Annotated in this window: 88 protein-coding genes, 1 tRNA gene, 2 pseudogenes and 1 CRISPR repeat array (1 of these 92 running past the window's edge); of the genes and pseudogenes, 42 read left to right on the forward strand and 49 right to left on the reverse strand. The window is 62.3% G+C overall.

Features of this window, described 5'->3' with window-relative positions:
* Window positions 1-37 precede the first annotated feature (37 nt).
* Window positions 38-1,005: direct repeats of the CRISPR family, unit length 36 nt; unit sequence CTTTCACATGCAGTGATGCCGAAAGGCGTTTGAAAC.
* Between the two features lie 147 nt (window positions 1,006-1,152).
* Window positions 1,153-2,298 carry a glycosyltransferase gene (locus H0921_RS18330; protein ID WP_194538055.1) on the reverse strand — a complete coding sequence of 382 codons (1,146 nt, stop codon included), beginning with the start codon at window positions 2,296-2,298 and terminating at the stop codon, window positions 1,153-1,155.
* Window positions 2,299-2,301: 3 nt separating this feature from the next.
* A complete protein-coding gene (locus H0921_RS10590; RefSeq protein ID WP_315851878.1) occupies window positions 2,302-3,039 on the reverse strand; it encodes an acyltransferase in 738 nt (245 codons plus the stop codon).
* 193 nt (window positions 3,040-3,232) lie between these two features.
* Here H0921_RS10590 and H0921_RS10595 point away from each other — a divergent pair, with 193 nt between their 5' ends.
* Window positions 3,233-4,831, forward strand: a complete 1,599-nt coding sequence (locus tag H0921_RS10595) for an FHA domain-containing protein (protein ID WP_194538057.1) — start codon at window positions 3,233-3,235, stop codon at window positions 4,829-4,831.
* A 145-nt stretch (window positions 4,832-4,976) separates the two neighbouring features.
* On the opposite strand, the gene H0921_RS10600 is transcribed toward H0921_RS10595, so the two are convergent.
* The 3 genes from H0921_RS10600 to H0921_RS10610 all read right to left on the reverse strand — a co-directional run bounded on the left by H0921_RS10600 (window position 4,977) and on the right by H0921_RS10610 (window position 9,324).
* Entirely contained in the window at window positions 4,977-5,885 is a 909-nt protein-coding gene (locus tag H0921_RS10600) for a phosphoribosylaminoimidazolesuccinocarboxamide synthase (protein WP_194538058.1), read from the reverse strand.
* 103 nt (window positions 5,886-5,988) lie between these two features.
* Window positions 5,989-7,542 carry a DUF11 domain-containing protein gene (locus H0921_RS10605; protein WP_194538059.1) on the reverse strand — a complete coding sequence of 518 codons (1,554 nt, stop codon included), beginning with the start codon at window positions 7,540-7,542 and terminating at the stop codon, window positions 5,989-5,991.
* Window positions 7,543-8,052: 510 nt separating this feature from the next.
* On the reverse strand, window positions 8,053-9,324 hold the full coding sequence (locus H0921_RS10610) for a hypothetical protein (RefSeq protein ID WP_194538060.1): 1,272 nt from the start codon (window positions 9,322-9,324) through the stop codon (window positions 8,053-8,055).
* Between the two features lie 380 nt (window positions 9,325-9,704).
* On the opposite strand from H0921_RS10610, the gene H0921_RS10615 reads away from it, so the two are divergent.
* Both H0921_RS10615 and H0921_RS10620 read left to right on the forward strand, forming a co-directional pair.
* Window positions 9,705-10,532 (forward strand): winged helix-turn-helix domain-containing protein, encoded by an 828-nt coding sequence (locus H0921_RS10615; protein WP_194538061.1) that lies wholly within the window; start codon window positions 9,705-9,707, stop codon window positions 10,530-10,532.
* 280 nt (window positions 10,533-10,812) lie between these two features.
* Window positions 10,813-13,170 carry a DUF2961 domain-containing protein gene (locus tag H0921_RS10620; RefSeq protein WP_194538062.1) on the forward strand — a complete coding sequence of 786 codons (2,358 nt, stop codon included), beginning with the start codon at window positions 10,813-10,815 and terminating at the stop codon, window positions 13,168-13,170.
* A gap of 215 nt (window positions 13,171-13,385) precedes the next feature.
* Here H0921_RS10620 and H0921_RS10625 read toward each other — a convergent pair whose 3' ends face one another.
* From H0921_RS10625 to dcd, 7 genes and pseudogenes are all read right to left on the reverse strand, one after another.
* Window positions 13,386-14,099, reverse strand: coding sequence for a response regulator (locus tag H0921_RS10625; protein ID WP_194538063.1), 714 nt, complete (start codon window positions 14,097-14,099; stop codon window positions 13,386-13,388).
* Window positions 14,100-14,104: 5 nt separating this feature from the next.
* Window positions 14,105-15,355, reverse strand: coding sequence for an ATP-binding protein (locus H0921_RS10630; protein WP_194538064.1), 1,251 nt, complete (start codon window positions 15,353-15,355; stop codon window positions 14,105-14,107).
* A 698-nt stretch (window positions 15,356-16,053) separates the two neighbouring features.
* Window positions 16,054-16,551, reverse strand: coding sequence for a type II toxin-antitoxin system VapC family toxin (locus H0921_RS17910; protein ID WP_228499413.1), 498 nt, complete (start codon window positions 16,549-16,551; stop codon window positions 16,054-16,056).
* The gene (locus H0921_RS10640; RefSeq protein WP_194538066.1) at window positions 16,494-17,438 is read right to left on the reverse strand and encodes a hypothetical protein; all 945 of its coding nucleotides are present in this window, start codon (window positions 17,436-17,438) and stop codon (window positions 16,494-16,496) included. The genes H0921_RS17910 and H0921_RS10640 overlap by 58 nt, the downstream gene beginning before the upstream one ends.
* 262 nt (window positions 17,439-17,700) lie before the next feature.
* Complete coding sequence (locus H0921_RS10645) at window positions 17,701-18,909, reverse strand: HEAT repeat domain-containing protein (RefSeq protein ID WP_194538067.1); 1,209 nt, start codon at window positions 18,907-18,909, stop codon at window positions 17,701-17,703.
* A 355-nt stretch (window positions 18,910-19,264) separates the two neighbouring features.
* Window positions 19,265-23,092 (reverse strand): vitamin B12-dependent ribonucleotide reductase, encoded by a 3,828-nt coding sequence (locus H0921_RS10650; RefSeq protein WP_194538068.1) that lies wholly within the window; start codon window positions 23,090-23,092, stop codon window positions 19,265-19,267.
* 365 nt (window positions 23,093-23,457) lie between these two features.
* A pseudogene (dcd, locus tag H0921_RS10655) lies at window positions 23,458-23,997 on the reverse strand (dCTP deaminase); the annotation flags it as partial.
* Between the two features lie 327 nt (window positions 23,998-24,324).
* Here dcd and H0921_RS10660 point away from each other — a divergent pair.
* The 7 genes from H0921_RS10660 (at window position 24,325) to H0921_RS10690 (ending at window position 30,385) form a co-directional block, all read left to right on the forward strand.
* Entirely contained in the window at window positions 24,325-25,191 is an 867-nt protein-coding gene (locus H0921_RS10660; protein ID WP_194538070.1) for an esterase/lipase family protein, read from the forward strand.
* Window positions 25,192-25,326: 135 nt separating this feature from the next.
* Window positions 25,327-25,758 (forward strand): EVE domain-containing protein, encoded by a 432-nt coding sequence (locus tag H0921_RS10665; RefSeq protein WP_194538071.1) that lies wholly within the window; start codon window positions 25,327-25,329, stop codon window positions 25,756-25,758.
* Window positions 25,759-25,923: 165 nt separating this feature from the next.
* A complete protein-coding gene (locus H0921_RS10670) occupies window positions 25,924-26,724 on the forward strand; it encodes a hypothetical protein (protein ID WP_194538072.1) in 801 nt (266 codons plus the stop codon).
* A 191-nt stretch (window positions 26,725-26,915) separates the two neighbouring features.
* On the forward strand, window positions 26,916-27,545 hold the full coding sequence (locus tag H0921_RS10675) for a Fe(2+)-trafficking protein (protein WP_194538073.1): 630 nt from the start codon (window positions 26,916-26,918) through the stop codon (window positions 27,543-27,545).
* A complete protein-coding gene (locus H0921_RS10680) occupies window positions 27,542-28,288 on the forward strand; it encodes a hypothetical protein (protein ID WP_194538074.1) in 747 nt (248 codons plus the stop codon). The genes H0921_RS10675 and H0921_RS10680 overlap by 4 nt, the downstream gene beginning before the upstream one ends.
* A 65-nt stretch (window positions 28,289-28,353) precedes the next feature.
* Window positions 28,354-29,544 (forward strand): alpha/beta hydrolase, encoded by a 1,191-nt coding sequence (locus tag H0921_RS10685; RefSeq protein WP_194538075.1) that lies wholly within the window; start codon window positions 28,354-28,356, stop codon window positions 29,542-29,544.
* A 319-nt stretch (window positions 29,545-29,863) separates the two neighbouring features.
* On the forward strand, window positions 29,864-30,385 hold the full coding sequence (locus H0921_RS10690) for a peptidylprolyl isomerase (protein WP_228499442.1): 522 nt from the start codon (window positions 29,864-29,866) through the stop codon (window positions 30,383-30,385).
* A gap of 224 nt (window positions 30,386-30,609) precedes the next feature.
* Here the strand turns inward: H0921_RS10690 and H0921_RS10695 are convergent, their stop codons facing one another.
* On the reverse strand, window positions 30,610-32,106 hold the full coding sequence (locus tag H0921_RS10695) for a hypothetical protein (RefSeq protein ID WP_194538076.1): 1,497 nt from the start codon (window positions 32,104-32,106) through the stop codon (window positions 30,610-30,612).
* A 266-nt stretch (window positions 32,107-32,372) separates the two neighbouring features.
* Between H0921_RS10695 and rsmH the strand changes: the two genes are divergently transcribed.
* Window positions 32,373-33,302, forward strand: coding sequence for a 16S rRNA (cytosine(1402)-N(4))-methyltransferase RsmH (gene rsmH, locus H0921_RS10700; protein ID WP_228499416.1), 930 nt, complete (start codon window positions 32,373-32,375; stop codon window positions 33,300-33,302).
* Here rsmH and H0921_RS10705 read toward each other — a convergent pair.
* Window positions 33,280-33,588, reverse strand: coding sequence for a hypothetical protein (locus H0921_RS10705; protein WP_194538077.1), 309 nt, complete (start codon window positions 33,586-33,588; stop codon window positions 33,280-33,282). The genes rsmH and H0921_RS10705 overlap by 23 nt on opposite strands.
* Between H0921_RS10705 and H0921_RS10710 the strand changes: the two genes are divergently transcribed.
* Together H0921_RS10710 and ruvA are read left to right on the forward strand one after the other, a co-directional pair.
* Window positions 33,587-35,128 (forward strand): LysM peptidoglycan-binding domain-containing protein, encoded by a 1,542-nt coding sequence (locus H0921_RS10710; RefSeq protein ID WP_194538078.1) that lies wholly within the window; start codon window positions 33,587-33,589, stop codon window positions 35,126-35,128. The two genes, H0921_RS10705 and H0921_RS10710, sit on opposite strands and share 2 nt — an antisense overlap.
* Window positions 35,129-35,349: 221 nt before the next feature.
* Complete coding sequence (ruvA, locus tag H0921_RS10715) at window positions 35,350-35,979, forward strand: Holliday junction branch migration protein RuvA (RefSeq protein WP_194538079.1); 630 nt, start codon at window positions 35,350-35,352, stop codon at window positions 35,977-35,979.
* 61 nt (window positions 35,980-36,040) lie between these two features.
* Here ruvA and H0921_RS10720 read toward each other — a convergent pair whose 3' ends face one another.
* The 4 genes from H0921_RS10720 to H0921_RS10730 form a co-directional block, all read right to left on the reverse strand.
* A complete protein-coding gene (locus H0921_RS10720; protein WP_194538080.1) occupies window positions 36,041-36,577 on the reverse strand; it encodes a hypothetical protein in 537 nt (178 codons plus the stop codon).
* Window positions 36,578-36,595: 18 nt separating this feature from the next.
* A complete protein-coding gene (locus H0921_RS18220; protein WP_261345471.1) occupies window positions 36,596-36,718 on the reverse strand; it encodes a hypothetical protein in 123 nt (40 codons plus the stop codon).
* A gap of 337 nt (window positions 36,719-37,055) precedes the next feature.
* Window positions 37,056-37,502 (reverse strand): nucleoside-diphosphate kinase, encoded by a 447-nt coding sequence (ndk, locus tag H0921_RS10725; RefSeq protein WP_194538081.1) that lies wholly within the window; start codon window positions 37,500-37,502, stop codon window positions 37,056-37,058.
* Window positions 37,503-37,891: 389 nt separating this feature from the next.
* Window positions 37,892-39,211, reverse strand: a complete 1,320-nt coding sequence (locus H0921_RS10730; protein WP_194538082.1) for a hypothetical protein — start codon at window positions 39,209-39,211, stop codon at window positions 37,892-37,894.
* Window positions 39,212-39,861: 650 nt separating this feature from the next.
* Here H0921_RS10730 and nadA point away from each other — a divergent pair.
* On the forward strand, window positions 39,862-40,833 hold the full coding sequence (gene nadA, locus H0921_RS10735; RefSeq protein ID WP_194538083.1) for a quinolinate synthase NadA: 972 nt from the start codon (window positions 39,862-39,864) through the stop codon (window positions 40,831-40,833).
* Between the two features lie 50 nt (window positions 40,834-40,883).
* Entirely contained in the window at window positions 40,884-41,552 is a 669-nt protein-coding gene (locus H0921_RS10740; protein WP_194538084.1) for a hypothetical protein, read from the forward strand.
* Between the two features lie 147 nt (window positions 41,553-41,699).
* On the opposite strand, the gene H0921_RS10745 is transcribed toward H0921_RS10740, so the two are convergent.
* The 6 genes from H0921_RS10745 to mobA form a co-directional block, all read right to left on the reverse strand.
* Entirely contained in the window at window positions 41,700-42,434 is a 735-nt protein-coding gene (locus tag H0921_RS10745) for a hypothetical protein (protein WP_194538085.1), read from the reverse strand.
* Window positions 42,435-43,131: 697 nt separating this feature from the next.
* Window positions 43,132-44,208, reverse strand: coding sequence for a S1 family peptidase (locus tag H0921_RS10750; protein ID WP_194538086.1), 1,077 nt, complete (start codon window positions 44,206-44,208; stop codon window positions 43,132-43,134).
* A 451-nt stretch (window positions 44,209-44,659) separates the two neighbouring features.
* The gene (locus tag H0921_RS10755) at window positions 44,660-45,817 is read right to left on the reverse strand and encodes a sialidase family protein (RefSeq protein ID WP_194538087.1); all 1,158 of its coding nucleotides are present in this window, start codon (window positions 45,815-45,817) and stop codon (window positions 44,660-44,662) included.
* A 70-nt stretch (window positions 45,818-45,887) separates the two neighbouring features.
* Complete coding sequence (locus tag H0921_RS10760) at window positions 45,888-47,021, reverse strand: S1 family peptidase (RefSeq protein ID WP_194538088.1); 1,134 nt, start codon at window positions 47,019-47,021, stop codon at window positions 45,888-45,890.
* Window positions 47,022-47,056: 35 nt separating this feature from the next.
* Complete coding sequence (locus tag H0921_RS10765) at window positions 47,057-48,211, reverse strand: homospermidine biosynthesis protein (protein WP_194538089.1); 1,155 nt, start codon at window positions 48,209-48,211, stop codon at window positions 47,057-47,059.
* 246 nt (window positions 48,212-48,457) lie between these two features.
* The gene (gene mobA, locus H0921_RS10770; RefSeq protein WP_194538090.1) at window positions 48,458-49,225 is read right to left on the reverse strand and encodes a molybdenum cofactor guanylyltransferase; all 768 of its coding nucleotides are present in this window, start codon (window positions 49,223-49,225) and stop codon (window positions 48,458-48,460) included.
* A gap of 444 nt (window positions 49,226-49,669) precedes the next feature.
* Between mobA and H0921_RS10775 the strand changes: the two genes are divergently transcribed.
* Window positions 49,670-50,230: a DJ-1/PfpI family protein gene (locus H0921_RS10775; protein WP_194538091.1), complete on the forward strand. Its 561-nt coding sequence runs from the start codon at window positions 49,670-49,672 to the stop codon at window positions 50,228-50,230.
* A gap of 206 nt (window positions 50,231-50,436) precedes the next feature.
* Here the strand turns inward: H0921_RS10775 and H0921_RS10780 are convergent, their stop codons facing one another.
* On the reverse strand, window positions 50,437-51,072 hold the full coding sequence (locus tag H0921_RS10780) for a SpoVG family protein (RefSeq protein WP_194538092.1): 636 nt from the start codon (window positions 51,070-51,072) through the stop codon (window positions 50,437-50,439).
* A complete protein-coding gene (gene ispE, locus H0921_RS10785) occupies window positions 51,038-52,030 on the reverse strand; it encodes a 4-(cytidine 5'-diphospho)-2-C-methyl-D-erythritol kinase (protein WP_194538093.1) in 993 nt (330 codons plus the stop codon). Before ispE ends, H0921_RS10780 begins: the two co-directional genes overlap by 35 nt.
* Before the next feature lie 506 nt (window positions 52,031-52,536).
* Here ispE and H0921_RS10790 point away from each other — a divergent pair.
* Window positions 52,537-53,472 (forward strand): DNA-methyltransferase, encoded by a 936-nt coding sequence (locus tag H0921_RS10790; RefSeq protein ID WP_194538203.1) that lies wholly within the window; start codon window positions 52,537-52,539, stop codon window positions 53,470-53,472.
* 83 nt (window positions 53,473-53,555) lie between these two features.
* Here the strand turns inward: H0921_RS10790 and H0921_RS10795 are convergent, their stop codons facing one another.
* Window positions 53,556-53,978 carry a cupin domain-containing protein gene (locus H0921_RS10795; RefSeq protein ID WP_194538094.1) on the reverse strand — a complete coding sequence of 141 codons (423 nt, stop codon included), beginning with the start codon at window positions 53,976-53,978 and terminating at the stop codon, window positions 53,556-53,558.
* Between H0921_RS10795 and H0921_RS10800 the strand changes: the two genes are divergently transcribed.
* Complete coding sequence (locus H0921_RS10800; protein WP_194538095.1) at window positions 53,977-55,083, forward strand: hypothetical protein; 1,107 nt, start codon at window positions 53,977-53,979, stop codon at window positions 55,081-55,083. The two genes, H0921_RS10795 and H0921_RS10800, sit on opposite strands and share 2 nt — an antisense overlap.
* A 135-nt stretch (window positions 55,084-55,218) precedes the next feature.
* Here H0921_RS10800 and H0921_RS10805 read toward each other — a convergent pair whose 3' ends face one another.
* From H0921_RS10805 to H0921_RS10825, 5 genes are all read right to left on the reverse strand, one after another.
* On the reverse strand, window positions 55,219-57,801 hold the full coding sequence (locus tag H0921_RS10805) for a DNA gyrase subunit B (protein WP_194538096.1): 2,583 nt from the start codon (window positions 57,799-57,801) through the stop codon (window positions 55,219-55,221).
* Window positions 57,802-57,995: 194 nt separating this feature from the next.
* On the reverse strand, window positions 57,996-58,367 hold the full coding sequence (locus H0921_RS10810; RefSeq protein WP_194538097.1) for a DUF721 domain-containing protein: 372 nt from the start codon (window positions 58,365-58,367) through the stop codon (window positions 57,996-57,998).
* 48 nt (window positions 58,368-58,415) lie between these two features.
* A complete protein-coding gene (gene dnaN / locus H0921_RS10815; RefSeq protein WP_194538098.1) occupies window positions 58,416-59,741 on the reverse strand; it encodes a DNA polymerase III subunit beta in 1,326 nt (441 codons plus the stop codon).
* A gap of 559 nt (window positions 59,742-60,300) precedes the next feature.
* Window positions 60,301-61,416 (reverse strand): DnaA/Hda family protein, encoded by a 1,116-nt coding sequence (locus H0921_RS10820; RefSeq protein ID WP_194538099.1) that lies wholly within the window; start codon window positions 61,414-61,416, stop codon window positions 60,301-60,303.
* A 173-nt stretch (window positions 61,417-61,589) separates the two neighbouring features.
* On the reverse strand, window positions 61,590-62,714 hold the full coding sequence (locus H0921_RS10825; RefSeq protein ID WP_194538100.1) for a cysteine desulfurase family protein: 1,125 nt from the start codon (window positions 62,712-62,714) through the stop codon (window positions 61,590-61,592).
* 376 nt (window positions 62,715-63,090) lie between these two features.
* On the opposite strand from H0921_RS10825, the gene H0921_RS10830 reads away from it, so the two are divergent.
* The 12 genes from H0921_RS10830 to H0921_RS18335 all read left to right on the forward strand — a co-directional run bounded on the left by H0921_RS10830 (window position 63,091) and on the right by H0921_RS18335 (window position 71,332).
* Window positions 63,091-63,504: a MotA/TolQ/ExbB proton channel family protein gene (locus H0921_RS10830; protein WP_194538101.1), complete on the forward strand. Its 414-nt coding sequence runs from the start codon at window positions 63,091-63,093 to the stop codon at window positions 63,502-63,504.
* A complete protein-coding gene (locus tag H0921_RS10835; RefSeq protein ID WP_194538102.1) occupies window positions 63,501-63,950 on the forward strand; it encodes a hypothetical protein in 450 nt (149 codons plus the stop codon). Before H0921_RS10830 ends, H0921_RS10835 begins: the two co-directional genes overlap by 4 nt.
* Before the next feature lie 9 nt (window positions 63,951-63,959).
* On the forward strand, window positions 63,960-64,655 hold the full coding sequence (locus tag H0921_RS10840) for a hypothetical protein (RefSeq protein WP_194538103.1): 696 nt from the start codon (window positions 63,960-63,962) through the stop codon (window positions 64,653-64,655).
* Between the two features lie 42 nt (window positions 64,656-64,697).
* Complete coding sequence (locus H0921_RS10845) at window positions 64,698-65,354, forward strand: hypothetical protein (protein WP_194538104.1); 657 nt, start codon at window positions 64,698-64,700, stop codon at window positions 65,352-65,354.
* Between the two features lie 14 nt (window positions 65,355-65,368).
* Window positions 65,369-67,279, forward strand: coding sequence for a TRAFAC clade GTPase domain-containing protein (locus H0921_RS10850; RefSeq protein ID WP_194538105.1), 1,911 nt, complete (start codon window positions 65,369-65,371; stop codon window positions 67,277-67,279).
* Entirely contained in the window at window positions 67,276-68,082 is an 807-nt protein-coding gene (locus tag H0921_RS10855) for a hypothetical protein (RefSeq protein ID WP_194538106.1), read from the forward strand. The genes H0921_RS10850 and H0921_RS10855 overlap by 4 nt, the downstream gene beginning before the upstream one ends.
* 36 nt (window positions 68,083-68,118) lie before the next feature.
* Window positions 68,119-68,262 (forward strand): hypothetical protein, encoded by a 144-nt coding sequence (locus H0921_RS10860; RefSeq protein ID WP_194538107.1) that lies wholly within the window; start codon window positions 68,119-68,121, stop codon window positions 68,260-68,262.
* A 420-nt stretch (window positions 68,263-68,682) separates the two neighbouring features.
* Entirely contained in the window at window positions 68,683-68,856 is a 174-nt protein-coding gene (locus tag H0921_RS10865; protein ID WP_194538108.1) for a hypothetical protein, read from the forward strand.
* A complete protein-coding gene (locus H0921_RS10870) occupies window positions 68,841-69,041 on the forward strand; it encodes a hypothetical protein (RefSeq protein ID WP_194538109.1) in 201 nt (66 codons plus the stop codon). Before H0921_RS10865 ends, H0921_RS10870 begins: the two co-directional genes overlap by 16 nt.
* On the forward strand, window positions 69,038-69,811 hold the full coding sequence (locus tag H0921_RS10875) for a TIGR04255 family protein (RefSeq protein ID WP_194538110.1): 774 nt from the start codon (window positions 69,038-69,040) through the stop codon (window positions 69,809-69,811). The genes H0921_RS10870 and H0921_RS10875 overlap by 4 nt, the downstream gene beginning before the upstream one ends.
* A 16-nt stretch (window positions 69,812-69,827) precedes the next feature.
* Window positions 69,828-70,043 (forward strand): hypothetical protein, encoded by a 216-nt coding sequence (locus H0921_RS10880; protein ID WP_194538111.1) that lies wholly within the window; start codon window positions 69,828-69,830, stop codon window positions 70,041-70,043.
* Entirely contained in the window at window positions 70,040-71,332 is a 1,293-nt protein-coding gene (locus tag H0921_RS18335) for a Zn-binding domain-containing protein (protein ID WP_194538112.1), read from the forward strand. The genes H0921_RS10880 and H0921_RS18335 overlap by 4 nt, the downstream gene beginning before the upstream one ends.
* A gap of 386 nt (window positions 71,333-71,718) precedes the next feature.
* Here the strand turns inward: H0921_RS18335 and H0921_RS10890 are convergent, their stop codons facing one another.
* The 9 genes and pseudogenes from H0921_RS10890 to H0921_RS10930 all read right to left on the reverse strand — a co-directional run bounded on the left by H0921_RS10890 (window position 71,719) and on the right by H0921_RS10930 (window position 83,402).
* Complete coding sequence (locus H0921_RS10890; protein ID WP_194538113.1) at window positions 71,719-72,783, reverse strand: putative CRISPR-associated protein; 1,065 nt, start codon at window positions 72,781-72,783, stop codon at window positions 71,719-71,721.
* 27 nt (window positions 72,784-72,810) lie between these two features.
* Entirely contained in the window at window positions 72,811-75,219 is a 2,409-nt protein-coding gene (gene cmr6, locus H0921_RS10895) for a type III-B CRISPR module RAMP protein Cmr6 (protein ID WP_194538114.1), read from the reverse strand.
* Entirely contained in the window at window positions 75,216-75,629 is a 414-nt protein-coding gene (cmr5, locus tag H0921_RS10900; RefSeq protein WP_194538115.1) for a type III-B CRISPR module-associated protein Cmr5, read from the reverse strand. Before cmr5 ends, cmr6 begins: the two co-directional genes overlap by 4 nt.
* 12 nt (window positions 75,630-75,641) lie before the next feature.
* Window positions 75,642-76,574, reverse strand: coding sequence for a type III-B CRISPR module RAMP protein Cmr4 (gene cmr4 / locus H0921_RS10905; protein WP_194538116.1), 933 nt, complete (start codon window positions 76,572-76,574; stop codon window positions 75,642-75,644).
* Entirely contained in the window at window positions 76,571-77,719 is a 1,149-nt protein-coding gene (cmr3, locus tag H0921_RS10910; protein WP_194538117.1) for a type III-B CRISPR module-associated protein Cmr3, read from the reverse strand. Before cmr3 ends, cmr4 begins: the two co-directional genes overlap by 4 nt.
* Window positions 77,716-80,301, reverse strand: a complete 2,586-nt coding sequence (gene cas10 / locus H0921_RS10915) for a type III-B CRISPR-associated protein Cas10/Cmr2 (protein ID WP_194538118.1) — start codon at window positions 80,299-80,301, stop codon at window positions 77,716-77,718. The genes cmr3 and cas10 overlap by 4 nt, the downstream gene beginning before the upstream one ends.
* 320 nt (window positions 80,302-80,621) lie before the next feature.
* Window positions 80,622-82,154, reverse strand: coding sequence for a hypothetical protein (locus H0921_RS10920; protein ID WP_194538119.1), 1,533 nt, complete (start codon window positions 82,152-82,154; stop codon window positions 80,622-80,624).
* Window positions 82,108-82,356: a hypothetical protein gene (locus tag H0921_RS10925; protein WP_194538120.1), complete on the reverse strand. Its 249-nt coding sequence runs from the start codon at window positions 82,354-82,356 to the stop codon at window positions 82,108-82,110. Before H0921_RS10925 ends, H0921_RS10920 begins: the two co-directional genes overlap by 47 nt.
* Before the next feature lie 276 nt (window positions 82,357-82,632).
* Window positions 82,633-83,402, reverse strand: a pseudogene (locus H0921_RS10930) (IS5 family transposase).
* Between the two features lie 295 nt (window positions 83,403-83,697).
* Here H0921_RS10930 and H0921_RS10935 point away from each other — a divergent pair.
* The 7 genes from H0921_RS10935 (at window position 83,698) to H0921_RS10965 (ending at window position 97,709) form a co-directional block, all read left to right on the forward strand.
* Window positions 83,698-85,056: a hypothetical protein gene (locus H0921_RS10935; protein ID WP_194538121.1), complete on the forward strand. Its 1,359-nt coding sequence runs from the start codon at window positions 83,698-83,700 to the stop codon at window positions 85,054-85,056.
* 198 nt (window positions 85,057-85,254) lie between these two features.
* The gene (locus tag H0921_RS10940; RefSeq protein WP_194538122.1) at window positions 85,255-86,346 is read left to right on the forward strand and encodes a P-loop NTPase family protein; all 1,092 of its coding nucleotides are present in this window, start codon (window positions 85,255-85,257) and stop codon (window positions 86,344-86,346) included.
* On the forward strand, window positions 86,339-87,793 hold the full coding sequence (locus H0921_RS10945; RefSeq protein WP_194538123.1) for a Gfo/Idh/MocA family oxidoreductase: 1,455 nt from the start codon (window positions 86,339-86,341) through the stop codon (window positions 87,791-87,793). Before H0921_RS10940 ends, H0921_RS10945 begins: the two co-directional genes overlap by 8 nt.
* Before the next feature lie 3 nt (window positions 87,794-87,796).
* Window positions 87,797-89,146, forward strand: a complete 1,350-nt coding sequence (locus H0921_RS10950; RefSeq protein ID WP_194538124.1) for a thiamine pyrophosphate-dependent enzyme — start codon at window positions 87,797-87,799, stop codon at window positions 89,144-89,146.
* A 12-nt stretch (window positions 89,147-89,158) separates the two neighbouring features.
* Window positions 89,159-89,755, forward strand: coding sequence for a hypothetical protein (locus H0921_RS10955; RefSeq protein WP_194538125.1), 597 nt, complete (start codon window positions 89,159-89,161; stop codon window positions 89,753-89,755).
* 754 nt (window positions 89,756-90,509) lie between these two features.
* Window positions 90,510-92,975, forward strand: a complete 2,466-nt coding sequence (rpsI, locus tag H0921_RS10960; protein WP_194538126.1) for an uS9 family ribosomal protein — start codon at window positions 90,510-90,512, stop codon at window positions 92,973-92,975.
* Window positions 92,976-92,978: 3 nt separating this feature from the next.
* Window positions 92,979-97,709 (forward strand): DEAD/DEAH box helicase, encoded by a 4,731-nt coding sequence (locus tag H0921_RS10965; RefSeq protein WP_194538127.1) that lies wholly within the window; start codon window positions 92,979-92,981, stop codon window positions 97,707-97,709.
* 839 nt (window positions 97,710-98,548) lie between these two features.
* Here the strand turns inward: H0921_RS10965 and H0921_RS10970 are convergent.
* Window positions 98,549-98,643: transfer RNA gene (locus H0921_RS10970), tRNA-Sec, on the reverse strand.
* 429 nt (window positions 98,644-99,072) lie between these two features.
* On the opposite strand from H0921_RS10970, the gene H0921_RS10975 reads away from it, so the two are divergent.
* Complete coding sequence (locus tag H0921_RS10975; RefSeq protein WP_194538128.1) at window positions 99,073-100,380, forward strand: hypothetical protein; 1,308 nt, start codon at window positions 99,073-99,075, stop codon at window positions 100,378-100,380.
* 576 nt (window positions 100,381-100,956) lie between these two features.
* The gene (locus H0921_RS10980; protein WP_194538129.1) at window positions 100,957-103,941 is read left to right on the forward strand and encodes a right-handed parallel beta-helix repeat-containing protein; all 2,985 of its coding nucleotides are present in this window, start codon (window positions 100,957-100,959) and stop codon (window positions 103,939-103,941) included.
* Window positions 103,942-104,081: 140 nt separating this feature from the next.
* On the opposite strand, the gene H0921_RS10985 is transcribed toward H0921_RS10980, so the two are convergent.
* Window positions 104,082-104,579, reverse strand: coding sequence for an acetolactate synthase (locus tag H0921_RS10985; RefSeq protein WP_194538130.1), 498 nt, complete (start codon window positions 104,577-104,579; stop codon window positions 104,082-104,084).
* A gap of 42 nt (window positions 104,580-104,621) precedes the next feature.
* Window positions 104,622-105,623: a Uma2 family endonuclease gene (locus H0921_RS10990; RefSeq protein WP_194538131.1), complete on the reverse strand. Its 1,002-nt coding sequence runs from the start codon at window positions 105,621-105,623 to the stop codon at window positions 104,622-104,624.
* Between the two features lie 259 nt (window positions 105,624-105,882).
* Between H0921_RS10990 and H0921_RS10995 the strand changes: the two genes are divergently transcribed.
* The 3 genes from H0921_RS10995 (at window position 105,883) to H0921_RS11005 (ending at window position 110,144) form a co-directional block, all read left to right on the forward strand.
* Entirely contained in the window at window positions 105,883-107,394 is a 1,512-nt protein-coding gene (locus tag H0921_RS10995; RefSeq protein ID WP_194538132.1) for a hypothetical protein, read from the forward strand.
* A 146-nt stretch (window positions 107,395-107,540) separates the two neighbouring features.
* On the forward strand, window positions 107,541-108,941 hold the full coding sequence (locus tag H0921_RS11000) for a GNAT family N-acetyltransferase (RefSeq protein ID WP_194538133.1): 1,401 nt from the start codon (window positions 107,541-107,543) through the stop codon (window positions 108,939-108,941).
* A gap of 183 nt (window positions 108,942-109,124) precedes the next feature.
* Complete coding sequence (locus H0921_RS11005; protein ID WP_194538134.1) at window positions 109,125-110,144, forward strand: EF-hand domain-containing protein; 1,020 nt, start codon at window positions 109,125-109,127, stop codon at window positions 110,142-110,144.
* 220 nt (window positions 110,145-110,364) lie between these two features.
* On the opposite strand, the gene H0921_RS11010 is transcribed toward H0921_RS11005, so the two are convergent.
* The 5 genes from H0921_RS11010 to polA form a co-directional block, all read right to left on the reverse strand.
* Window positions 110,365-110,940: a sigma-70 family RNA polymerase sigma factor gene (locus tag H0921_RS11010; RefSeq protein ID WP_194538135.1), complete on the reverse strand. Its 576-nt coding sequence runs from the start codon at window positions 110,938-110,940 to the stop codon at window positions 110,365-110,367.
* A gap of 236 nt (window positions 110,941-111,176) precedes the next feature.
* Window positions 111,177-111,722 carry a 6,7-dimethyl-8-ribityllumazine synthase gene (gene ribH, locus H0921_RS11015; protein ID WP_194538136.1) on the reverse strand — a complete coding sequence of 182 codons (546 nt, stop codon included), beginning with the start codon at window positions 111,720-111,722 and terminating at the stop codon, window positions 111,177-111,179.
* A 141-nt stretch (window positions 111,723-111,863) separates the two neighbouring features.
* Entirely contained in the window at window positions 111,864-113,324 is a 1,461-nt protein-coding gene (gene rho / locus H0921_RS11020) for a transcription termination factor Rho (RefSeq protein ID WP_194538204.1), read from the reverse strand.
* Window positions 113,325-113,890: 566 nt separating this feature from the next.
* Window positions 113,891-114,622: a dephospho-CoA kinase gene (gene coaE, locus H0921_RS11025; protein WP_194538137.1), complete on the reverse strand. Its 732-nt coding sequence runs from the start codon at window positions 114,620-114,622 to the stop codon at window positions 113,891-113,893.
* Window positions 114,609-115,343, reverse strand: the 3' portion of a protein-coding gene (gene polA, locus H0921_RS11030; protein WP_194538138.1) for a DNA polymerase I. Its footprint extends 2,265 nt past the window's final position; 735 of the gene's 3,000 nt are visible here — the last part of the coding sequence; its start codon lies beyond the right edge, outside the window; the stop codon is at window positions 114,609-114,611. Before polA ends, coaE begins: the two co-directional genes overlap by 14 nt.

The following is a 115,343-nucleotide window of genomic DNA, read 5'->3' on the forward strand; positions in this document are numbered from 1 at the left end:
CACTCAACACAACCCAGGAATTGAAGCGCGAAATTGTCTTTCACATGCAGTGATGCCGAAAGGCGTTTGAAACGGCGATGCGTGATGCGCCGCAGGCCGCCTTGGCCTTTCACATGCAGTGATGCCGAAAGGCGTTTGAAACTTTTGTCCGGGTGGGGCTCGAAGCGGACCCCCATGCTTTCACATGCAGTGATGCCGAAAGGCGTTTGAAACTCTTCCAGCCAGAGGAGGGCGGAGGCGATGGCATGTCCTTTCACATGCAGTGATGCCGAAAGGCGTTTGAAACGGCGTTGAAGTTCGGGCTGGTACCGCCCACCACAGCCCCTTTCACATGCAGTGATGCCGAAAGGCGTTTGAAACAGGTCAGAAGAGGTAAGTTGAAAGAGCCTAGTAGGACTTTCACATGCAGTGATGCCGAAAGGCGTTTGAAACTTGTGATTTTCATGTCAGTGACAAGGAGGTTATCAACTTTCACATGCAGTGATGCCGAAAGGCGTTTGAAACGCGACCTCAGCCGGCCTGGCTGGGGGAGTATCGGTCTTTCACATGCAGTGATGCCGAAAGGCGTTTGAAACATTCCAGGCCAAGCCAGGTCAATTATGTAGGTTTCTTTCACATGCAGTGATGCCGAAAGGCGTTTGAAACTCTTGCGGCTTACTAACAATTACCTTGCCGACAATTTTTCTTTCACATGCAGTGATGCCGAAAGGCGTTTGAAACGCGGGACCTGCGGGCCTGGGATAACCGCTCCAGGCTCCTTTCACATGCAGTGATGCCGAAAGGCGTTTGAAACACATCGTGGCGTCACCGTGCCGCGTGGACGGCCCCTTTCACATGCAGTGATGCCGAAAGGCGTTTGAAACTAACTCTCTCAATTCAACCCAGGCGGAATAATGACCTTTCACATGCAGTGATGCCGAAAGGCGTTTGAAACATCCACCCGTACAGCTCCATGAATTCCGGGTCTAACTTTCCCATGCAGTGATGCCGAAAGGCATGGGAAGTCATCCCCTCTCCCGAAGTTTCGGGAGAGGGGAAAAAGGGGTGAGGGCCAGCCCCTGATGCCGCAAAGGCGTTGGACATACGAATCCCAGAAATCGCTAACTGTCAGCAGTTCAAGCGAAGTGTGAAGTCGAACGGTCAACGGGGTGGTTAGTCGGCGAAGAGCCAGCGGGCGAGGAGTTCGGCTTTGGCCTCCCAGGTTTCGGCTGGAAGGCGGAGGCGGGCGGCCTGTTGCTGGGGCGGTAAACCGCTGCGGAGGCGCTCCAGGACCAGGCGGGCGAACTGTTGCGGGGTGTCGGCCAGATCGGCGGCGTCGGCCCAGGGTTGGAGTGCGGGCAGGCGGCGGGCGACTACGGGTTTCCCCGTGGCCAGGTATTCCAGGAACTTGAGCGGCTGCATGGCCTGGGTCAGGGGGTTGTCGCGATAAGGGGCGATGAGGACGGCGGCGGCGGCGCCGACGGCGGGCAGGTCTTCATAAGGCACTGCTGGCAACATGTACAAATTTGACAATTGTGTCAAATCGCGGGGCGGGGCGTCCTGTGGTCCGAGGAGCAGGAGGCTGCCGCCGGTGGGACAACGTTGGAGGGCGCGGCTGAGAGCGTGGAGGCAGGCGGGGTCGAGGCGCTGGTCGATCAGGCCCCAGTAGATGATCCAGGGCGGGGGAATGGCGAGAGGCGGCTGCCAGGCGGCGGGGGGATGCTGGAAGCGGCGGGCGTCCACGCCGTGGGTCAAAAGCAGAGTCGGCAGGCGGTGCGGGGGGAGGCGGTCGAGGAGGCGGGGATGGGTGATGATGAGGCGGTCGAGGCGGGGAAAGAGTTTTTCTTCACAGCGGCGCAGGGTGGGGCCATCCCAGCCGGGCCAGGCGGCGTAGTCATCGAGGCAGTAGTAGACCCAGCGGCGGGCGGGGACCCGGCCAGGCAAGTCGGCGACGAGGGGCAGCGTGGTCAGGACGACGGGAGGTTCGGGCCAAGCGGGCAGGGAGCGGAGGAACTGGCGGGTGTTGAACCGGCGTGCCCAGCAGGAGCGGAAGGCGGGCCAGAGGAGGGGCCGGAGAACCCGGGGAGCGGCGGCAGGGGAGCTGACAGGCGCTTGCCACCAGCGGCGGAGCTGTTCCCAGGCGCGGCGGAGGTTTTGGACATTCCATTGCCAGCGGCGCAGGCCGATGACTTCGACCCAGGTCACCGCGGTGCGGTCCAGCAGACGGCGGATGAGATGCTGGCAACTGGAGGGGTGGCGGCCCCAAGGATCGGAGAAGACGAGGAGCGGGGGAAGCGGTGCGGGCGAGGGGGCATTCACGGCTCACTCCTGGTCCGGCAGCGGAGCGGGGCAGGAGGGGGGGTCTGGCGGCGGGACGGCGGAAAGGGCGGGGTCTGCTGACTGATTGCTGTCAGCAGAGGGTGATGGGGCGGTGCGGAAGCGCAGGACGCGGGCGGGAACTCCGGCAGCCACGGCGAAGTCCGGCAGAGGACGGGTGACCACGGCCCCGGCGCCGACCACACATCCCCGGCCCACATCCGCCAGGACGATGGCTCCGGCGCCGATCCAAGAGCCAGCGCCCACGCGCACCAGCCGCCGCTCGCCCCCCTGCTCCCGGATGGGCCGGCTGGGATCCTCGAAGGCGTGGGTGTGTCCGCCGGAGGGGATCAGGACGTGCCCGGCCAGGAGGACATCCCGTTCCAGGTGGACCAGTCCCAGGAGGCAGCGCGGGCCGACGTAGACGTTCTCTTCCAGCACCGCGCCGCATTGGGAGAAGAGCGTGCCGAACTCCACAAGCACACTGGAGTGACAATGGGCCAGCACCTGCTGGAGGAAGGCGCGGCGGAGGTACTGGCCGGTGATGCCCGGCAGGAGGGACAGAAGCTGAGAGGCGGACTCCAGGGCGCGATCCGGCCCGAAGAGGCCGCTCTGGAGACGGTAGAGGAGGAGCAGAGGCAGCACCAGAATCAGAGCCAGGGCGCGGGCAGCGGCTTTGAGCCAGCGTTTGAGGGGGTTCCCGGCGCGCGGCGGTGTCCCATCCCTGTCACCCTTCCCGTGCACGGTTACGCTCCGAATGCAGAGTTGGCACTGGGGCGAAAGAAGGTTTTGCTCCACCCCCGAAAGCCCAGGGCGGCGGATGATTTTTTGGCTGCCAAGGATTCCGACATGAGGTATTATAGGAGCAATGCGTTGGTCAGGACCGGCCACGGTGGCGGTGTCGGCGCAGCAGCCAACGGATGGGAGGTCAACGCCCATGACCGACCCAATTCTCGAACGCTTCGCTCAGAGCTGCGGGATGCAGCAGGCGCTGGAGCTGCGCATTCATTTGCACGACGGAGACAAGCTGGCGGAAGGGGAGATCGAGTCGCCGTTCGTGCTGGTGGGGCGGGATGATGCCTGCGATGTAACACTGACGGACCCGGAGGTGGACCCGCGGCATTTGTGGCTGCAAGTGCTGGAGGGGCAGGTTTACGCGGTGGATTTGGGGAGCCGGGCGGGACTGCTTTGGTCCGATGGGCGGCGGGGGTCGGGCTGGCTGCGGCAGGATCGTTCCCTGAGTGTGGGTCCGTTCGTGCTGATGTTGCAAAGGCCGCCGGCGGAGTTGGCCGAGAGCGAGGCGTTCCCGGAGGAGTACCAGCCGCTGCAATCGGATGCGACCCTGGCCTGGCACTTCCCGACCGCGGTGCTGGAGTTCCGTAACGGCAAGCGGGCGCGGGACCGCTGGCAGGTGAACCGACGGCTGACGCTCATTGGCCGAGCGCCGGAGTGCAAGATCCGCCTGTCCGCCGAGGACATCAGCCGCTATCACTGCGGCCTGGTCTTCACGGCCAGCGGTTTGTGGATCGTGGACCTGTCCGGCCGGGGCGTGGTGGTGAACGGGGAGCGGATGCGGGTGTCGCCGCTGGCAGACGGGGCAGACTTGTGGGTGGGGCGCTTCCGCATCGGGGTGCAGGTGGGCGCCCCAGCAGCGGGGTCAAGGGGAAGCGAGAGGCCGCCAGGGGTGACATCCGCCGGGCCAGGCAGGCCGGCCTCTCCCGCTAGCCGATCGTCCGCTTCCGGACTGGAGGAACCGCAGCGGGGAACGCCGGCGGAACCGCCGCCGTCTCTGCACGACGAGGACGAAGTCCCCCTGGGCATTCTGCCTTCTTCCAGTTCAGCCTCCGCGGCGGGTCTGTCCAGTTCCCACATCATGGCGGAAGCGTTCACCCCCGGCACGAGCGGCGGCGAAGTTTCGCAATCGATTCTCATCGCGCAGTCTGGCAGTTTGACTCCCCCGCCCCAGCCGCGGCCCACCGAGGCCGGTTCCGTACTGGAGGAGCTGTCTGCCTCATTATCCCGTGCCGGGGCGGAAGAAGCGGGGAGCAGTGCGGTGGCACTGGCTGAAACCCGCGGAGCTGCCGCGGCGGAGACGCGCGAAGAGGGCCGCCTGGTCCTGCTCCTGCGGGAGATCGGGCAGTTGCACCAGCGGATGGCGGCGCTGCTCCAGCAGTCCTGCGCGCTGTTGGTGGAAGTGGGGATGCATTTGCCGCCGGGGCAGCAGGCAAAGCTGGAGGAAACGCTCCACAGCCTGCGACGGGTGAGCGAAAGCCTCCAAGGCGTGCACGCGGAGCTATCCCGTTGGGCCAGCGAGACACCGCGGGAAATCCGGCATCCACCGCCGCGAGTGCGCCCGCCGATTCCGCCGGCGCCGATTCCTTCCTCACCCCCCTTCCCTCCTTCGCCCCCCTCGTCGGGACCCTCCGGGGAAGCTGCCGATCCGCCCGCCGATCCCACCGATGCGTCCATGTTGAGCACGCTGCCGCACGCCCGCGTGGAACCGCGGAGCAAGTCCCGCCACAACAGCGCTGGGTGAATGGCCCGCCTTCCCCTCCGCCGGGGCGGAGCCGAGAGAGGCCGAGCGGCAGCCCAGCGCGGGCATAAGAGTGACAAAGTGTTATCACACCAACAGCAGAGGGCTGACTCCGGGCGCGAGGATGCGAGGCGTGTCTGCCGGGCCGTCAGGCGGGCAATCCCGGCCAGTCGATCCTGCCGGTGAGGCGGCGGAGGGCGTCCCGGTATTTGGCGGCGGTGCGGGCTGCCACCTCCGGGGGCAAGGGCGGCGGCGGACTCTGCTTGTCCCAGCCGCAGCTCTCCAGCCAATCGCGGACATACTGCTTGTCGAAGGAAGGCGGAGAAGAGCCGGGGGAATAGGACTCCTTCGGCCAGTAGCGGGAACTATCCGGTGTCAGCACTTCGTCAATGAGCAAGAGGGTGCCGCCGGGTGTCAAGCCGAACTCCAGCTTGGTGTCCGCCAGGATGAGGCCGCGTTCTTCGGCATAGGCGGCGGCGCGGCGGTAGATGTCCAGGGTGCGGCGGCGCAATTCTTCGGCCAATTCCCGGCCTAGCCGTTCCTGCATCTGGGCCAACGAGATGTTTTGGTCATGCCGCCCGCCTTCCTCCTTGGTGGCCGGGGTGAAGATCGGCTCTGGCAGGCGCTCGGCTTGACGCAAACCCGGTGGCAAAGGAATGTCACAGACCGTGCCGCGCTGGCGGTACTCGTTCCAACCGCTGCCGGCCAGATAGCCGCGGGCCACGCATTCGATCGGAATCACCGCCGTCTTGACGACCAGCATGACCCGTCCGGCTAGCTCCGGCTGCTGAAACGCCGCTGGCAAATCTTTCAGCTCCGTGCTCAGGAGATGGTGCGGCACCTGAAGCCACTGAAACCAGAAGTCACTCAGCGCGGTCAGGATGCGCCCCTTGTGAGGAATGCCCGTCGGCAGCACCCAGTCGAAGGCGCTCAAGCGATCCGTGGCCACGATGACCAGGCGGTCCCCCAGATCGTAAATATCCCGCACCTTGCCGCGGCGGCAGGGGTAGCCGGCAATGTCGGTCGTCAGAAGAGGGGCGTCAGACAGGTCGCTCATAGAGGCATCCTAGGAGGCAGCCCTGGCCCAGGAAACAGGCGAAGAAGGCAGCACGCCCGGGGGGACTCAAGCGGCAAGGCCCCTGGCGCCAGCAAGGCCAGACTTAGCGGACGCGGGCCTGGAAGCGGATGACACCGCCCTGTCCAGGCAGCAGGTCGCCGACCAGTTCCCAGCGGAGTTGCTGCGTACCACCTTCCTGTTCCTGGAGGAAGAAATTGGCAGCGCGGCTGCTCTGGGACGAACCGGGAACATACTCCAGGCGCGGGCTGAGATGGTCGGTGATGGCCAGTTGGCTCAAGGGTTGATCGCCGCTGTTGAAGAAGCGAATAGTGATGGTGACCACGTCGCCGGGCTGCTTGGGTCCCGGAGGGTCGATTTGCTTGCTGGCGGTGAGCGGGGCGAGGGTGGGGTACGCCGTCAATTGTTCCGGGGCGACGAGGACGGCGGCGACTTTCACGCCCTGGACTTGAGCAACAGCTTCCAGGCGCTGAGCAGCCGCAAAGAGGGACGTGCCCGTCTGGCTGAGATAGAGCGACGGCCTGAGCTGGCCGCTGAAGGCTTGCAGGCGCTGGTAGTGGAAGTCGGCGCGCGGCTGCTCCCGCTGCCGGACGGCCAGGGGGAAGCTCCGCTCCTCGGCCAGGGCAGCATGGTGGACGGCATAGACTCCCTGGGGCAGCCATTCGGCTCGGCGGAGGACGAAGCGCGGGGCGCAGAGGCGCACGGGGTTGGTCGTGGCCACGCGCCGCTGCTGGCGGAGGGTGTACTCCACGGCGACATCGCCCACATCCAGGCCGCCGAGCTGCTGCCGGGGATTGATTCCCAAAGGCCAGCCGCGATCCCCGCCGTTGAGGAAGCATTCTTCCTGGAGCGGTTTGGGACCGGCCAGCGGGTCGAAGGGAGGCACGTGCCAGACGGGAAACTGCGGGGGCCGCATCGGGGCGGGCAGACGGGCCATCTCCGGCAACAGGATGGTGTTGGCGATCGCCGCCTGGCGCAACTCCTCCGCGGTCGGCAGACGGTTCCCCAGCCGCAGCACCACGAACAACCGGCCCTGCTGCTCGGCGTGCTGGCGGGCCGTCGTTTCATTGGCATCGTTCAGTTCCAGAGGCGCATCCGGCGTGGTCGCCGCCGGGATCGCCCGCGCCGGGTCTTCCAGATAGACATACTTGACGACCACCCCTCCGCTCAGCGCCCGGCTCAGGTCCTCCCGGCTCAGGAGCAGAGGCACGGGAAAATCCTCGGCCCGGATTCCCCCGCGGGACAGCAGGCTGCCATACACCGTCACTTCGGGATACAGCGCCGTGGGCGCCTCCGGCGGTACGAACAGCTCCGGCGGTAAATTCGACAGCTCGAAGCGGTAGCTATAGCCGGGGCGCAAACCCAGGCGGACCGAACCAGGGTAAAGCCGTGCCGCCGACGTGCCGGGATAGACCGTCACGCGCACCCCCTCCGGCAGCAGGAAGCGCACGTAGGTCAGCGGCGCCAGGTCCGCAGCCGGAACCCCAGGGCGCGGCGCACTCGGCCCGCTCGGATGGCTCGGATCGCTCGCTGGAGCCGCCGGCACCACCCCGCCGCCGATCACCGCGGCTAGCAAAAGCGGCATCAGGCCGGCACCCACACCTGGCCCGACTCGCACCCTGCGCTGCATCCGTCCCATGCGCACTCCTGGGAGCATGCTCCATTCCCCCCACCACGAATCCCGGCAGCTTCCGCTCTTTCCCCCATGGCTGCCGATGCTTCCCGGCGGCTGCCGATGCTTCCCGGCGGCTGCCGATGCTTCCCGGCGGCTGCCGGTTGTCCCCCGGCTGTTTCTCACGTTGCCGGTCTGATCGGCCCATACCTGAGCGCGGGGAGAAACCCAGGGCACCTGCCTCTGGCCCGCTGGCTACACTTCCGCCCGTCCTGAGCTGGAGGAAAAAACCAGGGGCCGTAGGATTTTACCGCCCCGTTGGGGCTTCCGCGCCGTCGCCCGCGCTCCTCGCTTCCCCTCGTCGTTTCCCCTGGTCCTGGGCGTCAGATTCGGCGAAAAAACGGCCCGCGGGTGTTCCTTGGTCCCGCAGGCCGCCCTGAGCTTGTCTGCACAGTGTGACCATGACCCGCAGGCGGCTCTGGTCTGTCTGCGTCGTGTCACCATGACCCGCAAGCGGCCCTGGCTGTCCGTAGAGTGTCACTTCACGGGCGGTAGGACGGCCGGGAGCGAAGCTGGACCCTGGGCGGCACTCGGTGGTGCGGGCGGCACCGCGGGCAGCGGCGGCAGCGGAGCGGGGCCAGTGACACTCCGTTCCGGCGCGACCGATCCCGGCACAGGAGCTAGCGGCGGGGCCACGCTGGGCGAAGCCGGAGCACTGGGCGAAGCCGGAGCGCTGCTCACCGTTCCCTTTTTCGGCTCCGGCGGCGGGACCGGCATCGGCGGCGTCGGCGGCATCACCCGCGGCGGAGCGGCCGGCGGAGTCACCGCGGGCGGAGCATTCATCGCCGGAGAGTTTTTGTTCTCCAGATCGATGTTCCCCAGGCGGATGATGCACAGGATGCTGCCGCGGCTCTGGGCTTCCTGGATCGGGTCGGCTCCCGGCGGCAAGCGCGTCGAGACCAATTCCTCCGCCCCCGCCACCGCAAACTCCTGATTCTCCCGATCCGGCAGGTAGATCACCTTGACCACGAGATTGCCCGCCTTGGCCTGCTGGAAATCTTCGCTGGTGAAGCTGACGGGCACACTGGAATGCGCCAGGAAGGTCAGCGTCTTGGGATTACCCGGCGCCACTTCCAGGGTGGGGTAGAAGGTATCGCCGACGAAGTCCGGTCCGAGATTGCTCAGGCGCAGGCGGTAGATTTGGCCCTGGAGGAAGTTGTAGGCCGCCGGGGCTTTCAACCCTTGCTCGCTGAACTGTCCGTTGGCCAACTGCCAGGTGATGGTCATGCCGGCGGGGCCGGTGAACTTGATCGACGTGCGTCCCATCGCGGCGGGCGGCGCGCCCAGCGGTCCAGTCGGCATCATGCCCGGCACCAGGGCACCCACCGCGGCCACCGCACCCGGCGGACCCATCCCCGGCACCGGCAGAATCCCTTTGTGGGTTTCGCTCACGACCGGGGCCGAAGTGCCGCTGCTGACCTTGGCCCATTTGTCGAAGTGCGGCCCGAAGAGGGGGGCATGGGCACCAGGCACATGGGCGCAGGTGGTGCAGCCATCGTCCGCGGGACGGAGCCAACCGGCCGGCCGCACGGCACTCCCACCGCTACTGCCGCTGCTGGAACCCGAAGCGGGCATCACCCCCCGCGCCGCAATCACCGGCTCGCCGCTCGGACCAACCACTCCCGGCACCACCCGGCCGTAAGTGACCGTATTGTATCCCCCCGGACTCGCTGGCCGCGCGCCGTCAGTGCTCACGCAGCCGCCTCCGAAACCGGCCAGTAACACCAATGTCGTCGCCGTTCGTTTCATAGTCCCCCCCACATACCCCGTGCGGACTCCGCAACCCTAGGATTCCATTTCCTCGGAATCATCTTCGGCACCGCACCGGCCTGATCTTTGCTCAAACTCGTAAAGATTCCCCCAGGCTATTCGACAGATCGGTCAGGCGTCTTCGGCACCGGAGAAAAAATCCTCTCGCTCGGCGGCTTTCCGCCGTTGGTCCGGCGGGAGTGATTCGTCTCTTTGGGTGAAGAGGGGTAGAAGAGGCAGCGGCAGGGACCGGACCGGGCGCACGCCCAAGGCGGGTAAGCTGGGATAAGCTGGGAAAGGGCTGCTGGCCTCGGCGCTGGGCGGCAGCGGCGGCGGGAAAAACTCCGGAGGAGGCGGACCTTCAGGCGGGATGGCAACGTATGGGCAAGCTCCTCGTCATCGCCCCAGCGGGGAAAGAGCGGCAGCAACTGGTACGCTGGCTGGAGCACTTGGGCCATGCGGCGGTCCCGGCCACTCTGCGCGACCTGGAGCCGGAGTTGCTGCGCCGTGTGGATTTGGTCCTCGCCTCCACCCGTCTGCTGCTGAACACCGACTGGTCGCGTTGGCCCCGCGGAATCGCCTGCCCCCAGTTGTGGCTTCTCGATGCTCCCCTCCCGCCGCAGCAGCTCCGGGAGCTGCTCGCGCCGCTCCAGCCGGTCCGCTGGGGTTACCTGGCCACCCCTTTCACCCGTGCGGAATTGGCCGCCGCCCTCGCCGCCTTGCTACAGCCCGATTCCGCCGCGCCTCCCGCCGCCGCCTCCCCGGCCTCGGCCAGTGCCCCGCCGCCTTCCCCGACCCCCGCCGGTGCCCGCCCTGCTCCGCCGCTTCCGGGAGCTGCCGCTGCCCTTGCGCCTCCCGCCGCCGGCCCCCTACGCGTCCACGACTGCCTCGTCAACCTGGAGCAGCGCTGCATCCACCGCCCGGATGGCACCTGCATCCGCCTGTCCGAAATGGAGGCGGCCATCTTGCGTTACCTACTGACGCACCGCTCGCGGGTCATCAGCCGGGAGGAACTCTTGCGACAAGTCTGGGGCATTCCCGCCGAGGGCTTAACGACTCGAACCGTGGACATGCACATCGCCCGCCTGCGCGCCAAGCTCCGCCCCGCCGACTCCGACCCCGCCTCAGCCCCGGCCATCGTCACCATCCGCAAGCGCGGCTACCAGGTCGGCCCCGCCTGGTGCGAACCCCCCGCTCCGGCTCTGTAGGTCTTCCCTACGTCGGCAGGTGACAGGAGGACGACATCACAAATACCAGGAAGACAACACCACAAACGATCGGCTCGCACCTTTCCGGCAAGGCGATCTACCTTTCCGGCAAGGCGATCTCCAGGAGAACTCACTCCACCAGGGGATACCCCTGGAGAAATCGCCGCCCCAAGGATACTCCCCGGAGGAATTGTTCGCCCAAGGATACTCCTCAGAGAAATCACGCACCCACACGCTATTCCCCCAAGGCATCGAGGCATCACTCCCCGGAGGAATCGCCATGAGCCAATCCCTCTCCCCAGTCCCCGCTCCAGGGATCAATCGGTTGACGACGCGAGTGGCGGGCAGCGTGCTCAGTTTTCTGCTGGCAGTGACGGCGAGCATAGTCCTGGGGACGGAGCCGCCCCTTCCCAAGGCAGAACCGCCCCTTCCCAAGGCAGAACCGCCCCTTCCCAAGGCAGAACCGCCGGGGAAAAAGACGGAACCGCCCGTGATTCCCGTCGGTCTGGATGCTTACCGGCAATGGGATCGCTGGTACCTGCAACGGATTGGCGTGCGGGCTTACATGCGCAGCACCTATGACCGCACCGGCGGGAACAAGGGAGCGGACTCCAGCCACTTTCTCTATCAGACCGCCGACGACTTCAACGTCACCCTCGATGTGCTTGGACCAGGCGTGTTGTACTTTGCCCGGTACAATCACTGGCACGGCAGCCCGTGGCATTATGAGGTGGATGGCCGAGATTTCATCGTCCAGGAAACCGGCACCGCCGACCCGGTCCATGCCCGGAAGTTGACCCGCACCGTCTTCCTGCCCGAAAAGGCCTTCCCGCATCCTCTGACCTGGACCTGGCCGGTCACCCAAGGCGCCGACCTGATGTGGGTGCCCATTCCCTTTGAACGCTCCTTCCGCATGGCCTATGGGCGCACTCACTACGGCACCGGCTATTACATCTACCATCTTTTCGACCCCAGTGCCAAGCTCTCCCAACCGATCCGTTCCTGGACCAGCGACGATGCGCCGGCGTCCGACGTGCTGGAGTTGCTACGGCGGAGCGGCACCGATTTGATTCCCGAACCGGATTCCCCGGACGGGCAGAAGCTGGAGCTACGGGCCGCCACCGGCCAGGGCGATCTGCCGGCTGGCCAGACCCAAAAACTCGTGGAGTTGACCCAGGCCCCGTCGGTCCTTCGCGCATTGGAGTTTTTTGTGCCGCGTACCCAAGCCCGCGCCTTCGGCCGGGCCACGCTGCGGATCACCTGGGACAACCGCGCCCAGCCCTCGGTGGAAGCGCCCCTGGCCCTCTTCTTCGGCGCCGGCACCCTTTACAACCGCAACGCCGCCGAGTACCTGGTTCGGGGATTCCCCATGTTCATCCGCTTTGAGGCGGAGCAAGTGCGGCTGAGTTGTTTCTTCCCCATGCCGTTTTATAAGTCCGCCCGCATCGAACTAGTTGGCGCCCCCACCGAGGGGGTCTCGAACATCCGCTGGCGCGTCCGCTTCATGCCCCTGCGGGAACCGCCATCCCACGTCGGCTATTTCCATGCCACTTTCAGCGACCATCCGACGCCGGAATTGGGGCACGATCTGCTCCTGCTTGACACACGGGGGGCGGAAGGCGTGCCAGAGTGGTCGGGCAGCTTCGTCGGTATGTCCTGGATTTTCACGCATCGCGGCGAGCTGTCCACCCTGGAAGGGGACCCGCGCTTCTTTTTCGACGATAGCCAAACCCCGCAGGCCCAAGGCACCGGCACCGAGGAATGGGGCGGCGGCGGCGATTACTGGAAGGGTGGCCAAACCTCGACCCTTCCCCTGGCCGGCCACCCTTGCGGCGCTCCCCGCAATGAAAAACCCAAGTCCGACGACGATCTCATCCATTCCGCCTATCGCTTCCTGCTCGCCGACCTGTTCCCCTTTGGCCGAAGGGCGATCATCCGCTTGGAACACGGCGGGCAGAACGAAAGCACGGAACATTACCAGGCGGTCGTCTACTGGTACGGTGCCCCCGCCCCGGCCCTCATTCCCACCGACAGCTTGAAGATCGGCGATCCCCAAAGCGAGACCAGCCACCGCTACGTCTCCCCTCAGGCCTCCGCACCCTACACGATCACCTCCCGCTACGAGTGGGGGCCGGACGAAGTGAGAAAGGAACCCCGCAAGGTGCTCGTCGTCTATCCCGAACAAACCGACACGGCCCGCAAGACCCGCGGCACTTCCGAGTTTTCGATCCAACTTCGGCCCGACAACTGGGGCGTGCTCCTGCGGCGGAAACTGGACTACGCCTACCCCCATCAACGGGCCGACGTGTACGTGGCCGAGGAAAGCGACGGCCAAGTGGGCGAGTTCCAGAAGGCGGGGACGTGGTACCTGGCTGGCTCCAGCACCTGCGTCTATTCCCGTCCGCCGGAGGAACTGGGCCAGACGCAACACATCGTGGTCACGTCCAACCGCCGCTTCCGGGAGGACGAGTTCATCATTCCGGCGGCGCTCACACGGGGCCGATCCCGCCTGCGCGTCCGCCTCCAATTCGTCCCGGTGGAAAGGCCCCTCTTTCCCGGCTATCCCTTGACCGAGACCGCCTGGACGGAGATTGCCTACACCGCCTACTGCTGGGTGCTGCCGGAATGGAAACCTTGACAATTCAGGCGATTTAGTACATCTATACACCGGAAGCGTGAAACGGGGCGGGCCTCGCCTCCGGGTTCACCCACCGTCCTTGTCCCCCGTTCGCCCCGCTTCCCTGGCCATCGACCGGCCAGGCTAGCCACGGCTTTTTCCGCCGACTTGGGTCTCGACCCGCTCGTCTCAATTCCGCTGTCTTGGCGTGGACTTGGCGTCTGGATCGGCCTGTCTTAGCCCCGCTCGATCGACTGGAACAGCTCGCTCATTTTCATGCCCAGGGCCAGGCAGATGCGGTAGAGCGTCTCGATGGAGGCGGAGTTTTTCCCCAGTTCGATCTGGCTAAGGTAGCCGAGGGAGATGTTGGTGCGGTCGCTGACGTTGGCCAGGGTGAGGCCCAGGCTCTTGCGCCGCTCGCGGATGGCGTTGCCCAGGGATTCGCGCAGGGCCTCTTCGGTCATGCGCAAGAGGCCCTTGCTTTCCAGGCAGCGGAAGACGGTGTCGCGGAGCTGATCGACCTGGAACGGCTTGGTGATGTAGTCGTAGGTGCGGGCACGCAAGCAACTCAGGGCGCTATCCACCGAGGGGTAGCCGGTCACCACGATGATGTTGGCCTGGGGCTGATGGTCCCGCACCCAGGCGAAGACCTGCTCCGCTTCCAGACCGGGCAGCACATAGTCCAGGATGATGAGGTGGTACTGGGTGGGGGAGGCGAGCGTGGCTTCCACGAGGGCGGGATCGGAGACCGTATCGATGATGAAGTTACGGCTGGAGAGCGCCGCCTGGATCACCGAGCAGGTTCCGGGATCGTCATCGATGATGAGGATGCGGATATCGCCGGCGGATTGTAAATCGCGCATGGCAGGTTGGGGCCGGGTTCGTGTCCCCGGAGCTTTGAACACGGGTTTCGGAGTTTGCGTCAGGCGATCATCGATGTCAAACGGCATGGATGCTATCCTCCAACAACCTGGGTGGCCGGATTTTTACTGCTTGTGCTGGCCGGGGCGGGAGTCGTGGCAGCGGGGGTATTGGCCAGAGGCAAAGCGATGCGCACCTGCGTGCCACTGCCCGGAGGCGGCACCGGTTCCAAACTGATGCCTCCGTGATGGACCCAGAGAATGCGGTAAGCGATGGCCAATCCCAATCCGCGATGCCGGACTTTCGTGGTGAAAAACGGCTCGACGAAGAGGCGGCGGCGGACCTCCGGCTTCAAGCCCGTGCCGCTATCGACCACCTGGATCACCACATGCTCCCCCGGCTGGAGGCGGCCCAAAAACGTCCGCGCTTCCGCAGCCGAGAGAGTCTGCACCCGGGCGCTGATGCGCACGCTTCCCCCCTGGGGGCAGGCCTCTACCGCATTTTCCAGAATGTGCCCCACCACCACTTGCAGCGCCGGCGTGTCCAGGGCCACACTCGGCAGTTGCACCGGCAGCTCCTTCTCCACGCGCAGGTGGGGATGCATGTGCGGCTTGAGCCGGCCTTCTTCCCGCGCCACCGCCAGGGCCACCGAACCGGCCGTCGGCTTGTGCTGCCCGCTGCGGCTGAGCTGATGCAACTGCTGCGTGAACTGAATCCCGCGCTGCCCCACCTTGGCGATCTCGGCGATGTAGGAGGCGGCTTGGGAACCGCTCGGCAAAAGAGGCAGAGCCAAATCCGAGAAACCGATGATGCCGGTGAGGATGTTGTCAAAGTCGTGGGCCATGCGCCCGGCGATGACGGCAGCGTCCGAGAGCCGCTGGTGCAGCCGCTGCGGATCAATGATCGGACCGGCCAGCACTTGCAGCACCGGGGTCTGTTCCAGCACCCGGCCGGTCAGTACCAGATACGCCTGCTCAAACTCGCCCCAGGGCTGCTCGCGGGGCGCCTGGGCCCAGACCGCGCCGATTCCCCGCCCCGGCAGAGTGATCGCCGCAAAATACCGCCCGCTGCTCTCCGCCGCGCTGTAATGCACTCCGCTTTCCCCGCCGCGCAAACGCCGGAGGGCATCGGGGGCTTCCGGAGGCACTTCCCGGCTCGCCCCACCCCCCTGCACCGTCAACGCCGCGAGTTCCTCGCCGGTGGGCACCACCAGCCCGCAGCTCTGCCAGCCGCACACCGCCGCCCACCGCGCCAGCAGATGCTCCAGCACCGCCGGCTCCGTCCCCTCCGACCACCACTGCGGCACGAATTCCAGCCACGCTCCCATTTTGCTATTTCGTGCCATCCGCTTTGGCCTCCTCCGGCGCCTCCGCCTCTGCACCCATAGCGTGGTCTTCACTATCTTCAGTGAAACTTTCAACCTGTATCTAGAACGCCTTCAAGCGATGTCAAATCGTTTCACCTCACTTTTCCCGCGATGACACCCGCCGTATTCCTCAATCGCTTGCGGCACTAGCAGTTACGCAGCGGCCAGACTTGCCAGCTACTATTGTAGAGAAACCATTCTTCTTCAGGCCGGTTCTCATCCTTCCACTACAGCTCGGAGTCTGCGGGAACTTGTGTCGCCCCGTGCCAATGCTTTAGCCCCCCCTACTCTCGACCCGGCCACAAATTGCTTCCTCCGCGTACCAACAATTCTCACGGGGAGGAGAACAAGTTCGCGCCGTTTCGCTTGGGGCATGAACATAATTCGTTTTTCCCCTCAATTGCGGACAGAGTGAAACTGAGCCGCTCCAGACCGGCAGGAAACGAGGCAAGTCCGGACTTTTCAGGAATAAGTCAGGAACAAGTCAGGAACTCATGAAGGAACTCATGAAGGAACTCATCAGGAACAAGTCAGGGAAAGGAACAAGTCAAGGAGCTGGCCGCGCCTGCCGCCCGCGATCCTGGACTAGGGAAGCTGATGGGAGAAACAACTAGATTCGTCGAGGGACCAGCCAGTTCAAGCAGCAAAAATAGAGCTATTGATTGAGGCGTCAGCCGTTAGCTCTGCGTTTTGGGATCGATCCAAATCCGTCTCAAGTGAGTGGGGTCCAGGTGGTCAAAATCGCGGTCAGTCGTCAGAAGCGTGCAGCCGCTGGCCTTCGCCGTCGCTGCAATCCACACATCATTGTCTTCCATTCTGGTCCCCTGCCCCTCGCTGAAACATGCGATCTCTGCATAAGCCGAAAATATCGCCGGATCGTTGATGTCAATCCCGATCAACTGCTGGAGCAGCTCTCGCATCTTGGACAGTTTGTTATTGCCCCAACCCAGCAAGCGCGCCAACTTTTCCATCTCGCCCACCGTAACCACGGAAATCAGGCAGCGCGTGATAATAGAGCCCGCAGGTTGTATTGGGTCTGGATCCGCTGGCCCAAGGACTTGTTTCGAATCAAGTGCACCAAGATATTGGTGTCGAGCAAGTGATCGGTGGGCATGTTTTAGCTCAGGCGGCGGAGTGCTTCCTGGATTTGTTCGTCCGTTTCGTCTCCCGGCCATTTGCCAACGATGGCCGCGAGTTCCCCGCGAGCTGCTTGTCCCCCGATGATCCGCTTCGAGCAGCCTGGGGGCAGTGTTCCACGGGGGATTGTGGTGAAGAAGCGGTCCTGCTCCAACGCCGGCACGATCTCGTTGGCGTCGATGCGCAACAGTCGACCGGAAGGACGGAAGACTGCCGTGCCATAAACCGTGACGGGGCAACCGAGCAATCCCTGCAACTGCCGCACGTCACCTTGCACCAGCACTCCCGGGGCTTTCTCGCCGCTGTCCAATCGAATCTCAAACCCCTGGGTACTGGCCCGAAGCATGTCGAGCGTGCCGTAGAGCTTCAGGCGTCGCGGCAGAGGTGTTGTTCGATGTATGCTCTCCGCCGTGTGCAGCACCGTCCGATTCAGATGCGGAGTCATCCCATTTTTGTGCCGTTGACTCCCGACTTCGATGTCGCCAAAAATGCCACGCTGGAATAGGGACCGCAGCTTTAAAATGTGCTTCAACAGCCCCCGATCATATCGATCACTGTCGCGGCAGTCGGACGAAATGTCTGCCAGCACATCGCCCAACACCTCGAACCCTGTATCCACCGGTTCCGGCCTCGATGGCCAGAGTTCGGGCTGCTGATAAAGCTCCGGGGCGGCTTCCCCCAACCGTGGCGCTTCAAAGATCAGTTCGCTCGCGTCATCCCCCTCATGACCGATGAATCGAATGTCCGTTGCGGCCTTGAACCATCCAGGCTTTTTGCCCGGAAAACGGCTTTGTCGTCGGAAGGCCATGGAAACGGAGTCCGCGATCAACACCGGCAGCCACTGAATGACCATCCCCACTTGGGGCGGCAGGCGTTTGCCGTAATGGTGGTCGCTGGTCAGGATGATGCGTCGAGTCTCAGGCACGGCCCACCTCCTCCCGCTTTCCTGACCTGGAATGGAGATGTCTGTCTCTCAGATCACCCCCCTCTGCATAAGGGTAGCCTGTAGAGTCAGTTCAATCAATCCACTTGATCACGGCCATGAGATGGAAGGCCAAAACCGTTCACTGGATCGCGGCTGTTATCTGATGGGAGCGCAAAACTGTTCGCCCACCGTTTCACTGTTTAGCGTTCACCTTGGGCTTTCAGGAACTGCCGATAACGTCATTCATTTGAACTGGGGTCCCTCACTCCTTGTCCGCTTTGGGTTTCGGTTCGAGGCGTTTGAGGGCGGCGGCGGCGGCTTCCCGGACCTTGAGATGAGGATCGCTTAGACGCTGACGCAGGCTGCGGAGGGCCTCGGCGTGGTTCTGGAGGGCGGGTCCCAAGGCGCCAACTTCTTCGACCACGGCCAGGCGGACTTCGTACTCCGGGTCTTTGAGCAGGCTGAGCAGTTCCGACAGATGCTGGATCAGCTCCGGTCCGTGGAGCGCGGCGAAGGTATGGACGGCTTCCTGACGGACGCTTTTGAGAGGATCGGAGCGGGCCAGGCGCAGGACCTCTGCGGCGCTTCCTCTTGCAGCCGTTTTGAAGCTCCCTAGCACACGCAGGGTGCGCAGACGCAGTTCGCCGTCCTCCTGCTGGAGCAGTTGGTGGAGCGCCTGGAGCACGGCGGGGGTTTTCTCCTGGAGCAAGCCGAGGCTGATGACGATCTCCCAGCGCAGCTCGCGGTCTTTTTCCTGGGTGAGAAGAGCGGCGAGGGTGTCGGCGACGGCGGCGGCCCCAGCCGGTTCGATTCGGCCCAAGGCGCGCACGGCCGCTCGGCGGACTGCCGGGTCGCTATCGCGCAGCAGAGTGACCAAGTCGGCGGCGGCGGACTTGGCCTCCGGTCCCGCGACGGCCAGCGCCTCGGCGGCGGCGGCTCGGACGGCCGCTTGCGGATCGCGCAGGGCTTGCACCAAGCCGGGGACCGCGGGGCGGGCCAGCTCTTCATGCCGGGCCAGCAGCAGGGCCAGTTCCCGCCGCACGCGCGAATCTTTTTCCGCCTGCATGGCTTCGGCCAGCTCCTTGGCACAGGCGCGCAGGTCCCGTTCGGGCAAGCCGGCCAGCACCTGGGCGGCCGTCCCACGCACCGCGGCGGAGGTGTCCACCCGCACGGCGCGCAAAATCCCGGCCAGCGCCTCGGTGTAGCGATGCTCCTGCCAGAGCCGGCCCGCCGCTTCTGCTGCCAGCGCACGCTTGCGAACCGAGGCATCGTTGGCCAGCATGTCCAGCCACAGCGACGCTTTCTTGCCCTGATACTCCGGCTCCTGCGCCGCCAGCCGTGCGGTCAGCCGCCCCTCGCTTCCCAACCCCAGCACCAGGGGAAACAGCAGCAGCAGGGCGAATCCCCCGCGCCGGAGCACAACCGCCGCCCTTCCGCTTCCCCGCCACCCTCTGCATTTGGCATTGCTCATGAGGAATCCTCCCGGCTGGCAGAACGGCCTCGGCTCCCTTCCTCCCTCGTCCCGGCGGAGCCGCCCTAGCCCGCGACTGTCCGCGCGATCCGCCCCGCAGGAACGCAGCACCCGCCGCTATTGATTATGACGGTCCGCGTGCGGCGCACCAACCTTTTCCTTTGCCTCAGGAGCTGAAAAAAAGACGGCAGCAGGAACAACAGGGAGCGTCGTCCCCACCGCAGGCCGGGGAGTTCCCCCCCAGGAACAAAGAAGTGCACGCCCGGGATGAGGAAATCCCAGCAGGAAAAGGGAAGCGGGAAGGGGGCGGCTCAACTGCACCGCGTCGCTTTCGGAAAAAGGAAAAAGGGGCGGCTCAACTGCATCCCGTGGTTTCGCCGCAGGTGTCACAGCGGAGGCAGGCGCCGCTACGCACGAGGGTCAATTGGCCGCATTTGGGGCAGGGGTCGCCTTCGTAGCCTTTCTGACGAGCGAGGCGGATGCGTTCGGCCAAGGCCTGAGCGGTAGGACTGCTCCCAGCCGCCGGGCCGCTTCCCGCAGTCGGGCTGCTCCCCGCGGCAGAGTGGGCGGTAGTGGCATTGCGAACCGGGACGCTTGGGACGGCGGCGCTGGTGCTTCCGGCTGGAGCGGTTCCGCGCCCCCGCAACGGATGCAAATGGACCGAGCGCGGATGAGACACTCCTGCCGCCAGGCCGCTGGCTCCTGCACTGCCTCCTGCCGCACCGCCGGCCAGACCTCCGGGCACTTCCACCGTCCGCTCCGCCACGACTTCTTCCTCGTCGAAGTCTGGATCATCCTGTGGATCGTGCTGGGCATCCCCGCGTAAATCTTCCGGCATGACATGGGCCAGATCGTACCGCCCCAGATAGGTGATGGCCAGCTCCCGGAAGATGTAGTCGATGATCGAGGTGGTCATCTTGATGTGGGGATTGCCCTGGACCACGCCGTTCGGCTCGAAGCGGGTGAAAAGGAAGGCATCGACGAACTCTTCGAGCGGCACGCCGTGCTGCAAGCCCAGGGAGACGGCGATAGCGAAGCAGTTGGTCATGCTGCGGAAGGCGGCCCCTTCCTTGTGCATGTCGATGAAGATTTCGCCGAGGGTGCCATCTTCGTACTCGCCGGTGCGGAGGTAGATTTTGTGGTTGCCGATGCGGGCTTTTTGGGTGTAGCCAGCGCGGCGATCGGGCAGTCGGCGGCGGCGGGCAATGTAGCGGTGGACGATCTTCTCCGTGATCCGTTCGGCGGCCTGGACCGCGGTGCGCGGCGGTTCAGCGGCGGTTCCCACGCTGGAGGCCGTCTCCCGCCGGGCTTCGCTGCGGGAACTATTGCTGTCCGATTTGGCATTGGTCCCCGCCTCGGCCACCACGCTGGCCAGCAGCTTCGCTTCCGGGGAATCCGTCGTGCTGAGCGGCTGGCTGAGCTTGGAACCGTCCCGATAGAGCGCATTGGCCTTCGTCCCCAACTGCCAGGAGAGCCAGTAGGCCTTCTTCACGTCGTCGATCGTCGCTTCGTGCGGCATGTTGATCGTCTTGCTGATCGCCCCGCTGATGAACGGCTGGGCCGCCGCCATCATGCGAATGTGTGCCTCCCAGCTCAGGAAGCGCTGCCCCTTCTCCCCGCACTTGTTGGCGCAGTCGAAGACGGGATAGTGCTCTTCCTTGAGATGGGGTGCGCCTTCGATGGTCATGGTGCCGCACACATACGCCTCCGCCGCCTCGATCTGCTCCGGGGTGAAGCCCAGCCAGGCGAGCAGGTCGAAATCGCTTTGCCGCAGCTTCTCCTCCGGCACGCGCAGCACGGTGCGCAGGAACTCCTCCCCGATCGTCCAGCGGTTGAACACGTAGCGGAGTTTGAAGGCTGTGGGCAACTGCTCCTCGATCCGTTGCAGGATTTCGTCCGTGAATCCCTTGGCTTTGAGCGTGCCGGGATTGATGTGGGGGCAGCCTTCGAGCGTCCCCGCCCCGCGGACGTAGCGGACGATGTCCTCAATCTGCCACGGAGCATAACCCAGGCGGCGCAGCGCCGGCGGCACGGACTGATTGATGATCTTGAAGTAGCCGCCCCCCGCCAGCTTCTTGAACTTCACCAGGGCGAAGTCCGGCTCGATGCCGGTCGTGTCGCAATCCATGACCAGGCCGATGGTGCCCGTGGGGGCGAGCACCGTGACCTGGGCATTGCGGAAGCCGTGGCGTTGGCCCAGTTCGAGCATGCGATCCGCCTCGGCTCGCGCCGCCGCCAGCAACTCCGGCGGGCAATCCCTCTCCTGCAAGCCCTGTGGCAGGATCGTCAAGCCCTCGTACTCCTGCGGCGGAGCATTCCAGGCCGCCCGCCGATGATTGCGGATGACGCGCAGCATCGCCTCCCGATTGGCCGCATAGCGGGGGAACGGCCCCAACTCCGCCGCCATTTCCGCGCTGGTGCTGTAGGCCACGCAGTGCAGGATCGCCGTCAGAGCAGCACAGACCGCCCGGCCCCGCGGCGAATCATACGGAATCCCCTGCACCATCAACAACGCTCCCAAATTGGCATAACCCAATCCCAATGTGCGATAGTCATATGATCTGCGGGCGATCTCCGCACTGGGAAATTGGGCCATATACACACTGATTTCCAGCACAATCGTCCAGAGGCGAATCGCATGGCGATAAGCCTCCAGATCATAGTGGCCAGTTTCAAGATTGTAAAAGCGTAACAGATTGAGTGAAGCGAGATTACAGGCCGTGTCATCGAGGAACATGTATTCACTACAGGGATTGCTCGCGCGGATGCGGCCATCGACCGGGCAGGTGTGCCATTCGTTGATCGTGGTGTCGAATTGCACCCCCGGATCGGCGCAGCTCCAGGCGGCATAGGCGATCTGGTCCCACAGGTCGCGGGCGCGGAGGGTGCGGCAGGGGCGCGGCGGGCGGCCTTCCGCCTTGGCCCGCTCCAGCTCCGTGCGCCAATACAAAGGCCACGGGCCGTCGGCCTCCACCGCCTCCATAAACTCATTCGGAATCCGCACGGAATTGTTGCTGTTCTGACCACTGACGGTGTAATAAGCCTTAGAGTTCCAGTCCGTATTGTATTCCTCGACTTCGATATGCTGGATTCCTTGACGCCCCAATTGGAGAACGCGGGCTATGTAATTGTCAGGAATCCATACAGATCGCGCCTCCAGGATCGCCTGGCGTAAAGCCGAGTTCCGGCGTGGATCGAACCGTTCTTCTTCTGTACCGGCATATTGATGAATCGCCTGGAGAATCGCATTGAGATGTTTATTCATGAGGCGGGAACCGACGACCAGGTCCGCCACCTTCTGCTCCTCGATGACCTTCCACTGGATGAACTCTTCGATATCGGGATGGTCGAGGTCGAGGATGACCATTTTGGCAGCGCGGCGTGTGGTTCCCCCGCTTTTGATCGAGCCGGCGGCGCGGTCGCCGATTTTCAGGAAGCTCATCAGGCCGCTGGACTTGCCCCCGCCGGACAGCGGCTCCCCTTCCGCCCGCAGGGTGCTGAAATTGGTCCCGGTGCCGCTGCCGTACTTAAAGATGCGGGCCTCACGCACCCACAAATCCATAATGCCGCCTTCATTAACCAGATCATCCTGAATACTTTGAATGAAGCAGGCATGTGGAGCCGGTCTTTCATAAGCACTTGTGGAATCTTTGATCTCACCGGTTTGCGGATCGACATATTTGTGCCCCTGGGGCGGGCCGGAAATGCCATAAGCCCAGTGCAATCCTGTATTGAACCATTGCGGGGAATTGGGTGCCGCCATTTGCATGGCCAGCATGTAGACCAGTTCATCATAGAAGGCGCGGGCGTCGGCCTCGCTGGAGAAGTAGCCGCCCTTCCAGCCCCAGTAGGTCCAGCAGCCAGCGAGGCGGTGGAAGACCTGCCGGGCGTCGGTCTCCGTCCCCAAAGGCGTGTCGGAACTGGCTCGCTCGCTCCGCCAGAGCCACTCCGGCACTCCTTCCTCCGGCACCCGTCGCGTCTGCGCCGGCACACCGGCCCGCCGGAAATACTTCTGCGCCAAAATGTCTGTCGCCACTTGCGACCAGTGCTCCGGCACCACCACGTTCTTCATCTCAAAGACGACAGACCCATCGGGATTGCGAATCACCGATGATCGTGAGACAAAGGGAATGCCTGTATATGGGTCTTGTCCTTCACGAGTGAAATAACGCGGAATTTTCATTGCTTCACTCCCAGATATTGCTAGCAATCATTGCAAATTCGTGAACCTAGTCACTATCTCATACAGCTATCGTCTCATGTCTTGTACATTCCAGACATTAAATCCTGCATAGAGCACATTTGACGGCTGCGGCACCTGGACCCCAAATCACTCGAAGAGGTAGAAGGCGGATCCGGTTTGGTTTGTCCTCTCAGGGGATGGCGCGGCGATTCGCAGCGGTCCCCCCAAATATCCTATGATATACTAATTATCCGTCTATGTAACTGTTCAGTGGGTTATGCCACTGTTCCGGGGTTGGCGAGCCGGTGGGAGGAGGGGCCGTCCTCGGCCGCTTTGGGCGTTTCCGCTTCGCCGTTGCTTCCCGGCACCCGCGGTAAGGTCAATCCCGCCTGGTCTTGATATTTGCCTTTCTTATCCGCGTAGGATACATGGCAGACAGCTTCGGCTTTTAAGAAGATGATTTGTGCAATTCCTTCCCCCGCATAGATGCGGGCTGGCAGCGGCGTGGTGTTGCTGATTTCCACGGTGACCTTGCCGCGCCATTCGGGTTCCAGCGGGGTGACATTGACGATGATGCCGCAACGGGCATAGGTGGACTTGCCCACGCAGATGCACAAGACATCCCGCGGAACTTCAATATATTCGACAGTTTCCGCTAGTGCGAAACTATTCGGAGGAATCAATACGGAATCCGCTTCAATATCCACAAAGGATTTGGGATCGAAATGTTTGGGATCCACCACGCTACACCAGGCGTTGGTGAAGACCTTGAAGCGGCGGCCAATGCGAACATCGTAGCCGTAACTCGTCACCCCATAGGAGATGACACCGGGGCGGTGTCGGCCCTCGGCGAACGGCTCGATTTTGATATCCCGCTGGATCATCCAATCGGGTAGAACGCCCATGGCTGGCCCTCCGGGGGAGCGACTCTATCCCGCTGTCCGAAGCGGGATCCTGCTCCCAGTTCCTGATCGCAGGAGCGATGACGGCATCCAAGCTCGGCATGTTAGCATAGCCGCGCCGGGCCGGGCCTTCGCTAGGAGGGAAGCTGAATTGGCCCGCGCTTTGGTGCGCTGAGGATTGCGCGTGTCGCAAGGGCCGCACAGACTGCTCTTCCACTTTAGCCGTCACAATTCGGATAATAGATACGATCGCTTTATGAGCTTCCGGCGGAAGATTCGGGCCGGAAAACGAAACCCGCGGTAGCCAGGGAACTTTCAGGAGCAGGGACGATGGCCACAGGGTTGCTGACGATCACGGCGTTGCTGTTCGGTTTGGGGGCGGATGTGCCAGTGGAGCTGTGGCAGGTGGCCCCGGACATGAAGGGGAAGTCGGCGCGCGAGGAGCTGCGCAAGACGAAGGAGCGGGCGGTGGTGCTGATTCCGGGGTTGAAGCTGCATCCGGTGCGTCCGGCGCTGGCAGCCTGTCCGGAGATGCACAAGTGGCAGCAGCCGCGGGGAGAGCTGGTCCGTGCCCTGGCGGAGGATTTCGACGTGTTCGCCCTGGGTTATGCTCAGACGGCGCCGGTGGATGTGGTGGCGCGGGCGCCGGCGCTGCGGGCGGCGGTGGAGCTTCTGGAGAAGGCGGACTATCGGGAGATCGTGTTGATCGGCCATTCCGCCGGCGGAGTGCTGGCGCGCCTGTTTGTGGCGACGTATCCGCAGACGCGGGTGAGCAAGGTGATCACCACGGCGTCGCCTCATGCCGGTGCTCTGCTGGCCCGCTTGCCTTTCGGCTATCCGAAGATTCAGGCGCCGTTTGTGCAATCGCTCACCCCGGAAGCGCGGCGTGCTTTGGCCCAGCCGGTCGATGCGGACCCGAACAAGCCGATGGAGATGGTCTGCGTCGTGGCGCGCCTGCCCAAGCTTCTGAGCGACGGCCTGGTGGATGTGGACAGCCAGTGGCCGGCGGAGTGCCGCGCTGCCGGGGTGCCGGCTGTGGTCGTGGAAATCAATCACTTCGAGGTGCTGATGCATCCGGCGAGCGTTCAGGTGGTGGCCCGCTTGGCCCGCGAAAAACTCCGCCGCTGGACTCCGGAGGAAGTGGACCAGGCGGTCCGGCTGCTCCTCCTCAAACCGGGCAGACATCGCCGACCGTGAGGACCGATCGCTGAGCTTGAGACACGGCGGCTGAGGGGGGAACCGTTCGGCGGAACGGCTTCACCCGTGAGATGTCCTGCCTCCCTGCGACGCCTTGCTAGGAGAATCGTGGGCCAAAGTTCAGGAGAACCGGCAATGGGGCTGTGGCTTTTCAAGTCGGAACCTTCGGAGTACAGTTACGCGGATTTGGAACGGGACGGGGAGACGGAGTGGGACGGCGTGACGAACCCGCTGGCGCTGCGGTATTTGTCCCAGGTACGGCGGGGGGACCAGATTTATCTGTATCACACGGGGCGGGAGAAGGCGGTGGTGGGGATTCTGGAAGCGGTGGCGGATGCGCAGGGGGATCCGGGGGCCGCTGCGGGCCGACGGTGGATGGTGCGGGTGCGTCCGCTGCGCCGCCTGGAGCAGCCGGTACCGCTGAGCCGGATCAAGGCGGACCCGGCCTGCGCGGCGTGGGAACTGGTGCGCCTGGGACGGCTGTCCGTCATGCCGGTGCCGCCGCCGATCTGGGAGAAGATCGCCCGCTGGGCCAGCTCGCCGTCTGCGGAGAAGGGCCGCGGCTGATTTTCCCGCCCTCCTGCCAGCGCGGAGTATTTCGCCCGCCGGAGTGGTCAGGGAAGGCGGCGGTAGCAACAATAAAGAAAAAGAAGAAGAGAAGCTGGCCGTCGAGGAGCGGTTCCTCCTGTCCAGAGGGTGTCCCCAGGCGATCCCAGGCTAGTAGGTGACGTCATGCTGACAGCAATAGTAGCAGCGGCCCTGAGTTTGGCCCCAGCTCAGGGGGGCGAATTGAAGCTCAGCAATGTACGTTTCACGGTAGGGGAGATGGGCCCGCCGCGCCCGGAGGCCCGCTTCCTGCCGGGAGACATCGTGTACATTGGCTACGACATCGTGGGCTTGATGATCGACACGGACGGCACCGCCCGCTACCGCATGGCCATGGAGATCAGCGACGCGGCGGGCAAGGTGTACTTCAAGGAGAACCCGCGGGACCTGACCGATTTCGTGCCGCTGCGGGGGCAGGTGATACCAGCCCGGGCCTTCGTCACCGTTGGATTGGACCAACCGCCGGGGCAGTATCAGTGCAAGGTCACCGTGACGGACACGACGACGAAAGCTACGGCGAGCTTCACGGCCCGCTTCGAAGTGCTCAAGCCGGCCTTCGGCATCGTGGCGCTCCATCCGACGTTCGACCCGCAGCGGCAGATTCCGGCGCCGACCCAGGCCTTCGTCGGCCAGACGCTCTTCATCAACTTCTCGGTCGTCGGCTTTGAACGAGACGGCAAAACCCGCCAGCCGAACACCCTCAACGAATACCAGGTGTTCGACGAGAAAGGGCAGCCCTTGCTGGCCAAGGCCATCAGCCAGGTGGTGGATCGCGGCCTGGACCCCAGCGTGCCAATCTACACCTTGCAGTTTCCTTTGTTTTTGAATCGGCCCGGACGCTTCAGCGCGCGCATCACCGTCACGGATAAACTCAGCGGCAAAAGCGCCCGTGTCGAACTGCCGGTGACAGTGCTTCCTGCTCCGTGAGGCACCGGGGGGAAGGAGACAATCGCCGCACGCCGTCGCCCCGTGGAAGCGCTCGCGGAACCCCGAATCCACAAACCACGGAAGTGCCAAACCACCGAAACGCGGAACCCCGAATCCACAAACCACGGAACTTGCCGAACCGAATGGCGACGCGCCCATCGTCCTGAAAACTTCGAGGAAGGTACCAAGCCATGACTCCTGCGGAACGTGCCGAACAGATCGCTCGCTTTCGGGCCATGGCGGAGGGGGACCCCGATGACGACCTGGCCCACTTCCGCCTCGGCCAAATTTTGATGGAAGACGGGCAATATGCCGAAGCGGCCCGCGCTTTCGAGCGGGTGTTGCAGATCAATCCCCATTTTTCGCGGGTGTATCAGCATCTGGGGGAATGTCTGGTGCAGCAGGGGCAGAAGGAGCAGGCGGTCGAGGTGTTGCAGCGCGGCTGGCAGGTGGCGCAGGAGCGCGGGGACCGCGTACCCAAGGAGGCGATCGAGAAGCTGCTCGTGCAACTGGGGGCGGCCATCCCGCAAGCGAGCCAGGCGGCGGAGGAGGTCGGCGGCCCAGGGGGCTTTCGCTGCCAGCGGCCCGGCTGCATGGAAGGGAAACGGGCACGCCCGCTACCGGCCCCACCTTTTCCCGATGAACTGGGTCAACGCATCGCCCGCGACATCTGCGCTGCCTGCTGGAACCTCTGGCACCGCGACCTGAGCATCAAAGTCATCAACGAGCTGCGCCTGGACCTCAGCTCCGAGTTCGGCCAGGCGGAGTATGATAAATACATGCGGGACTTCTTCGGCTTCGAGCAGGAATCCCCAGCGTGACGGCTCCCCACCCATCCCTGGTGCGTTACAGCAAACTCGGCTGGCTCGGCAGCTTCCCAGCCCCGGAAGCCTACCCGCGGGGCGCAACGGTCCTCCTGCGCACTCCCCGCGGCCTGGAACTGGGAGAAATCCTCGTGCCGGCGCTGGCCACGGGGACCGTCCCTTCTGCCCCGCCGCGCACTGCCCCGCCGTTGGGCGGCTCGATTCTGCGCCGGGCCACGCCGGAGGACCTGCACGCCGCCCAGGAGGCGGATCAGACCGTCCAGCGTCTGCTGCCCCTCTTCGAGGCCGACGCGCCCCCCTGGCTGATCGTCGATGCGGAAGCGACCCTGGACCACTGCTGCATCCTCCACACGCTGCCTGCCCCGGCGCAAGTCGAGCGCGATCCCGCCGCCTGGACAGCCGCCTGGCAAGAACAGACCGGCTGGCGCTTCGAGGTGCTGGACCTGGCCCGCTTTTCTCCCCCGCTGGCTCCCTCGCGCACCGCGGCGCGCCGTCCGGCTCCGGTTTCCACTCCTTCCACCTCCGGTTGTTCCTCCGGCGGTTGCTCCAACGGTGGCTCCAACGGTTGCTCCAACGGTTGCTCCAACGGTGGCGGTTGTTCCAACGGTTGCTCCAACGGTGGCGGTTGTTCCAACGGTTCCTGCGGACGGGGAACCCTCTCCACCGAGGAGCTGTACGCCTACTTCGCCCTGCTGCGGGAACACTACCCGGAGCACCTCAGCCGTTATTCCTTGCTGTGAACTCGATGGTCCGACAGCGCAAACGATCATGAGCTAACACCCACAGTCCGACAGCGAAACCGATCATGAGCCGACAGCGACGGTGGCTCGCCGTGCTGCTACTCGCGCTAGCGCTGCCAGTGCTAGCGGCGGATGGGAACGACGTTTTTGACCCGCTGGCGTGGCTGAGGGCGCGGAAGCTCGGCAAGCTGACGACTGTGACGCCGCAAAGCGGCAAGCCCCTCCGGCGTCTGGCGGCCACCACGCTGGAAGAGTGGCACAAGGAGCGCGCGCTGTATCAGCAGGCATTCCGGGAACTGATCGGCCCCTGGCCATCGGAGCGGCCGCCGCTGCAAGCCCGTGTGCTGGAGCGGAAGGAGTTCGCCCAGTTCATCCGTTACAAGGTGGGGTTCCGCTCGCTGCCCTCGGAGGCCGAGTACGCCTCGGAGATTCGCGCCTGGCTGTTCGTGCCCACGGTTCCGAAACCGCCCCGCCCGGCGATTGTTGTGTTGCACCAGACGGTCCCGCAGGGAAAGGACGAACCCGCCGGAGTGCGAGCGACTTTACCGTGGCTGGCCCACGCCCTCTACTACGCACAGCGCGGCTACGTCACCCTCGCTCCCGACGCCATCGGCTATGGGGAGCGCACCGCCGGCGGCACCGCACGGACCGGCTTTGAACTGGCCGATGCTGCCCCGATCCTCGACCGCCACCCCCCTATGACCTTGCTGGGACTGATGCTCTACGATGTGACGCGATGCGTGGATTACCTGGAAACCCGGCCAGAGGTGGACCGCGACCGCATCGGCGTGCTGGGCCACTCCCAGGGCGGCCTCTTGGTGAACTGCGTGCTGGGGCTGGAACCGCGGTTCCGAGTGGGCATCGCCTCGTGCGGCTACGGGCTATTCCGCACAGACCAGCTCTTCCCGCAGCGCTGGGCCGGCAAAAACTCGGCCTACCTTCCGCGATTGGCCCTCTACGCCGGCCAAGCCGACGAGCTGCCGCTGGACTTCCTCCACATCCTGGCCTTGGCGGCTCCGCGACCCCACCTCATCCAAACGTGCTTGGGCGACACCATCTGGACCCCGCCGGCCGTCGCCGAGAACGCCTTCGTGATGAAGGAATTGAAACGCGTGCGCTCCTTCTACGGTCAGGAGGCGGAAGCCCACCTCGTTAGCATCGAACCGGGCGGCGGCGATCGACACAAAAACCACGGCTGGTACCCGGAAACCCAAAAGGCGGCGGACGCTTTGCTGGATAAAGTCCTCCAACCCTGACACTTAGCGGACACCGGCGAATGCCGCTTCCCCATTCCCTCGCAGGAAAAGGTCCTCCAACCCTGACGCGAGACGAACTCCCGGCGGATGCTGCTTCCCCTGCCCGCTCCGAGCTGTCGCTGGCGGAATGGGCGGACTCCCCTTCCCCTCTTCCTTCCTAGCCATCGCTCGTGGCCACTCGTGCTCCTAGAATGCCTTTCTCCGGGCCGCAAGGCGGTGCGGCGGTGCGGCGCCGGCCCGGAGGACGCCTTCGCAGGAGGTTCCAAACATGTTGTCGGCCAAAATCCTGATCCTGACGTTTGCTGTGTTGGGCATGGTCATGGTGCAAACGAGCCGGGCGGCCAACCCCATCGTCGTCATGGAGACGAACATGGGGACAATCACCATCGAACTGTACGAAGACAAAGCCCCGATCACCGTCAAAAACTTTTTGCAGTACGTGGATGACAAGCATTACGACGGCACGATTTTCCACCGGGTCATCGACGGGTTCATGATTCAAGGGGGCGGCTACGAACCAGGGATGAAGGAGCGCAAGACACGCCCGCCGATCAAAAACGAGTCCGCCAATGGCTTGTCCAATCTGCGGGGCACCATCGCCATGGCGCGCACGCCGGACCCGGATAGCGCCACCGCCCAGTTCTTCATCAACGTCAAGGACAACACCTTCCTGGATCGGGCCAATGCACGGGACAAAGTCGGCTACTGCGTCTTCGGGCGGGTGATCGAGGGGATGGATGTTGTGGACAAGATTAAGGCGGTCAAGACGACCCGCCGCGGAATGCACGACGATGTGCCGGAAAAGGACGTGATCATCCTCTCCGTGCGGCGGAAGCAGTAAGGACCGCAGCGGGCCAATCTCCGTCGCTTCCGGGAAAAGTCGAGGCGGCCAAGCGGCGGGGGGAACAGGGCATCGCTCCGGTCAGCCGCGTCGTGGTTCAGTCCGGCCACAGCTCGGCTTGGGCATCGCTCCGGTCAGGATGGGAGACGGGAAGCGGGGCAGGCCGTCTCTGCTGGCTGCTTTCCCCGCGTGTGGTGCTCAGCGTATCCGGCCCCGCGGCGGCGTCATTTCGGGCGCATGGGGGCCTCGGCGGGCAGGGGCGGCTGCCGCCGGCGTTCTGGGTTCCAGAGGCGGAAGCCCAGGAGCACGCCTTCGGGCAGTCCCGCGGTTTTGTAAGCCCCCTGGAGGGGCGGCACCCCCTCCTGTTGCTGCGCACCGGAGTGGATCGCGATCCCGTCCGCTGTCCGGGTCAGGCGAAGGGGTTGGCCGGTGAAGGGATCGAGGGGAACCTGCGGCAGGAATTCGGGGGTCAGGTCGCTGAGGCGGTCGGGCCAGCGCTGGTGTTTGAGCCGATAGCGTTCGCAGGCGAGGCCGACCTGGGCGCAGCGGATCAGGGTCAGGGTGTGCAGTTGGGCGGTGGCAAGGCGGCGGCTGGCGGTGTAGCGGAGGAAGTAGCCTGACAGCGGAGCGGCGGAGGCTTGGGGGTCTGCCTGGAGGGATTCCTCAAAGGCGCGCGCGGCGGCGAGTCGTTCCTCCACCGGGCGGTGCACCACCTCTTCGAGCCAGCGGGTCATGGCCCGCAGATAGTAGGCGTGTTCCCGCGGCAGGCGGTACCAGGCACTGGCGCGCAGCCACTGGTAGGCGTACCAGTCGCCGTGGGGGATGTCGTGGCCGAGAATGTCCTGGATGGAGACCTGGCCCCGCTCCAGGGCCACGAAGAGGAGGTGGTGGCTTGCCCGCTCGCTGCGCCAGCCCAGGTCCGACTTCAGGGCGTCGTGCACGTCTTCGAGCCAGCGCTGGACCTGCTCAAGCTGTTCCGGGGCGCTGTCCTGAGCCAGCCAGTGCTCCAGCTTCTCGACGCCGAGCCGGTAGCCGCCCCAGGCAATCAAGCTCGTGATGAGGAACGGCGTGTCCCCGATAACGCGGGAAATCTGGAACATGGCCTGGATGTTGCCAGCGGCGCGGCGGAAGTCCCCTTCCTCCAGAGCCAGCAAGGTGTCGAATCCGAGGAGTTCCCGCACGCCGCCCCAGTAGTGCGCGAACTCCAGGCGGGTCGCCAAGGGGTTGGTTTCCAGGGTGATGTTCACCGAGCCGCGGGGATAATTTTTGAGAGAACGGACAATGGGGATTGCTTCGGGATATTTCTGGAGGTCGCTACGCACGACTTGAACGGCAGAAGGAATCCAACGATGATTGGGCGGCACGCTGGAAAAATACTCTCGCCAGTCCGGGTGATGGCTATCCCAGGTCTGCGGCGGCTTGCCGAAGGGGTAAACTTGCTGGCCGATCCGCTGAACCAATTCCATCACATTCTGCTCCGGCGGTACCGAGGGGCGGCCCGCTTGCAAGCTCTCCCAGCTCCACGCGGGGTCCTTCTGCTCCAGCTCCGCCAGCACGGTCTGGAGTTCTCGCTGCCCCTGGTAGCGCAGCACCAGTCCGACGATGCCCCAGGCCAGCAGCGGCAGCCCGACGAAGATGAGCAGCCCCAGCAGGAGGAAACGCACCCAGCGGATCACGGCGCGCCGGACGGACGCCTTCGGACGCGGAGAGGATGCCGTCATGATCGGATTCTCCTTCCTTCAGTCAGATCAGAGACGTGAGGCGCGATCGGGTACAAGCCGAAGAACGCCGCGGATTCCCGACTGCTCCCGTCAAACGCTGGCCATTATAACCGGTTCCCCCCAGCCGGGCCAGAACAAATCCGGGGGCGTGCGGGGGCGCTTCAGCAGGAGGGTCCTCAGTCTGGGATCAGGGGTCGCCATCCGGGGACGGGGAGGTGAAGTAAGGGGCATGCGGGGCGGAATCTCCGCAGAAGGAGGAGGGCAAAATGGCGTTGACGGAGGGGAAGGGTGAGTTTATGGGTTCGGAGCGTCCGGTGCGGCATGTGCCGGTGCTGGCGGAGGAAGTGCGGGCCTGGCTGGCGCCGGCGGCGGGTCAAGTGTGGGTCGATGCGACGGTGGGCGGCGGCGGCCATGCGCGGCTTTTGGCCGAAGCCGTCGGTCCGCAAGGACACCTCATCGCGGTGGATCAGGACCCGGCGATGCTAGCGATCGCCCGCGCACGCCTGGCCGGTCTCCCCGTGACTTTCCTCCACGCCCGCTTCGATCGCCTGCCGCAACTCCTCGCCGAACTGGGCCTGGAGCGGGTGGACGGCTTGCTGGCGGACCTGGGGTTCGCCAGCGACCAGGTGGAGGACCCGCAGCGCGGCCTGAGCTTCCGCCAGCACGGCCCTCTGGACATGCGCCTGGACCCGACCGCTGATTTGACAGCCGAGGAAATTGTGAACAGTTGGTCAGAACAGGAACTGGCTCGACTTCTGTGGGAATACGGCGAGGAGCGGTACAGCCGGCGGATCGCCCGGCGGATTGTAGAGCAGCGGCAACGGCAGCCCTTGCGTACAACGACGGAGCTGGCCGAGCTGGTGCGCCGCTGCGTGCCCCGGTCGGGAGGGATCGATCCGGCCACGCGGACCTTCCAGGCCCTGCGCATCGCGGTCAACGACGAGCTAGCGGTTCTGGAGCGCCTCTTAGCTGCCCTGCCTGACCTGATCCGTCCCGGCGGCCGCGTGGGCATCATCAGCTTCCATTCGCTGGAAGACCGGCGTGTCAAGCAGGCGTTTCGCCAGGCGGAAGTGTGGGACGTCCTCACCCGCAAGCCGATCATGCCTACGGACGAGGAAATTCGGACCAATCCCCGTGCGCGGAGTGCTCGCTTGCGGGCCGCCCAGCGCCGCACTAGCTCCCCGGCTCCGCCGTAAGGGCCGCCCCCCGCCCGACACCCGGACCCGCAGGAAGCAGGCACCCAACCCCAGCAAGGAGGCATCGCATGGTCACTCCCTCGAACCCGGCCCCCAGCAGTCCCACCAGCAGCAGTAGCACGCGTGCTGGCAGTTTTTCCTGGAAGCGGCTCTGGCGCCGGCGCCCGACGAGTTCCGCCAGCTCAAGCGGTTCCGCCGCAGGAAAGGCCGCCGCAGGACGCAGTCTCTCACGCTGGACGATCGGCAGCGTGGCGGTCGTCAGCTTGCTGGCAGGCTTTACGGCCATGTACCTGTTCTATCCTCCCTCTTCCGTCCCGCCGGAGGACAGCTCTCGGAGCGAAGCGCCGCCTGCCGAGACCCAACCCGGCAGCGGGGGGAAAGCGGTGGCGCAATCTTCGTTCGGCCTTCCTGCATCCGGCAGCTCTCCGCGAGCTGAGACGAGCGCCCCGTCAGCACCAGGCCTGCTGCCGGCGCCGAGCGGGCCGTTGGCCGCTGCGCCTTCGGGAACAGCCGCCCCCCCGCCGGGAGGAGTAGCGCCGCCGCCGATGGACAACGCCTTGCCACCGCTGCCGCCGGTGGAGGCCGGGGCGGGGCTGCCGCCACCAGCGCTGCCTGTGCCGCCGGTGATTCCCGCCGGGGGTGTTCCGCCTGGAGCCGGGAGGAGTGCGCCGCCTTCCAGCGATCCGCCGCCTTCCAGCGGTACGCCTCCGCCGCCGATTCCGTTGCCGCCGGTGTCGCCGGGGGGGAGTCCCGCGGTGCCTCCGCCGAGTGGGGATGTGCCCGCAGTCGCTCCGCCGGCGCTGACTCCGCCACCTCCGGCTTCGCTCAGTCCGGCGCCGCCTTCCAGCACGCCGCCGTCGTCTGCTTCTTCTGCCGGGCCAGTTTCCACGGGATCAGCAGGAAGCGCTTCCGCGCCGCCTGGGCCGCCGTCGGTGGCACCGCCTGCCCCAAGCGAAAATACTCAGCCGCCCTCCCCGGCTCCGCCCGCAGGAGGGGAAAATCCCTCGGCCCTGCCAGTGCCTCCCGCTGCCAGTGTGCTGCCACCGCCTCCTGCGAATGCCGGTCCGGCCAGTCCGCCGCCCGCCCCTCCGCTTGTGCCTTCTGGAGGAAACGCCGGCTCGACTCCCGCAGCCGCCGGGGGAAACGATCGCGGCGCCCGCTTGACTTTACCCCAATCCGCCGAGGCCTCCCGCAATAGCTCACGCCCGCTGGAGCAGCCGACCGCTGGGATGCCTTCGCTTCCGACCGCCGCTTCTTCTTCTCCAGGGCGCACGGAAAACCCACCCGCCGTAGCGGAGCGGCCGCCCACGACGTCCTACGATGTGGACATTTACGAACCGCGGCCTGGGGACACGTGGGAGTCGATCAGCCGGGAGTTCTACCAGGATGGGCGGTATGCGGCAGCGCTGCGGGCATACAACCGGAACAAGCCGCTTCACGGCAGCGGGGCCATCGACATCCCGCCGCTTCACATCCTGCGCCGCCTGGGAGGCGATGCCACCCGTATGTCACCAGCTTCCTTTGGTCCGGGGGGCAACTCCTCTCCCGCGGGGTTGCAGCCGGCGGGGCGAGCGGTGCCGACGGACCCGTGGAACGCCGCCGCGCCAACCTATCACTCCGGCCCCGCAAGTGCCGCACCAGGAGGGTTCAAAATCTATCGGGTCCCCACCGACGGCCTCAGCCTGCCGACCATCGCCCGGCAACTGTTGGGCAACGAGCGGCGCTGGGTGGAAATCTACGACCTCAATCCAGAAGTGAACGCTTCGCGCGTGCCGGCGGGTACGGAACTGCGGCTGCCAGCGGATGCCCGCCTTCCGGGAAACTGAAAGGGTGCACCGTGGGTGTCCGCGCCTCTGTCCGGTTCTACCCGCTACTGGGTTCGGTTTCCCTCGGTCCTGCGCCTTTCTAAAACAAATCCGATCCACCACCCGATCCAGGGGAAAGTTCTGCAAGCCGAACGGCTGGCTCCTGCCGGGCTTTCCCTGGAACCGGGACAGTCCGTGGCCTTACCGACCGCGGCGTTCCGTGGCGTTACCCTGGTGTCCCCATGATCACTCGGATGACCGGCGTGCTCAACCGCGTGCTGGACGAGGAAGTTCGCCTGCAAGTCGGACCGCTCGAGTATCAGATTCTGGTACCCGAAACGGTACGGCGGCAGTTGCAGAACCGCCTCGGTCAGGAAGTCACCCTGCACACGCTGGAATATCTCGAAGGGGTCGGCAGCGGCAACCGCTTCATCCCCCGCCTGGTCGGCTTCCACACCGAGGCCGAGTTGGAATTGTTCGAGTTGTTCTGCACCGTGGAAAAGATCGGGATCAAAAAAGCCCTCAAGGCGATGGCCCGACCCAGCCACGAAATCGCCGACGCCATCAGCCGCCAGGATGTGTCTTGGCTGAGCACCTTGCCCGGCGTCGGAGCAGCCACTGCCGAGCAGATCGTGGCAACCCTCAAGCGCAAAGTCACCCGGCTAGCCTTTACCCGCGACACTGCCGCCGCTACCGGCGACTCCGCTTCGCGCGTTGACAGTCAGATGATCGACGATGTGTATCAGGCCCTTCTCGCACTCGGGCATAGTCCCCTCGAAGCCCGCCAGCGCCTGGACATCCTGCTCGCCAGCGGTAAATCCTTCCGCTCCGTCGAAGAGGCCCTCACCTTCATCTACAGCAGCAGCTCCTAGGATCAATGAAGAAAGCAGCCGCTGCCCTCCAGATCGTCCGGTCCAGAAGCGACCAGCGCCGTTAGGGCCGGGGAACGGCCAGGCGGATGCCGAAATGCTCCGGCGGAGGCAAAGGCGGCAACACGAGCGAGGAAGACATCCCGGCTCCCGCCGATTCCACCCCAGCCGAGCCAGAGGCCGCCGAGCCAAGGAAGGACGGCGCTTCCCCTGCCAGGCGGATGCCGAAATGCTCCGGCGGAGGCAAAGGCGGCAGCACCATCTCAGCCGCTGGCAGCGAAGCAGGAGAGCGCGGCGTTTTTCCGAGCGGCGGTGACACCGCGGCGGCAGTCGGCGGGCGGGAACCGTTTCCTCCCGAAGCCGTTCCGGCAACACCGGCCGGCGGCCGGCTTCCTCCCGAAGGCGGCAGCCCGGCAAGTCCCGGCGAACGAGGGCTACCCCCTGCCCCCGGATGGATTAGCCCCGGCGGCATCCCCGCAGGCAGGCCAGAATTCGCTGGCAACGGAGCCAGCACCGCTGGAGGCATCCCGGACCAACCCGGACCCGCTCCGAGCAGCCCCCCGTTACTCCCCGGCATCCACCCCGGCAGACCACCGGGCACCGGGCAGCCCGCCGGCGTTCACCCCGCCCCCGATCGACCCGGTGTAAGGGCGAACCACAGCACCATCCCGCCGACCAGACCAGCCACGGGGAAAATCCCCCACCACCGCCGACCGCCTATCCTCGCTCTGCCTTGAGGCATCCTTGCCTCCTTTCTCTGAAATGCGACTCTGTGGCCCAACGTTCCTTTCGGAAACGGATGGAGTTGTCCAGCCTGTATCACGTCGTTGCCGCAACCGCTGCCTCTCCAACAGCCGCCCCACCTTTACCACACCCCTCCCCTGCCACGAAAGGCCAATTCATTCCGACTCACAGGGCAACTGGCACAGGACCGCCACGGAGCTATAATCCGGGAACACCGGAACCATGAAGCCCTACGGCGGTGCGACGAGAAGATCAGGTCGATGAGCACTCAGGTCGATGAGGAGTTAGGAAGAAAAAAGGTCATAACGAATTCGAGCCTACACTGGCTCGAGGAATCAGCCGATCCAGGCGGCGTCGCTGGAGGTGTAGTGCACCAACTCTTCCGGGTGGAACCAGAGGGCGATTTCTGCTTCCGCATTTTCGGGGCTGTCGCTGCCGTGGATGAGGTTGTTCTGGACGCTCAGGCCGAAGTCTCCGCGGATGGTTCCGGGGGCGGAGCGGGCGCCGTCGGTCAGGCCCATGAGCAAGCGGGCGACGCTCACCGCTTCCCGCCCTTCCCAGACCATCGCCACGGTCGGGCCGCTAGTCAGAAACGCTAGCAGGCTTTCGTAGAACGGCTTGCCGCGATGGACGGCGTAGTGCCGCTCCGCCAGTTCTCGGCTCGCCTGCACCATTTTCAAAGCGACCAGGCGCAGGCCTTTGCGCTCGAAGCGGCCAATGATTTCCCCGACTAAGCGGCGTTGGACGGCATCCGGCTTGAGCAGAACGAGCGTCTTTTGCATGGGCAGTTCATCCTCCAGTCGCGTGCAGGTTCTTCCCCGGCGCTGAGAGCTTTTTGGGAAGCGGCGTCTCGCCCGCGCTCCTTCCCCCCTGTTGGTATGATCTTATGGTCTATTTATTCCGCTGCCCTGTCTGGGATTGAGGCTTCCGGTTTCCCTGGGCGTTCTCCCTGGCGATGAATCCGGCTTTCCTCCACACTGAGTCCGGCTAGCCTCGCTGATCTTCCCGGCGGGATTGGAGATAGGCACCGAGTGGCCCAACGGCCACATGAAAAAGCAGACAGCAGGTGAGGAATGCCAAAAAAACGAAGCGCCGACTTGGGGAGGTCGGACGCTTCGCGGGGGGGTGGATTGGGAGCAAGCCTGTCAGCCGCTCTCCCGGAGGGGGGGTATCACTTGGAGCACCCAGCGGCGGCACCCGCGACGACCGGAGCGTGGCAGCAGTCGTCTTTGGCCTTGCGGCAGAGGTTCAGGCCATCGAAGAGGCGGCGGCGCGGAGCGGCGCAGGGATCGCAGGGTTGCGGCGGGCAGGGGGCAGCTTGAGCCGGAGCCGGTTCGCAGGCCGGCGGGCACGGTTCCGCACAGCGCTTCTTGGCCAGCAAAGCCCGCAGGCGATCGAGCAGTCCGGGCCGGTCGCAGGGCTGGGCGCAGGGGGCGCTGGGGGGACACGGAGCGGCCTGGGCTTGGGCCGGAGCCGGCACCTTCACTTCCTTCTCCACCACCTTCGGCACCAGCTTGCAGACTTTGACCTTCTGCTCAACCGGCACGCAGACGGTCACGCACCGCTTGGCTTCATACGGCACGCACTTTTTCACATGTACCACGCAGGTCACTTGCTCGCACACCGGCACGCACTTGACCTTGGTCACCGGGCAGGCCACCTGCTTGCGCACGCACTCGTAGGTGCAGATCGTCTTGGTCACGGGCCGGCACTCGTAAGCGCAGACAGTCTTGGTCACCGGCACGCACTCGTAGGTGCAGATCGTCTTGGTCACCGGCACGCACTCGGCGATCTTCTTGCAGACGGTGACCGGCTCGCAGATCGTCTCCTTGTGCTTTTCCGTCTTGCAGATGGTCACGGTGCGCGGGCAGGGTTCATAGCACGGATCGCAGATTTTCCGCAGCCGGTCGGCCAGAGTGGGGCCTAGCTCCACTGTCACGGGAACCGAGACCTTGTGAGTCACCGTCTTGGGGCGCATCTCCGTCACCAGGACGCGCTTGTACTGGACCTCATTGACGGTGACTTGCTTCTGGACCGGGCGGCGCTCCATGACGGTGATCTGCTTTTGGACCGGCACACGCTCCATGACCGTCACCTGCTTTTGCACCGGCACACGCTCGACGACAGTGCGCATCTCGGTGACCGTCTCCGTCACTCGCTGGTAGCGGACCACTTGCCGCGTGACGGTTTCCGGCACGTACTCGAGGCGGTAGGCCGTGTAGGTTTCCTCCCGCTGCTGCGGCTGCATGACGGTGACCGTTTCCTCGACCCAGGTCGGGACCAGTTCGGTGACCTGGATTTTCTGGGTGATCCAGCCGCTGCCAGCCTGACCGCTGTTGCCAGATGGCTGGGCAGGCGCAGCGGGCTGTTGGGCGGCTACCGGCGCGCTGGACAAGCCGTCGGCAAACGCTTCCGCATCTCCGAACGCCAGCGACGCCAAACCGGCACACACGCCTCCCATCAGCCACTTCTTGAACCATCGTCCTTTCATTGGTTTTGACCCCCCTTGAGTTCCGGGTTGCCTCACTCGGGTCACAGCCGCAGCGGCCTTCCTCACGCCGCTCTCCCACGACTGTGCCTTCCCTGAGTGCTCTCACTTATATGAACGCGCCACCGCCTCCAGGGAAATCCCGCCGCCCATTTCCGCCACAATTTGCCCTCGATTTCCGAACGAATCTAACTGGGAAACCTAAAACGCCGCCTCTAGGATTCACACCTGTTTCAACTTCCAGAACAAGCGGTAACGAGGATAGCGGCCTCCTCGTCGTGTTTGTAAAAATTGCAAGCCGATTTTCCTCAAGTCTCGCCTGTCTTCTGCCCCCCCCCTCGGCCAGGCGTTGACCCGGACTTTCCCCCAGCAGTTCCCGTCCTGTCCTGGAGCTGCCCGGATCATCGCCGGGATTCCCACGCATGAGGACCAACCTTTTGCGGAAGGCTTGCAACCCAAGGCGCAGAACCCGGTGCAGGCCAAGGCCAGAATCCGCTGGCGGCAGGAGGGTTGCGAGAAGACGGAATGCGTAAGATGATAGAAAGGCACCCGCGGAACCGAAGGCGGAGGGAGGCGAAGGGGTCATCCGGTGCAGGGGCGCTGCGGGAGAGGCCGACCGGCTCGCCGCCGCCCGAACCGAGGAGGAGCGAACCATGCCCGCGGTACTGGACGATGTGACGGCGGAGATTCTGGCACTCAAAAAGGAACGCGAGGCGATCATCCTGGCCCACTATTACCAGCAAGGGGAGATTCAGGAGCTGGCGGATGTGACGGGGGATAGTCTCAAGCTGGCACGGGCCGCCGCCGCGGTGCGCAACCCCGTGATCGTCTTCTGCGGCGTAGTGTTCATGGCCGAGACGGCCAAGATGCTCAACCCGGACAAGCGGGTGCTGGTGCCGGACTTGCAGGCCGGTTGCAGTCTGGTGGATTCCTGCCCGGCGGACAAACTGCAGCGCTATCAGGAGATGCTCCGGGCCAACGGGCGGCGCTTCCAGACGGTTTGCTACATCAACAGCTCGGCGGCGGTCAAAGCGCTTTCGGACTGGGTAGTGACCAGCGGCAATGCCGTGGAGGTCGTGCGCGACCGGGTGCCTGCGGATTACGAAATCCTCTTTGTCCCGGACCGGCATTTGGGGGCGTATTTGCAAGAGGTGACTGGCCGGTCGATGATCCTCTGGGACGGTGCCTGCGTGGTCCATGAGGTCTTCAGTCTCACGGACCTTTTGGAGATGCAGCGGCGCTACCCGCAAGCGAAGACCATCGCCCATCCGGAATGCCCGAAGAACATCCTGGAGCATGCGGACTTTGTCGGCGGCACGGAGGCGATGCGGCAGTTCGTCGCCCGCCAGGCGCAGCCCACCACCTTCCTGGTGGCCACCGAGGCGAACATGATCTGGGAGTTGCAGCGGCATTATCCGCAGCACACCTATCTGCCGGTGCCGGGGATCAGTTGCGCCTGCAATCGCTGCCCCCACATGGCCCGCAACACGCTAGAGAAAGTCCGGGACTGCCTGCGGAACCTCGCCCCGGAGATTCTCTGGCAACCGGAGTTCGACCGCGCGCGCGAGGTCCTGACGCGCAGCCTGCTTCAGCCGCCTGCGCCCAATCCCCCCGCCGGAGATTGACATTTCCCCCACCCAGGACGTGCCGGCCGGACTCACGCCAGGAGTGCACCATGCTGCCTTCCCCCCGTCTGATGCTCCGCCTATCCCACCCCTGCCCTTACGTCGCGGATATGCCTCGTGGGCTGGACGACCCCACCGCCGAGCTACTGGAGCTGCCCGCTAGCGGCATCGTGCAGGCCCACGCCGCCCTGGAAGAGAAGCGCCCCTATGCCGAACTCCGCCTGGGATGGAACGAAAAAGGGCTGGGCGTACAACTGACCGTCACTGGCAAGCGGCAGGGGTTGCAAGGGGACCAGGAACGTCCCGGTTCCTGCGACGGCCTGCATCTGTGGCTAGCCACCCGGCCTGTCGGCTCCAGCCGCCGCGCCACCCGCTACTGCCACCACCTGATCCTTTTGGCCACCGGCTGCGGACCGCAACGGGACCAACCCGGCCTCACCGCCCAACGCATCCCCCGCGCCCTTCAGGACGCCCCCCTGCCCCGCACCGAACTCGGCCTCATCCGCCGCTACTCCCTCCCCACCGGCCACGACTACCGCCTCCAGGCCTTCCTCCCCGCACCCGCCCTGCCCGGCTACGACCCGGAGGAATCCCCCCACCTCGGCTTCTTCTTCCTCGTCCGCGATCACGAACTCGGCGACCAGTTCCTGGCCCTCGACTGGAATTTCCCCGTCGGCGAAGACCCCGCCCTCTGGGACCAGCTCCACCTCATCCGCTGACAACCGGTGAGCACCCCCCTGCCCCGCCCGGCACCTTCCCCAAACGCCGAAGCCACGACCCGCCAACGGCAGGCCGTGGCCCCGTGTGTGCGACTCTTCCTACTTGCCAGGCTGGTGGTTCTGCCTCGCAGCTCGGCTGTCGCGTGCTCAATCCTGGGCCTGGCGCTGGGCACGCCACTGCCGCCACCCCAACGCCCCCAGCATCAGCCCGAACACCACGAGCGTCGCCGGTGCGGGGATGGGATCACCGGTGCCACCACCACCGCCGTTGCCACCACCACCGCCACCACCGCCACCACCACCGCCACCACCGCCACCACCGCCACCACCACCGCCACCACTCTGAGGCATGTAGAGGCTCATGTGGCTCAAGTTGGGTTGATTGCCACTCCCCACGGACTGCAATCCCGCCGTCGTGAAGAGAAACCCTAGGACATTGCTGAAAGAGTTGTCAAAGTAATAAGCGGCGTAACTGTCGCCCCCTTTGACAGCAATCACAAACGGCCCGTTGATCGGATTATCCAGCAGGATCTGCCCCGATGTGGCCGAGGGGTTGGAGGTAAACGGCCCGTTGTTCGTGTCATCGGAAGAGCCGATCAACGTCCAGGTGGTAAGTCCTGTATTGAACAAGTTCTGGTTATTCAACCGGTCGAGCAAATCCGTGGGTTTGTCGTTGCCGGAGAAGGGTCCTGCCGCGGCGGTGGCGTTAGTGAAAACGGGTGTTAGCGGCGGTGGTGGCAGCGGTGGTGGCGGCGGTGGTGGGATGGTAATCGCTTGGACATCGCTAGTCATCGGTCCCGCTTGCACTGAGGCAGTTTGGGACAACGTCAGGGCAGTCGCAAGGCTTGCCAACAGCACAAAGCGGCGAACGTGGGCGAACATGGTACTTCCTCCCCAAGGTGCGCGGTCAAGGTGGAACGTCTGAGTGGGGAGCCGCGACTCTCCCCGACGTAACGTCCGGACTGAAAAATAAGCTGTTGAACCAAGATACGTTTGAATTTTTTGCTAGGCAATAAATTGCTCAGCAGAAAACTCAATCGTTTGATTCGACTACATCTATGGTATTGCGTCCCTAAAGGACTACAAATCGAATTGCAGAAAAAAATCCATTTTTTTACGTACATTTTTGCTGACAGAGGAATATCATTGGTGATTCATTTCTGAATGCAAAAAATTCATCGGATAGCAAATCGACACGGTGTCTGCACGCTTGACAATTCGACCCGTGAGGGGAAGTGGTGGGCGGTTGGCATCGTCCTGGGCATCCTGTCAGTCTCCCGACATCGCTCCCGGCACTGGCAAAGGGGCAAGCTCAAGCAAGCCAAGCGGTGAGGAGAAGGAAGGGAAATGGACTCAAGCGGAGCGGTCGGGAGCGTCGTTTGACCCACAGCAATCCGGCGTTCTAGAGCGGGATGGCAGCCGCGGCCAATGGCGGCTCCAATCAGAAACCCCTGCCAGGCGAGGCGCTCAGCCACCCGCAGGGGTTGCAGCGACAGATAGGGGGAGATGGAGAGCAAGGCTGGCGTAACAGACGGGGGAATACGCTGGGGACGCCCGAGGCGGGGCCGACCGGCGGGTGTCACTTGCGGAGCAGGTCGATCTTCATCTCCTCCTTGTCCACCGCGAAGATGTACTCCATCGCGTCCAGATCGCGGGAGGGATTGACGCCACGGCCCAACTGGCGGGTGTAATAAGCGAGCTTGTAACTCTTCTCCTGATACCCTTCCTCGAAGGAGGCGTCGAATTTGATATAGGGGATTTGGTCGAAGGGTCCCTTGAGCCAGTGGACGGTGTAGGTGTGCGGCTTGATGGCGTGGTTTTCCCATTCGCCATTTTCTCCCCAGCGGACCTGGTAGTGGAGGGTGAAGCGGGTGGGGTTTTCCACGCTGAAGACGCGATGGAGGACGATGGAATCGAGGAGGTCGCGGATTTCCGCGAAGTGGATCGCTCCGGTGAGGATGCCGCCGGGTCCGCCGTTGAAGGAGGCAATGCCGACGACCTCGCCGTCATCGTTGAGAACAGGCCCGCCGCTGTTGCCGTTGAAGGCCGCACAGCAGCAGAGAATCACCTTGCTGTTGCGCACCGCGATGTTGGGGATGCGGTTGCGGGCGTCGATCTGCCCCACTGCCGGCTGAGTGCCCGCGGCCCAGCGCCACAGGGGGCGTTCCGCCGGATTGCCGAGAATGTGGAGCGTATCCTGCGCTTTGGGATCGAAGCGGGCTAGCGGCAGCTCCTTGGCCGAGTCGGGAATCTGGTCGAGCTGGAGGATGGCCAGGTCCTTGTCCTTATCCTGGGCGACGATGCGTGCTCTGGAGAAGAAGCGGTTTTTGATCAGGCGCGGAGCATTATCGAAATAATACTTTCTCTCGGAGATGACCTCGCCGAAGAGGCCGCGGACGGGGAAGAGGACCAGGATTTTGTCCTTTTCCTTTTCCTGGGTGACGTGGTAGTTGGTGACGACAAGTTTGCGGCGGCGATCGATGAGGAAGCCGCTCCCCTGGCTGACTTCATCCCGGAACAGTCCTTCGCGGAGGACCGTTTCGACGTAGACGACGCCGTCGATGCAGCGGTCGTACACCTGGAGGGCTTGCGGTTGGGCCAGGCCCAAGCTGGCGGCGACACCGAGGACCAAAGCGACAGAGAGCAGGCGGTACATGGGCGAACCTCCCGGATTCAGGGTCCTGCCATCCCTGGCGCGTCTGCCGCTCGTGGGAGCGATCCTCGAAGGGGTCAGGCTCCGGGGGAAGAATCACCTCCCGCGGGCGGACCATCCTTGGGAGCCGACATACAAATCCAAGCTCGTCTATCCACGATATTCGTGAGCCGGATCATTTCCTTGAGATTTTTTCCATGTTTTCCCGAAAAGAAAGAGGGTTGAAAAGGTAAGTTGTTCCCAAAGCTGGACAGTTTCGGAAGAAAGCTATCCGCGTCCGGGTGCAGGGCAGGGGGTGGCTAGGGATGCCCGGCAGCAGCCAGCGAGGCCGGAACCGAGCGCCCCATGCCGGAATCAAATGCTCCGCCCTGGTGATGGGGAATGCTCCGCCCTGGTGATGGGGAAGTTTGGCGTTTTCCAGCAGGAACGGGAGGCAGGGGAAGGGCGGGGAGGCTCAGGGCTGGGTGAGCCAGCGGCGGGAGAAGCGGGCGAAGGTGAGGGTTTGGTAGGGGTGTTGGGTGCCGGCTTCGTAGAGGCAGGCGCAGGTGCCATCGGGGAGGACGGCCAGGCAGGAGTAGGCGGCGGGTCCCTCGTGGAGGAGGCGGGCGTGGGGCCAGGTCTTGCCGCCGTCGGGACTGAGCCGGACGGTCAAGCGCTGGCGGCGCGTGCTTGCGGGATTGGAGAAGAGGAGTTCATCGCCGCGCTCCGAGAGGCGGATGAGGCTGGCCTGGCAGACGGGATCGACCAGGGCGGGGTCCTCGACGGGTTCGGAGAAGGTTTTTCCCCCGTCGCGGCTGCGGGCAATCAGGCGGCGGAAGTGCTGCGGGCGGTAGGTGCGGATGTTGAGCAGGATGGTGCCATCGCTCAGTTCGACAGCCTGGCATTCGTTGCAATCGGGTCCGGTGCTGCCGCCGAGGTGCCAGGTTTTGCCGCCGTCGTCGCTGTAGATGACGTGGGAGCGGCGGGTCTTGCCGCCATCGGCTTTGTGATCGCAGGGGATGAGGAGTCGGCCGCTGCGCAGTTGGATGCCGACCCCGGGTCCGGTGGCGTACCAGCTCCACTCCGGCTTTTTGACCGCCGCCGTGATCTCCCGCGGCGGACTCCAGGTGCGTCCGTCATCACGGCTGGAGGTGATCCAGACGGTGCGGCTGCCGCGGCTTTTGCCGCTGACGATGGCGGCTTCTGTGTCGCTGCCGAGGTTGTGGGTCATGAGCAGCCAGATGGTGCCGCTCTGGCGCTCGACGACGGGGCAGGGGTTGCCGCAGGTGTTGGCCCCCTCGTCCCAGAGGACCTGGAGGGGTCCCCAGGTTTTGCCGCCGTCGGTGCTGCGTTTGTACACCAGGTCGATGTCGCCGCTATCGCCGCTGCCCTTTTTCCGGCCTTCGCAGAAGGCCAAGAGCGTACCCTGCGGGGTGACCAAGAGCGAGGGGATGCGGAAGGTGTGGTAGCCCTCCTGACCGGCGGCGAAGAGGACGGTCTTCTGGGGTTCGTCCGCAGCGGGGGGCGGAGCCGGGGAGGGGGTCGGGGGCTGAGCTGTCCCTGACGTGGGGAAGTCCAGGGACAAAGCCACCAGCAGAACCAGGGGCAGAAGCAGGCGCAGGCGGGACCGCATGGCAGGTGTCCTCCAGCGTTTTCGGCGAGGGTTGAGTGCAGAGGAAAGTTTCCTCCGGATGGCCGGCCCGTCAAGGTTCGGTGCAGAGGCGGGCGATGTGGGGAGCGGGGACGGCCATTTTCAGGATCATTTGGACGGCGGGGGGCTGCGGGGGTCCAGCCGGTGGCATGGGTTTGTCATCGTCTGAGTGTCGGCCCAGGGATTTGTTAGACGGGAGACGGAAGGCGCGCGGGACGGAGAAGGGGGTGGGGGGAAGGGCGGGGAAGCGGCGAACGGAGGGGTGGGGGTGCCGGGCGCTTCCGCCCTGGTCTTCCAGGGTCAGCGTCAGGGCGGCCATGCCGACCACCGCGCCGCGGGCATCGAGCACTGGACTGCCACTGGAGCCGCCGGCAAACTCAGCGGTTACCCCCATCCAGGATTCCTGCTGTCCGTCGTCGTTGCGCTGGGTGCTGTAACGGGTCACGCTGCCGGTGGTAAAAACGTAGAAATTGTCCCCCGGATGTCCCAGGACGGCGACCCAACTGCCGACGGGGGCGTAGTCCCGGCTCAGGGGTAGGGGGGTCAGATCGCGGGCGGCGATGCGGACAATGGCGACATCCGCTGCTTTGTCCGCTGCAAGGATTTCCTTCACGGGATAAACCCGGCCCTGATAATCGGCGGCGGCGAACACTTCCCCCTCTTGTAGCTCGCTGAAGACGTGCCAGTTGGTGACCACAATGCCATCCGCGGCGGCGACCCAAGCTGTGGCATACATCCCTTCCACCCACGTACCGTCTTCGTCCGGGTAAACGCTTCCCAGGAGCAGGACGGCGGGCAAAGCCCGGCGGTACACCTCGTGCGGGCTGAGCTGTTCGGCGGCGGGCGGCGCCAGCTTGCAGGCGGCCTTGCCACCCCGCTGCCACTGCTGCCGCAACTTCTCCGTCGGCAGGCACTCCCCTTTCTCCGCTAGCTCCGTCAGGCGTGCGATGAACTGCTGGTAGAAGCGTTCATCATCGACGAACCAGGGTTCCGGGCGCGTCGGCGGGGCAGGGGCGGGTCGGCGAGCATCGGCACGATCCGCCGCGGTACGGGCCGGAGGAGCAGCCGAGGCGGAAGGCAGCTCCGGGGGCGCGGCGGGGGCCGGTTGCGGCGCGGGAGCAGGGCAGGGCCAGGTCAAAGCAACGGCACTGGCTGCCAGGACCAAGAGGGAAAGCCAGCGTGTCATAGAAATACCCTTCCAAGCCCAGGGCAGGCGGGGAATCATTCCCCCCGTTGGGCGCGGACGGCAGCGTACTCTTTCTCCAGGCGGGCCGTCAACTCCGGCAGGCGATCGATCAAGCGCTTGAGGGGCCGGCGGGGATGGCGGGCCAGGGCGTAGGCCGTCAGCAAGGGCAGGGCGATGGTGCTGTCTACATAACAGGTCACGGAATCGGGCAGCTTGTCCGGATCGACTTTGCCCCAGGTCATCGCTTCGCTGGGGGTGGCACCTGACAGGCCGCCGGTATCCGGCCGGGCATCGGTGAATTGCAGGAAGTAATCATGGCCCGCCTCGGTCAAGCCGAGAACCTCCTGAATCTGCGGCTCGGTTTGCAGCATGAAGTTTTTGGGGCTGCCCCCGCCGAGGATCAGCACGGAACTGGTCCGCCCGGAGGACTTGGCCTCCCAGACGATGGCCGCCGTCTGATTGACATCCCGCAGCGGATCGAGGCGTAACTGGGAACCTTCGAGCTGCAAGGCGGCCAGGTTCATCCCGATGGAACTATCCCCGGGGGAACTGGTGAAGACCGGCACGCCGCAACGGTAACAGGCCGCCAGGAGGTTCTTGCCGCCGCGGCCCGTCTGCTGTTCCCGCTCGTGGAGATACTTGCCGACCAGATGGTGGAACTCCGCCGTGCTGAAGGTGCGCTGGAAGGCCGGTCCCCGGCACAACGTCCGGAAGAAGGCATCGGTGCCCAGGAGATTCTCGTAGTCGAAGACGATGTCGTAAATCCGGATCAGTTGATGCTCCCGCAACTCATAATCCGGCAGGTGGGGGCCGGCCTGGTGCAACTCCATCCCCAGGGCATAGTGGGTATCGTGGTAAAGATTGGCCCCGGTGGAGACGATCCAATCCACGAAGCCCGCTTCGACCAGGGGCACCAGGCAGGAGATGCCCAAGCCGGCGGGAGTCAGAGCACCGGAGAGGGCCAGGCCGACTGTTCCCTCCTCCGCCAGCATCTTGCGGACGAAAAGCTGGCACCCCTCGCGCAGCCGACCGGCGTTGTACGAGAGGAAGGCGGCATCAATCAGCTCCGCCGTGCTCATCTCCGGCGTCACCGGGGGCGGATCAATCCGCTGGCGGCTGATCCGTTGCAAATACTCCCGGCTGCTGGCATTGCCGGGGCGGCGCTCATAATGCGGCTTGTGGGGATGCATGGTCCGTCCTCATGACTCCCGCCGGACTTCTTTGCCTCCGCGGGCCAAAACCCAACCTTTGATCCGCGGTCCGGCAACAGCAATAGGAACAGCAATAATGGCCGTCACGGCACTTCTGGAACAGTAGTTATGGAACAGTATAGGCCGAGGGCAGGGGGAAGCAGTGACATCGGGCCGGGGAGAGGGCCGAACAAGGGCGGGCCAATTCGGACAAGTCCACCCGTCCGGCCAGGAGCGAAAGGTCTTTCAAACTTCCGTGGGCTGGGCGGCACCGACGAGGGTCTCCGTGGGCTGGGCGGCACCGACGAGGGTCTCCGTGGGCTGAGCGGTAGCGGAGGGGGCCTCCGTGCGCTGGGCGGTAGCGGAGGGGTTCCAGGCGGCAAGGGCGGCGGCATAATCCGCGGGCGTGTTGAGGTTGGCCAAGCAGCGGTCGCTGGGGTCGAGAGCGCGGAGCTGGTCCAGGGAGACGGGGCGCACTTTCAGGGCGGCGGGCAGGTCTTGCAAGCGGCGGCTCCCCCCTTCCACCAGGGCGTGCAGCACTGGCAGGCAACGGCGGCGATAGGCGGCCAGCAGCGGCTGCCAGCGCTCCCCCAGATAGGGAACGACGGCCTCCACCGCCGGCTCGTCCTCCAGCCACCGGAGCAACTGCCGCAAGAGCACCGGCGGGACGCCCGGCATGTCCACCGCCAGAACCAGGGCCGCGTCCACCGTCGGCGGCAAAGCGCGCCAGCCGGTCAGCAAGCCCACCAGCGGCCCCGGATACGGCTGCGGATCGCGGACCAGGCGGACGCTCTGCCCAACCTCCGGCGGCAGTGGTGGCAGGGATTGCTCCGGAGCGGCCACCACTACCACCTCCCGGACCACCTCGCGCAGGGATCGGAGCATGTGTACCAGCAGCGGCACGCCGCCGAAGTCCAGCCATTCCTTCGGCTGCCCCATCCGCCGGGACCGCCCGCCGCACAACAGGATGCCCGCCGCGCCTTCCACCTGCTCCTCCTGCACGCCCGCTGCCATCGCCGCCTGGCTTCGCCTCGTTCCTCAATAGGGCGCCGGTGGGAGGCGGGAACCGTTCGGCCTCGCTCGCCATCAGCCCAGGAGAACCGGCTGTTTTCCCCGCCCTCGCGTTCTTCCCCAGCTCTTTCCCGCTTTTCCCCCCGTTCCCCCAGAGACGTTTCAGCAAGGGGACGCCAGAGACGTTTTAGCGAAGGGACGCTATGATGTCGGGGATGTCGGGGATGTCGGGGAACCGGGAAGCCGGCAAGACCGCGAGATCACCGGGAAGATTCCGAGGACCAGGCCCCAGGCACAGGAAAGACTCCGAGGACCAGCCCCAGCCACTGGGAAGACTCCGAGAACTAGCCCCAGAACACGGGGAGAACCTGGGCCTTTCCAGTCCAGGCCGGCTCGCCTTCTGAGGACTCCCGGAACGACCGAAGCGCAGGTGGAGAAAGGAACGGTATGGCGCGGATCATGCTTGCGATCGGGGATGCCGCCGAGGTGCTGGACACCTTCTATCCGCTCTTTCGGCTGCAAGAGGAAGGGTACGAGGTGGTGGTGGCGGGACCGCAGCGGCGGCGGTATCATCTGGTGCTGCACGAGCGGCCGGAGGGGTGGGACATCACGCAGGAGCGCCCCGGTTACACGCTGGAGGCGGGGGCGTGCTTTGCGGAGCTGCGGGTGGAGGACCTGGCCGGTGCGGTGTTGACCGGCGGGCGGGCACCGGAATACCTGCGCTATGACGCTGACCTGATCCGCCTGGTCCGCGGCCTGTACGCCCTGGGCAAGCCGCTGGCCGCCGTCTGTCACGGCATCGAAATCCTCGCCGCAGCGGACATCATCCGGGGGCGGGAAGTCACTACGGTGCCCAAGTGCCGCTACGATTGCGAGTTTTCCGGCGGCATCTACGTGGACCAACCGGTGGTGATCAGCGGTCCGATCGTCACGGCGCGGACCTGGCATGACAACGCCGCCTGGATGCGGGCTTATGTCCAAATGCTGCGGCTGGCTTTAGGCCGCTGAGAGAACGCCGCGGGACAACGGCGGGAAAGGCTTGCAGGAAGCGCCGGCGCACCGCCGTCCTCTCCACGAAGTCAGGCCGCCGAACACCCTTCGCCAGGTGATCACGCTGGCCCAGCCAAGCCCCCATCCCGGCCATCTCGGAAGCAGCAGGCCGGTCCTACCCAGGCCGTCTCAAACCTGGGCTGTCCAGCGAGAGTTAGAGGAAGTCAAGTGCCGCAGGTGTTCCCCCGCGTTGCGCTGGGAGTGAGGGAGGAAGCCGAGTTGCGGCTGGGGGCGTTCTCTTCATCACAGGGAGCGGAGGGCCGAGCGGGGGGAGAAGACGGCGTGAAGTGCGTCCCCTTGACCGGCGAATGGGCCGGATGAGGTTGAACCGAGCGGGCCACTTCCGCGGCTACGCTGGTGTAGGTGACCGGCGTGTCTTCGTAGTCGTAATCATCCAGGTCGTAGGTGCAGACGTAGCCGGGCTGCTGCGCCTTTTCCTTTTCCTCGTAGTAAGCCTTGATGATGGCGTTATGGATTTGCTCGCGGGCGGCGGCGTGGATGGGGTGGGCAATGTCGGCATGGAGTCGGACCCGCCCGTCGCCGAGGCGGACCGCCCGATTCTCGTCGAGCCGAGTGCCGCAGTTGTTGCAATAGCGGGCGCGGAGATGGTTCTTGCCGCCGCATTTGGGACAGCGGTCGGCCAGCTTGCGGCTGGGCATGGCCACAAATAGCCCCTTGGCGCCTTCGATGATCTTCAAATCCCGCACAACGAAGGCGTTGTCGAAGGTGACGGAACAGAAGGCGAGGAGGCGCTCGCTATTCTCCTCACACAGCTTGATGCGCACTTCCGTGATGACCACCGCTTTTCTCCTTGCAAGTCCGATCGGGAGCTAGACTCTGGACCACCACAACACGGGATCGCGGTTCATCCGCCGGCTGCTGGCGGAGGAACTTCTCAGCCACATGGACCGCTTCGGAGCGGGAGCGGCACAGGGCGAACAAGGCCGACCCGCTGCCGGAAAGGCAGGCGCCGAAGGGGGCCGCCTGAGCCAAGCGGCGGTGCAGCCGACCCAGCAGCGGTTCCAGCTCCAAGGCCGGTTCCTGCAACCGGTTGAACAGGCACTCCCCCAGAGCGGAAACCTCTCCGCGGCGCAGGGCCTCCCGCACGCCGGACCCATCCCGTGGCACCGCCGGCAGCTTCACAGCCGCATAAACACGGCTCGTCGCCAATCCCACCGGCGGGCAGACGACCACGAAATGGAGCGGGCATGCCATCCTTTCCTCCGCCACCACTTCTCCCCGTCCAGTGCACCACCCCACCGGAGCCGCCAGGAAGAAGGGGACGTCTGAACCGACGGCTGCCCCCATAGCAAGCAGTTCTTCGTTTGTCAGCGCCAATTTCCACAACCGCTGCAAGCCCACGAGCGCCGCCGCCGCATCCGAGGAACCGCCGCCCAATCCCGCCTGGCTCGGCACCCGCTTGCTCAAGCGCATCCGCCACCCCGCCGCTTTCCGCCCCGCCCGGTCCGCTAAAAGCTCCGCCGCCCGCCACACCAGATTTTCCGGACCGCAGGGCACCGACCCCGCCGGCTCGCATTCCAGATACCGCTCGCCCTCCGCCCCCAGGCTGATCTCCAGGGTATCGCACCAGTCAATCGCCACCATGAGCGTGGCCAGCTCGTGGTAACCATCGCGGCGGCGCCCCAAAACTTCCAGAAACAGGTTCAACTTGGCCGGTGCGGCGAGTGCGACCGCCGTGGAAGATGTGGAAACAAAGAGCGGCGCAGGCCGCTGCTCTGCGGGCCGGAGTGCCACCATAGGTGAATGCTTCAGAACGGCTCGCCAACGGGAAGGGAGCACGCCCATCCTAGGGGCGAGTACCTGGCCACGGCGCGGATCCCTAACATCGCAGCGGTCCACCCGCCGCTGTTGGCCCTTCCTGCCGCGCTCCTCGTGGCCCCCCAGGTCGCCACCAAATCAAATCCCTAGCCCTGACCTAGACCCCATCCCTGAAACGCGGGCGGCACCCTTCATCACTCGACTGCAATTACTAAACGAAAATTTCAACCACGTCAAGAGCAAATCCCCCCTATTCTCAGCAATTTTTTAGCTTCCCCGACCCTGGACCTTTCGCCTTTTCCACCTCCACTGCCAAGACTTCTTGACCACTCACGCAGCACTAACGTAGGAGGAAAGGACAATAGGATGAAATGAAGAGAGGAAGAACACAACCTGGTTCCACCCCGCTATTCCCACCGCTTCCGAGGGAAGGCGGGGATGAGAGCCGCTGAGCCAAGCGGAGAGTCCCGCCCGTGTCACAATCGGTGTCATCATCCGCGAGCTGCCGCTTCCCCCTTCCCGCCGAGGTCGTAGGCCAGATTTACCTGGCCGACAACCTGGCCGTCCTCCGGGAACTGCCCGACGCCTCCATCGACCTGATCTACATCGATCCCCCCTTCAACACGGGCAAAGTCCAGCAGCGGACGCAGCTCCGCACGGTCCGTTCGGAGGAGGGGGACCGCGTAGGGTTCCAGGGCCGACGCTACCAGAGCATTGTCATTGGGAGCCGCCGCTTCCAGGACACGTTCGACGACTACCTGGCCTTCCTGGAGCCGCGCTTGATCGAAGCCCACCGCCTCCTGGCACCTCACGGCAGTCTTTACTTCCATGGGGACTACCGCGAGGTCCATTACTGCAAGGTGCTTTTGGATGCCATCTTCGGGCGAGACTGCTTCCTCAACGAGATCATTTGGGCCTATGACTATGGCGGACGGCCCAAAGACCGCTGGCCGGCCAAACACGACAACATTCTGCTCTACGTCAAAAACCCCTCGCAGCATGTGTTCAACGTCGAGGAGATCGAGCGGATTCCCTACATGGCCCCGGAGTTGGTCGGACCGGACAAGGCGGCGCGCGGCAAATTGCCCACCGACACCTGGTGGCACACCATCGTCCCAACCACCAGCAAGGAAAAGACCGGCTATCCGACCCAGAAACCGCTGGGCATCCTACGGCGCATCGTCCAGGCTTCCTCGCGTCCCGGCGCGCTGGTCCTCGACTTCTTCGCCGGCAGCGGCACCACAGGGAGGGCTGCCCTGGAGTTGGGCCGCCGCTTCCTCCTCATCGACAACAATCCCGAAGCCCTGGAAGTCATGGCTCGGCGCTTCGACGGCATCCGCGGCATCGAATGGATCGGCTTCGACCCTTCTCCCTTCCAGAAACGGCAGCAAGCCCCAAAGCCGAAAACCCTCCGCAAGTGAGCGGCAAGACCGGGAAAAATCCCTGGGATAACAGAAGAATCCTAGGGTGCCCAGGACCAGGAGCTACCTAATATCCGCAGAAATCAAGGAGCCGAAGAAACGGAAGAAGGGGCGGAGGAGGAGCAGGCGGCGGAGGAGGGGTGCTCGTCGAGGAGCCATTCGTCGGCGGGATCGAAAGCAGGCAAGGCGAAGACGATGGTGCGCAGGCCGGCCTCGCTGAGGACGCGATGGCGAACGCCCGGCGGAATCCAGACGGTGCTGCCCGGTTCTACCGGGTACCAGGTGCCGTCGAGTTCAATCTTGCCCGTTCCTTCGAGAATGTAGTACACCTCGGTGGTGCGCTGGTGGTAGTGGAGGAGCGCCTCGCGGATGGTGGTGACGTGGAGGGAGCAGGGGGCGCCATCAGCGGCGGTCAGGATACGCGTGCTGACACCGCAGGGGCAGGGCACTTGAGGAGCTTCTCGCTCGTGCCGAATGAGGAAACGTCCAGGGGCAGGAGGCGTCATGGCGATGACCTTCAGCGCAAGGAGGTTCAGGCCTCGAAGGGGAGGACCGCGTTCCGCGGCGGGACCGCTCCTAGCGGCAGGTCTGGCGGCCCTGGTGCTGGGAATCAGCGGCTGCGCGGGAGGGTCCGATTCGCCGGTGCCGGCAGGGCCGAGCGAGAGTGAGCGCGTCTCTGCCGGGCCAAGCCGCCGGGAAGCGCCGGGCGATACCGCAGGTCCGCCGGGCCAAGCCGCTTGGGTTTCCCTCCAGGGTCAGGTGGTCTGGTCCGGCCCGATGCCCGCCATAGCCGATTGTATGGCCATCCGCACGACGGGGGCAGGGGGAGTGGCACTCCAGGCGGTGCCGCATCCGAACCGCTTGCAGCGGGAGCCGGTCCACGGGGGCGTGGCGGAGGCCTTCGTCTGGCTGGAGCCGTTATCTCCGCGGCGGGACGGGGAAACCACACCAGCGGCTAGCCGCCAGGAGGAAGGAGCAGCCCCTGAGCCGGGCGCGGCAGCACACTGGCCGCCGCTGCACGTGCGTTTGCACAATCAGGCCCTCTTCATTGAGCAAGGGAAGCGGTCCGGGAGACTGGGCATCGCCGCTGCGGGAGCGGAGATCACGATCACGGGGGAAGGGGAGGGCTTTTACGCCTTGGCGGGCCGTGGAGCGGCCTTCTTCCGCTGGGCGGTACCGGCGGGATGCTCCCCTCTGGTGCGCCGCCTGCCGCCGTTGCGCCGGGAAGTTGGCCCCAGCCGGGCCGTAGACGACGCCGTCCCGGCCGATTCCCCCGCCTCGCCCTGGCCGATCATCGAGCTATTTGACGATGCCCGCCGTTACTGGACACGTGCTTACATTCTGGTGTGCGATCATCCCTACGCCGCCGTCACGGACGCCCAAGGCCGCTTCCAGTGGCCGGCGGTGCCCGCGGGAGAGTGGGAACTGATCGTCTGGCATCCCAGTTGGACCGTGCGCCGCCAGGAACGCGATCCGGAAAGCACGCTGGTGGTCCGCCAGTTTTTCACCGCTCCCCACGTCCGCCGCCGAACGCTGAAGCTCTCCCCCATCCCCGCTGCTGCTCCGCCAGTTCCCCTTGTCATCGAGCTGTCCGCCCCGGCGAGCCGCTAATGGCCGGCGGGGGGACGCCCTTCGTCCGCCAGGTCCTCCCATCCCGCCCAAGTCCGACACCTGGCCGCGGCAAGGGATCACAAAGGAGGGCCGAGGAGAAGGCAAGGCGGTCCCCGAACGGCTCAGGCGCCCGGCTCAGGCGCCGTAGTCGATCTCCTCAAAGTTGTGGATGGCGCGTTTCATGATGAACTGCTTGCGCCCTTCGACTTCTTCCCCCATGAGCATACGGAAGAGTTCCTCGGCCCGCTGAGCATCGGAGAGGGTGACGCGCATGAGGGAGCGGTGTTTGGGGTCCAGGGTGGTAGCCCAGAGTTCCTCCGGGTTCATTTCGCCGAGTCCTTTGAAGCGAGTGATGGAGATACCGGCTTCGCCGAGGCGGCGGATTTCGGCAGGCAGGGCGAGCAGGTCCGGCAGAGGAATCTGCTGGGCTTCCCGGATCAAGGTGAAGCGGATGGGGGGTTCGCGCCCGGCGATGCGGGGCAGGGGGAGCAGATCGGCAGGGAGGAAGCCGGCGTCGAGAAGTTTGGCCAAGGCGCGGTTGAGGGCGCGCAACTCGTGCCATTCTTCGAGGGCGTAGTGATCCGCAGCCAGGGGCGGGGGAGAAGAGCCGTCGGCAGGCGAGGCCGCTCCCAGCGGAGGAACCGTTTCCGAGAGGGTCAATTCCTTGCCCAGGGCCTGGGCCTGAGCGCTGCGGAAAGCTTGCAACTCCTGCTGCGTGGCGAACCAGTAGTCCTGACCGGCAAAGCGGACGTGATAGACGGGTACTTCCAGGATGGTTTTGCCGTCGCGTTCGGTGGTTCTGGCCCGGCGCAGGACGCTTTCGAGGGTTTGGCCGCGGCGTTCGAGTTGGCCGACGACGGTCTCAATGTCGGCGAGGATAGGCAAGAGCGGGGCCAGCTCTTCGCTGGAGAGTTCGCGGGGGGGTTGATCGGGCCGAGTGAGGCGCAAGCGGGTGCCGCGCAGGCCGCGCTCGGTCAGCTCCCGGAGCATTTCCTCGCGGGTGGCCACGAAGCGCACCTCCTTTTTCTGGGTCACCTTGTAAAGCGGAGGGCGGGCCACATAGACGTATCCTTCTTCGATCAGTTTGCGCATCTGGCGGAAGAAAAAGGTGAGCAGCAGGGTGCGGATGTGCTGCCCATCCACGTCGGCATCCGTGAGGATGATGATTTTGCCGTAGCGGACTTTGCTGATGTCCTCGACGTTGTCGATGTCGATGCCGATGGCAGCGATGAGGGCGGCGATCTCGTTGTTTTTCAGGAGTTTGTCCAGGCGGGCCTTTTCGACGTTGAGCACTTTGCCGCGCAGGGGAAGGACGGCCTGGAAGTAGCGGTCGCGTCCGCTTTCCGCGCTGCCGCCGGCAGAGTCGCCTTCCACGAGGAACAGTTCGCTCTGGTCGCGCTGGCGGGTGGTGCAGTCCATGAGTTTGCCGGGCAGTCCGCCGCCGCCGAGGATTTTCTTGCGATCGATGAGGGCGTCGCGGGCCTTCTTGGCCGCGATGCGCAGCTCAGCCGCCAGGGCCACCCGCTTGCAAATCCGTGCCGCCTCCTTGGGATTCTTCTCCAAATAGTCGGTCAGGAAGTCATAGACGGCGCTGGCGACGATCCCTTCCACCTCCGGATTGTTCAGCTTGATCTTGGTCTGGGACTCGAAGACAGGATCGGGATGGCTGAGGCTGACGACGGCGGTCAGGCCGGCCCGGAAGTCTTCGCCGCGCAGCTCCAGATCGGGCTTGAAGTGTCCTTCCTTTTTGCCGTAGGTGCTGATGGCACGGGTCAGGCCAGCGCGGAAGCCAGACAGGTGGGTGCCGCCGCCGGGATTGAAGGCGTTGTTGGTATAGCAGCGGACGCGTTCCTCATCGGCATGGGTGTATTGCAAGGCGACTTCCACGATGATGGGCAAGGTGCGCCCGGCGGCATCGGGGAGGGTATAATCCACCTGGCGGCGGAGATAGATGGGGGGATGCTCGACCGTCTCGCCCTGGTTGAGCCAGGCGACAAACTCGGCGATCCCGCCCTCGAAATAGAAGGTGTCGCTGCGGCCGTCGCGCTCATCGAGCAGGGCGATGGTCAAACCCCGGCAGAGATAAGCGATCTCGCGGAAGCGGTCGGCGAGGGTGTCGTAATCGAGGGTGAGGTCGCCGAAGATTTCGGGATCGGGTTTGAAGGTGATGGTGGTGCCGGTCTGGCCGGGGGGAGCGGGACCGAGGTCCTGCAATTCGCTGGTGGCATAGCCGCGCTCGAATTCCATTTTGTACACCCGGCCTTCGCGGCGGACCTCCGCCTCGCACCATTCGGAGAGGGCGTTCATGGCCTTGGCCCCCATGCCGTGCAAGCCGACGGAGACACGGTAGGCCTCGTTGTCAAACTTGCCGCTGGTGCCGGCGATGGTCAGGGCCTCTTCCAGCGCCGACTTGCCCGTCTCCGGGCGGATGCCCACCGGGATGCCGCGGCCATCGTCGATGACGGACACCGCGCCGTCCTTGTGCAGAATGACCCGAATATGCTTGCAATACCCGGCCATCCATTCATCGACCGAGTTGTAGACGATCTCGTAAACGAGATGGTGCAGCCCGGCCGACTGCGTGTTGCCGATGTACATACCGGGGTTCTGCCGGATGTGGGCGGCATCCTTGAGCGTCTTGAGATGCTCTTCAGTGTATTCGCCGTTGGAACGGGTCGCCGAGGTCGAAGCTGCGATCGGGGTTTCGTCCTGTTTCATGAAGCTCCTCTTAACTCCGGGTTCCTATGAGTCCTCGCTTTCGGTTCACCAACTTCGGGTCTATCAGGGTTTCGCCGCCCGCCGGCTTGAGCCGCTGTTCACGGCCTCCGCTCTGGGCCATTCACCGCTTGCTGGTCCAGGCCGTTGCCCATCCCCGGCGTGTCGGGGGCCAGCAGCAGAGCCGCGGGGAAAGCTCACCAAGCCCCGGCGCGGAAGCGGATGTCCGCGATAGTCGTGCCGGGCAGGGCCTGGCGGAGGGCCGCCAACAGCCGGCGTTTGTGGAACTGGTTGAGTTCCTGCATCAGAGGAGCGGCGTTGACCTCCACCTCCAGCACTCCGCGGCGCAAGCTGGCCACACGCGTGTGCTGCCGCAGGGACCGCGGCACGACTGCCTCCAGAGCGGCTTCCCAGGCTGCCTCTAGCCGCAAGCGTTCGCTCTTGCGCCCCCAGCCCCGGCTGACGAACAAGCGGGAGAGGATGTCCGCGAGCGGTTCCGGCCCACGCTCCCGCCGCCCCCCGTCCGAACCGGAGGCTGGCTCGCGCCGCTGGAAGGAATCGTTTGCCATCCCCACTGGCCCTCCTCACGCGGAAGGAAGTTTCTCGGCCCTGCCCCCTCATCGGCGGTTCTCCACGGACATCGGCATCACCAGGTAAACCCACTTGGAAACACCGCCACCGCTGGGAGCGGTCCCATCGCTGGAAGCGGTCCCACCGCTAGGAGCGGTCCCACCGCTCACGTTGAAGCGAAACAGAGCGGGCTTGTCCGCGGCGATCAGTTCCAGCGTCAGCGGGGAACTCGGGGAGGCGTCCGCCGCTGGACGCGAACCTTCCGCCTTTGGCTCGGCTACTTCGTTGCGGGCGATGTTCAAGTACTCGACGAGGAAGTCCGGGTCGAAGGCGACGTGGATGGCGGGTCCAGCGAAGTCCGGCAGGGCCAGCTCCACATGGCCGCTGCCAGTGGCCGGTCCGCGACCTTCCAGAATCGCCACGCCGGGCCGGAAGGAAATGTCCACCCGCCGGCTTTCCTCGTCGGTCATGACGCGGATCTGCCGCACCGCCGCCAGGAACTCCTCCAGTGGCAGGGGAATCTTGATCTTGGCTGCCTTTTCCGTCTTCTCCAGGATGTCACGGTAGGGGGGGAAGCGGCCTTGCACCAGTGTCGTGTAAATGGTAGCCCGCTCGGTGAGGAAGCGGACGTCGTTGGTTCCCAAATAGGCCCGCACCACCTCGCCGTCGTGGGTCAGGACGCGTTCCAGCAAGGTCATCGCGCGCGCCGGGACCAGCGGATGCAATTGCACGCCGGACGGGGAAGCCTGGACTGTGACAGCCGACTCGCAGAGGGCCAGGCGCTTGCCATCCGTACCGACCAGCCTCAAGGCCAAAGAGGCGGAGGGTCCGCTTCCCGCAGCCCCCCCTCCTGTGTCCCAGAGCAGACCCTTGAAGGCATAGCGATCAGTGACATCCTTTTTGGGGATGGCAAAGAGGGTGCGGCGAATCATTTCACGGAATTGTCCGGCTAGGCCCTCGATAACGATTTCCTTGGGGTCGGTCCCTTCGGGCAATTCGGGGAACTCCTCGACCGGGCGCTGGGGCAACTCGAACTTGGCTGTGCTGCCGCAGCGCAAGGTGGCAGTTGCTCCGTCCGGTCCGTCGGAAGACGTTAGGGGCGCTTCGAGTTCGACGCCTTCCGCTCGGCTTTCCCGCAGAATCTGGGTCAACTGGGCAGCGGGCAGGAGGGTACTGCCGGGGCGGACAACCTCGACCCCGCGCAACTCCTGGCGGATACCTAATTCCATATCGAAGGCCGTCAGGGTTAGGCTGTCCTCCCGCGCATCCAGGCGGAAGCAGGCGAGTACTTCCCGAACGGCCCGGTTGGGCAGGGCTGCTCCCGCCGACTGGCAGGCTTCCAACAACGCTTCCCGATTCACACGCAGTTTCATGGCTTCTCCTTGCTCTCATCCTGGAGCTGGCCGCTGGGAGAGCGGCCGGTATCTGGGGTCGTCGATTTCCAGCCGTTCCGTTAGTCTCTTCAACCCATTTTTCGGCTCGCCGTCGGAGCGGTATCCGCTTCCCTCTTCTGTTTGGAAGTCTATCCAGGCAGTGACAGAAGTAATATCCGGCCTGGGCCTGTCGCGCAGGGGTGGAGGAACTGGCGCAAGTGTTTGGGCGAACGAGGTTTGTGGTTCTGTCGGGGGTTGTGGAAAAGTTGGCGCGCCGGCGGCGCGCTTTGGCCGCGCCGTGAGCACAACCCGCGGGGGGAAGGCTGTCCTGCCGATAGGAGGGAGCGGAGCGCGCCTGAAAGTTTCCGCCGCGCTCCAAGCGCGCGCCAGCTTTTCCACAGGGTTAGTCACACGTCCTCCTCTCCCCGCGGCGATGGGGAAACCCCCAGGAGCGGGCGTCATGAGATCGGAATGGGGTCATCCGGGCACATCTCCTAGCGTATCCGGGGCGGGCGGGACCGGCGGAGTCGAAGCGGGGATGCCGCAGCCGGTGCGAGTCTCAGCGCAATCCGGCTTGCACCTGGCGTAAGGCCGCGAGTAGGGACGCATCGGTGTTCAGGCGTTGCTCCACCTTTCGGCAAGCGTGCAGGACGGTCGCATGATCCCGGCGGAAGGCCTGGGCCAAGCGCGGCAGCGACCAGCCCGCCTGGCGCAGCAGGTACATCGCCAGTTGGCGGGGGAGCAGGATCCGGCTCAAACGGCTGCTACTGAGCAGTTCCTGCTGGCTGACCCCAAAGACGGCGCTCACCTGCCGCAGCACTTGCTCCCACAGCGAAGGGCGGGCGGATTGTGCCTCCTGGTTCAGCTCCGCGATCAGAGCTGTCAGCTCGGCCGGGGAAAGGGGTCCAGCGCGAGGGGACCGCTCCTGGTGGCTTAGGTGCTGGCGCAAGCGCTGGAGCTTTCCCACCGCCGAGCGCAGGCCGTCCGCCTCGTCCGCCAATTGCCGCACTTGGGACTCCGTCAGGGGAAGTTGCCAGCGCTGGGCCAAGGCTGCGATGATTTGCCGCCGGCTGTCCGGGCCGGCCGGCCAAAGGGGCACCACCAGGCCTGCGCTCAAGCGAGAAGTCAGCCGCCGGGGTAGATGGCGCAGGTCCGCCACCGTTCGCCCGCTGGTCAGGATTACCCCTTGGCCGCAGGCCCGCCGCTGATCCAGCACCTGGCAGAGCGCCTCGGCATCCCGCCGCGCCAAATGTTGCAAGTCTTCCACAATCAGAAGTCCGGCGCCGACTTCGGCCAGCAATTCCCCGCATTCCGCCGCGGACAGACACCAGGCCGGTTCCTCCGTCCGCTGGCTCCACCAGGCCACCGCACCTTGCATCAACTGGCTTTTGCCGCTGCCCGGCGGGCCATAGATGACCACCGGATAATTCACGGCCCGGCCCTGAGCCAACCGGCGTAAAACGCCCAGCACCGCCTGCACCGCCGCCCGGTTCTCTGCGATCCGGATCACACCCGGCAGCGCGGACCGGCCCCCTTCTCCCGCTTCCCGCCGGCGCGCTGCCGCGGCGGAGGGTGGCCTCATGAGATGGGGCAGGGCTGCCCCTGCGGGGGCCGCTTGGCTCTCCAGGGCCGGCGGGGATATGCCTTCGGCCGCTCGGTCCTCGCTCTTTGCCATAAACCCATCCGCCCTCCGGACCGCGGCGCGACTAACTGCTGACCATTCTAGAAAATCGGCCTTCTTTCGTAAAGAGCTATAAAAATGATACAAGTGTTTGAAAAATAGGGACTTGTGTCGACAGAATCCCTGCCACTCGGACCGCCTCGATTCCAGGGGTGTTTCCAATCTCATCAGGACTTGGTTCGCAGACGGCGGACTGTGGCGATGATCCGCTCGGCGGCGGCGTCGATCTGCTCCAGCGTGTGCAGGGGACTGAAGCTGAAGCGGACGGCGGAGCGGAGACGTTCCGGCCCGACCTGCATTGCTTCGAGCGTGGGACTGGGAAGCAGCGATCCGCTGGAACAGGCGGCTCCGGTGGAGCAGTGGACACCGGCCAGGTCCAGGGCCATAACCAGCAGGTCGCCCCGGCAACCGGGAAAGGAGACGTTGAGGGTATTGGGCACGGCACTTTCGTCGGCGATGGGGGGGCCGTTGAGGAATACGGGGGCGGCTGCCTGGAGGCGATGCCAGAGGTGCTCCCGGAGGCGGCATAGATGCTGGTGGTGCGCCTGCTGGCGCTGGCACATCCACTCCAGGGCAGCGGTCATGGCGGCGATAAGCGGCGCCGGTTCCGTACCCGCCCGTCGGCCCTGCTGCTGGGGGCCGCCCCGCAGCAAGGGAGGAAGCGAGCAATCCCGCCGCACCAGGAGCAGGCCCACACCCATCGGCCCGCCGAACTTGTGCCCCGAAGCCGACAGCGTCGCTACCCTCAGGCGGTGGAAGTGGACCGGTATCTTGCCCACCGCTTGCGCCGCATCGCAGTGCAAGTGCACCTCCGGCGGCAAGGCGGCGGCCAGTTCGGCCACCGGCTGCACCGCGCCCGTCTCATGATTGGCCAGCATCAGGCAGGCCAGGCGGACGCCCGGCGGCACCGGCTCCAGCCGCACCACGCCCCGCTCATCCACCGGCCACCAATGGACCGGCGCGCCTCGCCGCTCCCAAACCCGCACCGGCTCCACCACGCACGGATGCTCCAAAGGGGATAGGATGATCCCCGCTCCCTTTCCCGCCGCCTCCAGCGCTGCGTGGATCGCCCAGTTGTTCGCCTCCGTCGCCCCGCTGGTGAAAAACACCTCCTCCGGCGAGGCCCCCAACAAAGCCGCACACCGTTCCCGTGCCGCCTCCACCGCCTGGCGCGCCGCCCGCCCGCGGCCATGCACCGACGACGCATTCCCCCCCGGTGCCGAGCGCAGTGCCTCCCACGCTACCGGCAGCATTCCCAACGTCGCATTCGCATCCAGATCAATCTCCATCATCGCGCACCACCCGCCGGCCCCCGTCATCTATCCATCCCATTCTAGACCCGCCCTCCTCCCCCGCCTCGGTGCCACACATCATCTCACTGTCATCAGAACGATTCTCTTAATGTAATATAAGGTAGTATTAGTAAAGGAAATCATGAATAAATGATCCACAACATGATGCCAGGATAATATCTGTAAGCATTGTGACTGAGAAGTCATCATCAACCTCGATGCTTGACGGTGTAACAGGGTGGTGATACTATTGGGGTGGGCGGACGTCAGGTTCCAGCCGCGGATGGTGTAAAAATTCCGAGGGGGCTGCTGGCGGTTCTTGGAGCGGCTTGTTCCGGCGCAGTCCGGCGGCGCGCACCAGCAATGAGGCTCAGGCATGTGGGAAGCCTACTGGCAAACGGTACAGACAAGTCAATTGGACTGGGTCATCCTGGCAGTTGGAGCCGTGCTGGTCCTGCTTCATCTCTGGGGGCTGCTCGGCTACTGGCATGGTAAGTGGGTGCTGTTCGTGCAGGACCTGGATCGTTACCGCACAGGGCTGTTGTTGCTGACCGAGCTATTGCCGGTATTGGGGCTGCTCGGCACGGTCATCAGCCTGATGTACACCTTCAAAACCTTCCAGGTGGGAACTGCTGGCGAAACGCTCGACTTGGGACAGATGATCCAAACGTTTGCCCCGGCGATGAGCACGACGATTTCCGGCTTGATCATGGTCGTTATCAATCTGCTTCTCAACGCCGTGCTGTGGTTTTTCTGCCCTGCGGTTGAGGCCAGGCGAGGTTCTTCATGAAGGTCACGAGTGTTATCGCCCGCTTTATCTCGCTGGTGGATGTCGTTCTCATCCTTCTGGGAGTGTTGTTGCTGGTGCTCCTGCACGCTCAGGTGCGCACTCAGGTTCAGCGGCCCCAAGAGGACAAGCGGGACGAAATCCAGAAAGTCGCAGGTCTCGACTTCCTCTACTTCTACGTCGGCTGGAAAGGGCCGGAAAAAGACCGATGCTATTTCCTCGATACCAATCTTAAACTCGGCCGGGAAGTGCGCACCGAGACCGCCGATGACCTCCAAATGATCCTCAAGACACGCCATCCCCAAGGGGAGCGAACCAACCCCGTCGTCCTGCTCCTCTTTAGTGAGGAGGGTTGGTACTCCACCTGGGATAGCAAACGCATTGCCGCCCTGGAGCAGACCTGGAAGATCAAAGTCGTGCCGGTTTACAACGTCCGGTTCCCTCACTAGGAGTAGGCCATGAAAAGCTACCTGCTACTCGCCGCCACGGGCTTGCTGTGGGCCTCTTTCTGGGATAGCCTGCCTTCCTTCGACTGGGATGTCGCCTGGAAGGTGGCAGCGATCACCGCCGGCGTCGCCGCCGTTGCTATTGTCGCTGCCATTGCCTTGCCGTTTGTCGCCATTCAGGCCGGGGCTACGGTCCTGGGTACCGCCGTGGCTGTCGCAGGGATTTCCTTGCTTATCGGCACGGGTGCCGGAATCGCCGCGGGGTTGTACTGGGGAGCCGATGAGGAGGCGAAGTGGAGGAAAGTCATCGAAGAGATCAAAGCCATCTCCAATCAACTGGACATCTACTTTGAGCCAGCAGCGAGCAACTCCCAGCAAGCGGCGGAATTTCGCTGCACTCTCGTGATCTACGAAGAGACCGATTTGAAGGCCCAGAAGCCGGTTTGCACGGAACGGCAAGTCAAGATCGAGGCTGCCGATAGCGAGGAGTTCTACCGCCTCATCGATCAGCAATTGAGAGCCTGGCTGCACAAACCGGTGCTGGCGGACCAGGACAACAAATCGCGCCGGGTGAAAATCTACATGCGCCCCTATCCGGGGGAAGGAGTCTATGAGCGCCTCCGGCAGCTTGTGGACAACAACGGCATTCGCAACTGCGTTGTGGAACGAAGCGAGCAGAGCTGGACATCTGCTAGGCCGACCAACTGATAACCGCCATCTTGTCCCCGCTCCGACCGGGACGCCGCACCCATGATGGCCATTTGGCAAGAGATTGTCAACTTCTGGAACTGGCTGACGAGTCCGTCGGTCATTCCCTGGGTGGGGATGGCTGCGGCGGTACTGGCTGCTCTGAGCGTGGACCCCAAGGGGTGGCTGAAGGCGCCGGGGCAAGGCTTGCGGCGGGCCGGGCAGGTGGCCCTCCTATGGCTGGTCCTCGTGTGGCTCTTCCCATGGACTTCCTGCTCTAAGACCAATGGTACGGGCGGTAGTTCTGGCTCAGGGGATGGGGGAGAGCTGCCCCCACCCACGCCACCTCAACCAGATGGTCGTACCCCCACGGATTTGCTCCAGACGCTGGAACAGGCGGACCTGGTGATTCGGTTCGTTCCGCTGCCCAATGATCCAGCCACTGCCCAGGAGTTCGCCTGCGACCTGCATTACAAGGATGAAGCGAAAGGCTCCCAGGCGATCTCAATTCGCGCCACGAAGATGCAGGATTTCGACAGGCAGCTCGAACAACACCTCCGCAAAGTGCCCCTCCCCCGCAAGACTCCCAAAGTCGTGGTCTTCCAATCTCCTTCTCCAGGGGAAAACGTACTGCGGCGTATCCGGGAGAAGATCACGGCCAGCCTGCCCAATCCCACCGTGGAGGAGTCCCAACCTCCCGAAGCCGACGCGAAGAAATGACGGAGAGATGACACATGAAACCGATGCACGCGCTTAACCTCGGCGTCTATGGCTGTATCCGAGCCGGTAAGACGCTCTTCCTCTACCAGCTCCTCCGCTATTGGCAGCAGAAGCAACAGGTGATTCAGCTTTCGGACAAAGGCGTGAAATTCCTGGAGACCGTCCAAAGCGAAATCGAAAGATACAAAGGCTCGCTGCCCACGATGAGCAACTGGGGCGAAATCCCGGTGCAGGTCCGCCGAGGGGACAGCCAGCCGGACTGGGACCTGACCTTCCGCGATCTCACCGGCGAATGGCTCGAAAAGGGCGTGGATAAACTCGACTCCGCAGACCGTGATAACCTGATCCAGGAGCAGGTCCGCCAATGTGACGCCTTCCTCTTCTTCTTCAATCCGGTCCATCCCGAATACCAAAAAGACCTCGATGAGTATTACCAACGGGAGTTCCAGCGGGCGGAAAAGTTCCTCGAATACGTCCTGAAGGAACGCCAGAACCAGCATCTGCCCACCGTCTTCGTGCTGACCTGCAAGGACCAGTGGGAAGATCGCTCCGACATCCGCGTGAAACTCCAGAATTGGATCGAGCGGGTGCACCGCAAGCTCCAGGAGCTGTACGACCATTATTTGCGCGGCCACTATCCGCAAGAGTTTGTCGAGCAGCAAGGTGTTTTCCTGGAAGTGTGTTCCACGGGCCGCAGTCCCCAAGATAACCAGCAACTGGAGAAGGTGGTCGATCGCCTGGCGGATCTGGTGCACCGCTCCCGCCGCCAGCGGCAGCAAATCCGCCGCCGGGGTCTGCGTGCTCTGCTGCTGAGCGTTGCGGTTCTCGCGGGCCTGGGGGGCTTAGGCTGGTGGTTGGTCAACAGGGAGCCACCCACCCCGCCGTCTCTCCCGACGCCTCCCATCGAGGTACGCCTCCGCGAGCTGGAAGAGCTGCTGAAGACTCATCCGACGGCAGCGCGTCTCCCCTCCGTCAAGGAGGCCGAGGAGATCAACAAGCATCTCGCCTGGCTGGTCCCGGAGCTGGATCCCAACGCCAGCGGCGCGGCGGATGTGGCCGAATCGACCCGCCAACACATGCGTGAACTTTTGGAGCGCACCAGCCAGCTTATCCTGGAGAAAACCCGCAAGGCGGACCCCACCCCGGAGGCGCTCGCGGTCCTGGCGGCCTACCTCAAGAAGCTGCCGGATGCCAGCGACATCTCCCCTCCGTTGGCTCAAGCCCAGCAGCGCTACTGGGAGTTGCAGCGCACCGCCTGCCTCCAGCAGCTCGCTGAGATCATCCGCCGACGCCAGGAGGTCGCCTCGCCACCCCTCGATACCTTTGTGGAACTCGCCAACAAACTGCGGGAGATGGAACAGCAGGTTCGGCAAGATGAGGTCTTCCTCCCCCAAGCGCGCCGCAACCTGCGGGAACAGCTCCAGACCGCTGCCACCTTCTGCGAAGACCGCCTCAAGCAGAAGGGCTACACCGTACACTTCCGCGTGACCTCGGCCCACTGTGTCCTGAAAGAGGAAGAGGAAGTGACCTGGAGAGGCCTAAACTTTGCATCCCCCGGATATCCTTTCATACCACCCCCTTACGGCCTCGTGCCCAAAGCCGAAGGTCCCGGCAAAATCCCGTGCGCCACCATCCAGCCCTCCTATCCCCTCCGCATCGGCTTAGGCACACCGGTCGAGTGTGCTCTGTACATCTGGGAGGCCTCCGAGCAACAGTGGCGAATGTGGCACAAGTTCAACTTGACTACCGAGCCAGGTCCTTATGCTCCTTTAGGCATGCCTCTGCATCCCGCGGATGGGGAGAAACGAGAAATCTCCCTCCGCTACGAGAACCATGAAGTGAACCTGGAGTTCTTCAACTTCCAGCCGATTCCCGCTTTGCTTCGTGAAGCTGTGGCGCTGGCCAGGAAGGAGAAGAAGTCATGACCACTCCGGCTACTTCTGGTTCCCTCACACCCCAGAACTCCCAGAGCGACATCCAGCCGGAATATACCTTTGAGATCGAACGGCGGCCCGGCCAGGGTTACACGGTGACCGCTTCACATGGGACGCGAGCGGACCAATGGAAAGAAACCGCCCTGAAACTGCTCGACGATATTGGCCAGCCGGACCCCAAGGAACCGCAGCGGCACCGCTGCGTCCCGCATGCGGGATACTGTGTGCATGTTTCCGTCCAGCTTCAACCGGATGGGACCGCCCAGATTCGGCAGGAGTGGTTCCGGAGGATTCCCTCGGCTGCGTACTCCGGCTCCTGGCGTAGGGCCGCCAAGGCTCTCCTCCTCTGCTTCCTCCTCGGCGTCGGGGCGGGAGCCTTGGCCGGGTATTCCCTGGGCAAGCAGTCGCCTCCCCCATCGACAACGGCTCAGCAACAAGAGAAAAAAGGAGAGCAACCGCCGCCTTCCCCGCCCCGAGACGAAACTCTGAAGACACTCCGCGACAGCTTGGTCCGTAACCAGGAAATGCTGCAAGCCCTGAAACAGTTCCTGGCCCAGGAAGGACTGGCTGCCCCCAAGGAGGGCGTCAGCGAGAGGAAGCGCTCCATCCAGGTGTTGGTGGACCTGGACCCCCCCCGGCCCCCCGGCATCCGAGAATCCCTCCTCCTCGATAACCAGCAAGTCCGCCAGTTGCTCGATTTGCTCCAGGACTTGCTCGATGCACCCCAAAAGTTAGAAAAACTCAATAATCCAGGGAACACCAAGCCTCAGAGTTCGGGTTCTGAGAAGTGGTGAATGGGTTGTTCTGGTCCTTGCTCAAGGAGTTTTCCAATGTCCAAACTGCGAGGTCTTGTGCTGCTACTGGCTCTGTGTTGGCCCCTCGGCACTCTCGGCTGCGGCAGCGGGGCTGATACGAAATCGACCAAGACGCCCGAGCCGACGAAAACAACGCCGCCCATTCCGCCGGGGAAATAAAAACAAAGGGTTGGCCAAGTCCGGGGCAGGCGTTTTTCCCCATCGGGAAGCGGGGCCTGCGCGGCGCGCGGGTCACCCCCCTGGCTCCGCCTTGCTCGTGCCGTTTCGCCTTCCCCGCTCCGTCGTTCTCTCCCCTTTTCCCTCCGTCGTTTTGGCTCCCCTAGCAAAGCCTGGCGGGATTGTCGCATCTGCGCGGCGCCACCTCCGCCGTCCCGCCGTCATTTTGGCCAGGTTCTCTTCGTCCGTTGCACTGTGTGAAGTATTCTCCCCATGAGCCGTTGTCCGAGCTAGTAACCCTGGGGGCAGCCGTGACCGGGGCGGAGGCGATCGGCTAGGCCGGGGGGTGATCGTTGCGAAACTCCGCGGATACGCCGGCGGCCAGATTTGTGTCGATGTCTGTCGATTTCCGAGGGCAGAGTTATGACTCCGGGTTCGATTGTGCGATTCCGCAACCGGGATTGGGTTCTCGTGCCGAGCGATGTGGGGGAACCGTTGCTGTGGCTCCGTCCCTTAGCAGGCACGACGGAGGACATCGTGGCCGTGGATCGGCGGCTCTGCGACCTGCTGGGATGCACCATGTGGAGGAGGATCTGAAGGACATCCACCGTCCGCAGGGAGAGATCGTCGATCCGCTCGACCCGGAGGGCTACGCCCGACGCGCGGCGGCCAGCGCCTTCCCCGGTGAGACCTTCCGTGTGCTCAAGGAGAAAGAACTGCGGCAATTCGGCGCATACCGAACTCGCCGCCTGGTGCTCGAGGCGTGGAACAGGTTAAAATGACAGGCATGGCCGAGATTCCCTCCCTGCCGCCGATTCCCAGGCGCCTGCGCCGCGAACCTCTCATCGAGGCCATCTGGCAGGCGGTTTTCGAGAAGCTCCCGGTTCCGGGGGACTTTCTCGCCGGGATTCTCTACGCCGAGCTGTGCCAGGGCCGCCAGGATTGGCAGTCCCAGCGTTTGCCCACCGCCGACATTCCCGCCGCCGTGGCCGAGCAGAATCCCCACCTGCGCTATGCGGCGAAGTATCGGATCGAGGTCCCCGGCGAGCCGGTCTTGTATCAAGTGGGCGACCGGATCGTGTCGGTGCACTGTCTGCGTCCCTATATAGGGTGGTCCGCCTTTCGGGAGAAAATTGGGAGAGTGCAGGAGGCGTTGGCCAAAACCGGCTCGATTCCCGGCCCCGCGCGGCATATCCTGCGCTACCCGGATTTCGTGCCGCTGAAGGAGATGCCGGACCTGAGCGGCTTACAGGTGCAGCTGGCGATTGGCCAGCAGGTGATTCGGGGTGAGCCTCTGGAGTTACGGGTGGAGCTGGCCTACCAGGGTCATGTGCACACGCTGCGGGTGGTGACGCAGGCGCGGGTCCGCCTGGGGGAGGGAACGGACAAGCAGGAAGGCACAGTGGTGGACCTGGAGACGCGGGCGGATTGCTCGCAGGACTGGTCACGGATTGCCGAGCAGTTGGACGGGATGCACCAGGCGTCCAAAGCGTTGTTTTTCCAGCAGCTTTTCCAGCCCGAAATGATCGCCCGCTGGGAGCCGGAGTATTGAGGGAGGGTAAGTCAACATGCGAGCCGTCATCGAGGTCGAGTCCCACTTGTGTCATCACGCTGAGGCCGTGAACGTGGAGGCCACGGAGGAGCCGAGGGCGACCCCACCTCGTCAGGTGCCGCAATCTGTTCTCTGGCAATGGAGCGGGCGCAAGCTGCGACCTCTTCAGCCCGTGGCGAAAACGATCGGTGAGAAAACCGTCAGCGAGATGATTATTGAGGACCGGCGGTGATTGTCTATTTTGATGCCAGCGCCCTGGTCAAGCGTTACGTCGAAGAGGAAGGCTCCGCCTTGGTGCGGGATTTGTTGACTTCGGAACCCATAGCAGCCACGTCAGTCATTTCCCTTTTGGAACTGCCGAACGTCCGTCTGCGCCGCCGGGAGCGGATTACCTGCAACGAGGAAGAACGCCTCCGCGAAGGGTACGAACTCCAGGTGACCTATCGCTTCGCACCGCCCGAATCCGGCCAGCGCCTGAGGGAAGCCGACGTGGTCGCCGGTGGTCAGCCCCTGCTGCGGTTGCTCTACGCTCCCGCCGCCACCATCGCTTACATCAACCACGGCTGGAAATACGAGTGCCGGCCCCAGGGATTCCTCATCGATCTGGATTCAGGAGAACTCTTGACAGACAGCGCAGTGGAAACCCCCCGGCCTGCCTCGGCCTCAGAAGCCACGCCTCCGGAATCGCTGCGGCTGTGGGTCTGGGAAACTCAGGATTTGCTCCTCGTGCGGTTCCTCAACCCAGAACTCCGCGAGAATGACGTGGTGCAGACCAGTCTCCAGTACGCCCTCCAGCGGGGGATCGAGCAGACCTTTCAACTGGAGGAAAGGGAGCTTGGCGTGGCACGCTTGGGGGAAGGCCCGTGGAAGTCTCTGCTGTTTTACGAAGCCGCCGAAGGAAGCTTAGGAGTTCTGCGGCGCCTCATGGACGAACCATCTGCCCTGTCCGAGGTCGCCCAGTCGGCCCTGGCCATCTGCCACTACAACCCCGACGGCACCGAGCAAGCCCGCGCCTGCCAACAGGCCTGCTACGAATGCCTGCTGAGCTACACGAACCAGTTGGAAGCGAACCTCCTGAACCGCCAAGCAATCCGCGACTTGCTCCAGCAACTCACCGCCTGCCAGGTGCAGCCGCGCCTCAGTTCTCACCGCTCCGAGGAACGCCGCAGTTACGAGGAGCACCTGGCCTACCTCCGCGCCCGGACCCAGTCCGCCTTGGAACGGAATTTCCTGGAATTCCTGGAGCAGCACGGGTATCGGCTCCCCGCTGACGCCCAGAAGTCCCTCGCGGAACCTCGCTGCATCGCCGATTTCTTCTACCAGCCTAACGTGCTCGTCTTTTGCGACGGCCCGCCTCACGACACCTCCCACCAGCGCCGCATCGACGAGCAGCAACGCCGCGAACTGGTCGCCTGCGGCTATCGGGTGGTGGTCATCCGCTGGGACCAGGATTTCCACCAGCAAGTCCGCGCCTATCCGGAGATTTTCGGCCTGAGCCGCACGGCTCGCCCTGGAAGCTGAGAGCCGCTCGAAGTCCCTGGACTTCTGCCTCATTCCGAAAGCGGTGGAGGCCAACCCGGCCACCCCCTCTCCCACCGATTCCGCCCGGCATTCCATCCCGAAGAACCGAATCGGAAAGAAAACCCTCGCTGCGCCCCCTCTGGGAAAGGCAGCAAGTCAGGTCCTCTTGAGCGGCGTCCTCCTGACCGGCGTCCTCCAGAGAGGAACCAGGTGCTGGAGCGCGACGGGAGGCCATCGGCCTCTCAGCTTCAGGGCCGCAGGACAACCTGAGGGATGGGACGTGGGACATTCACAGGCACGAGCGAGAGCTAACGGTGCCAATGAGGAGGCTCAGTCGCGTCATCCGATGGCGTTCTTGCGGCCCCGTCGGAAGCAGAGGAGGTCTGTTAACGTAAGCGGTTGCGAATATAGTCAGCAACCAATTCGGTCTGTGCTTCACCTTGGGCCGTTGTAAAGACTACGAGCGGCAGAACGTTGTCGCCGGATTCGTAGCGAACGGCGATCTTCCCTTCCGCGGCGCTCAACACCCGGACGCGCGGGCCGCTGAGCGCGGCGGTATCATAAACGATCCGTTTCACGCAATCGATGGCCGCAAGCCGATCCACGAACTTGTCCCAGCCGTGCGGCCGACGGTGCCCGAGGCTGGAAAGACCAACCTTCTCTTCCGGTGACAAATTGGCGGCCGGCGGCCAAACGGCCCGCGGTTCCAGGGCAAGTTCCTCTCGGGCCACCTGGAAGAGAAGATTTCCCGCCGCACTCAGGTAGGTGTGACCGTCGGGATCGTCTTCCACTAGGGGACGCAATTCAGGCCGACTCCTTAACCAGCTTTCTACTTCTGTGCTGGCCCGTGGCTCCTGCTCGATCCAGTCGAAGAAGTCCCGGTGCTGCAGAACAAAGCGGGCATCCCAAGCCAAGGGGAGGCGGGGCAGGCGGATAACCTCGCGGAACTGCTCGTGGATGTAGCAGACCTCGACCTTGAGCAAGGCGCCGAGCAGGTTGAGAAAGGCGATCTCGGCCTTGAAACCGCCAGTAGCACAGAGAACAGGTTCCAGCAATTGGTCGCGTGCTCGCCGAATTGCGGCGATGGTTTCATCCACGAGGCTGCGCAGACCCCGTTGGGCGAAGCTTCCTTGGTGGTAGTGGAGCGCGTTGAGTTTGCGCTCTTCAGCTTCGCGGCAACGTCCAGCGCGCAGATAGGCCAGAAGTCGCTGCGAGCAGAATTGACCTTCTGGGGTGTCAGAATGGAGTAGGCACACGCGGTCGTCGGTGGTCAGGCCGACGGCGCGGAGCGTGTTGGTTTCGGCGCTGGCCGTAACGGGGTCAGCCGTGGTCAGCCAGGCATCGACTACTGCTGGCTCCGGCAGAGGTTTCGTGCGTTGCCAAGGAGCCCAGGGACGGTCAGGGTTGGTCAGCAGCGAGGTGCCGACAGTGCAGATCAACAAGCGGGCCATAGTTAACCCTCCTCCCTATTAACCCTCCTACCTATCACGCGGTCGCCATCCTCCGGGACCGCCTTTGGGTTTGCCTTGCGATTTCTGCGCACGCTGCTCGTCGGCAGCGGTCGGCCAGCGAAAGGCGATTTCCCGCTCATTCGCCGACTGCACGATCAACGGTACGATATCGCCAGCCTTCTTGTCAGCAGGCACTTCCCCGGAATTGACAATCGGACCGGAGATATTGCTCGTCACATGACGGGCCTTCCAGCCGCCTTTCTTGGTTTTCTCCTCGAGCAAAACGGCTTCCACCCGCTCTCCCGGCTTAGGCAAAGCCGGTCCTGTGAAATGAGAAGGTGCCCGTTGAGATGGAGAGGCCGTTCCTTGACCAGGAGGAGCCGAAGGAGGTGATAAGTCGGCTCGTCTTTGCAAATCGCTGCCGAAGTCACGGAGGAATTCTTCCAGGAACGTCCGGCTGGTGTTGAGGTCGGGCAGGTGCGCTGCCGGGAAGGCAACCACGCGGACCACCCAGCCGCTGTCACGGCGTTCGATGTGGATGTGGACGGGCGAGGCATGGCGGCCTCCCATGGGACCGTGTAGCCTTCGAGGCGGTCGGTGTGTTGCAGGGTTTTGGTGCGGAAGTGGATGAGGTCGGGGTCCATGAATCTGACGAGGAAGGCCTAGGGCGAGCTTGCTCGGATTGTGCGCGCGTAGGTGGGCAGCCGATTCGTAAGCGAAGCCTACCTGGTCCAGCACGCTCCAGATATTCGGCCAGGAAAAAGCCACCTCCACAGGTCCAAGTACCTGCTGCCAAGACGGCGATTCAGCGCGAGCCGCTTGAAAGGTATTCGGCAATCCCAATCCTTGGCGCAACTGCTCGGCGCTGCGTTGGCAATTTTCGCGGGTGTAGTTTGTCAGGGAATCTGCAGCGAGGGAGCCGAAGCCTTTGCGGGCCTTGGAGCCGACGCCGCCGAAGTGGCATAGCAGCCAGAGGGCAGCCTTCGCTTGTTCCAGGGCTTGCTCTGCGGTGATTTGCCGGCCCTGTCGGGCTTTCGCGGGATCGCTAGCATCCTGGCGATTGGCAAAGTAGCGGGTCGGGCGAGCCACCAGCCGCAAGCGCCAGCGTGCTCCGGGTTCGAGGTAGTGGCGCTGCTTCCTCTGCCCTTTGCTTGTTTCATCCATGCCATAGGAGGCGTACCACAACCCCTGCGTGACCTTCCGAGGGTCCTCTCCAGGAATGCCGTGATGTGATCGCTTCTGCTCATCCTTGAAATTGGCTTTGCTTCGCTTGTCATACGGCTGAGGTGAAACGTCCCCCATCGGCTCAAGCAGAATTCGCACGGCTCCGCTGCTGTTGGTATCGCCCCAGATGGCGGCTTCGAGTGCCCGGAGTGTTTTCACGTCAAGAAAGCCGGCGTGCATCGTCCGCCACCACCAGCGCAGGAGTCCGCGCAGGGTGGCCGGCCGCAGGTCGCAATCCTCGGCTTGCTGATTGGCTCCAGCGAGGAAGGCGGGTGTGACCAGTTCCAGTGTGGTTTCAAAAGTCAAACGCCTTTGGCTTGGCGGCGGCGGAGCGTTCCCTTCGACAGGTCTGAAGGCGCCGTAGCCGGTGGCGGTCTTCGCACCGGCGCCGAGATGGCAGAGGGCGCCCAGGAGCCAGTCGCGGGCCAGTTCCACCAACCGATCGGGCACATCCCTGTGGCGCTTCGCCAGAGGAAAAGTGAACGTGACACCTGGCGGCACCGCCAGGAAGTACACCGGCACCGGGTTCTCCCAGTCGCCCGGTGGATGAGCGTTGTCATTCGGCTCGGCCTGGTAGTACTCCGGGTGGTGATTGTTGACAATGTCCACGATCAGTTTGGGCCAGGATTCCGGCCAGGCGTCGTGGAAGATGATGTTGCCGGAAGATGCCGAGATTTCGGGGGATTTGGGATCGTGGTCATCCTGGCGGCGCACTTCGGCGGGATGGTTGGGATCATGGATCTGTTGGCGGCGATCGGGGTGGGGCGCCCAGCCGAAGACGTCCTCGATGTCTCTCCAGGCTTGCTTCTGGTCCGATTGTGCCGGAAGCCAAATGGTCTCGGCATAGGCGCGGGCCATGCCCTTCAGTCCGCTGCCGGGGAGATAGGCGAAGCCGTAGAGCGGATGCAGGCAGATGCCGGCGTTTTCCAGGGCCGAGGCACGGGCCAGATGCAGCGCCAGCGGGCTGGTGGTGGTTGCTCGGAAAGCGGTGTAACCCGGCAACGTGTTCCCAAGCGACCGGCGCCGTGCGGCTAGATCGTTCAGCAAGCCGGAGTCGCCGGACGTGCGGCAGACGTGATCCAAAGCCTGTTTCTGAGCCATCTGGTTGCCCGGAATGCTGAACTTGTCGAGTTGCAAACCGGGATGTCGCTGGGCGTCGGGTACCCGACTGAGAAGTTGGACCGTACTTTGAGGAAGGATTAATCCGTTCATGATTCCTCTCCTTCCGTCAGTCCCTCGGCCTCGGCGAAGCGGTTGAGCCAGACGAGATACGCTAGCACCTCATCGGTCGCCCGGCGGAGAAAGTCGGAGTTGCCCTGGATGATCCGCTCCAGAAGGTCGTCCGGTTCACCCTTTCGAGGCGGGATGCGCGTCTTTATCCAGTCGCTCAGTTCGGCGAGCAGCCCCGGCGCGTAGTCTTTCGCCTTCAGGAATGCCAGGGCCTGTCCCAGGCCGGCGGCCAGAATGCGCGTCGGCAGCTTTTTGACCTGCCCGCCGAACTTCTTGGGGTCCTGCCTCTCATGCTGGTCTTGCTTCTGCTTGGCTCGCTGGACCGCATTCCAGGCATGGTTGGCTCGGCGCTGGTCGAGCGTTTGCGCGGAATCATTCGTTGTTTCTGCCATGGCGCACTCTCCTTATCCGTTGATGTCAAGCCGCACGGCACACAGCCCTTTGCCGATCGTCTCATCTCCGCCGATTTGCAGCACAGACGGCATGTTGTCACGCAGGTACTGGAGGATTTGCTGGGCGCTCCTGTTGTGCCCATCCCGGCGGCTGGAGCTGGCCAGCACGACGGAGTAAAAGAGTGTCTCGGCGGGCAGGAATTCCTCGTAAAAGAGTGCTCCGGATTTGACTGTCTTGCGTTCGTAATCCAAGCCGACGCGGGCGACGATCTCAGTGGCATGTCGGGCGAAGTGGGTGAAGTCATCGTTATGCAAAACGACGAGGTGGCTCTGCAATCGTTTTTGCGTCGCATCATCCGCTACCGCGTGTTGCGACAGCCAGGCAGCAAATGCATCAGCATCGCCCGTTCGCTTGAACTCGAATTCTTCCAGGACCAGCTTATCGCCGTCGATGAGCAATGGGCTGTTTTGCTGGCACAGCGCCCACTCTTTCTTGTCCTCGGACGGCCACTCAGCAGAGAGATTCAGCGCGTTGCCGTTTGGCAGCGCTAGCTTCAAGTCCCGTTTGAGTCGTTCCAGCACAGCCCGGCAGGTGACCCAGGCAAAGACCCCTTTGAGCGAGCGGACTGGGAAGGCCAGGATGCGGGCGTCCGTCAGGCTGAGAGCGCCGGCGTGTTTGTCCGCTTCGGCGGTTTCTGGACCGAAGGCTGCGAACAAGTCGGCATTGTTTCCTCCCCGCCTTCGACAGGCGTCCCGGAGGATGCCCTTGAGGGTCGAGCCGGGGATGATGGGCCATTGGGTGTGGCGTTCGCGCTGCACGGGCAGGTCCACGGTGCCCAGGGCCGTACCTGATCCCGGATGCAAGCCGGTCTGGGCGTGGATGAACAGCAAGGCACCCGCTTGAGGGTCTGTTTGTGTCGAAGAGTTGGTTGTCGCTTCACTCATGGGTTCCAAACTCCTGTTAGGCAGCAGCCCCAGCCGAGTTGGCGATCCTCATCGCTTTCGGCCAGGCTCTGCGGCCAAGGGTTGGGGCCAGATTCCAGGAAATACACACTGCCAGCGGGGACGGCGAAGCGGGTCGGTTTGGGTCCGCCACGGGCCAGGTCCCAGCCGGAGAAGGCGAGCGAACCGGGCACTGCCGCTGCTACCAGGCAGCCGTTCAAAGCCTGGGGTTTCCAGCCGGCCTGGAAGGGACAGGGCGTTGTCAGCAGCACGAGCGGTTTCTGCTTCTCGCCCTGGGGTCGTTGATTTGGCCAGGCAAAAGACTGAGGCAAGGAGTGCACCTTCACCTGTTTCCCCTCGCCGCCGAGTGGCAAATGGGTGATGTTGCGGAGCAGTTCTGGGTCGGCAATCTCGGCTGGCAGGACGACCTCCACGTAGAGAAACACATCCTGCTTCAAGGCGAGAAAACTCAGGCTGTAAATTTGCGACTCGGCGGCAGTCAAGCGGTCAGGGTGGATGCCGATCCCTGTGCGGTGGTCGAAGGCGAACAACTTGCTTGCGGGAACCACCGCCTCAGCGGCCACCTCCTCGCCCCGCAGGAACTGCTCCAGACCGGCTGGTGTGAGGTATCCCTCTGCTGGCTCCGTGACGGCCAGCTCCTTGAGCCACAGCGGACGTAGGCCTTGCTGATCCTGCGGGGGGAACCAGCCGGGAAGCTGCCCGTCAGGCAGGGGATGGAGCCGTCGCAGTCTGTCCACCGATCCTTTTTTGGGCTTGTGCAGGATCGCCGGCGCAGGGACGAGCACCTCGTATTTCTCATGTTTCTCTTGTTCCTCTTTTTCCTGATTGAGCCAGCGGGCCAGCCACGGTCCGCGCACGACAACCTGGCCGATCCAGTGGTGATCTGGTTGACAGGTTTGTTTTACCGCCTCGGCAAACGACCGACCTTCCCCGAGGGCGTGTCGGAGACGGGCGAAGTCGCACCTCGCCTCTTGTAACAGTGCCTGGCGGATGGCGCCGGCGACCGTCTGCGGTAAAGGCAAGCCGCTTACGATCTGCTCCGTACCGACACGGAACGGCCGGCCGTCGCGGAAAAAAAGCACGTCGAGCGGTTCCAGACCGAGAGCTACGGTGGTGGCCATGCTCATTCGTCCCTCCCGCGTGCCAAGAAGGAAGCGGACTGGCACAGAGTGAGAAAGTTCTCCAGCGCCTCCCCCGGTGAGGCAAAGCGGCGCCGGCTCGCTCCGTTCACCTCAACCGCTGAATCGCGCAACTGTTGGAACGTTTTGAGCAACTGATCCGGGGGAATGAGCCGAGGCGTGGGTTGCTCCGCGCGCTGGAGCTGCCGCCGCATCTCGGCCTGGATCGCTTCCGGGGGCAGAGCCGTCAGTGTCTGCCGTTCGGCATAGAGATGGTAAGCCCAGCGATCGGAAGCCCCCTGCAAGAAGGCATTTACCCAATCCTGGACCCTCTCCACAAAAGTCCAGGGGCAGACGGCGGTGGTGTGCTCCCCGGACCGACGACGGACGGTGATCGCCAGAGCATCCCGGCCCGCTTCCTTGGCCTGGTGTTCCGCTGCGCGGGCATCTTGCAACGCCAGCCGCAGGTTATCCGTGGCATGCACCAGGACGATCCCGCCGGAAAGCGTCGCCCGCCATCCCATCATCAGGTATTCCCGGCCATTGTGGGTGTACCAGTCTGAGGTGTAGATCTGCTGGAGTTTCCGAACGCAGGCCAGCACTGTGCTCACCGGCAGCAATGCCAGCGTGTCGTCACCGCCAGAGTAAATGACCGTGCCGTGATGTTTCGCGACGACATCGGGAACCACATGCAGGGCGAAGTTGGTCAGAGCCGTGCTGATGGCCGCATGCAACGCCGGACCGACCGGACGCTTGGCATCGAGACCAGCTTTCGTGTGCGCTCCCAGCCCTTCGTAATAGCGCACCAGATCGGGGTGCATCACCTCGCGGACCTTCGGTGAGTTTTCGCCGCGGAGCCAGCCGCCGAGATTGTCGCCGTCGAGTTTGAGGATGGCGTAATAGATCGGGGGCTTGCCGTGCTGTTCTTTAGCCTTCTGGATTAGTCGAAACAAAGGTTCGGGGCACGGGGCGGTTTCTTCCGAGTCATAGTTAGGGGTAGGCCAGTGCAGCCAGCAGCCGTTCCAATCACGATGTTGTTTACGGACCTGGTCGGGGTCGATTCCCGCTTGACGAAGCCACTCAGCCGCAGCGACGGTCCAGGTATCCGGGAAGCGCAGATCGTCGGGCGAAATCTGCAACTCTTTGGCCAGCAGGGCCGGTCCCGCAAAGCGCTTCATCAGGGCCACAGCACACAGACCCTCGCGCGGACGGATGCGCACACCGTGGATGTTTACCTTCTCAGCAGCCATGTCCCAGAATTGCCGAGACGCGGACAAATCATCCGGCCCCATCTGCTCGAAGCTGCCTAGCAGCGTGCATTTTTGCGGGAAGCGTTCACCGGGAGTGATGGCTGGGTTCGGCGGCACATGGCGAATCGTGCGATGCGCAGCAAGCGAACGCTGGACCAATTCCACCTGATATTGCCAACGGCCGGCATGGTCCTGAGGGTAACCCGGTTGCTGATTCGGCGGAATGGCGCGGGCCAGGTTACGGACCGCCTCAGCCTCCGGGAAAGCCTCTGCGAAGCTGCTTTGGCCCGCGAGCAAATCGGCCAGTCGGGTATCGACTTCCTCGGCCGAACCGCCCAGGGGCACCACTGCGGCAGCGAAGCTGAAGTAATTCTCGACCTGGTGTTGCCAGCGTCTATCCCAGTGTGCACACAAGCCGCTCAGCGGTTGGTCCAGGACACCGTGCACGGCGTCCGCCAGCTCTCGCACCGCCTCTTTGGCCGCCTGCTGACATTCGATTGCTAATGCTTTGGCCTTAGCCCCGTTGGCTCCCCACGGCACCAAGGCCAGGAAGCGATGGGGCAGCGACGGCGCCCGGCGCTGCTTGACCCCCGGTAATGGTACCTTGCTTTCCCCGAGCAACTTCGGTTGCCGCAGCCAGAGGTCCACCAGCGGGATGCCGCGCAGAGCGGGGTAGATGAACGCTGTCGGGCCGAACTGTTCCAGGATGGGCCGCATGGCCCGGAAGGCGAGCCAGGACAGGATCATACTCCCGGACCAGAGATCGCGGACCGTTCGCGCCGCCTCGATGAAGCGCTGGACTGGGCCCAACGCGAAGGCGAGCAAGGCCCGGCCGTGAGTGTCCTCCGTCGCTTGCAATCCGCTCGTAATGTCCAGGTGATGCCAGATCGTGTGATCCGGGGTGCGCGTGTCTGCGGGCAAGTGGGCGTACCACGGATGGTCCGCATCCGCCAGCCGTTCCAGAAAGAATCGCCACAAAACTAGGAATTGCCGTCGGCTGTCGTTCAGACCCTGAGTCAAGTTACGTACATGCTGGATGACCCAGGCTTGATCGATGGTACCGACTTTCAAGTCCCGACGTTGGGCCGATAGCGGATGAAAGATCGTCAACGCTCCGTTCTGCGGAGCCACCGTGAGGATGCGCCAATGCGGGGCGGGTAATCGCTCGACTTGGGACGCCAGGCTGTCCGCAAGATTCTGGAGTTGGGAGCTTTCTACCGGCTCATTTCGGGCCGCTTCGGCATACCGGCCTGCCCGCTCCACATGGCCGGGGATGTCCAGCGCCTTGTCCGGCGGGTCGTGCAAATAGGCCAGCAATACTGCATCCCAATCAGCACTCACGTGTCAGCCTCCAGTACGTTGCGTCACTGGGTCCCTTGTGTCACCGGGTCCAGTCGTTCCTTTTCCTCATGCCTAATTTACCTTGCCTCCCGTGGAATCGTGACAACAAATTTTGCCTCCGCGTCAGGGAAGCATCTTCGGTTCTGGAAGCGATTTCAAGCCAGTATTGGTACAATTGGAACATATGAATACTTGGATAATAATCCCTCACACAGATTGGGATATTCCTAATCAAGCCCAGGATACCATTTCGGGGGATAGAACCCAATGTCGGTAGCCGCCAAGAGTCGGAGAAGGTCTGACCAGAAATTCTGGCGGCGCTAAGCTGGGATTTTGGCTTGAATTAGCCAGTAGGCCTGCCATTGACCCGATTGCTTGAGAGCCTCCAGGGCCATCACGGCCTCGGCGTTCCGGGCATCCCAACGCCGACCACGCCCCTTGAGCCGAGCCGTCAGCGTCTTGCAGCACGACTCCGTCGGACCGCTGCCCAACTGCCAACCCTTCGCCACAAACTCCGGATAACGGATCATCTCCCGCCGCTCCCCCACATAGCCCAGCAACGCATCCGCCGCCTGCCGCTTCGCTCCCCGCAACCTGCCACGCCAGTCGAGCAGCTTCGCCCAGGCCGCCTCGTAACCTTCGTGCTTGAAGGTGTGCAGCAACTCGCTCGCCCAACGCTGGCCGTCCTCATCCTCCTCGCCAAAAACCACACGGCGAGCCGCGTGCACATGCTCGGCCAAGTGGTAGAAATCCAACCCCAACGCGTCCAGCGGCAGGTTCTGCCGAGCCACCTGCTTGCGAATCCACGGCGCCCCATCGACAATGCCGATCTTTTCGTCCGCCAGGTCAAGGCGCAGCCGAACCGCCTGACGCCGCATCAGCCGTCCCGCCGCTTCGTGGTCGCCCTGGGTACCTTCCACCAGCCGATGCCGCCGCGTGTCGTCATAGTAGACGACCAGCTTGAACTCCTTGAAGGCCTGGTCGGCACCCGGTCGCAACGGCGGCAGCGGCTTGGCCTTTTTGCCCCGCAGCTTACGCTTATGCTTGATCGTCGCCCGCCGTTTGCGCTTCTCCGCGTCCGTCACCAGCGGCACCATCACCCCGTCGCAGCCAAAGTAAACCCGCGTCTTGGCCCGAGCCGACGCGGAAGACTTCGAGGGGGAAGCAGACGATGACGCTTTCGAGGCATTCGCTGGCGTGGCGGTGACAGTCGAAGCGTTCGCTGGCATGGCGGTGACAGTCGAAGCGTTCGCGGTCGAAGCGTTCGCTGGCGTGGCGGTGACAGTCGAAGCGTTCGCTGGCGTGGCGGTGACAGTCGAAGCGCTTGCGGTCGAAGTCGCCGCTGGCGTGGCGGTGACAGTCGAAGCGCTTGCGGTCGAAGCGTTCGCTGGCGTGGCGGTGACAGTCGAAGCGCTTGCGGTCGGAGCGTTCACGGTCGAAGTCGCCGCTGGCTCGGTCACGACGCAATCGGCGGCCGACCAGCCCGGTGTCAATGCCCCCGACTTCTGGGCGGCCAACACCTGCCGACCTTCCTGCTCCACCACCTGCCGCAACGTCTCCCGGCTCAACCTCAGCTGGGCCGCCCGCCTCAGATTCTCCGCTGCCGCCGCAAAGCTGGAACTGCCAGCATTGAGCCGACACACCAACTCCCGCACCCCCTGACTGATCGTCGCCTCCGCCACGTCCAGCCAGCGATCGATCGGCGTCTGGGCACCCGTAGACGACTGCCAACGGATCCGCTTCAACCGCACCCGCCCGTTGACCGTCAGCACCGTGAACGACTGCCGCCCTTTCTGACGCAGCCGTTTACCGCTCGCGTCCGTCGGAGGGGGGAAAAGCGGCTTCCGCCGCATCCAGTCGCTTCTGCAGGGCCTTGGCGTAAACCTTTTCGCGGAACTTGGCGAAGGCGTCGCGGGCGGGTTCCTCGCTGTCGGCGATGATCCGCCCCGGCCGAGCGTGGTCGACGGCATCGGCCACTTTGGTCAGCAGCTCCTCGAAATCGGCCCGCAACTCTTGCATCAGCTCGGCACGATTCAGTTTCGGCGTTGTGTCCATAGCGAACTCCTTGAAACAACAGGAATGGGCTTATCTATTTTGCCACAGCTCCCCAGCCAGCGCCAGATTTATTTGTCAGACCCGTCGGAGAGGAGCATGACCCACTCCTGAATGGCCGTAGCTGGGCGTAGACGTGGGGATAGGGGGGGACAGGACGCAGACCTGGGAGCTAGAAGAGAAGTTTGCCAGTTCCACCCGTTTGTGTACTCATGTCCACGGGAGTGTATCGGATACCGAGGCGCCTTCCTGCTGGCTCTTTTAGAAGTCATCTCATAACTAGTTTCGCAGCAAGAGGAGGATGCAGGCAAGCTGCACGAAGCCGAGGTAGTTGACCCGATGGCGCTCGTAACGAACCACCAGCCGTCGAAAGTTGCTCAACCAGGCGAACAAGCGCTCGATCTTCCAACGCCGCTTGTAACGGCGCAGCTTACGGCCATCCTGGGTGCGTCGCTGGCGTCGGTTGCCCCGGTGGGGCGCAATCATCTCGATCCCACGTTCAGCCAAGCGGGTGTCCAGCGGGTCGCTGTCATAAGCCCGATCGCCGATCCGTTTCCTGGGCTATTCGGGGGCGAAGCAGGCCGCCAGCGTGTGCTCAACGAGCGTCACTTCGTGCGGGCGAGCACTCGTGACGCCTACGGCGATCGGAAAACCAGTGCCGTCTGCCACTGCCATGAGCTTCGTCTCTTTGCCCCGCTGGGTCTTTCCCACTCCATCGCCCCCTTTTTCGCGACCCCGAAGGTGCCATCGATGAAGCCCTCCTGGAGATCGAGGCCTCCCCGCCCCTTCCGGTCTTCCGTCAGGGCGTGCAGGATCGCCTCCATGACCCCTATCCTCATCCAACGCCGGAAGCGGCGATGGCAGCTCTGGTGTGGGGGATATCGCTTCGGCAAGTCTTTCCACGGCGCAGCGGTGCGCAGCATCCCCAAGATGCCGTTCAGCACCTCCCGCGGATTCCTCCCGGTACGGCCCCGCCTGCCCGTCGGGAGACGCTCCTCTTGGGGCAAGAGTGGCTCTAACACCGCCCACTGTTCGTCTGTCAGATCTATCGCTCACCTTCATCATCGTAGTGATCATAGTGTACACCAGTCTCATGTATTTATGAGATAACTTCTAGCTAACTTTTGAAAAAAGAAGTGGGGGAGTGCTTTATTACTTAGTTTGGGATGGGCTGTCGAGGCGGTGAACCGTTTTTGAGGAGGCGTGATTCTCAAGGTATAGAAGCGGTAAAGGGTTTTGCCGTTTATAATGAAAAACATCTTGGTCTTGAAATGATATCCGAACTTGGACCGGCCTAAGCGGAGGTAGGTTATGCTTTGTGAGGAAGAGCGAAGGCAGCTTGTCATGAAAGCTCGAGCAGCAGCAGCGCGAGCATTCATGACGTCGCCGGGGGGGACGGCTTACGGGGCAGCGGTACTGACAGTCTCGGGCAACGTTTACCAAGCGGGGCAATATTCCTCGTTCAATCACATGACGAATGTTCACGCCGAGCAGGCCGCTTTAGTCTTGGCCGTCATGGCTGATGATCCCGATGTGTTAGCCTTGGCTGTGGCCTCCACCGGTATAGAATCAGTCACTCGCCCCTGTGGAGTCTGTCGGCAAGTGTTTGCTGAGCACGTTGCTCGGGTGGGACGAGATTTCGAGGTACTCATGGCTTGTCGAAATAGCGATAGTTACGAGGTGGCTCAAGTGAGTGAATTGCTTCCCTTCAGTTGGGTGTCGAACCAAGCTGGGGCGATTGAACAAGCGCCTGACATACGTGGGATACTCTCTCAATCCGGGTCCGTCCCGGCTGGACAACCCCTTCAAGCAGGTGACCATGTTGTGCTCCGCGATGGCAGCATCGCACTTGTTTGGGATGGGGCATTTGAGCCGGACCGCGCCTTGGTCAAGGTCAAGTACATTCCAACGGATGGTAAACTTCGCAAAGTGCCCCATTCGCTTGCTGAGCCTCTTCAATACCAAAAGGAGATGCACGACTTTGGCCAGATCAGGCGAGCACGCTGCGGAGTAGGAGGCGCCTTCGTTGGCGAGGCGGACATAACAGCCGTATTCAAGATGTTACCACTTGGAGGTGCGCTCGGTGAACCACCTGGGCCGTTAGTGAACCTCCTTCGGGATGCAGGTGTGGATGTGTCTGCTGTCCGGGTAACGGGTTCACGGGCGATAGGACTGCAACGTGCTAACTCCGATTGGGATTTGGTGGTGCCCCTCGAGGTTGAGCCCCTGTCCATCGTTCGAGATGCTCTGGCAACAGCCGTTGAGCGCGGAGTGTTGACAGTTCCACCGCGCTCAGGTACCTGGAAGTTACTGGACCGGGTCTTTCCCGGCGGGCGAGAGGCACTGCTGCGTAGTCGCCGCTTTGTGGATACATTGCTGAGTGGTGAGGTGTCGATAGCATTGATCTTCGTGCCTCCCCAGTCACCCGATGTGTGCGTGGGTCTGGACTGGCAGGGAGTTGGTCGAACGTTGCTCTATGGCCAAGTCGTTGACGCTGCCAAGGCGGTTTACAAACGGGCCGAATACCATTTGCAAGACGAGGAAGGCCTGGTTCGAGTGACCTGCTACCATAAACTGGCCAACTTGTTACGAAGCGGGGATGTGATCTCAGCTAGTGGCTGGCTCTTTCGGCGAGGCATGGAGCGGCGATTGATCCAAATCTTACCGTATCCCGATCGAATCATATGGTGGAGGGTCGCGTGAAATCCCACAAACGTCCGAGGGTGGAGAACCAACATGTGCGATTGGTATCGCTTGAGTCGCACACACACCGAAGTCTGCCTTCGTTTCGTTCTTTCTGAGAATCGCTTTTGGCCTCCTGAGGTTATGCGGGACCATCCACTTCCTTGGTCGGAAGTGAAGGGGCTTCGTGTTACTCTAACCGGTCCCGGGGCCGTTTGGATGTACGCACATGCTGCGGCCACTTTCCGTGCAGCCGGCGCCCAAGATATCTGTGTACAAACCCCGGCAAAATCAGGTTCTTCTGAGAACTTGAGTGGAAGTGAAAGCTTGCTCATCCTGGCTGGAGAGGACCAGAATCGAGGTGCTCTGCTTCGCATTTGGCTGAAGCCGGCGCCGCCATTGTCTCCGTCCGCGATCGATCGGCTGCTGACACCCCGGCTGGAAGAACTGTCTCGACTGCGTCCCGCCGAGTTGGTACTGAGCGGGCGGGCCACGGTGGGTGTTTATACCCAGACAGCAAAAAGCGCTATTGACAGCGGCATACGCCGGATTGCCTGTTGGTCGGCTCGCGATGGTCTGATTATCGTTTATGATTCTGATCGAGAACAATTGGGCCGCCAAATCGCACGTCCCGATTGGTTGGCACGAGCGATGCCGCGACCGGTCTGGCCGGTGATTATTGGCGTCACGGGTGATCCAAATCTTGGTAAATCGATCTTTTGCAATGTCCTGGATTCGTACATGCAACAAATTGGTTGCGACGGGTGGAGGCTCGACTGTGATGGGCAGTCACCCACTCCCCCGTGGTATTTCAGTCTCGTTGGAGATGAGGCAGCAAAAATACTTCGAGAAGAGTACAAGCGAAGTTGGACTGCGGAAATGGAAGCAATCATTGTTGACCAGTTACGGAGGAGTCGCGAGTTGTTTTCCGTATTGATCGCTGATTTGCCAGGTGGAAACCACAAAGTCACTCCTCCCCAACGAATCCCTCCCGGTCGCGAGCATATGTTTGCCGAGTTGGATGCGATCATCCTTTTGGACCGCCCGGAGGTGTCATCAGAAACCGCTTGGCGGCAAGCTCTTCAACCGTACGGTCTTGACAGGCGGATCGCTGCGGTTTTGACCTCTAAGGATCCTCAAGGTGCTCCTTCACTTTCCGTCAAGAAGGATGGGATGCTGTGGCGCGGTGAAGTGACAGGGCTGAACCGCTCGGCATCGCCGACAGAACTGGAACGCGCTTTCCGAGTTGGATTAGATGAGCTGTGGCAGCCTTTGTTGGACTTCGCACGCCGGAGGTCTGCAGATGCCTGACCATACGCAAAGCCTCTTGATCGCTGGGGTTGGTCCCCACGCTCGGCATTTTTACCTGCCAGCTATCGCTACGCTAGGGTCACGCTATGGCGTCCGTCTCGCAGCCGCCATCGAATTGGAGGCAGGACGTGCTGCCGCTGCTAGTGCCCTATCGGCCAGTGGCCTAAATGCGGAAATACTCACCGTACAGCGCTTCGAAGCAGAAATGCCGGAGGAAACCCGGCAGGCCCTGGACGCTGTTGCCAACCGCTTACGTCCTAGAGCACTGATAATTGCAACGGATCCGTTGTGTCACCGGCCTTATGTACTTTGGGCTTTACAACGCGGTATGGACGTACTGTTGGACAAACCGATTACCACTCGTCGGAATGCTGTAAGCGATGTGAATGCAGCCCGGGACATCGAGAGGGATTTCGAAGAAATCTCGGCAGCTTGGCACACAGCTCGACGACAGCGCCCTATCGTCGTTTCCGTTTGTGCCCACCGTCGTTACCATCCCGGATTTGAGGAGGCAATTCGGATCGTTCAAGAAGTTTGCCAACAAACGGGTTGCCCAGTAACCAATATTTACGCATACCATGCGGACGGCCAGTGGCGATTGCCGGAAGAGATTCGCACTCAGGATCATCACAGTTATCACTCGGGCCATGGGAAGGCCTCCCATAGCGGCCACCATTTTTTCGATTGTGTGTATCGGTATTACCACGCTGGCACAGCTAGTGGCAAATCTGCGGACTCAATGACCGTCTACGCTTCCTTCGTGCAGCCGCGAGGCCTTCTACGACAATTGACTCGCCAAGATTACAAACGATTGTTTGGACCAGACTACGCCAACGCTTGTCCTTATAGCGACGCGGAGTTGGATAAACTGTTTCAAGATTTTGGAGAGGTGGATGTCAATGCAGTGATCACTTTTTCCAAGGAGGGTGTGGCGATTGGTCAGGCTTCCCTGAGTCTCTTACACAATAGTTTTTCGCGCCGGGGTTGGCTTCATCCTGCCGCTGACCTTTACAAAGGTAATGGGCGTGTCAAGCACGAACACCATCGTATTCACATCGGCCCCTTTTTGACTATAGCCATCCATTCTTACCAGGCGAAGTCGGACCACAGCTTCAGTGATGAGTCTGATTTGCAGCTTGGAGGTAACAATCACTTTGAAATCCACATCTTTCGCAACACCCGGATGATAGGAGGAAAGGAAGTTGAAGTAATCCACTTGGACCATTTGGCTGGATTCGACCGTTCACGCCTATACATCGAGCAGGTCAAGGAGGGGGTTGTCGGTGAATTCTTTCGTTACATTGCTGGACAATTGCCCGAAGCTGACTTGCGCTCCCCATTAACCGATCATGCTATTCCCGTGCGGATGATCTCGGCTGTCTACGAATCCCATGTCAAGGCACAACAAGGCGATAACCCAGTAATTGTCAAGCCACTGAAAAGGTGAAATATGGACGAGGTCTCCGGAATCCAAGCGGTGGCGTGGGGATTATTGGACGGCGGCGTTGAGCTAGTGACCGCCTATCCTGGCTTCCATGCCCATGATCTGGTCAGACTCATGGGTGTTAAGACCTTCTCGGTAAACGAAAAGAATGCTTTAGCGGTCGCATGGGGGGCCAGCCTCGCAGGTATCCGTTCAGCGGCAATATTCAAGAACGTTGGCCTGAACGATGCAGCGGACCCCTACGTCAACATCTGCGTATTGGGAGTTCGGGCTGGCATGGTCCTGGTTGTGCTGGATGACATTGATGTCGAGCAATCTCAGATTCAGCAAGATTCCCGGTTCTATGCCGAATTCCCCTGCTCGGTGTGGTTGGAGCCGCGCTCCGTACAGGACGCCTATGAACTAGCATGGTCCGCACCAGAATTGTCCGAACGCCTGAGAACACTCGTAGTGCTACGCATAACCAATCTGTTGACACGGGCGGTTGGCTCCGTAACACGGCGATCCCCCACCAGAAACCGGTTGAAGTGGTGTCGAGCACCCGAAGAGTGGGTGGCTCATCCTGTTTACGGGGAAGTTCAGCGAAGGCGTCTGGAAGAGCGACGGAAAGCTGTAGAGTGCTGGGTAGATGGGGCCTATCCTCAACCAAGCGTCTTTCGCAACGCGCGCATCCGAGTGACAGCCGGCATGGCAGCTTCTCTCACTGAAGAGCCTCCTGATCTATGTATTTACACGCTGCCACCACCACGTCTGTGGTTAGAAGCACTATCCGACTCTGCTGCCGATGTGATTGTCGAAGAGCATGGTGGTCCTTACTTGACCAACAAGATAGCAGCTTTCCTCGGGGCCCGTCGTGTTACGGCGAGTTTGATACGCCCCAACGTATCGCGACAATACCGTATTACGGATCGCTACGAGCCACTGTATGCTTTGCTGCGGTCTGTACCTCATCACGTCATCGTTGGGGATTTGGGCGGGCATACGTTGGACCCGCACCACACGGTGGACGCTTGCTTGTGTTATGGTTGTTCAGTGGGTGTGGCAACCGGAATAGCTTTGGCGGACCCGTCGTTACATGTCATTTGTGTGACTGGCGACGCTGCCTTCCTCCATTCTGGTAAGGCTGCCCTTGAAGAAGCCTTCACCCGCCGAGTTGCCATGACAGTAATAGTACTGGTTAATGGCGGAGCTGTAAGCACCGGGGGTCAAAGTGTGCCAGGCAACTGCCGGTTAGATGCAACGGAGTTGGAAAGTCACGACATCGACTTTCCCTCTTGTGGTCACACATCAACCCTGTCGGCTTGGTTGCAGCACCCTAGATCCCTCCAATTGATTCGCATAAAGACCCCATTTTGAAGGAGTGTCTACATGTACATCCACTTTGAGGGACTGGACCTGGCTGGCAAAAGTACCGTTTGTCAGCATATTTGCCAACACGCGCAGGGTAAATGGCAAGTGCGTCGCAACGCACTAACCATCAATAACTCCATCTACGAATTGGCCGATCGGATGCGAAGAGAGAAAATGGGTAATGAAGAAACGATCGGTTGGCTCTATTATGCGGCGTTACTCTTTGACCTAGAGCAATTTGAACAACCAGTAGGCAATATCATCCAGGATTCCACTATTTTGCTGCGATCCCTGGCTTTCCACAAAGTACGTGGCACGTCGGGGTTGGTTGAACGCTTGGAAGCGCTCCTTGATCAACATCCCCGGTTTGACCGATCGTTCGTTCTCGTTGCTAACCACCAAACGCGTATAGAGCGTTTGGCGAAGAGGCACGCCTGGGAGCTTGGTCCAGAGGACTTTCTGGTACGGGATGATCCAAAACGGTTCTACGCAATGGAGCACCACCTAGTGGATTACGCAACCCGGCACTTCGACGCAATAGTGTTGGACACCAGTGGCGAATTAGATTTCTCTTGGTTGGAAAAAGTGGTTCAGCACTTGCCGAATCTGGGATAGAATCAAACTTTACCCCAATGGAGCTAACGGTCTCGATCACAAGCCAGAATAATAGCCAAAACATAAGTAGATTCATCAGGTATTTGTTATCATATGAATCTGTGTTTCAGCGATTAAACCATTTGAAGATAGTGTGATCAGTAATACAATAGAATCGGACTGATTGCTGGTATTTGGTTGTTGCGTAATGTCTTGTGGTGAGTGTGAGGACGACTGCGTTGCCTCACTTTCGAGCAAAATATGAGGTAGTAGGCTCGCCAGATCGACACCCTGCGCGAGTATTGTCCAACCGTAACTGAGTAGAGATCGACCCTTGTTTACACTTCTCAACTTTCTCTCAAGGTGTGTGTACGGCTCCTGGAGGAATACCAGACCATTCCCAGAGTAGAGGTGTGATATCTATACAACCGTCTAGAGCATTCGTCTCATTGCCCGACTTCATGCAGATCGACAAGTAGGGGCAATGGCACAATGACAACCGAGCTGAGGCGAAGATTTGCATCTAAAGACATGAGTTGCATTACGAGCCTGATGTCCTGCCACGATGGACCTGATCGGTCGCGGTATCACCAGCCCAATCGAGTAGGACGACATCTTCTATAACGCCCATTTTTTGACTCAAGCTCCACTTCATTTCGGCGAGTCCGTGGTTTAACATGAGGTAAAATGGCGAATGCACGCGTAGAGTCGAAATATAAAAGTTCAGTATATACTTATATATAAATGTACTTTTATACATAAAGTAGTTATTAAAATGTTTCCTATTCTTTTTGTAATAGTTGGGATTACGATTTTTATAGTTGGGATTACGATTTTTATCATTTTTGGAATTATAATTCACAAACGTAACAAGCAGTTAATGCGAATCAGTGTCGACGAGGCACAAAGCGAAGTGGCAGGAGTACAACACTATGAGGAAAGCCAGGAAACTGATCTGGGTACAAAAGAACATTGCCAGCAATCGAATACAAGGCCCTGTTATCAAGATGGTGACAATCTACAAAAAATCATGGAAGAATCTCATGATGTGGAAAAAGAATTCGTCATAGCAAAAAATTTGCAAGAAAATATAATAGAAGAATCGCAATCAATTTCATTAGAGGAGATCCAACTAAAGACAGTTCTAGAATCACCAACAGGAGTCACACAGGATCCCCAAGTGGCAATCGTGGCGGAAACTCAACCAACGGCGGTAGGAGAACTCTGCCCCCCCGTAGTCCAAGAGACTCAACCGACCATAGGAAGGGAAATGCAACTGCAGGTGGCGGGGCAGGAATCACCGCCATCGATAACGCAGAGAGCACAACCGACTTCAAAAAGTGAGCGGTTGGAACCTGCCGAAAGGGGAGGTAGGTCACGCGTCTCGATCCGAGATCCGAAGAAACGGCTAACAGCAAACCCTAAGCCCCGCACTCCGAAGCCCGAAATCGTTTGCTGGAAGAGAGAACGACAGTGGATACCAGCGGTAGAGGTGCCAGAGGAACTTCTTGAAAGTTCCGATTTAGCGGTGTTTCAAAATGGACAATCCCTGACCAAAGACGAATCAAGGGATGCCTGCTGGCACCTTACTCAGGTTACCGGTGAAGTAACAGTGCGGTGGAGCGAAGGTGAGAATGCTCGAGAGACCAAGGTCTCACTTGGCCAAGGGAATTACCTTCTGTTCAAACTGAGCAGTGACCAAAATTGGGGACGTCGTGTCCAATCCCCTTCCTCTGGGTCCTATCTTGTGACGGTTCCGGACGATTGGGAGCGCGACGAAGCATTGTCAGGGCCTCCACCAGTTACTCCAGAGTTTGTGTCCCTTAAGGACTATCGAGCGCATTTCTTCGAACTTGAGAGAGGTAGCGAGAAGAAGATCGCCTTTCGCACGTCTGAAGGCAAATCAGTCATCATTGAGTCGAAGGAATCACGATTCAAGCTCATTGGGAATCGCCTGCCCGCTGCAAGTGAGAATATCGGGCCTCTCTTTGGCGGAAATCCTCCCCAAATTTGCGCTATGGATGTCCAAGCGTGGAAAGATGTTGGGACAATTGTTGTAGGGGAAGAGGGCAGTGGAAAGGGAAGATGGCGCATGGCTTTCACCCCCGAGCAGGGATTGATTGAGCAAACTTTGCCTCCTGAAGTGGGTGAGAGAAAAGAAGGATGGTACTTTCTTAGATTTTACGACACGAACGGTGACCTTGTAGAGAGTCTGGATTTTAGATTCATCAGCGCTCTAAAAGAAATCAGGACCGATCGATTTTCTCCACTCCCCCTTGAAAATGGATATAATCCGGTATGTGTCACATTCCTCCATGACCCTGGTTGTGTTATCCATCTGGCTGACGGCAGTCTTAACGTCCAAATTGAACGCCAGGATGACAAAACGATTCTGACTATTCCCCCTGATCCTACATGTGACAAAACACACTGGCATGTGGGGTCCCAAGGTGGGCCACAGGTAGAGGTGACCATCCTGGTAGAAAGGCTCTGGTGGGCGATAGGGGAGGAGAATCAAGAGCCAACGGAATGGAGAGACAGGCCTTTGACATTGAAGCGCGGGGATTTCGCGGCCACTTCCAAGAAAGCACTCTGGATACGCTTCCCAAGATATCGTTGGGTAGATAGGATCCGTGTGGGATTCGAGCAAACGAAAGCTAGGACTTATAATGTAATGGTAACGGCCAAAACAATCACTGTCCCACTTCGCGAATTCAGCGATTCCATAGTCATAAGAGATGGAACGGAAACATGCTCCTTAAAGGTGTGGATTAAACGTGATGACGATCTCACAGAGGGAGTCATTGCTGTTATCCCGGCGGTTCAGTTGACAGTCACGCCTGCTCCCGAACAGATGCAGTCAGCACCCACACCATCTTGGGTCGGTCTCGGAAGAAAGAAAACCGCCGTCGCGAAAGCCGTCCTACGGGAGGGATCCGGTCCCATCAAGGTCAACGGGCAAAACATATTAGACTACTTTGGGAAGGCTCCGGACAAAGCGAAACAGTTTTTAATGAAGCTGTTAGAGATGACCGATGTCCGTCAGGTACTGGCACGGATGGAAGCATCTGTCAATGTAACGGGTAGCAATCCAACTACAACCAGGCAGGCCAAGGCAGTAGCCCATGCTCTAGCGCGCGCCTTGATGAGCTATAATCCGCATCTGAAATCCCTGTTGAAACGATATGGTTTCGGAGGAGTCAGAGTGAAGAGTAGCTTTGTCTTCCCTCAGGAGAGGTAGACGATGAACCCAATCCAGTTCTCGCAGCAGATAGAAGACAGATACTGTCATTACCTAAAGACGACTTTTTATTTCAAAGATCCCGCTTTCCGTGCATCCTTCGAAAAGGCGCTGAGATCAGGGCATTTGAGCAAGGGACCGTACCTTGAAGCCACTCCGGTCTTCAGACGTGGTCAGACGCCGCGAGCCTTATTCCCAAGCCTCCTCGGATTTCAGCCCGATGATGGATTCCTGAAGGCAGTGCATGGCGACAGGCCACTCTACCAGCACCAAGAACAAGCGATCCAAAGCGTTCTCAACGGGCGCAATGTAGTTGTTGCCACTGGCACGGGAAGCGGTAAGACTGAATCCTTTCTTTATCCGATCTTGCTCCATCTCTACCAGGAATTCCGAAAGGGCAAGTTACGCGAGGGTGTGCGTGCGCTCATTCTCTATCCGATGAATGCTCTGGCTAATGACCAGCGCGAACGTCTCGGGGAGATCTGTAAACGGCTTAAGGAGGTCAATTCGCCTTTCCGGTTTACCTTCGGGCAGTACATCGGAGAAACACCAGAAGATGAGAGTGACTCGCAACGCCAAGCGCGGGATCACATCGCAGAGCGGGACCAAAAGGGTCACTCCATAGTTGAAGACGGGCATGTGGTCCACGGGGAACTTGTCCTTCGGTCCGAGATGCGGAAGAGACTACCCCATATTCTCCTTACCAACTACTCAATGCTTGAATATCTGTTACTCCGACCTGACGACAGCCCACTCTTTGACAACGGACGAGCTCGGTGGTGGACCTTTCTGGTGCTGGATGAAGCGCATCAATACCGCGGTTCCCGTGGCATTGAGATGGCGATGCTTCTGCGACGCCTTAAACAGAGGCTGAGAGAAGGTGGCCGCTCGGAACCGTTCCGATGCATTGCCACAAGTGCAACACTAGGTGGTGGAGAAAGAGATAGAGCCGCAGTAGCCAAGTTCGCTTCAGACCTGTTCGGTGAAGAATTCCGTGAGGAGAACGTGATTCTCGGGGAGAGTGAACCGATCCCCGAACCAAGCCCAGAAAGCCTCTCCCCTGGTGATTATCAGTTTCTTGCACAGGTGCTTCGCGAGGAAAATACAGAAGTCAGGAGCCGTCTTACCGAACTGGCGACTAAACTCGGTGTGTCACTCCCGAGCAACGAAGACCCGCCGAAAATTGTTGGGAGGCTCCTTCAGCGTGACAGCCGCGCAACGGCTCTCCGCCGCTTCATCACAGGCAACCCTGCCGAAGTTCAGGTGATTGCCGATCAAATCTTTGGGGACTTACCGCAGGAGAAGCGGGCGTCTGCTCTGTCCGAGTTAGTTGAACTTCTCTTACAGGCCAAGGACCCTTTGTCCGATGCGCCTCTTTTTTCTGCACGCTACCATCTATTCCTCAGATCACTCGAAGGCGCTTTTGTCTCCTACTGGCCTCAGAAAAAGGTCTTCCTTGATCGTAAGGCTGGGGATGAAAAGCACCCAGCCTTTGAAGTTGCGCTCTGTCGGGAGTGCGGTCAGCATTATTTTGTAGGCCAGAAAGATTTCAAGGGTGGCAGATTAGTGGAGGCGATTCGCGACCCAAGTGATGTAAATTTTGGGGCTACCTTCTTTCGGCCTATTGAGAATGGAGAAAATGAAGGTGAGGAAAACGAAGGTGGTAAGGCCAGCGACGAGCAGGTATTTCATCTTTGTGTGCGATGTGGTGAGGCGTGGCGAGAAAAACCGCGGTGTGGGCATGATAACTTAATCCGGGTAGTCAAGGAAGAATCCCCAACGGATGAAGATAGGGCAGACCAACTGGCGAAATGTGGTGCGTGCGGCTATAGCGCTGCTGGTCGCGATCCCGTGCGGGAAGTAGTGCATGGCACAGACGGTCCCCACGCCGTGATAGCCACGACCCTTTACCAAAATCTGCCGGAAAACCGGAAGAAAGTACTCGCCTTTGCCGACGGACGACAAGAAGCTGCATTCTTTGCCTGGTATCTGGAAGACTCGTATAGAGATATTCTGAGCCGAAATCTGATCCTGAAGGCAGTCCAACGGCTGAATCCTCACACCCAAGAGGGCTTGTCTTTGCGGGACTCGGCGGTGGGACTGCGTGATCTATTCCGGGAGAGGCAAGCATTCCCACCTGCTACAAGTGACCTAGAATTGCGTCGCGAGGCTTGGCTTAGACTCTACCGTGAGTTCCTCACCGATGAGCCAAGAATCTCCCTGGAAGGTGTTGGTCTGGTTCGGTGGTCGCTCAAATGGCCAGATTGGTTCAGGATTCCAGATGTTCTGACGAATCCTCCTTGGTCATTAAGCGAACGAGAAGCGCGCGACCTTGTGTTTGTATTGTTGGACACAATGAGAGCAGATAGGGCTGTCGAGGTGCGGACCGAAAGCGCTATCCCGCTCAGCTGGAAGGATCTCGATCTCCAGGCATCACAGATGCGATTTCGTATCGGAGATCCCAAAGGGAAGAAGGGCGTGCGCAGTTGGGATGGTAAGAGAGGGAAACGCGCCCGGTTCTTGGCTAAACTTCTCATGAGGCTGCAAAACGGTGTTTCGGAACAAGAAACCATCGAGAAAGCTGTGGAGGCTTTGAGGTCAATATGGGAAACGTTACAGCAGTGTGACGCTACTGTCTCTTCGAATGACCGCTTATTGCTCGCGGTGGATGATGCTCGAAGGCTGAATCCTGATTGGTGGAGACTCCATCTCATCACCGATAACGACACAATTTTTCAATGTGACACGTGCGGCCGTCTCCAGGCGGTCTCGGTCCGCGGGGTCTGTCCAAGGCATCATTGCCCTGGAACGCTCAAAGAGGTTCGGGTGACCGATTTGGAACCCAACCACTATCGGCTCCTCTATACGGAGGACTTGCCAGGTTCCTTACGTGTAGAAGAGCACACGGCGCAGCTTGATAAGGAAAAAGCCCGAGAATTTCAGCGGGAATTCAAGGAGGGAAAAATCCATGTCTTGAGTTGCTCCACGACCTTTGAATTGGGAGTGGACCTGGGCGACCTGGATACTATCTTTCTCCGCAATGTCCCTCCTGAGGCGTTCAACTACGCTCAGCGAGTGGGACGCGCCGGGCGCCGAAGTGGACACCCCGGATTTGCTATCACGTATTGTCGCCGTGGCCCCCACGACCTTTACCACTTTGCTGAACCTCAACGGATGCTGAGCGGTATGGTTCGGCCTCCTACCCTGAGCCTCCGAAACGAGAAGATTATCATCCGCCACATTGCCGCTGTCGCTTTATCTCGCTTTTTCCGAGCCTTTCCAGAAAGGTTCACGACCGTGGAGAAGTTATTCAAAGACCTGGAGCATCCATCTGGCGTTGCCGATTTCAAAGCCTTTCTCCACGAGCACCAGGCTGAACTGGAAAAATCTCTACGCGCGATTGTTCCATCGGATATGTTCCCTAAAGTTGGGTTGGACAGTGGACAGTGGGTTGAAAGGATTGCTGGAAAGATTACCAAAGATGTCGGTGGTACGATTGTGGAAGAAGAAAGTAGGCTCTCTCTTGCCGAAGCCGAGGTCTCGAGCGATTATAGGGGGGTGATAAAACTTGAAGAGGAAGCTCGCACGAACAGGGATTACAAAACGGCTGAATGGGCTCAGAAGAGAGCCAACACTTTCGCTGGCGAAGATGCCCTTTCCTTCCTCTCACGTAAAGCAGTTATTCCCAAGTATGGCTTCCCGGTAGATGTAGTTGAACTGGATACCCAAAGAACGCAGCAAAACCAGGAGGCATTTGAAGTCCTGCTCCAAAGAGACCTCAGCATAGCCATTGCCGAGTTCGCTCCTACCAGCAAGCTGATTGCGAACAAGAAGGTGTGGACTTCCTACGGGCTCAAACGAGTCGCCGAGAAGGAATGGCCACGTAAGTCCTATAGACGCTGCCCCGTACATAACATTTTCGTCGCGTGGAGCGAAGGCAAGCAGCCTGCTGTAGACGAATGTTGCAAGAGGATGGGAAAATTCAAGTATATTATCCCCCAATTTGGGTTTGTTACTGGCCGCGCGGAACCCGAGCAGCCAAAATCTCGGACCACAAGAGCATTTACAACGCGCCCTTATTTTGCGGGTTCGCTCGGCCCCGACCCTGGCACTATCGCTATGCCTCCGAATTCTCCGATAATCACGATGAGGAAGGCATCTCCGGGGTTGATGGTTGTATTGTGTGAGGGCCGATGTGGAGAGGGATTCTATATCTGCAAGGGATGTGGCGCCGGTTTCAGGAAATACGAAAGGGATCATAAGACCCCCTATGGACGGGATTGCCACGGAACACTTGATCTGGTCTCGCTTGGGCACGAGTTTGAGACCGATGTGTTGCAACTTCAGTTTCATCCAAAACCCGAGAAAGATATTGAGCCTGTTTGGTTTGCCTACTCGCTTGCCTACGCTCTGGTCGAAGGGGCGGCGGAGGTTTTAGAAGTACCCTCCACTGACCTAAACGCAACGGTGGCTCATGGTGAGAAAGACTCTGTGCCTCCGATCATTCTATACGACAACGTGCCAGGAGGAGCAGGCCTTGTCGCACGACTCGAGGAGGAAAGAGTTTTGAGAGAGAGCTTGGAAGCGGCGCGGGCGAGAGTACGCGGCAACTGTGGCTGTGACGAAGACACTAGTTGCTACGGATGTTTGAGAAGTTACAGAAACCAGTTTGCTCATCAGCACCTCCGACGAGGGTCGGTACTCCAATACTTGGATGCACTCTTGAAAGAATGAAATCCAAATAGGCTTAATCGAATCGAGAAAAATTAACAACAAGAAGAATATTCTACAGAGAGATATAGACACATACAAACAGAGGATCTTATGAACAAGAACTAGGTCGATATTGTTATGAGATCTATTTTCATAGAGAGACTGAATTCATCTTCAACTAGTTCTAGCGGATAAATGCGAGGATACTTCGTGCAAGTGGTGGCGAATGAGCATACTGGGTATTCACCGAGGTAGTGGCGTCATATTCCGTCAATTTTCAAGAATATGGCTAATTCGCTCCAGCTCCTAGTTCCGGTTTTGTACAGCGAGCAAAAATTGGTAAATCAGCAGCGTTTTTTGGTGAGTGGTTAATCAGACAAACATATGGAGCTTAGCCACGGCTCACCAACGGAGTTGTCACGAAATGGCATGGAATGTCGGGAGTTGGATCAGTCACGCCTTGCGCCGGCGAGGGGGAAGTCGGGTCAAAGCTCTGGCAGGATAGAGTGTAAATTGAAACACGGATTGATCCGAATCAAAATTGCTAAATTGGCGACATTAATTGGCAGATGAAGTGTGACCACCCAGTTTACCCTGGCTTCCTCAGTCCAATGATCATTCGTGAATCCTGAATGTACCGAGAATTGCTTTTCTGATTACCGCTATTTGCCAAACGGGCCGGAACATGGTAACGTATAGTCACTCTGTACATCCATTTTCACTCAAAGGTGGCGCAAAAAGCGGCGCAGCAAGATACGGAGGCCTGCGGCAGGGAGAGGAGGGCTTTGCCGGAAATGATTGGTGAGGGAGATGTTATGCCGCATAGTTCCTCACCCTGCCGCATAGTGTACAATTGTCCACGGGAGTGTATCGGAATCGAACCGACTGAGGGCGTTGTTCACACCCTCCACGGGTTTTGAAGACCCGGGCCCGCACCAGCGGTGCAAACACTCCCATCGTGCCCTCCTCTACTAGTGAGTTATAAAGCGGCCTCGTCATCGTCAGCCGGTCAAGATCGGAAAGTGACAGGGCGGAAAAGTCACCGCTCAAAACACCCGACGGACCCCACCAGCCCTCAATCATTTTTGTCAGTAGATTGTCACAACGTCGCAGTGGGTAATCTTCACCAGTTCCTGGATGGTTTTTGTCCGGTGATTGTCACAACACCGAGGCGGTGCCTGCTCCCCTCCGTGGACTCACTGACGTGTCGGGAGGGATTATGGGGAAAAGAGGATTTACAAATCGGATTTGCGGCCTATACTATACTTAGCCTTCCGAAGTAATGGCCGTGGCGTGGCGTGCTGCGGCTCAGTCCTCCCTGCCGGGACAGAAGAGTGAGTTGTCGATCTTCTGTCCGTCTCATCGCGGTGAAGGAGTGCGATCCATGCGTCATCTACGTTGGCTAGCGGCTCTGGCGGCCAGTTGGGGATGTTGGCTTCCGGCCTGGGGGCAGAACGCGGATTTTGAACGAGAGCCGATCTCGTACCGAACGGCGCCGGCGGACAATGTGGTGACAGCCCTGCAAAGCCGGTTGGATCGCGGGGAAGTCCGGTTGAAGTGGAGCGAGGAGCACGGGTATCTGCCGTCGCTGCTCGAGGCGCTGGGAGTGCCGAAAAGCTCGCAGGTGCTGGTGTTTTCCAAGACGAGCTTGCAGCGGGAGCGGATCGGCCCGAAGACGCCGCGAGCGATTTACTTCAACGATGATGTGTACATTGGATATTGCCTGGGCGGGGAGGTCATGGAGGTGTCGGCGGTGGATCCGCAGTTGGGTACAGTGTTTTACACGCTCGATCAAGTGCCGGAGGAGAAGCCGCGCTTCTTTCGGCAGCGGGACAATTGTCTGAGCTGCCATGCCTCCTCCGCGACGGGGGGCGTGCCGGGGCATCTGGTCCGTTCTGTCTTTCCCGATCGCCGGGGTCTGCCGATTCTGTCGCTGGGCAGCTACCGCACCGATCACACCAGTCCTTTGGAGGAGCGCTGGGGCGGGTGGTATGTCACAGGCCGCCACGGCCGGCTGATGCACATGGGGAACTGGATCGTGGAGAACAAACAGGAGGCGGAACTGTCGGCGAACCAGAAGGGGCAGAACATCACGGACCTGCGCCCCTTTTTCACCGTGGGGCGGTATCTGACGCCGCATAGCGACATCGTGGCGCTTCTGGTGCTGGAGCATCAGGTGGAGTGCCACAATCGGCTCACCAAGGCGCTGCTGGAGACGCGGCTGGCCCTACATTACGAGCAGACGCTGAACCGGGAGCTGGGGGAACCAGCGGGGAAACAGTGGGAAAGCGCCCGGCGGCGCATCCAGACAGCGGGAGAGCAGTTGCTGGAGTATCTACTCTTTAGTAAGCAGGCCACCTGGACGGAACCGATCCAGGGCACCTCTTCCTTCGCCGAGGAGTTTGCCGCCCGTGGTCCGTTCGATCGCCAGGGCCGCTCGCTGCGGCAATTCGATCTGAACCGCCGCCTGTTCCGCTATCCGTGCAGTTATCTGATCTACTCGCGGGCCTTCCGGGAGCTGCCGCCGGAGGTGAAAGGGTACGTCCTGCGGCGCTTGCAGGAGGTGCTCAGCGGGGCGGATACCTCGGCTCGCTTTGCCCATCTGACGGCGGCAGAGCGGCGCGCCATCCATGAGATACTCCAGGACACGCTGCCCGACTACGCCGCCCTCGCCACCACAAAGCCGAAGTGAGATGTTCCCGTGGCATAAACACCCTGACTGCCCCAAAGCCGATGGGAGCTGCGGGGTAGACACCATGATCCCGGTTCAACAAAAGTCGATAACCGCTCGTCGAGAAAGAAGGGCTAACAGTTGGGTAACAGGCCGAGTTCCGCAAGGAGGACAGCGGAATTAGCCGTCACCGATAGGTCTGGGCAATGCCGGTGCCTTTGCAGGGGAGTTCGTTTCTACGCCTAGACCGTCACGGATAGACCCTTCAGTAAGAAAAATGAGAGAATCTAATGGAACGACCAATAGCAGCAATTGGTCAAAGTATTTTCGTTAATTTTGAATATTCAGCCTAACATAGAGAAGATATCAAAATAATCAAGCAGGTTGTTGACATTCGGCGCCATCTCGTTCAAAATCCAGGAAGGGTAGGAACGAATTACCTGAGCACTGGGCCAATTGGTTCAAAAACAGCGTTCGTCGTCGGCTGGCGGAAGCCGAAGGAAGTCAGCTCTCCTTGCTGAGTAGGGAAGGCTGCCCTCGGAAGGGAAGTTACCGTGGGGGGGAAGCTCCGAGCAGGACGAGGGGGAGGTTCACGCCATGATCCGCAGTCACGGTTATTTTCGGTGGGTGGGACTGGGGGTGTTGTGCGTGGCAGTCTGGGGGCTGGCCCAAGCGCAGCCGCCGCTACCGCCTGACAGGCAGGCAGACGATACCGTCCCTCTGACGAGTCACAGCGTAATCCTCAACGACGTGCCGGTTTCGGACGGCAAACAGACGTATCGGGTGCGGCTCCAGTACATTCCGCTTTCCGGGTCGAACAAGGTCGTGGTTTTCCCCGTCTGGGTCATCACCGAGGTGCAGGTAGACGATGGGAAAGGCGGCTGGCAGCCCCTGGGGGTGGAGGAGAAATTGCCGGCAGCAGCAGGCGAGCGGCGGCCTAAGCTACGCGTCGTCCTCAAAAATCTGATGGCTCAAAGTAAGGCACAAGATCAGATTATCGAGCGGGTGCGCCAGGAGGTGGCCAAAAAGTACAAGATTTCAGATGCCGTCATCCTGGAACCGCGGGTGAATGCTAACGGTTTGCGGGTCCAATTACGGGTGCCGCGAGCAGGGGAGAAGATCGATTGGGTGATCAGTCCGGAGGTCCCCTTGTCACGAACCGCGCTGGAAGAGGAGGGGGATCGGGTGGTTATCGAGTTGGAAGGGGAACGGCTGCGGGCCATGGCCTCCGAAGAAGTGCGCTGGGCTGACGTGCGGCTGGAAGTGCTGGGGCCGTTGCACGCCCGCCTGGAAACGCAGATGCTCCAGGCCAACGTGCGAGTGGTGGAAGAGCAGTTGGCTCATCTACGCAATCGCTTGCGCCCCGCGGATCGCTCCCTGGGTGAACCGCAGGTCTTGTTATTGCCCTCGCTAGCCAGCGGGCAGAGCCAGCAATCGGAGCTGCACCGCCTCTTGTGGCAGCAATTTACCCTGGAAGTGAAAACCCGCGCAGGCGTGGAAACCGAACACGTCCGTTACATACTGGAAAAGCTGCTAGATCGGTCTTTCGAGCGGATGAACGCGGGAAGCTTGGATGAGCAGAAAGTCGTCTCCGTGCTGCTCAACCAGCAGGTGGCGCTCACAGGAGCCATGGGGGAGATTCGCAAATTGGCGCGCTCGGAAGGGAAAGAACGGGAGCAGCAGGTCGAGAAGCTGGTCAAGCAGTTCCGGGCGGCCCAGCAGGGCCAGAAGGTCGAACTGGGCGGATCCGTCCGGATATTCTCGTTTGCCACGTCAGGGCATGTGGCGGAGGAACATACGCAGGGGCAGGCGGCGAGCGACGAACAGTTGCAGAAACAATTGCACCGCCTCCTCGATCAATTGCAGGAACACTTTGAGGGTAAAGTGCCCGTGCTGCCGGCCCTGCGGTTAGATCAGGACAGCCTGGCTCAGAGCCGCAAACAGTTGGAAGGGGAGATCAAAAGCAGTCAATTTACAACAGCCTGGATTACCCACCGCTGGCCGGAATTACGCCTGACCGTCCCGCGCGTTAGCGATAATTTGGCCGACTTGATCAAAGAGGCAGCCGAAGGAGAAGAACTGGTGTTGGCCGCCCAGCAGTATGTGCTGGAAAAAGGGATCGTGGTGGACAAGTCGTTGATCATCCGCGGGGCAGGGGCGGACAAAACCGTGATCGTGGTCAAAGGCGGGGAGTATGGGCTGAAGTTCCGCGGTAATTGCCGCTGGGAGTTGCACGGGGTGTCGGTGGAATACGTGGGAAGTGGGGCGGCGCATGGAGTGGTGGCCGACAGCGGGGTGATTCGGATCGAAAATTGCCGCTTCAGCGGCGCCAAGTGGAATCAGCAGGCGCAGCAGGGCGGAGACGGAGTGTGGCTAACCGGTACGGTCCGAGCACAGATGAGCAAATGTATCTGCAAAGACAATGAGTTGTGTGGCATACGGGTGTCTGATCAAGCGCAGGTGACGCTGGAGGGGAACACGTGTGAGGGGAATAAGTGGAGTGGCATCGCCTTTGGTGACAAGTCGGGTGGGACAGCGAGGAACAATACCTGTAGCAAGAATGAGCAGAACGGTATTTACGCAGGAGGCGAGTCGCAGCCGGTGTTGGAGGGGAACACGTGTGAGGGGAATAAGTGGCCTGGCATAGCTTTTGGCGACAAGTCGGGTGGGACGGCGAGGAACAATACCTGTAGCAGGAATGAGGGGCACGGTATTTACGCAGGAGGCGAGTCGCAGCCGGTGTTGGAGGGGAACACGTGTGAGGGGAATAAGGGGTGTGGCATCGCCTTTTTTGACAAGTCGGGTGGGACAGCGAGGAACAATACCTGTAGCAAGAATGAGAAGCACGGTATTTACGCAGGAGGCGAGTCGCAGCCGGTGTTGGAGGGGAACACGTGTGAGGGGAATAAGGAGTGTGGCATCGCCTTTTTTGACAAGTCGGGTGGGACAGCGAGGAACAATACCTGTGGCAAGAATGAGAAGCACGGTATTTACGCAGAAGGCGAGTCGCAGCCGGTGTTGGAGGGGAACAGGTGTGAGGGGAATAAGGGTAGTGGCATCGCCTTTGTTGGCAAGTCGGGTGGGACGGCGAGGAACAATACCTGTAGCAAGAATGAGCAGCGCGGTATCCTCGTATTTGGCGAGTCGCAGCCGGTGGTGGAGGGGAACACGTGTGAGGGGAATAAGTGGAGTGGCATCGCCTTTGTTGGCAAGTCGGGTGGGACGGCGAGGAACAATATCTGTGGCAAGAATGAGAAGCACGGTATTTACGCAGAAGGCCAGTCGCAGCCGGTGTTGGAGGGGAACAGGTGTGAGGGGAATAAGTGGAGTGGCGTCGCCTTTTTTGGCAAGTCGGGTGGGACGGCGAGGAACAATACCTGTAGCAGGAATGAGCAGCACGGTATCCTCGTATTTGGCCAGTCGCAGCCGGTGTTGGAGGGGAACACGTGTGAGGGGAATAAGTGGCCTGGCATAGCTTTTGGCGACAAGTCGGGTGGGACAGCGAGGAAGAATATCTGCCGCAATAACGGTGGACGTGACATCTACGTCGCCAATACGGCTAAGCCGAAGATTGAGGACTGAATGGCCAGGGGTTAGGCAGGGAACACCGAGGGCGGGAAGTTCGGCGCTGGCCCCCCGGCTTATGCTTTGTCTTTTCCAGCCGGTGTCGGTCGATGGTCATTCCTGGCGCAGATGAGCTATCCTCTCTGGCGTTTGGGAGTTCATTCCTTCAGGTCGTTTTCGGTGAAGAGGGTGAAGCCCTGGGCGCGTAGGGCGGCGGCGCCCCCTTCAAAGTCGTCCACATACACGGCGATAGCACCGGCCCGCTGCGGCCCGACCCCCGATAAGAGCGGATACATGTAGCAGATGTTGATCTCGGCGTTGACGAGGGCCTTGGTGATGGTCAAAAGCGGATGTTTGTCCTCCGGCAGTTGCACCACGAGCAGGTCGCTTTCGGTGAAGGGAATTTTCGCCGATTTGAGGATTTCGTAGCCGCGCTCGTAGTCGCTGGGTACCAGGCGGATGATGGCACAGTCGGCGGTTTCCACCACGGTGAGGGACACGACGCGGATGTCGGTCTTTTCAAAGCGGCGGACCAGATCGAGCAAAGCTCCCAGGCGGTTGGCCAGGAAGATGTTGAACTGCCGGACGCTCGGCCAATCCCGCCCGCGTGAGGTGTCCAGATCGTAAGTGACGCCGGATTCTTCCCCTTGTTGCATAAACTCCTCCCTGGGTTGGTGTGAGCGCTGCCTTGGACCGGATCACGGGGAGCCGGAGGCCTCTTCGCGCCCCTCGGCGGTCGGCAGAGGGCGCAGGCGCTGCAATTCACTTTGCAATTGCCGCAACTTTTCTTCGAGAGCCAGACGGGCCTGGCGCTCCTCTTCCGCTTGCTGTTGGGCTTGGATGGCTTTGCGGTGTTCTTCTTCGGCGCGTTGTTGGGCTTGGATGGCTTTGCGGTGTTCTTCTTCGGCGCGTTGTTGGGCTTGGATGGCTCTGTGGTGTTCCTCCAGGGCGCGGCGGCGTTCGGCCTCGGCTTGCTCCAGGGCTTGCTGGGCGCGCTGCCGTTCCTGATCGCGCTGCTCCCGCAAGTCAGGAATGCGCTGGCCCTGCTCATCGGCACACCAGACGCGGTCTCCTTCGACCTGAAGCCACAAGCGCAATGGCTCGACCCACAACCCTTGGGGCTGGAGGGGGACCGGAACGTACCCTTCCGGCGTCGCCCGATAGGCCAGCAGCCGCAGGCTGGGGTGATCCTCATCCCCCATGTGGTCCACAATGATGTACCAGGGGATGCCAGCGCGGTAGTAATGGTCCACTTTCTTCGTCAGGTCGGTGTCGCGCGTGCTGGGTGAAGTCACTTCGATGGCCAACACCGGCTGCGCGCCGATGTCCCAGACGGAAAGCGTGCCCCGATGCGGATTCCACGGCTGGCTGACCTGATCGAACAGGATCAAGTCCGGACCGTAAGCCCCCAACTCCGGCGAGTCCCACAGCACGCGATGGTCGCACAGGAGCAGCTTCTCCGGCTGGTCGGCGATGCGATCCTCGATCACCGCCTGGAGGTAGCGCACATCGCGATCGTGGGCGGCATTGTGCACGATGAAGTCCCCCTCCTGCGGATGCAGAATGTCCTCCTCGGTGAGGGGCACTTGCTCGATGACCTTCCCCTGCGGTGTCTGGCGGGTGACATAACGCCAGCCGTAGAAGAAGGGATCGGTTTGCGGCGTGGATCGCGCGGATGTCGAGGCCCTTTGTCCAGCCATGATCCCCTCCAGCAGGTCGAGAACTTCCTTCCTCCAGTCTAACCCGCCAAGCTCCGGCATGACAAGAGGATGCGGACAAGGGGGGCGGAAATTAGTTGACTTTTGTACATTTAGTAGGCATACTGGGATAGAGCGCCTGCGCAAGGCTGGTCCGTTCGGAGTTGCGAGGCCGAGCGGATCGCTAGGCCGGAGGGAAGGGAGCGGCCTTCTCCCGCTGTTCTGGCAGGGCGGTTTCAGGGAACCCAGGAGGAAACAGGCAATGGATGAAAGGGACGAGCTGGAGATGGACGAGGACATGCTGGAGGAAGAGATCGAGGTGGAGGAAGAGGAGGCGGAGGAGGGGGAAGCCGAGGCGTCCGAGTCCGCCGAGCTATGGGAACTGGACGAGGTGGACTGTTTATGGCCGTGGGAGCGGTGGCAATCCGCCCTAGACCCTGGGCATTTTTTGCAGCGGTGTTTGCTGGAGGTGGACGGCGGGGCGTGGAACTGGGGCTGGGTCCACGAGGAGGTCCAGGAATTTCTCAGTTGCTATTCGCATGCTCTGGTGGCATTGCCGCGGGACCACGGCAAGACGACGCAGGTGTGCGGGCGGTTGGTTTGGGAGTTGGGGCGGAGTTCGGAATTGCGGATCAAGGTGGTCTGCGCGACGGAAGGGATCGCGACGGAGCGGGGCCGGTTGCTGCGGGAGTGGCTGGAGCGGGAGGAGGGTCCGCGAGTCGAGGTGTTTCCCGATTTGCGTCCGGCCCATCCCTGGCGGAGCCGAACGTTGCAAGTGGAGCGGTGGACGCGGGTGCTGGGTCCAAGTGTGTCCACTTTCGGCGTGGGGGGTGGGAGCACGGGGACGCGGGCGGACCTGTTGGTGTGCGACGACATTGTGGATGTGCGGGCGATTCGCAGCCGGGTCGTGCGGGAATGGGTGTGCAGCTATTTTCACGAGAATCTGCTCAATCTACTGGAGCCGGAGGGGCGCTGCTGGCTGCTGTTCACGCCGTGGCATCGGGATGATCTGGGGGCACGCTTGCAGAAGAGCCTGATGTACGGCCTGTTGCGTCGGGCGGTCACGCATGCCTTTGAGCCGGTCTGGCCGGGGCGGTGGGATTCCCAGCGATTGCAAGCCCGGCGGCTCGAAGTGGGTAACACCGCGTTTGGCCGTGGCTACCGCCTGGTGCCCATTCCCGAAGGAGAGACGCTCCTGCGCGCGGAGTGGGTGCGCTACTGGGAGGAACCGGCCCCGTTGGAACAGGTGATCCTGGCGGTAGACCCAGCGGTGAGCCGATCGGAGGCGGCGGATCGCTCGGCGCTGGTGGTCCTGGGACGGGTACGGCGGCACGATCCCCATCTGCCCTGGAGCGAAGGGGTAGAAGTCCGTGTATTGGCCTGCACCGCCCGGCGCGTGGATGCCCCCGGCTTGCTGCAACTGCTGGATCAGTGGGACCAGCAATGGCATCCTTCGGTCATCTTGTTCGAGTCCAATGCCGCCTTCGCCGGACTGCGCGACCTCATGGTGCAGCACTCCCTCTTCGGGGGCCGCCTCAAAAGCATCGTTCACCATGCGGACAAGGCCTCTCGCTTCGCCGCCTTCAGCGTGGCAGTGGAAAACGGCATCTTCCGCCTCCAGGGGGACGGCCACGGCCAGCCGGTAATCACCCAACGGGAACTCTACGACGAGATGATCTCCTTCCCCTGCGGGGAATACGACGATCTCCTCGATGCCGCCGCTATGGGATGCAGCTATCTGCTCCACCGGCCAGAACCCCGCTGCTGGGTCTAGAGGGCGGAGGGGATGGGCTAGAGGCGGCGGAGAGGCCGGCGAGAGCAGGCGCAAACCCAGGGAAAAGACAGCAGAAGAGGGAAGTTCACGGAGGAAGAGTCTGGATCTGAGACGGGATGAGGGAACCCTGCGCGGAGGGCTATGCCATGCCATTGTCGCCGATCACGATTCGCTATCCCCTACGGCCGGTGCGGCGATCGTTGTGGACGAACCAGGTACTCGATTTGTTCGGCCTGGAAGAAGAGGAGGGGCCGTACACGGTGGCGGAGGAAGTGTCGCTGGATGTCCGGCCGGGGGATATTGTGCTGTTTACGGGGGGAAGCGGTTCGGGCAAGTCGTCGCTGTTGCGGGCGGCGGGGGAACAGTTGGGAGCGATCGACGCCTGGGGTGTGGAGTTGCCGGCGGTGCCGCTTATCGAGGCGGTGGCGGGCGCCACGTTGACAGAGCGGCTGGAGTGGTTCAGCGGCTGCGGCTTGGCCGAGGCCCGCCTGTTGTTGCGCTGTCCGGGGGAGTTGTCGGAGGGCCAGCGCTATCGCTTCCGCTTGGCGTTGGGGTTGTGTCGGGCGATCGAACAGGCGCGGAGTGCAGGCCGCGATGCCTGGCTGATGGCAGACGAGTTCACGGCTACGCTGGATCGCCTGAGTGCCAAGGTGACGGCGTACAATCTGGCGAAGCTGGCCCGGCGGCAACAGGCCGGCCTATTGCTGGCTACAACGCATGAGGACGTGATCGAAGACCTGCAACCGGACCTGCTGGTTCAGTGCGAAGCAGGGGGCGTGATGCGCGTGGAGCGCCGGAGGGAGCAAAGGCGCCGCCACATTTCTTTTGCCCCGGAGTTGTGGCTTTCAGACGGTACCGTGCGCGACTGGCCGTACTTCGCACGGTGGCATTATCGGAGCCACCATCTCGGCTGCGTCCGGCGCGTGACCTTGCTCTGGCATGGCCAGCGGCCCATCGGGATTTGCGTCTTCAGTGCTCCCGCCGCCTCCTTGCATTGGCGCAACCGCTGGTTCGGCCTGCATCAGCCGCGTTCCCGCCTGGTCTTGCAAGCCCTTAATGCCCAGCTCTGGCTGCTCCAGCGGATCGTGCTGCATCCGGACTATCGGGGCGCCGGGATTGCCGCCGCCTTCGTGCGGCGTGCCTGCCAGCTTTGTCCCGTGGACTGGATTGAGACGCTCTCCGCCCTGGGCCACGCCGCGGGGGCTTTTTTTGAAAAAGCCGGCTTCGTGCGGGTCGGAGTGGTCCGGCATTCCCACCGGGGAGATGCTGCCGCCATCTATGGCCGAGGCGCCCGCCTCAGTGCCGAAAGCCGCCGCAAAAGCCGCTTCAGCTATCCCATCTATTACATCTTTGACAATCGCCGCCGGTCCGAACACGAAGACCTCCCGTTTTCCCCTCCGCTGTCTGCTCCCCCGGTTTCGTCCTCCAGTCCCCAGCCAGATTCTGCGACCGCTACTCCCCCTGATGCGACCCAGCCGCCCCGGATTGATCCCCGCCGGACGTGTCCTGCCGAAAGCAGTTCCACCGCAAGCGGTGCTTCCGAATGAGCTGGGGAATCGGACTGTTTTTGAGCCGCTTCGGCGTGACAGCTCCTCTGCCGGATGGTATAATCTCCCTATCGCTCGCCGCGCTTTTGCCTGCCTCTGCGGCGGCCCAACTTTCCCACCCCTGCTGTGCCTCTATCCCTCGCTGCCGATTTGGGGGAGGCGCAGTCCTCAGGATGCGACATCATGAACCACGCTGCCAAAATGATCGTGGCCTCCGTTTTTTCCCAAGTTCTCTGGACGTGGCGAAGACTCCGGCTGAGGCGATGCGGCTCTTGTTCCGCAGTGCTGCTGTTGCTGGGGGCGGAAGCGCTGCTCCTGAGGGCAGCGGAGAACTCCCGTGAGCAGTTCGAAGAGCAAGCGGTGCAGCGCTATGCCGAACGCTGGCACAAGCAGAGCACGTCTCCCCGTGCCCGTTGGTACCGGGAGATGCAAGCGGCGTTTGCCGGCAAAGCGGTGAATCCGCAGAAGGAGGAGGATTTCCAGCAGTGGTTCGAGCTATTGGCGGGCGGGGCGGAGCAGTGGCGGCGCTCCCAGGCTCCCACCCCGCAACTGGCGGAACTATTCGATCAGGTGTGTCAGCGGCTGGAGTTGGGACCGGTTCCCTCCGTGAACCGGGAGGAGTTTCTGCGCTACGTTCGACGGGTCCTCTGGCGGGACGGAGGCCGAGCGGAAGACCTGCCGGATATGGACAGCGAGGCGGACCGCGTCTTCCGCGTACTCGATCAGGATGCCGACGGAGTCCTCGACGTGACGGAAATGACCACGGCCTTGCGCCAGCAGCGCAGCAGCACCGATGTGGATGGCAATGGCCGGATCGACCGCACCGAATACCGCCGCTACTTCTTACAACGGGTGACGGCCGTGACGCAATCCCTCCAAGCCAAGGCCGGTGCCGGAAGCGAGCGCGAAGGCAAAGCAGCGAGCGCCCCTCTCGTGCCGCCCTGGTTCCGAGAATGGGACCGCGATGAGGACGGTCAGCTCGCCCTGCACGAGTGGCTCAAGGCCGGCCAGCCGTTGGAGCTGTTCCAGCAGATGGATGGCGACGGCGATCACCTGCTGACTCTGGCGGAATACCTTCGCTCCACCCGCGCTCCGAACAAATCCGCAGGCGAGGGTTTGCCGCTTCCCTTGACTGGCGGCATCAAAAAGGAGCCGCCGCTGCCGGCGGGGCCAGGCCGCCCGCCCGGCAGCCTCAAGCCCTGATTATTCCCTCCTGGCTCGCCTCTCTTTTCTAGCAAGTTCCAACAAGCACCCGTGCGGACTGCGCCCGCGATGGGAGGCCTACTCCTGGGGGAAACTGGGCAGGGGCTTCCCATGCATTTATGGGAGTTGAGGCTTTTTCGCCATCGTGTAGGACTTCCGCCGTCGCGGGGAGGGGTGTGGGCGGGACGATTTTTGCTTCGAGGGCCGGAAGTCGAGCGGTTCAGAGGCCCAGGTGGTGCTGAAGTTTGCGGATGGCTTTGTATTTTTCGTCGCTGATGCGGGCCGGTGTAGTGCCCAATTCGCGGGCGATGTCGGGCACTTTCCAGCCGTCGGCTACCAGTTGCAGCACCCGTTGCTGGCGGGGCGTGAGCAGATGCAAGGCCTGTTGGGCGAGGAATTCGCGCTCCTCCTGGGGGAGGAGCAGGGGGGCAGGGGCGCTCAGATCGGCAGGCAGGGCTTGCAGCTTCCGTTCCCGCTGGACCCGCTTGCGCACGGTGTCGATAGCTCGGAGGAACTCCCGGCGCTCCTGCGTATCCTCCGCGTCGAGGACGCTGGTCCAGCCTTCCGCGCCGAGACGTTCCAGCAGGCGGACGAACACTTCGTGGGTGCAATCTTCCCAACGGTCGGCTGGCAGACGGGCATTGCGCCAGCAGGCCTGGCAGTATTTGCTGATGTCCGTGACCACCTGCGGTGGCGGGGAAGCTCGCGCCGCCGGGGTGCTGGCCAAGGCCCCCAGCACCATGGCTGCCATCATCATCCGGCGCGAACCGGACGATTCCCCGTGTGATCGAGCCATACCCTTCCTCCTGTGTGATGAATGCCGGGCGTTCCCTTCCTCGGCTTGTTCCCATTATATCCGGACCACTTGGGGGGTACATCTCGCTCTGGGGCCGGGTTCGTTTTCGGTGGGTTTGCTGGGTTCGTTGGCGTCCGATGCGTCGGCTTCCGTCTGGCAACCTTGGCGGATGTCGTGGGCCGTCGGTCACTTTCGGATTCCATCAAGCCAGTCAGGACCGCTGTTTGGAAGCGGGGTCAGCGGGTTCCCCCTGCGGAAGGGGATGAGGCGGGGGCGGGAAACGGCAGGCGCTGGAGCAGATGCACCATTTCCAGAGCGGCGAGGGCAGCTTCCGCCCCTTTGTTGCCCGCCTTGCCGCCGGCGCGATCCAGGGCTTGTTCCAGGGTCTCGCAGGTGAGGACGCCGAAGCCGATGGGAATGCCGCGGTCCAGAGCGATGCGGGCGATGCCTTGAGCGGCGGCACTGGCCACGTATTCGTAATGGTCCGTTTGGCCGCGCAGGACGCACCCCAGGCAGATGAGAGCTGCATAGCGCCCCGACCGGGCCAGGTGCAAGGCCGCTAGAGGAATCTCCCAGGCGCCGGGAACGCGGACGAGGTCGATCCGTTCCGGACCGATGCCGTGCTGCCGCAGGGCTTCCTGCGCTCCGCCAATGAGGCGGTCCACCACCAGATCGTTGAAGCGGGCAGCGATCAGGGCGAAGCGGCCCTCCAGGGGGGTCAATTCCCCCTCGTAGCGTGTGAGCGTACCAGGCGCGGGAGCGGAAAAGCCGGAGGCAGACATGGCGGGGAGATTCACCTCGTGCAGGCCAAAGGGGCGGGAGATTCACCTCAAGTCTGAAGGAAACGCGACCAGCCTTAGGACTCAGGAAACGTGACCAGCCTGAGAGACCAGGCGGGCCGCCTATCGCGGCAGCGGTCAAGGTCAACTGGTGACGCTGTTGAGGAACTCCTCGTTGGTCTTGTGCTTGCTCAGTTGTTTCAGGAGCAATTCCATGCCTTCGACCGGATTCATGTCGGCCAGGGCGCGGTGAAGGATGTAGATCAGGCGCATCTCCTCCTCGCTGCGGAGCAGCTCTTCCTTACGTGTGCCGGAGCGCTTGATGTCGATGGCCGGATAGACGCGGCGATCGACCAGGCGGCGGTCCAGGTGGATTTCCATGTTTCCGGTCCCTTTGAACTCCTCGAAGATGACTTCATCCATGCGGGAGCCGGTGTCGATGAGGGCGGTGGCCAGAATGGTCAGGCTGCCGCCTTCTTCGAGGTTGCGGGCCGCGCCGAAGAAGCGTTTGGGTTTGTGCAGGGCGGTGGCTTCCAGTCCGCCGGAGAGCAGCTTGCCATTGCCCGGCGCCAGGGCGTTGTAGGCGCGGGCTAGCCGCGTGATCGAATCGAGCAGGATGACCACGTCGTTGCCGTACTCCACGAGGCGCTTGGCCTTTTCGATCACCATTTCGCTGACCTGGACGTGGCGGTCCGGCGGTTCGTCGAAGGTGCTGGAGATGACCTCGACGCGCGGCCCGATGACCGTGCGGCTCATGTCCGTGACTTCTTCCGGGCGCTCGTCGATGAGCAGGACGATGACGTAGCACTCCGGGTGATTGTGAATGATGGCGTTGGCGATCTTCTGGAGCAGGATGGTTTTGCCCGTGCGGGGCGGCGCGACGATCAGCCCCCGCTGTCCTTTACCGATCGGCGTGATCAGATCAATGATGCGGGTGCTCAGCTCCTGGGGCGTGGTTTCCAGTTTGAACCGTTCCGTGGGATGGAGGGGGGTGAGGTCTTCAAAGACGGCCTTCTGGGCCAGCAGATCGGGGGCCTGGTAGTTGACCGCCTCGATGCGCAGGAGGGCGAAGTAGCGCTCATTTTCCTTGGGGGGGCGGGTCTGGCCGGCGACAATGGTGCCGGTGCGCAAGCCAAAACGGCGAATCTGCGACGGGGAAACGTAGATGTCGTCCGGGCAGGGGAGGTAGTTATAGTCCGGGCTGCGCAGGAAGCCGAAACCATCGGGCAGCACTTCCAGCGTGCCTTCCCCGAACATCAGACCGTTGGCCTTGGTCAGCTCTTTGAGGATGCGGTACACCAGGTCCTGCTTTTTCAACCCGATGTATTCCTCGCGGGGCAGGCCGATCTCGCGAGCCGTTTTGTGCAACTGCGGGATCGTCATGTGTTGCAGTTCGCTGATGTAGGTATTGCCCCGCTTGATCTGCTCGAAACGGGAATTGGTTTCGGCGTCGAAGCCGTACTCATTCGGATCGATCGGGGGGATGACGGGTGGCGCGGCCGTTTCCGTTCCTGCGGCGGCAGAGTGAGGAGACCCAGCGGTTTCCGTTCCTGCGGTAGCGGAAGGAGAAGAAGGGCCAGTGGCATCCAAAGGGGAGGAAACCATACCCGTTGGCTCCGGGAGTGCGGTGGCGGACCGATCGGCTGCCCCAGCAGCCTCGGCGTTTTCGGGCGAAGCGGGAGCTGCCTCAGGGTGTGAGGAAAGGGCTGCTGCGGGGGCGAAAGAGGCCAGCTCGGCGTGATCGCCGTTGGTGGGGGTTGGAGCGGGGAGAGCCGTCGCTGGGACAGCGGGGGCCGGCAGGGCTGGGGCCGGTGCTGCCGGTGTTTCCGTGGAGGGCGGAGCGGCGTCCATGATGCCCGCGGCGAACTCTTCGGGATTGACGGTCAGCCGGGCACGGGCAGGAGGGGCCGCCGCGCTGCTGTTTTCCGCCGGGATAGCAGGCGGGGATGGCGGATCTCCCGCCGCACGGCTGCGGGCACGGGTACGCACAGATTTCGCAGATTCCGAATGCGTCTCGGACATGGTCAACCTCTCAGTGGCGGGTAGGTTACGATCCGTCGCATCAAGCCGGTCGGGGCGGGAGGCGTGGCCGCGCTCCAGGGAACGCACCCGACGCTGGAAAGATAGCAGCCCCCATCCTGCGGGCTGAAGAATGTCTCTGAGGAATAACCTTAGCTACTCGCTGGCTCGCGGCTAGTGCTCCCGGAGCCGCCATTGCTCAAACCCCAGGTTTGCAGCAGGCAATCGACTTGCCGCTGTAAGTCCTCCCGATCGCCGTGATTGTGGAGGATAGCGTGGGCGGCGGCACGCTTGCGTTCGGGGGGCCATTGGGCGGCTTCTCGGCCCGCGATCTCGGCTTGGGTCCAACCGCTGCGCTGAACCAGCCGGGCTTGGCGCAGCGGCGCCGGCGCATCCACATAGATAATCCGATCCACTTCCTGGTTCCATCCCGCTTCCAGAAGCACGGCGGCATCCACCACCACGAAGCGAAAGCGGGGGTCCTGCTGAGCTTGGGCGATCTGCTCGCGCAGCCTTTGCTCTATGTAGGGAAACACCAATTGCTCCAGAGCGTTCCGCTGCGCCGGGTCGGCGAAGACGATGCGTCCCAAGGCCCGGCGGTCCAGGCTGCCGTCCGGGCGGACGAGGTCCGAACCCCAGCGCTGGATCACCGCGGCGCGGATGGCCGGTTGCCGCAGGGCCTCATGGCCGAGAGCGTCTCCGTCGATGATCGCTCCGCCGCGCCGGGCGAAACACTCGGCCGCGGTGCTCTTCCCCGCTCCCAGCGGACCGACCAGGGCCAGGATCGGCTTGTGCGTCTCTCCTCGCGGCGGAGGCGGGGCCAGCACCAGCAACTCCGTCGACCCTGCGCTTGGAGCCGCCGTGCTTCCCTCAGGATGCTCCATCCTTCCATTCCTCCACATCCAGCCAATTCGGCCCGACGGCCACATCCACTTGCAGCGGTACCTCCAGGGGCAGGGCGGTGCTCATCTGATGCCGGACCATCTCGGCCACTGCCGGTACCTCCTGGGGCGGCGCTTCCAAAACCAGTTCATCGTGCACCGTCAGCAGCAGTTTGGCCTGCCAGCCGCGCTCCTGCAACTGGCGGTACACCGCCACCATGGCCGTCTTGAGCAGGTCAGCCGCCGTGCCCTGGATCGGCATATTGATCGCTTCCCGCTCCGCCGGCGACCGCTGACGATAGTCCGAATCGGGCCGGATAGCATCCGGGTGAAAATGCCGTTTGCGGCCGAGCAACGTGGTGACTGTTCCCGTCGTGTGGGCCTGTTCCAGCACGCGCTTCTGATACTCCAGGACGCGCGGATAGCGCTGGAAGTAAGCGTCGATGAAGGCCTGAGCTTGCTCCCGCGGAATACTCAAGCGGTTGGACAGTCCGGCAGCGCTCATGCCGTAGATGACGCCGAAGTTGACCGTCTTGGCCATCGCCCGCTGCTGCTTGCTGACCTGCTCGATCGGGACGTGGAAAATTTCGGCAGCCACGGCGGCGTGAACGTCCAATCCTTCGGCGAAGGCCCGGCGCAGGGTCGGATCACCGCTGAAATGGGCCAGCAGGCGTAATTCGATCTGGGAGTAGTCGGCACTGATGAGCTGCCAGCCAGGCCGGGG

The organism is Thermogemmata fonticola (genome assembly GCF_013694095.1).
Taxonomy (GTDB): domain Bacteria; phylum Planctomycetota; class Planctomycetia; order Gemmatales; family Gemmataceae; genus Thermogemmata; species Thermogemmata fonticola.

Coding starts and splice junctions, on each gene's coding strand:
- rsmH (WP_228499416.1), top strand. CDS start 32,373: ATGGCGTTGACGGAGGGGAAGGGTGAGTTTATGGGTTCGGAGCGTCCG.
- H0921_RS10840 (WP_194538103.1), top strand. CDS start 63,960: ATGAAAAGCTACCTGCTACTCGCCGCCACGGGCTTGCTGTGGGCCTCT.
- H0921_RS10670 (WP_194538072.1), top strand. CDS start 25,924: ATGCTGACAGCAATAGTAGCAGCGGCCCTGAGTTTGGCCCCAGCTCAG.
- H0921_RS10955 (WP_194538125.1), top strand. CDS start 89,159: ATGTACATCCACTTTGAGGGACTGGACCTGGCTGGCAAAAGTACCGTT.
- H0921_RS10845 (WP_194538104.1), top strand. CDS start 64,698: ATGATGGCCATTTGGCAAGAGATTGTCAACTTCTGGAACTGGCTGACG.
- H0921_RS10660 (WP_194538070.1), top strand. CDS start 24,325: ATGGCCACAGGGTTGCTGACGATCACGGCGTTGCTGTTCGGTTTGGGG.
- H0921_RS10925 (WP_194538120.1), bottom strand. CDS start 82,356: ATGGACACAACGCCGAAACTGAATCGTGCCGAGCTGATGCAAGAGTTG.
- H0921_RS10710 (WP_194538078.1), top strand. CDS start 33,587: ATGTACCTGTTCTATCCTCCCTCTTCCGTCCCGCCGGAGGACAGCTCT.
- H0921_RS10775 (WP_194538091.1), top strand. CDS start 49,670: ATGGCGCGGATCATGCTTGCGATCGGGGATGCCGCCGAGGTGCTGGAC.
- H0921_RS10800 (WP_194538095.1), top strand. CDS start 53,977: ATGGCGATGACCTTCAGCGCAAGGAGGTTCAGGCCTCGAAGGGGAGGA.
- rho (WP_194538204.1), bottom strand. CDS start 113,324: ATGGTTTCCTCCCCTTTGGATGCCACTGGCCCTTCTTCTCCTTCCGCT.
- H0921_RS10975 (WP_194538128.1), top strand. CDS start 99,073: ATGCGTCATCTACGTTGGCTAGCGGCTCTGGCGGCCAGTTGGGGATGT.
- H0921_RS10825 (WP_194538100.1), bottom strand. CDS start 62,714: ATGATGGAGATTGATCTGGATGCGAATGCGACGTTGGGAATGCTGCCG.
- H0921_RS10995 (WP_194538132.1), top strand. CDS start 105,883: ATGGATGAAAGGGACGAGCTGGAGATGGACGAGGACATGCTGGAGGAA.
- H0921_RS10620 (WP_194538062.1), top strand. CDS start 10,813: ATGAGCCAATCCCTCTCCCCAGTCCCCGCTCCAGGGATCAATCGGTTG.
- H0921_RS10595 (WP_194538057.1), top strand. CDS start 3,233: ATGACCGACCCAATTCTCGAACGCTTCGCTCAGAGCTGCGGGATGCAG.
- H0921_RS10965 (WP_194538127.1), top strand. CDS start 92,979: ATGAACCCAATCCAGTTCTCGCAGCAGATAGAAGACAGATACTGTCAT.
- mobA (WP_194538090.1), bottom strand. CDS start 49,225: ATGGCAGCGGGCGTGCAGGAGGAGCAGGTGGAAGGCGCGGCGGGCATC.
- cmr4 (WP_194538116.1), bottom strand. CDS start 76,574: ATGAGTGAAGCGACAACCAACTCTTCGACACAAACAGACCCTCAAGCG.
- H0921_RS10665 (WP_194538071.1), top strand. CDS start 25,327: ATGGGGCTGTGGCTTTTCAAGTCGGAACCTTCGGAGTACAGTTACGCG.
- H0921_RS10805 (WP_194538096.1), bottom strand. CDS start 57,801: ATGAAACAGGACGAAACCCCGATCGCAGCTTCGACCTCGGCGACCCGT.
- H0921_RS10940 (WP_194538122.1), top strand. CDS start 85,255: ATGTACGCACATGCTGCGGCCACTTTCCGTGCAGCCGGCGCCCAAGAT.
- H0921_RS10695 (WP_194538076.1), bottom strand. CDS start 32,106: ATGACGGCATCCTCTCCGCGTCCGAAGGCGTCCGTCCGGCGCGCCGTG.
- H0921_RS10705 (WP_194538077.1), bottom strand. CDS start 33,588: ATGGCCGTAAAGCCTGCCAGCAAGCTGACGACCGCCACGCTGCCGATC.
- cmr5 (WP_194538115.1), bottom strand. CDS start 75,629: ATGGCAGAAACAACGAATGATTCCGCGCAAACGCTCGACCAGCGCCGA.
- H0921_RS10950 (WP_194538124.1), top strand. CDS start 87,797: ATGGACGAGGTCTCCGGAATCCAAGCGGTGGCGTGGGGATTATTGGAC.
- H0921_RS10890 (WP_194538113.1), bottom strand. CDS start 72,783: ATGGCCCGCTTGTTGATCTGCACTGTCGGCACCTCGCTGCTGACCAAC.
- H0921_RS10685 (WP_194538075.1), top strand. CDS start 28,354: ATGAGCCGACAGCGACGGTGGCTCGCCGTGCTGCTACTCGCGCTAGCG.
- H0921_RS10730 (WP_194538082.1), bottom strand. CDS start 39,211: ATGAAAGGACGATGGTTCAAGAAGTGGCTGATGGGAGGCGTGTGTGCC.
- H0921_RS10990 (WP_194538131.1), bottom strand. CDS start 105,623: ATGGCTGGACAAAGGGCCTCGACATCCGCGCGATCCACGCCGCAAACC.
- H0921_RS10740 (WP_194538084.1), top strand. CDS start 40,884: ATGCTGCCTTCCCCCCGTCTGATGCTCCGCCTATCCCACCCCTGCCCT.
- ruvA (WP_194538079.1), top strand. CDS start 35,350: ATGATCACTCGGATGACCGGCGTGCTCAACCGCGTGCTGGACGAGGAA.
- H0921_RS17910 (WP_228499413.1), bottom strand. CDS start 16,551: ATGGCCGGGAGACGAAACGGACGAACAAATCCAGGAAGCACTCCGCCG.
- nadA (WP_194538083.1), top strand. CDS start 39,862: ATGCCCGCGGTACTGGACGATGTGACGGCGGAGATTCTGGCACTCAAA.
- H0921_RS10835 (WP_194538102.1), top strand. CDS start 63,501: ATGAAGGTCACGAGTGTTATCGCCCGCTTTATCTCGCTGGTGGATGTC.
- H0921_RS10610 (WP_194538060.1), bottom strand. CDS start 9,324: ATGAAACGAACGGCGACGACATTGGTGTTACTGGCCGGTTTCGGAGGC.
- H0921_RS11005 (WP_194538134.1), top strand. CDS start 109,125: ATGAACCACGCTGCCAAAATGATCGTGGCCTCCGTTTTTTCCCAAGTT.
- H0921_RS10820 (WP_194538099.1), bottom strand. CDS start 61,416: ATGGCAAAGAGCGAGGACCGAGCGGCCGAAGGCATATCCCCGCCGGCC.
- H0921_RS10615 (WP_194538061.1), top strand. CDS start 9,705: ATGGGCAAGCTCCTCGTCATCGCCCCAGCGGGGAAAGAGCGGCAGCAA.
- H0921_RS11000 (WP_194538133.1), top strand. CDS start 107,541: ATGCCATTGTCGCCGATCACGATTCGCTATCCCCTACGGCCGGTGCGG.
- H0921_RS10765 (WP_194538089.1), bottom strand. CDS start 48,211: ATGCATCCCCACAAGCCGCATTATGAGCGCCGCCCCGGCAATGCCAGC.
- H0921_RS10920 (WP_194538119.1), bottom strand. CDS start 82,154: ATGCGGCGGAAGCCGCTTTTCCCCCCTCCGACGGACGCGAGCGGTAAA.
- cmr3 (WP_194538117.1), bottom strand. CDS start 77,719: ATGAGCATGGCCACCACCGTAGCTCTCGGTCTGGAACCGCTCGACGTG.
- coaE (WP_194538137.1), bottom strand. CDS start 114,622: ATGGAGCATCCTGAGGGAAGCACGGCGGCTCCAAGCGCAGGGTCGACG.
- ndk (WP_194538081.1), bottom strand. CDS start 37,502: ATGCAAAAGACGCTCGTTCTGCTCAAGCCGGATGCCGTCCAACGCCGC.
- H0921_RS10935 (WP_194538121.1), top strand. CDS start 83,698: ATGAAAGCTCGAGCAGCAGCAGCGCGAGCATTCATGACGTCGCCGGGG.
- H0921_RS10875 (WP_194538110.1), top strand. CDS start 69,038: ATGACAGGCATGGCCGAGATTCCCTCCCTGCCGCCGATTCCCAGGCGC.
- H0921_RS10795 (WP_194538094.1), bottom strand. CDS start 53,978: ATGACGCCTCCTGCCCCTGGACGTTTCCTCATTCGGCACGAGCGAGAA.
- H0921_RS10650 (WP_194538068.1), bottom strand. CDS start 23,092: ATGAAAATTCCGCGTTATTTCACTCGTGAAGGACAAGACCCATATACA.
- H0921_RS10755 (WP_194538087.1), bottom strand. CDS start 45,817: ATGCGGTCCCGCCTGCGCCTGCTTCTGCCCCTGGTTCTGCTGGTGGCT.
- cmr6 (WP_194538114.1), bottom strand. CDS start 75,219: ATGAACGGATTAATCCTTCCTCAAAGTACGGTCCAACTTCTCAGTCGG.
- H0921_RS18220 (WP_261345471.1), bottom strand. CDS start 36,718: ATGCCTCAAGGCAGAGCGAGGATAGGCGGTCGGCGGTGGTGGGGGATT.
- H0921_RS11010 (WP_194538135.1), bottom strand. CDS start 110,940: ATGGCTCGATCACACGGGGAATCGTCCGGTTCGCGCCGGATGATGATG.
- H0921_RS10945 (WP_194538123.1), top strand. CDS start 86,339: ATGCCTGACCATACGCAAAGCCTCTTGATCGCTGGGGTTGGTCCCCAC.
- ribH (WP_194538136.1), bottom strand. CDS start 111,722: ATGTCTGCCTCCGGCTTTTCCGCTCCCGCGCCTGGTACGCTCACACGC.
- H0921_RS10675 (WP_194538073.1), top strand. CDS start 26,916: ATGACTCCTGCGGAACGTGCCGAACAGATCGCTCGCTTTCGGGCCATG.
- H0921_RS10760 (WP_194538088.1), bottom strand. CDS start 47,021: ATGACACGCTGGCTTTCCCTCTTGGTCCTGGCAGCCAGTGCCGTTGCT.
- H0921_RS10600 (WP_194538058.1), bottom strand. CDS start 5,885: ATGAGCGACCTGTCTGACGCCCCTCTTCTGACGACCGACATTGCCGGC.
- rpsI (WP_194538126.1), top strand. CDS start 90,510: ATGTTTCCTATTCTTTTTGTAATAGTTGGGATTACGATTTTTATAGTT.
- H0921_RS10850 (WP_194538105.1), top strand. CDS start 65,369: ATGAAACCGATGCACGCGCTTAACCTCGGCGTCTATGGCTGTATCCGA.
- H0921_RS10830 (WP_194538101.1), top strand. CDS start 63,091: ATGTGGGAAGCCTACTGGCAAACGGTACAGACAAGTCAATTGGACTGG.
- H0921_RS10985 (WP_194538130.1), bottom strand. CDS start 104,579: ATGCAACAAGGGGAAGAATCCGGCGTCACTTACGATCTGGACACCTCA.
- H0921_RS10810 (WP_194538097.1), bottom strand. CDS start 58,367: ATGGCAAACGATTCCTTCCAGCGGCGCGAGCCAGCCTCCGGTTCGGAC.
- H0921_RS10855 (WP_194538106.1), top strand. CDS start 67,276: ATGACCACTCCGGCTACTTCTGGTTCCCTCACACCCCAGAACTCCCAG.
- H0921_RS10745 (WP_194538085.1), bottom strand. CDS start 42,434: ATGTTCGCCCACGTTCGCCGCTTTGTGCTGTTGGCAAGCCTTGCGACT.
- H0921_RS10625 (WP_194538063.1), bottom strand. CDS start 14,099: ATGCCGTTTGACATCGATGATCGCCTGACGCAAACTCCGAAACCCGTG.
- H0921_RS10860 (WP_194538107.1), top strand. CDS start 68,119: ATGTCCAAACTGCGAGGTCTTGTGCTGCTACTGGCTCTGTGTTGGCCC.
- H0921_RS10865 (WP_194538108.1), top strand. CDS start 68,683: ATGACTCCGGGTTCGATTGTGCGATTCCGCAACCGGGATTGGGTTCTC.
- H0921_RS10880 (WP_194538111.1), top strand. CDS start 69,828: ATGCGAGCCGTCATCGAGGTCGAGTCCCACTTGTGTCATCACGCTGAG.
- H0921_RS10980 (WP_194538129.1), top strand. CDS start 100,957: ATGATCCGCAGTCACGGTTATTTTCGGTGGGTGGGACTGGGGGTGTTG.
- H0921_RS10645 (WP_194538067.1), bottom strand. CDS start 18,909: ATGAGCAATGCCAAATGCAGAGGGTGGCGGGGAAGCGGAAGGGCGGCG.
- H0921_RS10750 (WP_194538086.1), bottom strand. CDS start 44,208: ATGTACCGCCTGCTCTCTGTCGCTTTGGTCCTCGGTGTCGCCGCCAGC.
- H0921_RS10690 (WP_228499442.1), top strand. CDS start 29,864: ATGGTGCAAACGAGCCGGGCGGCCAACCCCATCGTCGTCATGGAGACG.
- dnaN (WP_194538098.1), bottom strand. CDS start 59,741: ATGAAACTGCGTGTGAATCGGGAAGCGTTGTTGGAAGCCTGCCAGTCG.
- H0921_RS10630 (WP_194538064.1), bottom strand. CDS start 15,355: ATGGCACGAAATAGCAAAATGGGAGCGTGGCTGGAATTCGTGCCGCAG.
- ispE (WP_194538093.1), bottom strand. CDS start 52,030: ATGGTGGCACTCCGGCCCGCAGAGCAGCGGCCTGCGCCGCTCTTTGTT.
- H0921_RS10605 (WP_194538059.1), bottom strand. CDS start 7,542: ATGGGACGGATGCAGCGCAGGGTGCGAGTCGGGCCAGGTGTGGGTGCC.